Raw genomic sequence first — 98348 nt, 5'->3', positions numbered from 1 at the left:
CTTGCTTCCATAGCTCAGTAGGTAGAGTGCATCCATGGTAAGGATGAGGTCACCGGTTCGATCCCGGTTGGAAGCTCCAGATTCCTTTTTAGAATGGACATGCATCATGAAAATAAGGCCCGTTGGTCAAGGGGTTAAGACACCTCCCTTTCACGGAGGTAACAGGGGTTCGAATCCCCTACGGGTCACCATTATTTCTTATCCATTACATATGGAGGCTTAGCTCAGCTGGGAGAGCATCTGCCTTACAAGCAGAGGGTCGGGGGTTCGAACCCCTCAGCCTCCACCATTTAACTCATGATTATTAGAGTTTTGAAATGCAAAATAGAAATATTCATCGATATTGGGGATTAGCCAAGCGGTAAGGCAACGGACTTTGACTCCGTCATGCATAGGTTCGAATCCTATATCCCCAGCCACTTCACACCAAAAAGTGAAGTTGCGCTTTGAAGGTGATTCCGAATACTTTTCGGGGGCCCTGATATGCGAGCCATTAGCTCAGTTGGTAGAGCACCTGACTTTTAATCAGGGTGTCGAAGGTTCGAGTCCTTCATGGCTCACCATTGTTTCATCTTGTGCGCGTGTGGCGGAATTGGCAGACGCACTAGACTTAGGATCTAGCGTCTTTGACGTGGGGGTTCAAGTCCCTCCACGCGCACCATTTATTGCGGACGTGGCTCAGCGGTAGAGCATCGCCTTGCCAAGGCGAGGGTCGCGGGTTCGATTCCCGTCGTCCGCTCCATTATGCGCCCTTAGCTCAGCTGGATAGAGCGTTTGACTACGAATCAAAAGGTCGGGAGTTCGAATCTCTCAGGGCGTGCCATTTTTTCAAAGATTAATATCGGGATGTAGCTCAGCTTGGTAGAGCACCTGGTTTGGGACCAGGGGGTCGCATGTTCAAATCGTGTCATCCCGATTTGCTTAGGCGTTATTGCCCATAAAAGTAATCAGAATATGCTACAAAGCATAAGATCACTTTTGTGGGGTGATATGCGGGTGTAGTTCAATGGTAGAACTCCAGCCTTCCAAGCTGGTAGCGTGGGTTCGATTCCCATCACCCGCTCCATACATATGCAGGACATCACCGTGTGTGATGTTTTTTTACATATTTACACGACTATCCTGCGAAGTGTTAATGTGATAAAGAATGCAGTCATATCAAGGGTTTCTTGGACTAATGTTTATCGTAGAAGGGCATATCAATAGCATGAGTTTTGTCGATTTGGCTAATTTTTTCGCCTGAAAAATGCAGATTTTCATTCGCTTTTATTGTATGATGTTAGGAAGGCGTTACGTCCTAAAGATAAACTGCTGAAACGGGTTGAGATGGGAGGAGTAGCATGACTGAACTTACAGTAACCGCAAAGAGCAATTCCAACAATCTGCTGCGGCGTGATGTACGGTTCCTTGGCAATATTCTTGGGGAAGTTCTTGTCCATCAAGGAGGCAATGAGCTTTTAGATATAGTTGAGAAAATTCGCGAAACGAGTAAATCGTTGCGATCCGTATTCCTGCCGGAATTGTTTGCAGATTTCAAAGGGATTATCAGCACGCTGGAACCAGACATTCGCCATCAGGTGATTCGTGCGTTTGCCATTTACTTTCAATTGGTTAATATCGCAGAGCAGAATCATCGCATACGCCGCAAGCGTGATTACGAGCGTTCCGCTGGGGAGAGTGTTCAACCAGGTTCCATTGAAAGTGCGATCCAGGATTTGAAAGAGCGCAATATTACATTTGAAGAAGTTCAAGAAATTCTCGAAAGTCTATCCCTTGAGCTGGTAATGACAGCTCATCCGACAGAAGCGATGCGTCGGGCTATTCTGGATATTCATAAACGGATAGCAGACGATGTTATGCAACTGGACAACCCGACACTGACATTCCGCGAACGAGAGCAGCTTCGGGAGAAATTACTGAATGAGGTTATCACACTGTGGCAAACCGATGAGCTTCGTGATCGCAAGCCGACGGTTCTTGATGAAGTCAGAAACGGCATGTATTATTTTCACGAGACTCTGTTTCACATTCTGCCAGAGGTTTATCAAGAGCTGGAGCGCTGCCTAAGTAAGTATTACCCGGGTCACCATTGGCACGTTCCAACCTATTTGCGTTTCGGTTCATGGATTGGTGGCGATCGGGACGGAAATCCTTCAGTGACGGCGGACGTAACATGGAGAACGCTCGAAATGCAGCGGAAGCTTGCGGTTCGTGAATATCAACGGATCTTGCGTGAATTCATGAAATACCTCAGCTTCAGTTCATCCATTGTGAGCGTGTCGGATGAATTGCTTCAATCCATCGAAAAAGACCGGGAGCATGTGACACTGAAAAAGATGGAAATTTGGCACAATGAGAAAGAGCCTTATCGTGTAAAACTGGTATATATGTTAGCTAAAATGAGTCATATTCTTGATGAAAACATGACAGGAAGCGAGCGGTACCAGTCTCCTGAAGAGTTTATTGAGGATTTGAATATCATTGATCGAAGCTTGCGTTTCCATTTTGCTGACTATGTTGCAGACACTTATATCCAGAAGCTGATTCGCCAGGCGGAGTTGTTTGGTTTCCATACAGCAACACTGGATATCAGACAGCATAGCCAAGAGCATGAGAACGCAATGGCCGAAATTCTTCGTAAAATGAACGTCACTCAGGATTACGCACAAATGAGCGAGGACGAGAAAATCGAGCTGCTCAATAACCTGCTTAACGATCCTCGACCGTTGACAACTCCATATCAGGAGTATAGCGACAGCACCGAAGAATGCCTTGAAGTCTATCGCACGGTATTCCGCGCACAGCAGGAGTTTGGTGTGAAATGTATTTCGAGTTATTTGATCAGTATGTCGGAAGGAGCAAGCGACATTCTTGAAGTGATGGTGTTTGCCAAAGAGGTCGGACTCTTCCGCAAGGATAATGATGGTTCTGTGGTTGCTACATTACAGGCTGCCCCATTGTTCGAGACGATTGAGGACCTTCATGCAGCGCCTGAAATTATGCGCAAGCTCTTCAGCCTGCCGATTTATCGTGAGGCCGTAAGCGCAATGAATGAACTGCAGGAGATCATGCTGGGCTACTCTGACAGCAACAAGGATGGCGGAGCTATTACAGCAAATTGGGAGCTGCAGGTAGCGCTCAAGGATATTACCGCTGTAGGCAACGAATACGGCATCAGGCTGAAATACTTCCATGGACGCGGCGGATCGCTTGGACGCGGCGGCATGCCTCTGAACCGCAGCATTTTGGCTCAGCCGGCATCCACTATTGCTGGCGGCATCAAAATCACGGAACAAGGCGAAGTGATATCCTCCCGCTATTCCTTGAAAGGAATAGCTTACCGCAGCTTGGACCAGGCCACTTCAGCACTTATTACGGCTTCTCTGAATGCGCGGTACGCTGAAACCGAATCGACCGAAAAGGAATGGGAAGAGATTTCTTCCAGCATTTCGGCTGCTTCACAGAAGAAATATCAAGATTTGATATTCCGTGACCCGGATTTCCTTAGCTTCTTCAAGGAATCCACACCGCTTCCCGAGGTGGGAGAACTGAATATTGGCTCCCGACCTTCCAAGCGTAAGAACAGTGACCGTTTCGAGGACCTGAGAGCCATTCCTTGGGTGTTTGCGTGGACGCAGAGCCGTTACCTGCTTCCAGCATGGTACGCGGCTGGTACGGGCTTACAGAGCTTCTATCAGGACAAGGAAGAGAATCTGAAGGTGCTTCAGAAGATGTATACGAGTTATCCGTTCTTTACTTCGTTAATTGACACGCTTCAGATGGCTCTTGCCAAGGCCGATCTGATCATCGCCAAGGAGTACTCCTTGATGACGAAGGATGATAAAGCTCGTGAGCGTATCTTCGGTTTGATACAGGATGAGTTCAATTTGACGAAGGAGCTTGTTCTCAAGATAACGGGTCAACAGGACATTCTGGATAACCAGCCGGTCCTTCAGGAGTCCATCCGTCTCCGTAACCCTTATGTCGATCCGCTCAGCTATTTGCAGGTTCAACTGCTTAATGAGCTGCGTGAACTTAGAGAGCAAGAGCAGGATGACGATCCGGATCTGCTCCGGGAAGTACTCCTCACGATCAACGGCATTGCAGCAGGGCTGCGCAATACAGGTTGATTTTTGTAACTGGTCAAAAGGGTAGGCAAGGGTTAATATAAAGCGAGGTTCCCCTGTGGGCCTCGTTTTTTCATCTATGAGGTTGCTTGCCTGCTGATCATGAATTTACAGGCTGCAGGAAGCGTATCTTTGATATGGAAATGGGATTGTTTTTGAATTATTGTTGATTTTTAGAAACAGTTGAATTACCATTTGAATGATGCTTTTTAGACGTTACCCATCAGACCATTCTGGGGGAATTATGGTGGACAATTTGGATGTAAGACTGGCGAAGCTGGCCCGAAAAGGGGATCAGAGAGCTTTTGCCGAAATCGTAGAGCTTTATAAGGATAAGATTTTTCATCTGGCTTACCGGATGCTGAGCAACCGCCATGAGGCCGAGGATGTCGTACAAGAGACTTTTCTGCGTGTGTATAAGAACCTTGATCGATATGACGAGAACCAAAAATTCTCAACTTGGATATATCGTATTGGCACAAATCTTAGCATTGATCGGCTGCGTAAACGCAAGCCTTCTTTCTCGCTGGACGCAGATCTGAATGAAAGTGAAGGCATGGACGGCTACTCCCTGATTCCGAGTGATAATCGTACACCTGAGAGCGAGATGTTGCTATCCGAAACACAGCGCATCATTCATCAGGCTATTGATGGACTCCCTGCGAAGTACAAGACGATCATGATCCTTCGGTACATCCAGGATTTATCACTGCAGGAGGTCAGCGAGATTATGGACTTGCCTGTAACAACGATCAAGACGAGAGTACATCGCGGACGTGAATTTTTGCGGAAAAAATTAGAGTACAAGCTTTGAGGAAAAACGCCTATCGCCGTTCTTAGAGGAAGACAGACAGCGTTTATGGGCGCTTTTTCTTGAGGAATCAGAAAGTCATGTCATTTCATCTTTCTTTCCGATTTTCTTAAAAAAAATTGAAACATCCCCGATTCCGGCACGTATGAACAAGAAGCAAGTCTTATGCCTCTCAGGAGGTATAGACCCAGCAAAGAGATTGAATGAAAGGATTGGCTCACAAATGGATTGCAAATTAGCCGTCTCTTTGATGCATGATTATCTGGATAATGACTTGTCCAACCCGCAGCAGCTAGAATTGCAGAAGCATTTGCTGGATTGTGCTGACTGTCGGAATTACTTCGAGAAGCTGGAGCATACCGATATGCTTCTTTTTTCCTTAACTCATCATGCGACCAAGCCATCAGATGATTTAACGGATCGTATAATGGGCATGCTGCCGCAGCCCAAGACACAAAAAGTCTGGGTCAAATGGGTTAGGAATCATCCTGCGCTCACGGCTGTAGCAATGTTTTTGGTTGTCATGCTCTTTAGTACAATCAGTTTTTGGAGTCAGGATAATCAGCTGGTTGTGAAGAGTGATGAATTCGAAAAACTGGTGATTGAAGGAGATACCGTCATTATTCCTCCAGATCAGATCATCACGGGAGATATTACAGTTGAGAATGGCAAAGCTAAGGTTTATGGCCAGGTTAATGGCAATTTGACGGTCATTGACGGAGAATTATTTCAGGCTTCCACCGCACATATAGCAGGCCAAGTGAAAGATATAGATAGGGCAATGGATTGGATATGGTATAAAATTTCCACTCTGTTTACAGATGTCGCTTACCGCTAGGTGAAAGCCGCAGCTTGCTGAATGAAAGCGCCTCTTTTCAGTGAAAAGAAGGCGCTTCTTTTGTTGATTTTAGGCTTCTAAATACGAAAAGCGAGGGACGTCCGCTTGCATCGGAAAGATTAACGTTATAACCTAGAGAGTGTAGAGCACATACTACATATATAGTCTCAAGCGTTACTCAAGAGGAAGTTCAAAAAGTCCTGGGGCATTCACGAAGGATCATGTGGGCAGGTTCGGTATCGAATCCTGCGATCATCTTCGAGGAACCGGATGGATTGGGCCCGCACTTAAAGGAAATGACGGGGGTTGCTGTATGGAGTATTTCACAGATATGACCTGGGGTGAAACCATTAAAGATATCATCGATATCCTTATCGTTACTTATATAATATATCAATTGATTCTGCTCGTCCGAGGTACAAGGGCGGTCCAGCTGCTTAAAGGGATTCTTGTGCTGGTTGTCATCTGGGCGCTTAGCACCTGGTTTGATTTGTACACACTCAAATGGCTGATGAATCAGATCTTTACATTTGGGGTGCTTGCCATCTTTATCATCTTCCAACCGGAGCTTAGACGTGGTCTGGAGCAGCTTGGGCGAGGTAAGCTGTTCGGACGGGGCGGGGATGTTGATGAGGAGACGAATAAGTTAATCAGCGAAACCATTAAGGCGGTTAATTATTTGTCGAGGCGCAAAATAGGGGCTCTGATCGTGTTTGAGCGGACCACAGGTCTGAATGAATTTGTAGAATCGGGAATTCCGATGCGGTCTGTGATCAGCTCGGAGTTGTTCATTAACATTTTTATACCGAATACACCTCTCCATGATGGGGCGGTCATCATTCAGAATGGTCAAATTGCAGCGGCAGGCTGTTATTTGCCACTATCAGAGAATCCTTTTATCAGTAAGGAACTGGGAACGAGGCATCGTGCAGCCATCGGTATCAGTGAGGTGGGGGATGCGATTTCTGTTGTTGTATCCGAGGAGACTGGACAAGTATCGCTGGCTTTGAATGGACAAGTGGTTCGGGATATCAAGGAAGAGTCTCTGATCTCCAAGCTGTATGAGGAGCTTCGTCCTGCCGCATCCATAAAGGAGAAACGCTCGTTCTTCTGGAAACGGAAGGGGGATGGCCATAATGGATAAATGGATCAAGAACAACACGGCAAGCAAATTGATTGCTTTGGCGGTCAGTATCCTGTTATGGGCAATGGTTCATATGGACAGTGGGGCGCCTGCCCCGCCAACTACATTTTATGATACCAAGATCATTGAAGGCGTTAAGATCCAGACTTATGGATTTGATGATAGTGAATATGCATTAACCGGCATTGATAAAGATCGCGTGAATCTCGAAGTTCGAGGGAAGAAGTCCAACATTGCGCTCTTGACGGATGAATATAAAGTGAAACTTGATCTGAGTACTGTCAGAGAACCGGGTACACACACACTTCCGCTAACTTACTCGATTCCAAGCGGAGTTGAGCTGGTATCGATGGAACCTTCCGCTGTAACCGTAACGGTAGAGACGAGAGTATCGGAATCCGTTACGGTAAGTATTGGCACGAAGGGGGAACCGGCAAAAGATTACCGGGCCGGAACACCCGTGCTGATTGACCCACGACAGGTCACCGTAACCCTGCCAGAATCGTCGATGGCGAATTTGGGACAGGTCAAAGGTAACGTGGATCTGGATGGAGCCAAGGAGAAAATTACGGAGAAGCGAGTCAAGCTTACAGCATATGATAAGCAAGGCGTCGAGATGGAGGATGCGGTCATTGAACCTGCTGCGGTAGCGGCTGAAGTACCGATTGAACCTGCGTTCGTGACTCTTCCTCTGGAGCTTGAGTATACGGGAAGACTGCCGGAAGGATTCGTTTTATCCAAGGTAGACCAAAAGGTAAAAGAAGTGAAGCTGTTCGGCAGCAAGGAGGCACTCGCAGGAGCTGGGACCTATATCGAAGCCGCGATCAACTTGGGAGAAGTTAGGAACTCCGGAACAACAGTGCTTACGGCCGACTTGACGCCGCCCGAAGGTTTTGAGAAAATCGAGCCGAGCTCTATAACAGTGGATGTTACGGCCGTATCGCATGGTGAACGGGTTGTTAATGGCATTCCCATTACGTTAAAAGGGGTCTCCTCAGGCCTGGATGCTGTAATAACCGATCCGAAAACGCAGACGATATCCTTGACGCTTACCGGTGCGCCGGATTTGCTGAATAGTCTGGAGCCATCAGACATCGGGGTTGAAGCGAATGCGGCCGGCTTGAAGGCGGGGGTGCACGAAATTCCGCTGCAGATCACATTGCCAAGTTTCATCAACCGAGCGGACCGGAATCGACTTGTCATTAAAGTGGAGCTGAAGGACAATTCCAAGCCAGTTACAACGGATCCAAGCAGCTCTAACAACGAGGGAACCGACAAAGACAAGCCTGATTCACCGGGAACGGGATCAGGTAATGATCAAGTGGAGAATCCGCCTGCGCCTCCCACGAACGAGGGCACGGATAACTCCGGATCAGGAGAAAGTCCATCCCATCCGCCGGGAGACGGATCGAACGATGGAACAACGGGGTCAGAATCATCACAAGATGGATAATATCGAAGAGTAGATAAAGGAGTATATAAAACATGGGGAAATATTTTGGTACAGATGGAGTAAGAGGAGTTGCGAATCAAGAACTGACAGCGGAAATGGCTTATAGCATCGGTCGCTGCGGCGGCTATGTGTTGACAGGTGATAAAGAGAAGCCAACCGTAATCATCGGTATGGATACCCGGGTATCCGGGGCTATGCTGGAGTCGGCTTTGGTTGCAGGCCTGCTGTCCATCGGTGCACACGTCATTCGTTTGGGTGTTGTAAGCACTCCCGCGGTGGCTTATATTACAAGACTGTTGAAAGCTGATGCAGGTGTCATGATCTCGGCATCGCACAATCCGGTGCAGGACAACGGCATCAAGTTCTTCGGCGGAGACGGCTTCAAGCTGTCGGATGAAACAGAACTCAAGATTGAAGAGCTGATGGATGCCGAAACGGATAATCTGCCGCGTCCGATCGGAGCTGATTTAGGTGAGCTTCTCGTTGATGATGAATCGAAATATAAATACCTGGATTATCTGAAAACCACGGTTAACAACCGGTTTGACGGCTTGAAAATCGTGCTCGACTGTGCAAATGGTGCTGCTTATGAGCTGGCTCCGAAACTTTTCCGTGAGTTGGGTGCTGACGTAATCACCATTGGCGCTGAGCCGAATGGCCTGAATATTAATGATCACTGTGGATCTACACACCCAGAGAAACTCGTTGAGGCTGTGCTTGCTCATGGGGCTGATCTCGGTCTTGCTTTTGACGGTGATGCGGATCGTCTGATTGCGATTGACGGTAAAGGCGAGGAAGTGGATGGCGACTTCATCCTATGCATTTGCGGTGACGCTATGAACCGTGCGGGCAAGCTGAAGGAAGGCACGATCGTTTCGACCGTCATGAGTAACATCGGCTTTTATAAAGCATGTGAGAGCTTGAAGCTGAAAACAGCAAAAACCGCAGTCGGCGACCGTTATGTCATGGAAGAAATGCGCCGCGGCGGGTATAACCTGGGCGGAGAGCAATCCGGACATGTCATTTTCCTGGATCACAACACAACCGGTGATGGCATTTTGACGGGGATTCAACTGGTGGATACGTTGGTAGCCTCCGGGAAGCCTCTGCATGAGCTGAAGAGCAGCATGCGCAAGTACCCGCAAGTGCTGGTTAATGTTCGTGTGGGTGATAAGAGCAAATATCAAGGAAATACAGTAATCGAGTCCGCAATTGCCGAGGTTGAGGGTATTCTGGGCGATAACGGCCGTGTCTTGGTTCGCCCATCGGGTACGGAATCCCTTATTCGAGTCATGGCGGAAGGCCCGGACAAAGAAGAGCTCGATCGTTATGTTACGCAGATTGCGGATGTAGTGAAGCGGGAATTGGTGTAAGTCTAAGGGTGTATTTTTCAAGGAAAGCAGACTAATTTCTGTCAGGGCCAGTGAACTATGTTGTTCGGTTCACTGGCCCACAGCTTTTCCAATATGCCGAGTGTATGAAAGCGCAACACACCCTGTCCTGTCTGCGAACATAGCTGTGTAAGTCATCGCCTGTGAACATAGGTCATTCGATGTCATTAGTGTGGGTTATAGCGTGTAGAGTCCAGTCGGGCAAGGAAACCGCCGAGTTGCCAAAGTGATGATGTGTGAATATAATAAAGGATGTTATTCAAGAATAGAAAGTGAGGACCGTGAGGTTACTATAAGCTTCATAAGCGCCAGAGCTTGTACCTGCGCGGGGATTGGTTATTGCTTGATGGAATGACCAAACGGCAGAACGCAAGTTGACGAGGTAGAGGTGTTCGGATTATTCGGCGGGGACCTCTCGGTGATGCACCAACCGTAAGCGGATCACGGAAAAGGAATGGGCGACCGTTCTGACAACGTATTTGCAGGTGCTGCACAATAACTTATATACCAAAACATGAATGTGCGATCTAGAATGCGACAGCGCGGTGGAAGAAGAGTGCATTCATGTCTGTTCAACTAAAATCAGCCTACGTATTGCTGGGTTTCTTGAACGTTGATAATTGAATAGATCATTCTTCTTTCCTCATACCGCACAGATGCTGCCGTGTTCTATTTCCGCCTAACTATTATAGGGAAATCGAACGGAGGAATCATACTATGTGTGGTATTGTCGGATATATTGGAAATCAGAAAACGCAAACGGTGTTGATCGAAGGATTGAGAAAGCTTGAGTATCGTGGATACGATTCTGCTGGGATCGCGGTCTTCACGAATGAAGGTCTGCGCGTTGCGAAGGCACAAGGACGTCTTGCCAACTTGGAGGAGAGACTGGAGTCTGCTCCCCTCGTAGGAACCGCAGGTATCGGTCATACCCGCTGGGCTACGCATGGCCGTCCATCGGACGTGAACTCTCATCCGCATACAGACGAAAGCCAGAAGTTCTCCGTTGTTCATAACGGTATCGTTGAGAACTATTTGGAGCTGAAGGAAGAGCTGATCAGTCAAGGACATCACTTTGTTTCGGAGACCGATACAGAAGTTATTTCCCACCTCATTGCCCGTGAGTATGACGGTGATATCGTTAAGGCCGTGCAGAAGGCGATCTCTTACATGAGAGGTGCATTTGCCCTTGGAGTCTTAACCGAGTATGAGCCGGATCGTCTGGTGGCTGTGCGTCAAGCAAGCCCGCTTATTATCGGTCTTGGCGAAGGAGAGAATTTCATCGGTTCTGATATTCCGGCGATTTTGAAATATACACGGAACGTATATATTCTTAACGATGGAGAGATGGCTCTCTTGACAGCAGATGCTGTCGAATTAATGACCATTGAGGGGAACTTTATTTCTCGGGAAATGATTCGTGTCGATTGGGATGCTGTTACAGCGGAAAAAGGCGGATTCGATCACTTCATGCTGAAGGAAATCCATGAGCAGCCAAAAGCATACCGTGATACGATGCTGGGCCGCGTGGATGAGAGCGGACGCAAAGTGGTTCTGCCTGAACTGAAGCTGACCCAGGAACAGATTAAGAACATTCGCAATGTGCAGATCGTTGCCTGCGGTACGGCTTATCATGCCGGTCTTGTTGGACGCAGCGTGATTGAAGAAATGGTACGCATTCCGGTAGAAAATGATGTGGCTTCCGAGTATCGTTACCGTTCGCCAATCGTTACACCAGAGACCCTTGTCATCGTGGTGAGCCAATCCGGTGAGACGGCTGACACATTGGCTGCGCTTCGTGAAGCCCAGAGCCACGGTGCTCATGTCCTGGCCATCACGAACGTAGTAGGCAGCTCGATTGCCCGTGAAGCGAATGATGTACTCGGCACGCTGGCTGGTCCAGAGATTGCTGTAGCATCCACTAAAGCTTATACCTCACAGTTGATTGCCTTCTATCTGTTTGGTCTGTACCTGGCTCAAGTACGCGGTACAATGACTGAGGACGCTGTTGCTGAAGTCATTGCAGCGATGGAAGCACTGCCTGAACAGGTGGAATCCATGCTGACCAACGCGGAATCCATTAAGGGATATGCCGAGCAAATTGCGGAGCATGAGAACCTGTTCTTCATCGGCCGTGGTCAGGACTACGCCGTGGCACAGGAAGGCTCCCTGAAACTCAAGGAGATCTCTTACATTCATTCCGAGGCATATGCTGCCGGCGAGCTGAAGCATGGTACGCTTGCCCTTATTGAAGAGGGAATACCAGTCATTGCCCTGGCAACCCAGGAAGCGGTGTTGGAGAAAACCGTAAGTAACATCAAGGAAGTGAAAGCACGTGGTGCTGAAGTAATGGCAATTACGTATGAAGAGCATGTGGCTGGCCTGCTGAAATCCGTGGATCAAGCCTTTGCCATTCCGAAGACCTTGCCGATCTTGACGGCTGCCGTGTCTGTAGTTCCACTGCAGCTCCTTGCTTACTATGCATCTCTTGCCCGTGGCAACGACGTAGATAAGCCGCGTAACCTGGCGAAGAGCGTGACGGTGGAGTAAGGAAAGAGGGTGGGAGCAAGGAAAATATAAGCTTCCTAGTGGCACAAAGTGTAGAAGAGTAAAATGTGTGGAAACCACATATAAGATATCGTATATAGTGGGCAGTCTAAGGGAGTCATCCCAGGCTGCCCTCTTTTTATTTCAATGAACATTATTTCGTGTAGAATCTGATATATGCTGGTTTAAAGAAGCTGTTTGAGCCTGTTTATCTCATCGAAATTCCAAAGCGATCGTGGCTGGCTGTGATTCGATTGAGTTGTGCCGACCCAGGAAAGTCGGTGCTCCCTATATTGTTACGGTAAAGCTGACTTACAAGATGCCGCTCAGAACTGAAAAGCAAACACCAAAAAGCACCTGATACTATCAGGTGCTTTTTGGTATGCTACTGCTACTGCTCCGCGTACGGCATTTTATGCAAACGTAATCCAGCCCTTATGGGACATAGCTTACTCCAAGCTTTGGCTTAATTTGACAATCTGGTTCCAGCCCTCGTCGATGCTGATTTTACCGAACATAATCGACTGCGTGATGTTGTCGTACTCCTTCGTGAAGTTAGCCCAGCCGCCCTTATTCCCCGGGCCGGGGTCAAATGCGGCGCCGTCCTTGGATACCTCGTTGATCAGACCGAGGGAGCTTTTATCGACGTCCGTAAATTTAGGCTGGAGCGCATCGGCTACGCTTTTATTGACGGGAATCCCCCGCGAAGTGCCCAAGATTTCTCCGGCTTCCTCGCTGTTGACGAACCAGTCGATAAACTCCTTCGCTTCCTCTTTATATTGGCTGTTGGGGCTGACACTCCAGTACATGGAGGCTTTCAGCCAGCCGCTCGCCTGCGTGGCCCTCGGCTGAGTTGTTAGTGCCATCACGCCGGGTTTTAAGGCATCCGTTCCGCCGAATTCCGCCGCATGTGCGCCCCGAAGCAGAATCTTTTCCTGGATGAGCAGGTCCATTTGTGCGTCCTGCCCTTTATCCGACACGGTCACGTCAGGCGGCGTCACAAGTTGTTCTTTGCGAAGCTCAGCCCATTGGTTCATCCAATCCTTCCAGGTAGCCTCGTCATAATGGAATTTCCCGTCCTTGCTCATGGAGAAGCCTTTGCCCATGCTCAGCTGATAGGACATATAGGACGCGCCATCCGCGGTCAGGTCCCGCGTGAGGTATTGGTCTTTGGCCAGCCTCGGTTTCAGGTCGCGCGCCATGGCAAAAAACTCGTCCCATGTCTTTGGCGGTTGAATGCCGAGACTGTCCATCATCGTTTTGTTGTACACCATGCCCCAGGCATTGTTGCCCAGCGGCATCGCGTACAATTTGCTCTGATAGGTGCCAGTCTCAAGCAGCACCTTATCGATCTTGTCCGTCGGAATGGAGGAGAGATCCTCCAGCCGTCCGCTGGATGCCCAATCGTTGAACCAGGCGGCATCCATTTGGAAGATATCCGGTGTATTTTTCCCCGCGGACTGGGTAGACAGCTTGTCCTGGTACCCGTCGAAGGACTGGTACTCTGGTTCGAAAGTGATGCCCGGATGCTTTTCAGAGTATAAATCAAGCGCTTTCAAAGTTGCGTCATGCCGGGCTTGAGAGCCCCACCACATGATCCGGAGTGTGATGGACTTGCCGTTTCCCGAATCCGCGGATCCGCCTTCTTCCTTCTTGACACCGCTGCAAGCGGAGAGAATGAGTGATAGTGAAAGCACTGCTGCAGCGCCAGCGGCGAGACGATGCCATGATTTTCTCATCGGATGAACCTCCCTTAAGTAACTGATCTACTTCTTCACTTAACGTACCAAGTCCAGAGTCTCCCTCGTAGTGGACAAATCAACAAATCGTTTCAGTATTTTACGATTATCGAGTGAAGGGGGCCAGATGCTTAACGCCAGGAATAACCGGGAACTCTTCATTCAGGCTTTGTGGAACTCAGTGGGACTGCGCCCGGTATGCTTTTTGAACAGGGTGGTGAAGTACGGAACATTCCGATAACCGACCCGCTCGGCGATTTCGGCGATCAGCAGTTTTTTCTCGAGAACCATGCGCTTGGCTTTTTCCATTCGGACCCTGGTTAGATAATCGCCAAAGGTTTCGCCTGTAAACTGGCGGAATAACGTGCTGAGATAGTTTTTGGAGATATAGACCTGGTCGGCCAAATCCTGAAGGTGGATGTTCTCGGCGTAATGCTCATGAATGTATTGGATGATATAATCGACCGTTTCCTTATGCTTGAGGTTCTCGTTAGGCGTGTAACGCGAGCAGATTCGTTTCACTTTCTCCGCTACCCATGCTTTCCACTGCAACGCATCTTCCATTTGGTCCAGCTCTTTGGTCAAGTCCGTGAGAGGCAGTTCATCGTCGAGCCGGATGCCGGACTCATACAGGGTGAAGGAGAGGATGGCGAACAGCTGCGTTCCGATGGCGGTAAGCTCTTCGGGTTGGAGCTGGGCCGCGCCGTTATCCCTGCGGAAGAAATCATCCAGCGCCAGCAGCGCCCGGGGCTCATCGAAGGTTCGAACAGCGTCGGTCATCTCCTGGAAAAATCGCACCGGCCGTACGCTCCGTGCTGCTGAATGCCGGAAACCGCCTTCGTTATAAACGTAGACACAGGGAAAGGCGACATCCGGTTCGCGCCGCTCGGCGAGTGCCTGAAATGCTTCTTCGGTAGAATCGGGGATGGCAAGCCAGTCGTCCTTGCGAAGACCTGCCCCGATGTGCAGCTTGACCTTGAGGAACCGATGCACAGATGAATTGATTCGCCCTGCCAGTGCCAGAACTTCCGAGCGGAACGCCTCTGTCGGCCAGGAGAGGGGCTTATACAGCAGCAGTGCCATATGGTGACTATGCAGCTCCAGGAAATAGCTGCGCAGCCCATCCTGGCCGGCTAGCTCCTCGACCGTGTTGCCCACGGCGAAACGGAACAGGTGCCAGTCACGGACGGAGATTCCCTCCATACGTCCTTGCCGCTTGATTTCTAAGGCCAGCATCATGAATTGGGCATTCTTCCAGCCGAGCCGTTCCAGCATTCGGGAGGGATCTGTCAGCGGGGAGGGTGTTCCTCCGGTGAGGGCGGACTTGACCCATTCCCTTTCCAGATAAGGCTCATACTGCATAAGCTGGGTTTGAATCTCCTGCTCTCTGTGTTCCAGCGCTCGGCGTTCCGCAAGCTCGCGGGTGACGCGCTGCAGCACCTCGCGGATCGTGGTCGGTGAGGCCGGCTTCGGTAAATAATCATCAACCTGAAGCCGAAGCGCTTTACGAGCGTAGTCAAAATCCGAGTACCCGCTCAAAATGATGATTTTGCCAGCGTACTGCTGCTTACGGAGCTGTTCAATCATATCGAGACCATTCATCACCGGCATATAAATATCCGTAATGACAATATCGGGCTGAGTCGCTTCAATCAGCCGAAGTCCTTCTTCACCATCTAGAGCCTCCCCGACAGGCCGGACTCCGAGCTGCTCCCAGGGAATCAGCCGGGACATGCCGCTGAGCACTTGCCGGTCGTCATCCACGATAGCGATGGTCCACATGTATTCCTCCCCCTTTCTGATCCCGCGGCTGATTTACCTTCGGCCAATAGATCTCCGCTTCGGAGCCTGGCGCATCGGTACGGTTGCGAAGCGAAACGCCAAAGGGCGGGCCGAAATAAACCTGTATGCGCTCCTTTACATTGCGGATCCCGTATCCGCCCGTGGGATGGCGTTTACGAGTCTTCCAGTCTTCACGCAGTCCGATGCCGTCATCCCGAATCCAAATCCGGATGCCTCGGTCCTCTTCCATGCAAATCAGATGAATCCGGCCCTGGCGTCTGCCATGAAAACCATGCATAACGGCGTTTTCTACAAAGGGCTGCAGGGTCAGTTTTGGAATCATCAGATGCCGTAATTCCTCCGGGCAATCGATGTGCCATTCCAATTCTTCGCCCCACTTGAACTGCTGGATTTTCAGAAAGCAATCCACGTGCAGAAGCTCTTCCTGAAGCGTAATCATGGATTCGCCGCCTGACAGCCCGATGCGGAACATCTGTCCCATCAGCTCGAGCACTTGGCTGATCTTCTCCTGGCCAGCTTCAAGGGCCATCCAATTCAGCTGATCCAGCGTGTTGTAGAGAAAATGGGGGTTAATCATCGCTTGCAGCGCCTTAATCTCCGCTTCGCGCTGTGCTTTATACTGCTGCTCCAGGGATTGATACAGGGTTTCGATCCGCTCGGTAAGCTTGCGGTAGCCGCTGAACAGGCTGCCGAATTCGTTGCGGTATTCTGTCGGCAGCGGCTGTCCGCGCTTCTCGGGATTAAACGCCTGCATCAGCTGAACGAGCTTCCGGATCGGCCGCGTGAAATTCCGGGATAGGAACATTGTGAAGAACAAGGACAGCAGAATGGCGGCGGCTCCAACTACAGCCATCGTCCACGCCAGACGTACACTTCCGCTGGTGATGTCCTTCCAGGGCGTAAGCTCCACCAGCATCCAGCTGCCCGGGGACGTCCGGGACCATACGGTGAGCATGCTCTTCTCCGGCAGCGAGCCGGCGGCAGCCAGCACCTGATGCGCTTGGCCGGTGTCCCCGTCGACCCGCTCCAGGATGGCGTTGATTTCCCCGGGAGGCGGAGCAATCCGGGTGTGCATGATCATCCGGCCGCCGGAGTCGAGCAGCAGTCGGCTGGCCGAGGAGTTGTCTTCCGTCAGAATTTGCTGCAAAAATTTAACCCGGACATTGATGATCAGAATCCCCCGGTTCACGCCATCCAGCGTGGTGATTTTACGGATAAAGCTTATTACCTGCTGCTTCCCCTGCGGGGAACCGACCTCACGCTGGCCGATCCAGACAAAGTCGGACTTATCCACGGCCGGATACCAGCTCTCCCGGCTGGCCGAGGCGAGAGGGAGGTACTGAATGTTGGCGTTCGGGTCGACCTGAAGCGGATCATTCATATAAATCTGAAAGGAGAACATCGAGCGAGAGCTATTCAGCATCGGCGCCAAATAATCCCGGTTCAGCTCGTCCCTCGCTGTCTTTCGTGCATAATAATCTCCGTTCATCGTTACATAGTTGACCAGAGGCGAGTTAATGGACACGGCTAACGAGGTTTGCTCCACAGCACTCATATGGTCGGTAAGCTGCTTGTTGAGCTGCTGCAGCACCGCCTGCTGGTACATGGAGGTGCTGTCCGCCTGCTCAGCTGCCGAGAACCGATAGCTAACGATCATCATGATCGTGATGAGGACCGCGACAAAACCGGCAAAGCTGAAGAAAAAGACGTAATCGATGCGGAACGTGCGAAACGGATTCATGCGTTTTTCCCTCCTCTTGGTAGCTGTGAGGACTCTGCATTCGCTCTGCTGCCTCAAAGCCAACGTTGACGGAAGCCGAATGAACGAGTCCGTCCGGCTTAACCGCTGCCTGAAGAAGAGCTGGAATAAACTTGGCACAGCGATCCGTTTACCGATCTGATACCTAACCTTTCAGCCCGGTTGTGGCGATCCCCTCCACGAAGTGCTTTTGCGCCAGAAAGAAGATGACAACCGGCGGCAGCACGGAGAGCAGGGATACGGCAAGCAGTTGTCCCCACGGAACGGCTGACTGAGAATCGATGAACATCCTGAGCGCGAGCGGGACGGTATACTTGTCCACGGTATTCAGATAAATCAGCGGGCCGAAATATTCGTCCCAGCCCCAAATAAACGAGAAAATCGTGACCGTAATGAGCGCCGGGAGAGTCAGCGGCATGATGATGCGCAGATAAATGCCGAACCAGGTGCAGCCGTCGATTTTTGCTGACTCATCGAGCTCTCGCGGAATACCGCGGATGAATTGGACAATCAGGAAAATAAAGAAAGCTCCGCCCATGGCTGACGGGATGATCAGCGGCAGATAGGTGTTGATCCAGTCGAAGGAATGGAACATCGTATACTGCGGGATGAGCGTGACCTGCCCCGGAAGCATCAGGGTCATGAGCAGGATGGAAAACCATAATCCCTTCAGCGGAAAGGTCAGCCTAGCGAAGCCGAAAGCCACCATGCTGGCTGAAATAACGTGAATGATCGTAGTCGCCACGTTGAGCTTGAGGCTGTTCATAAAGAAGCGTGTAAACGTATACTTGGGCAATGCCATCCAGCCTTCCGTATAATTTTGCCACAGCCATACCTTGGGGAACAGGGTGGGCAGACTGATTTCTGGTGTAGACTTAAAAGAAGCGCCGATCCACCAAAGCACGGGATAGAACATCACAAAACAGAACGCAATCATCAGCACATGGACCAGCCAGTTTTGTTTATTATGAGCCCCTGTCATTTGCGACCCTCCGTTTCGGTTTCGTAGAACACCCAGTATTTGGACGCAACAAAATTGAGCGCCGTGGCAATGCCGATGATAACGAGCAGTATCCAGGCCAAGGCCGAGGCGTAACCCATCTGCAGCGAACCGAAGGCTTTATTGTAGAGGAACAAGGCAAACATCTCGGTTGAATTGACCGGTCCTCCATTCGTGACCACAAAAGCCGAAGTGAACATCTGGAATGCGTTGATGATGCCCATGATCAGATTAAACAGGATGACCGGGGATAACATGGGCAGGGTAATCCGGATAAACTTGCGGAGCGGCGATGCTCCGTCCACGGAGGCAGCCTCATATAACTCACCAGGGATTTGTTTGAGACCGGCAAGGAAGATAATCATCGATGAACCGAACTGCCATGCCGTCAGCAGCACCAGGGTGGCAAGGGCGGTGGAGGGGGTGCCAATCCAGTTTTTGGGGGCGATTCCGACCCAAATCGCGAGATGATTAATGAAGCCGTTCAGGCCGAAGATATTGCGCCACAGCACGGCCACCGCCAAGCTTCCGCCGATCAGAGAAGGCAGGTAGATGATGGTCCGGTAGAAGGAGATTCCACGGATGTTTCGGTTCAGCAGCAGGGCTACAGCCAGCGCAGCCAGCAGTTTCAGCGGCACGGAAGCGATCACGTACAGAAAGGTCACCTTCAGCGAATTGAAGAAAAGCCGATCTTGGGAGATATCCTGGTAATTCTTGAGTCCGATCCAGCGGGCCGGCTCCAGCAGCGAATACTCGGTGAAGGATAAATAGAAGGATTGGATGATGGGCCACAGCTGTAAAATGAGAAAGCCCAGCAGCCAGGGTGCGATGAACAGGTAGCCGGCTAACGGAGCGTTCCAGCGTCCTTTGAACCTTTTGGTAATCGCTTTCATCTTTTTGTCCAGTTCGACCTTACCCGCCGACTGTACCGTTTGTGGATTCATGATTGATTAATCTCCTCTCGCCTATTGATAGCTCCCATTGTATCCTGATGAAAATGTGGCCTGTAGGCGAAAGATGCACAAATTCTTTCATTATTGAATGATGATTAGGAGTGAATTCAAGGTAAATTGCAGGGGGATGTTTTAAGAGTATCTTTTCTGACGATGGGTGTTCAGCACAAAGGACTGTAAAAAGCATTAAAAGCATGCCGGTTACTATGGGCGTCAAGCAGTTGAGTTAATGTGCTGAGGAGAGGTCTGCAGAATCACAAAATCCTTATTTCACAAGGGTTTTGTGACATCGTTGTCGAATTTATCTGCAAGGAAAACCGACTCCACTACATTTTATCAAAACAAGATAGAAAGGTGACCAAGATGGAATGGTACACAGTCTCAAAACATTTATTTTTTCGAATAGACCTTATAAATTAAAAACGCTTATCATTTTACTGGTAACCGTTGTGCTTGCGGTGTCTCTTATTTTGACAGGTATACTTATTGCAAATGACTATGCAACTACAACCCAGAGAAATCTCGAAGATAAAGCTAAAGCGATTGCAAGTGCAGTGGGGCACACCTCTACCACTCTGGAAAGCCTGCGCAATGGAAGTTATGGCGGTTCGGTCCAGACCTATACAAAGGATGTTCAAGCGGACACAAACATTGAGTACATCGTGGTCATGGATATGAATAGCATTCGCCTCTCTCATCCTAACGAAGAGATGATTGGCAGAAGGTTTGTAGGAGGAGACGAAGGGCCAGCCCTTGCAGGAGAAAGCTATACATCGGTCGCTCTCGGCACTTTGGGAGAGTCGATGCGTGCCTTTGTGCCAATTTGGGACGGAGCAGAGCAGGTTGGCGCAGTGGCGGTGGGGATGGCAAAGGATAAAATAAATGATGCGGTTTTTCATAGTCAAAAGATTATCCTTTTTGGCATGAGCATTGGTTTGGCTGCAGGCTTAGTTGGTGCACTCCTGCTGGCGCAAAAGGTCAAGAACACGATGCATGGGCTGGAGCCGGCTGAAATAAGCAAACTACTGGAGGAAAAGGAAGTGATGCTTGCTTCCGTTCGTGAGGGAGTAGTGGCTATTGATGAAAAGGGGATCATGGTGGTGGCCAATCCGGCAGCGCGGGATATATTTAAGAGGGCTGGTCTTGGAGTCGATCCTATTGGGAAAAATGTGCAAGAAATTATGCCAGAATCAAAGCTGCAAGAAGTTCTCATTCATCAAAGAGCAGAGATGGACCAGCCGCAAAAACTTAACAATCTGGAAATCGTCGTAAACTGTGTTCCTGTTAAGGCAGCAGGCAAACTCGTAGGAGCACTGGCTACGTTTCGTGATAAGAGGGAGTTGACAAGCATGCTGGAGCAATTATCAGGGGCCAAAAATTATGCAGAAAGCCTTCGGGTTCACACGCATGAGTTCATGAATAAGCTTCATGTGATATCAGCAATGGTACATACAGAATCTTACAAGGAATTGCTGGAGTATATAAAACAAATTTCAAATTACTATCAAAAAGATGTAGGCTGGGTCTCCAACTATGTGAAAGACCCTGTGTTAGCAGGATATTTGCTCAATAAGCTCACCTTTTTACAAGGTCATGATGTCAAAGTCACACTTACAGGGCAAGAAGCGTGGCCTTCCATTGCACGGTCAGAAGTTCTGGATGCGCTTACTACCATAATAGGAAACAGTTTGGACAACGCCTATGAAGCGATGGCCGGGCAGGAAGAAAAAGAAATAACGGTTGAATTGTCTTCAACCAAGGACGGCTGGCTTGAATGGACGGTGCGTGACAATGGCCCAGGTCTATCGGAAGAGCTTCCTGGGGAATGGATCAGAAAAGGAAGTTCTACCAAAGGAGAGGGACGGGGCTACGGCATGCATCTAATCCACAAAGCGGCGGCAGACACAGACGGCACTGTGCATATATCATCAAGGAAAGGAGACGGGATGAAATTGACGGTGCGCATCCCATACCAGGCATGATTCAGGTCTTGATTATTGAAGATGATCCGATGGTGGCAAAGTTTAACGGAATGTACGTGGACAAGGTGTCAGGATTTGAATTGGCAGGAACGGCAGATAAAGTGGAAGCGGGATGGGAGATTCTAAAAAATAAAAAAGTTGATTTAATTTTACTTGACGTATATCTGGCGAACAAGAACGGGCTTGATTTACTCGTTGATGTACGGAAATTTAACCATTCAGTTGATGTTATCGTTGTCTCTTCCGCGAATGACCAGGGCTCTATACAAACGGCTCTTCGTTACGGGGCTGTTGACTATTTAATCAAGCCCTTTGATTTCGAGCGGTTTCAAGAGGCGCTTATGCGATACAAGTTCAGATATATCCATTTGCAAAAAGAAGGAATTCAGCAAAAAGAGCTGGATGAATTATTTCATCAAGGGAACGGGAACAAAGAAAGAACTGAGGAGAACTTGCCCAAAGGGATTACAAAAGAAACATATATTCGTGTTCTACGTGAGCTTCATGGGCTGGAGGGCTGGTTTTCCACAGCTGCGTTAGCTGAGGTAACAGGGATTTCAAGAGTCTCGCTGAGAAAATATCTGCGCTTCCTGGAGGACTGCAACATACTGCTTAATGATGTCAGCTATGAAGGCAGCGGCCGTCCACTTCATCGCTACAAGCTTAGTCAGGAGGGGCATGATTACGTGCTTTCTATTCTGCAAAAAACCAGATAAAAAATGAAGTTCATGCAGCTCGTTTGCAAATTTGCAACGAGTTTTTTCATGTTCACACACTTTTTTTAGTTACAAAAAACCAGATATTAGTTACAAAACCTATACGGAAAGGCAAATATATAAGAGAATTATCGAAAGCGCTTACAAAATGGAGGGGTAAATGATGAGACAACTGGCTTTGTCAGCTTGGCGCAGCCTGTGGGCACAGCACAAACGAACAAAAAACATACTGAATGTATTCTTCTATCGGAATCAATCAGCAGCTGTGCCAGAACCTAAACAAGCATCAGACAAGATAGCTATTCAACATAACGAAGAAAATGCTGTTGAGGATATGAAGAGTCAAGAACCGAATGAAAACTCCAATAAGCCGTACTCAAAAGCTCAGCTGATCGGGCTTATACTGGGGCCAGCCTTGTTCATATTGACGATGTTATTTTTCCAACCTGACGGACTGTCCACGGAAGGGAAATCCGTGCTCGCCGTTACGTTATGGATTGCCACATGGTGGATTACAGAGGCGATCCCTATACCGGCTGCATCATTGCTGCCGCTCATACTTCTTCCTGTTACAGGAGCGATGCAGGGCAGTGAGGTGGCATCATCATACGGCAACGATATTATTTTTCTGTTTCTGGGCGGTTTTTTCATTGCTACGGCGATGGAAAAGTGGAATTTGCATAAAAGAATGGCCCTATTTATCATCTCGATGATCGGTACCAGCACACAGCGTATCTTGCTAGGTTTTATGGTTGCAACTGGATTTTTATCGATGTGGGTGTCAAATACCGCGGCTGTTATGATGATGGTCCCAATGGGCCTTGCGATTACTGCCCAGGTTGCCAGTGCTTTGAAGGGAAGGCCGGAAGAAAAGGATCTGCCGAAATTTGAGAAGTCCCTTATTTTTGCTATTGGCTATGCAGGAACGATCGGTGGACTCGGGACATTAATCGGCACTCCGCCCAATATTATTCTAGCTGCCCAAATGAATGAGTTATTTGGTATTACCATCTCCTTTGCCCAGTGGATGCTGTTTGCCGTACCCGTTGTCATTGTAATGCTGTTCTTCACATGGTTTTATTTGGGGAAAATGAAGTTCAACACGTCCATTAAACAACTTCCAGGCGGAAGAGAATTGATTCAGAGCGAGCGCGGAAAACTTGGCAAGTTATCCTTTGAAGAAGGTATGGTTGGCGCGGTGTTTGTATTTGCTGCATTTATGTGGATCACTCGTGAGTTTTTATGGGTAGAAGATGGTTTACTCATCCCAATTCCCGGGATCTCGGATGGGATGATTGCAATTATGGCAACCGCACTTTTGTTTATGATTCCGGCTAAAGCAAAAACAAGCTCTCGTATTTTAAATTGGAGTGATTCGAAGGAAATTCCGTGGGGTGTACTCCTTCTTTTTGGAGGCGGCTTGGCTATTGCGGCAGGGTTCCGTTCCAGCGGCTTATCTGACTGGATGGGTGAGCAGTTGACTATACTCAATGGTTCTCATCTTATTGTTATTATTTCATGTGCTACACTTCTCATCATCATGATGACCGAGATCACGTCCAATACGGCAACAGCAACGATGATCTTGCCTGTCGTAGCTGCCCTTGCCATCGCCCTTGGTATTCATCCATTCGCTCTTATGGTGCCTTGCGCCATGGCGGCCAACTGCGCCTTCATGCTGCCTGTCGGCACGCCGCCCAATGCGATCATATTCGGCACGGGGAAAATAAAGATTATTGACATGGTTCGCGCAGGTTTCTCCGTTAACATATTTGCCACAATCATTATTATCCTTGCCGTGTATTATTTGCTTCCCATCGTTTTTGGGTTTGATCTTACCGTTGTCCCTGAAAGTTTCTTGAATAAGGCATAAAGAAGCCACCCCACTTCTACATCTGCATAGCTTGATGAAAGTGGGGACCTCTTTCGGTATCGTTTATACGCTTTAATATGTCTTGCCGATATTTCCTGTAATTTCTCTTCCATCTTGAATTCATCCTTGTCAATAGGATGAATTCATTGTGACAGGCCTTCATTCTTATGACTCATTCTATCGATTCTACCTGAATGACAGGAACCTGCGTGAGTTTAGGAGTTTCAGTACTGTCACGACTCTCACTGTTGTCTGGTTGGGTATCCTCAGGATTGATGACCTCGGTGGGGACGGAATCTCCTGGAATATCCGTTTCCTCCGTGGAATCGCCCTCAGCTGGTATATCCTCCGGTTCGGTCGGGTCGGAGGCAGGAGGATCCTGGCTGCCTGGTATCTCCATCTGCTGATACTCGCTAAACGTTCCTATAATGCTTGCACTCCCCGCAGGGAAATCCAGCTCTCCTCTTAAGATCACATAGTGGCCATCCCGTTCAGCAAGGGCTTCACCATAGCCCCCTGCCAGAATATTGATGGTGAAGCGGACTTTCTTGTTCCGGTGACTTTTGATATCAGCAATATCGATGTCGGTATAATTGGGCTGAAACCCTGTGAATCCGTATTGATCTCCCTGACGCTCGAAGATGGCGATCTCTTCCGGGCTTGCTCCTTCGAAGTTGGTAACCAGCAGGGACTTATCCGGCAGGATTTGATAGCTTTCGGCGGTAAACTGGAACAGCGGAATCAGATTGGAAGCCCTGGCTTCATAGGCTGAATACCATACCAGATCAGTTCCTGTGCCGCCTTCCACCAGGACGACCGGATTTGTCTCCGTGCTGAGCGATTCTTCAATTGAAACTTGGCGGATCGCGATTTCAGACGGGAAATCATGATTTTGGAATAATTGCACGCTTTCATCGGCGTTTAAAACCGCTAGATAGATGATATTCCCCTCATCGACTCCAATGGCATATGCCAATCCCCCGAAACGTTTCCCACCTCCGCTGACATAACTAAAGCTGCCTTGAATATTTGCCATATTGAACAAACGAATGGGATCGTGAATAGTCCAGGCCAATTTTGCAGCTTGCAATGGTCTGCTCATATCCTGGTACCCGGACAGCGCTTCATAGAGCGCTACAGCTTCCTCGTAGTTCTGCTCTGCTACCATTTCATCCGCAGCCAGGATCAACCGGTTGATCTGATTCTGAATATACTCCAGCATATCCGAATTCTGTTGATTACTCCGATTCAAGTAGTCTCTGTAACCCTTGGCGTGTGAAACAAAGTCTGCCGGCCGTTCCCGCTGTGCATCCTTTTGCAGCATGGCAAGCACAAGTTCATCTGTCTTGCCGCTCACCCAAGCAGCCTTCACTGAACGGCTGGCATATTCGGAGCTTATGGCATGGGACCAGTTTAGCAGCTCGGCGTAATGTCCGGCTCCTGCCAACCGGGTCATTACCGTCTCATCGTAACGCTGGAACAGGCTGAGCAGCTTCTCATCCTTCTGCTTCTCGCCGCCATAGAATGAGTCCGGGATGCGAAGCAAGTTCCATTTAAAGCTGTTGTCATCATACTGCAACTCTTCAAGCTGCTCGTCGGCCTGGCGGTTAAACAAACCGATGAATTGCAGGAAAATTCGCTTCACATCATCGGGTATGCCATAGAAGGCAACAATTTCATCGTAATACAAAGCGTATGATCCCTGGTGCCCCTTCAGCTTCTCCTCCGCATCAAGCAACTCGGCATATACGTTCATGAAGGCGGAAAAGTCGCCTGCTTCTCCCACTTGATTCAACCGTTGATCTAGAGAGGAGAGATTCTGCTTCATAGACGTAATGGGGGCGAGCTCCTGAAGCCTTGAGGCCAGCAACGCTTCTTTATATAGAAGGGAGTGGTTTCGGCTTGCCTTCTGATACCATTCCTCAGCCTGAACGAGTTTCTTCTGAACATACAATCGTTCGGCTTGCGCCATCGTCTGGATTTTTTGATAGATATGAACGCCCTTATATCCAATTAACAACAGAAGGACTATACATAGAAAAAAATACAGATTACGCAGGGTTAGCGTGTTTTTTATCGTCATAACGGTATAGCCCCTCTAATCCCATTTTTGAAAATCAGGGTCCGAGCGGTATTGTTCATTATAAATGGCAGATACCCGGTCCCGCAGGCCGTTCCACGACAAGCCGGGATTGCGGCGTACGATCTGATACAAGCGGAGGAAGCGATATCTTGGCAGTCCATCCGCATAGCGGCTAATAAAATCAGGGAATGTGTCGATATATTTTTTCTTCCGTACCGCTGCTCCGGCAGCGTCAATCATAATCTGCCTGCCTTGCTCCATCCGCAAAATGTCAGCCTCATGATCAAGCAGGTAACGGATGGCTTTACTGTTAATCAGTTCCCGCTTGATTTTGGCGATTTCACCAATATAAGCGGCCAAGTCCGGATCAAACTCATTCAGCAGCAGCGGTTCAAGTTCAAGCTCCATATCCTTGCGCAGGCTGAAGGTTTGCAGAAGAACGATCTGCTGCAGGCGGATTCGGTCATTTCGGACCAGGGAAGAAATTTCCCTGACGATCTCATACCCTAGTTGGGCATCTTCCTTGATGGCGGCAGCAGCCGTTGCTTTGTTCAGATCCAGGCCATCAAGAATCTGTTTTTGATGAATTCGTATTAACTTGTCCAGAGCATGCAGGGTCTCCGTTTGCAGCACTCGCCGCTGGATCAGCCATAACCATACGAGCAGGACCACCATACAAGCAAAGGAGATCACGATCTGCAAGAAGGTCTGACTAAGAAGTACGGCAGAGAGTCCTATAATATAGAAGAGAAGCCGGTCACTCTGCATGGAACGCTTGGCCTTTTTCTCTGCAAGCTCCATCACGTGGACCAGCGAGTGGCGTTTACAGAACGCGCAGCTGTCTTCCCACAGAATCGTAAAATTGTGGCAATGTTTGCAAACCCTTAACTTTTGGTAAACATATCTCGTTTTAATATAGGGACGAAGTTGTACCGGCTTTTTCTTATCCATGCCGTTCCCTCTTTGAATTGGCGACTTCTAGCAGCGTTTGGTGCAGCTGCTCCGGTGTCGGGGCGTTCTTCTTACGTTTGAAGTATGCCGTGATCTTGATGATGACAAAAAGAAACAAAATCCCGAGACATCCGTATGTAATCATATACCTATTCCTTTCCGGTATCGTAATGGGGGTGAAAATGGTGAATGAGCCTTGTGTCCTAAGTCCGGGTGATACACTGATTATGTTGAACTTTGGCAGGTATAATTATATCATATGGACATAGTACTGGGATATTTTAGTGAGTTGCATGGTATTTCCTATATAAACATACCAAGGAAATGAAAATGCATGTATCGTTTTTAAGCTTTTTTTCATATATTTTTAAGACTTAATGCCTACAGTTAGATTAGAGGATCGAACATAGGCATCCTCAAATGCTAGATTAAATGGGTGAAGGAGTAAAATCAATGCTACGTAACAATAAATGGCTGCTCTGTCTGATGGCAGCAGCGCTGCTGATCGTGACCTGGAGCGGGGGAACCTTGCCTCAGGCAATGGCAGCCTCGCAAGGCTCCAAGATAGATGCCGTTCTGGTGATGGATGCCAGCAACTCGATGAAAAACAGTGATCCTGACAGAATCGGCAGCGAAGCGATGAAGATGTTCATCGACATGCTGTCCACAACCGGCGACAAAGTCGGCGTTGTTTCCTATACCGACCGGATTCAGCGGGAGAAGGCGCTGCTGGAAATTCAATCGGAGGCGGACAAAACGGCGCTGAAGGAGTTTATCGACCAACTGGACCGCGGTCCTTACACTGACATTTCGGTAGGTCTCGACGAAGCGGTGAAGGTGCTGAAACAGGGCATGGACCCGGCTCATGCACCCATGATCGTTGTTTTGGCCGACGGTAACAATGATCTGGACCCCAACACAGGCAAGACGACCCAAGAAGCGTCAGATCATTTGAACCAGTCGGTTCAGGAGGCCAAAGGAAGCGGCATCCCGATCTATACGATTGGTCTGAACGCCGACGGGAAGCTGAATAAAGAGGCTTTGGCTGAGCTGGCGAACCAAACGGGAGGAAAATCCTTTACCACGAGCTCGGCGGATGATTTGCCGCAAATTCTAAGCGAGATTTTTGCCAGCCACCAGCAGCTCAAGATTGTACCCGTGCAGTCGATTACCGGCAATGGCAGCTATCAGGAGGTCACGGTCAACGTACCGAATGCAAACGTGCTGGAAGCGAATATTTCTATTATGTCCTCAAGTCCCGTGGACGTTAAACTGATGGACCCCACTGGTGCTGAGCAGAGCATTCCATCGGCTAATGTCATGCGCTCCACATCCAATTCCTACTCGCTTCTCAAGCTGCTGAAGCCGCAGCAGGGCGATTGGAAGCTGCAGGTGAAGGGTGTATCCAAAGACAAAATCGATATCAATCTTGTGTTCAACTACGATCTGGAGCTGACCATGGATCCTCCGTCATCATCGAAGGTGAAGGCAGGGGATACAATCGATATTAACGCGTATCTCGTCAGCAACGGACAGAAGCTGCAAAACAATGAACTGTACGGCAACATGAAGGCCAAGCTGTTGGTGAAGGATCTCGACACCGGTGACGAGTCGGAGGTCGAGCTGGAGAACAAAGGCGGCAGCTTTGAAGGGAGTTACAAAATTCCGCAGAAGCATGACTATGAGCTGCGGGTAAGGGCGGAGGAGCAGAGCTTCTACCGCGAAAGCGCGCCTGTGAAGATCAGTGCGAAAGCAGCCGCCGCGGGCTCCGGCAGCGGTGGGAATGAGCTGACCGCAGGCGATGAAGAGAAACCTTTTCCATTATGGCCCGTAATCATTGGCATCGCTGCTCTGCTCATTGTGGGGGCTGGAGCTTATTTCATACTAGGCGCGATTAAGAAAGCGAACAAGGGCTTTGTCGGTCAGATCGTGATTGAAATCAGGGATGAGAATACCGGCGAGAAGACCTTCCCGCAATACAAAAAGCTGACTTCATTCAAAGGGAAGTTCAACCTGCACCAGCTTCTGCAGCTGGCACCTGAGCTGAAGGAGACGGAGAAGATTCTGTTCACGCCTGGCAAGAATGATCGCATCATGCTTAGAAATAATTCTTCGGCTGTGATTGAGAAGTCGGGACGTGCCCTGGATGCCACGAAAGGGACGGAACTGAAGAACGGAGACCGGCTGAGAGTTTCCCTGCAGCAGGCTGACAAGACCATATTATTTGAATATTTGGCTTAAAGTGCGTGTTCATGATCAAAAGCGGACTTTTTGAACAACCTCTTAAGCCATGACCTATCAGGAGGGGAAATTATGAAACCGGTAGTTAGAGAACATATACAACAGCTTGACGTTTCACTCGGAGGCGGGATTGTCAGTGAGAAAATACGAGTGGATACCATCGACAACCCGATTCTCATCATTGGACTTGGAGGCACGGGGATCGATGCGCTGCTGCGCCTGAAATATCAGATTAACCGCCGGTTTAAGCTGCCGGAGGATCCCTTGTCCAAGAAAAGAATGGACAAGCCGGACAATGTGGAGTTTCTGGCTTTTGAGACCAACGAACAGGATAAGAATAAACGCTATAAGGGAATAGGGCTTGATCCGATCAATGAATTCGTGCTTCTCTCGAATGCGGAGATTGGAGGGCTCCTTCAGAATCGCAGCATCCTGGAGCCATACATTACGGATTGGCTGTCGCCGGAGCTAAGCATTACCGATGGAATGAACGGGGCAGCCGGTGTCCGTCAGGCCGGCCGCTTGCTTCTGTTTACGAAAATCACCCAGGTGGTGCAAGCGATCGATAAGAAGATTAAGACATTATCGGTTGGCACCAACAAAAAGCTGATGGTCTTCCTGTTGACCGGATTGTCCGGCGGGACAGGCAGCGGCTGCTTCCTTGATATTGCTTATATCGTCCGCGGCATTATTGAGCGCGATCACGGCTCTGCGGGGATTGACCGCGTGAACACACTCGGTTATCTGTTTACGCCGGATATCAATCTGGCTAACAAAAGCTTGAGCGAGCACACGCGCGAGTACATCAAGAAGAACGGATATGCGGCGCTAAAGGAGCTTGACTACTGGATGAACGTGGATGCCAGAGGCGAGCGGTTCAAGCAGCAGTACGGCAGCATTCTGAACGTGAATTCGCCGCTGCCTCCGTTTAATCTGTGCCATCTCATCTCTGCTACCAATACGGAGGGCAAACTGCTGGAGAACGCCTATGATTACTGCATGAATGTCACCGCCGAGAATATCACGAACTTCATGGCCAGCGAGGAAAAGCAGTCCGGAGAAGAGTTTGCAATCCATGATTATATCAGCAACATCCGAACCAACATTGCCCAGATGAACAAAGCCTATCCTGCCAATTACGATTACAACATTATCGGAGCATCCTCGGCCGTGCTGCCTATCGAGGAGATGACCACCTATCTGGCATACCGCGTATTTGGCAAAATGCAAACCATGTTCGAGAAAGCGCCAAGCCAGGAGGATGTTGAGAAGTTTGCAAGTAAGCTGGGCATCGACCTGGACTCGATGACGAAGAATTTCGAGTCCCGCGTACCGGAGCCGCTGCCCGGGTATCAGAACAGCGAGCGGCTCAGCTATGCCAATGTGGTGAAGAATCAGGTCATTAATATGGATACGGAGCTGGAGCAGAATTTTCTCGCCAGAGCCCGTGAGGAATACATCAAAGCGAAGAAGCAGCTTCCAGGCGAGATCGTGGATCAATTCAGCGACCAAATCCGCCGGATGTTCCTGCATCCGCAGCAAGGACCGTTCTATGTATCCCGTCTGATTTATACGGAGAAGGGCTTCAGCCTGCTGAAGATGCTGCTGTCTTACATCGAAACGCTCCGGGAGAACCTGACCCGCATTCCCCGCGATATCGAGTCGGCCAGAGAACAGGCGATCGAACGCCTGGGCGATGCGAAGAGTGCTTTTGTCTCGAAGGATAAGAAGAAGAACATCTATATTGAAGCAAAGATCAATGAATACTGGCTGGAAGCCGATGTGGAACGCACCGAGCAGATGATTGAATTCTATGAGGATTTATACGATCTGCTCAACCAGGAGAATAACCGGATTTATAGCGTATATACCGAAATTCTGAACGCGCTGAACTCCATATTTGCCAAGAACGGGGACATCCTTGTCAACGGTGATGAACAGCAGGATCATAAAGGGAACAAGACGTATTACTGGAACTTGGTCAGCGTGCCCGACATCTCCGATGTGATCAATAAGATCATGGATCAAAAAGATGTGGACGATCTCATCCGGGATTTCGCACAGGAACTGCTGAGCCATGCCAATCGTTGGACACGGGAGCAGGAGATTGATATCGTCAGATCCATCTCCGAGTTTCTGACGGACAAATTCGGCGATTTGATCACCCGCTCGATGGAGGACTTCCTGACCATGAAATTCGGGCAGGAGGATTCCATCGAAAAGTTCGTCGAGCGCAACATCGCCAGCAAGCTGGATGATGAAGCCGTGCCGGTCTTCCATCTGAGCAACAGCGCGGGCAATTTGTACTTCCCATCCTGGGGCTTTGTGTCCGTGCCTGTGCAAGCGCCAAGCATTCTGAAGGGCATTCGCAATTACCAGAACAATTCGGTGGGTAAATCCCATTTCACGGTGAAGGAAAGTGAAGTGAAGAATCGGATATTCTGGTTGAATACAAAGAACGGTGTGCCGCTGTTCGTTTACACGCCGCTTAAGGTTTATGAGGAGAGTTACGAACGCACCATCATGGACAAGGAAGGCGTAGGGCGTCATTTGGTGCAGACAGACCGCAACAATTGGACCTACCTGCCTTCGCCGATTCCTGAGAAGTCCTGGGGCGATACTTATATCAACCCGCGGGTTCAGGATTATAACGCCCGGGTTCGTGCAGAATTCAACCAGGCACTTACGTATAAAGTTATCATGGAGAAGGATGTGGACCAGAATACAAGCAGCCGTTATGCGGTTGTGTTCACGAAGCCATTTGATCTCAGCGAGCTGCTTCGTGCCTATGATCTTCAGCTGGACACGCCTAAGCCTAATCTGGGCGAAGTGAAGCGGGCCTGGACGGAGCTGAAGCGGCTGATGAACGAAGGCCTCGAGCCGGTGGGGTCCAAGGATATCTTCAACAGCATCAATGAGGATATGGCTAAAGAGAATTTGATCCGTTCACCGGAAATGATTCGCAGCGTGCGTGAAGAGTTGAAGAAGTATGCCGCCATTGCCGCCAAAATCTCGGCGTTCGAGCTCTTGATCAGCGACAATCAGAATGAGGAGAAATGGCTGGATCAATTTATCGAGGCAATGTATACCGGGACCATTACCAAGAAGGGTGCGCTGTTCGTCTATGACCGCGATCCGGAAGAGGATTCCTGGGAGCCGTTTGCCAATCTGCTGAAAAGCGTGAATGACGTGGAGTATGAAGTCTACAAGCATTTCCGCCAGCTGGATGAGAAAAGCCGGAGCACGCTGCTGCGCAAATCTTCCCGCCGGGATCAGGAGCTGACCGCTTCCGAAGATATTACGCCGCTGCTCGGTAAGCTGGAGGAATTGGCTGAGCGTTTCCTGGAGACGCGCGACCGGTTGGAATACGAGAAGGTGGAGCTAGCGGACGGCGAAGAGCGGTACCAGTTCTACCGACAGGTATCCTCCAAATTAAACGACATTCGAAGAAGGTTGAAATAGACGATGAGGGAAATTCTTCGCCAGTATGCTGCCGGTTATGCCAAGTCGGAAGAGCAGCTTACCTTGATGGAGGATGATCAGAGCAGCATCCACTACCCGGAGGTATACTTGTTCATCGGTGATATGACGGCGGCAGCCATCGAACCGATCATGGAGATTCATGACCGCAAATGGGACAACAGCGCTAGCGTCATCTATTTTCATGTGGGAACAGACCGTGGCGGCAGGCCGGGGCCGAAAGGCTCCGAATCCTCCAATCGTCTTCACAGTTATCAACTGGATCTGCCGGTGGCAGACGGTGCGTCCAAGTCCTTGCGCAAAGAGCTGTATCAGGCGTTCTATCAAGAACGGGGCCCCCTGTCTGGGTTAAATAAAGCCATTCGGAAGTTGAGCCACCATATTTCAGATTATGGACGCAGTTATTCGTCTTTTGACCGGGTCCATCTGTCTATCATTACACGGGTCGATGACCCGTTTAATGTATTTATCCCGGAAATTTCATTGCTGGCAGAATCCATCTTCAATCAGTCGTTCAAATCGGTGCAGATGGATTTGTACGCGCTAATCAATGAGAGGGAGCAGATTGAAACCTATGGCTATGCGAGCTCCGTGGGGGTCGCCTTCTTACGGGAGCTTGAGTTGATGCAGAGCCGGGATTACAGCTTCTCCGCACCGCTTCAAATGACGGAGGATGGACTGAGCATCCCGGTCGTTCACCCGGCTTCTCCGTTGTTTGATCTGGTCTACGTGCTGTCCGATAAGAATGAGCGGGGCATCTCCGGTTACTCCGGCATGCAGGATATCTATGATATCATCTGTCATCTCGGCTTGCTTAAGAATCGGAAGCAGAAGGACGAGGCATATGACGGGATGAGAGGCGTTTACAACAATACATCCTTCAAAAGCAACATCATGACCGAATCCGGTCGCCAAGGCTTTGTCTCGGCTGGCTTTGCCCGGGTAAAAAGGCCGAACGAGCCGATTGCCTTAACGGTCCTCTATCATCTCTGCCGGGGACTTCTCCAGCGCATGAAGACCGGACCTGAACCGGAGGTACAGGAATGCCTGACTTACTTCGGCCTCGACCCGGAAGCCGTAACGGCTAGAGCGAACCGGATGCTCCCGAATGTCGAACATCTGGACGGACTGAAAGGCATGATGTCCCATCCTGTCAGTTATGCCGGACTGAAGCGGATGAATATCCGCGAGGCCGAAGAGGCACTGTTCGGAGAAGGCTGCCAGCAGTTTTTCCATAGCAATTATGAGCTGGAGGTCCAGAAGAGACTAAGGGATACGAGCACAGCCGAAGAAGTACACGCTGCCCTTCGCCGCTCGTTGTCCACACATCCGCATATCGGCTGTTATCAAATCGTGGAGTGGACAAGCGACAAGGGTGGAGCGGGGATCCTGCTCGAAGCGGTCCGTTCCCGAATCCGGGATCTCGGCAGCCTGCTGAAGACGGAGCAGGAAGGACTAACCCGCTATTATGAAGAAAGCGTGGAAACCCAGCCCTTCAAGAAACTGCCCTTTCGGGATAAACAGAATGTGCGCCAGTTCATTCGTTTTTTTGTAGGCGAGATTTATCATCGCAGGTATGAGCTGCTGCTTCTGGAGACCGAACTTGCGCTGTACAGGTTATATGAGGCGGAGCTTGAGCAGATTCACCGGCATTACAAGCAGCAAGCGAGCATGCTGGACCAGTTGGAAGCAGAATTGCTGGAAGCAGCTCAGTCCAGTATCCGCACGGCAGACGATTATATCGGTCAGAACTTGATGGAGTATTATGGCCTGGTGACCGAGGAGCTGATGCTGGAGCTGGAAAGTAAGCGCGGCGCGGCTGTATTCTTCGAGGATCGCTATGTCGGCAATTTATCCGTTCTCACTCACGAAGGTACGGAGCCGATCCTGGCCAATATGATTCGAGTCTGTCTAAGGGATTTATTGACGGCAGAGCCGTTTGTGCAGACCTTCGAGGAGGAGCTGCTGCGCCGGGCGAACGTAACCATCGAGTATCATAACAAGCAGGTGCTTGCCAAGGAAGATTTGTTTAAGGTGCTCTACCGGATGCTGGAGGAGAACTCCGTTACTTTGGTCAGGCTGCTGGACTATACGCAGGAGCATCGATATGAAGAGAAATATTTCTTCGGCGATGCCGACAGCGAATTCGTTCGCTACGCCATCCGTGCGGATGAAGCATTACGAGTATACAAGCTTGGCATCGTGCATGAGAAGCGCTCCAGCGGGGTCGAGAAGCTGAATCTGATGGGGGGCTTCCATCTGGAGGATCTGATGTATTACCGGAATGGCAGAGCTTACTACGAAACCTATACGGCGAACGGTTATGAATTTCATGGAATGGAACCGGCGCTGCTCCCGGAGCTGCGCTAGCGTTCTTAGATTCTGATAAAGAGAGTAGGCGCGTATTGTGCAACGAAAAATAAACCCTCTCCTGCTGCTGTTGAGTCTGGTCGGCGGGGGAATTGGATTTGCCATTGGGGAATTTCTGCTCCGCCAGTGGGGAACAGGGCTTCCCGTTATTGTGGTTACGGGAATCTATTTCGGGATTCTGGCCTTCTGCATCGGCTTGGCCTGCTTAATCGCAGAATTGATCTCCCCCCGTTTGAGCGGGAGCTCCTGGAGACAGCGATACACGGGCACATCGTGGAAGCTGCTGATTCCATCCACTTTGGTGGCACTGTTCCTGCTTGGCCTGCTGTTTGAGTGGGTGTACCAGCTGAACCCGGGCAGCGCCAAGCCCGTGAAGGACGTTGTTCTGGTCATAGACAATTCCGGCAGCATGAAGGATACCGACCCGAATCAGGATCGCTATACAGCAGCCAAAAATCTGATCAACCGCATGGATCGGGATAACAGGGTATCGGTGATCGTGTTTGATCATGCAACAACGTTACTGCAGCCATTTACCCGTGTGAAGAACCAGGAAATCAAGGATGAGATCATGGCGGAAATCGACGGTTTGGCAACAACTGACGGCGGTACGGACATTAGTCTCGCGCTTGAGGATACCATGTCGCATATTCAGGAAAGCCAGGATGCGGGGCGAAGCGCCATGGTCATTATGCTGTCAGACGGATTTAGCGAAACCGACCATGATCGTGTGCTTGCGGACTACAAGCAGCAGCAAATCGCGGTGAATACGATTGGCCTTAGCCTCGTGTATAAGGATGGTGCCAATCTGCTTCAAACGATTGCAGCCGAGACGGGCGGGCAATATTACGATGTGCAGAATGCGGCAGACTTGTCTTTTGTTTTTCAGAAAATTTATGATGATGTCGGGGACCGTTCGCTGTTGACGAAGCGAACGGGCGCTATGGAAGACAGCGTTTATTATCAGATCGGAAGAATTGCTGCGATGCTGCTCATTGGCACTGCCATGGGTCTGGCGCTCGGCCTGGTGTTTGACAACCGTTATCTCGCGCGCAGTTTTAGCATAGGCGGTGCGGTATCGGGCTTACTGGCGGGCGTTGTTCTGGAATTTGGCCTCTCCGGGGGAGAAGTCAGAGATGCCAGTGTGCGTCTCTTGGCATGCTTCATCCTCGCAGGTATGATGACCTTGTTCACGCTGGTGATACCTGTCAAGGAGAACGGCAGGTTAACTGGCGGCACGCAGCGGCCGGGCCGAACAGGACGTGGACAACGGCCGAATGATTCGACAAGCCGAGGATTTTAAGCAGGGGGCGTTCGATATGCAGTATAAAAATGCGGAGCCCGGAGATTGGGTTATTCAGGGATTAAGCCATCAATTGGACGAAGGTTTCTGCACGATTCGCTGGAACTGGCCGCCTGGTCTTCAAGCGGTATACATTCAACGTGTGATGGATGACGAATTCGCCGCATCGAATGGAGATCCGCATCTTGGCAGCCTGCGCTTGTATACCAGAGACGAATACAAGGCGAATAATGGTTATCGGGATCGTGTGGATGGTGTTGGGCAGATCTCATATACGGTGTATGCCTTCTCTTCTGAAAACGGGGAGACCACTTTGATCACACAGCCCGATGAAGCGAACTGCATTCAGTTCAGCACCGGTAAAGCCATGCTGGTATACTCCATTCGCGAAAAAAGCCGCTGGCTGCAATCCTATAAAACGATTGAAATTCAGGTTACAGCCGAAGTGCCTGTACCGAAGGAGGCTCTCTGCTATGTGAAGAAAGAGGGAGCATATCCGGTGAACAAGGAAGACGGGATATTGTACCCGTTCGTTACGGATTTTGCGGCCGGACGGAATGTACTGCCCGTCATTGAGGTCGGTAAGAACGATTATGTACGCCTGTTTTTTACGGACGGGAAGAAGTATGGACAACGGTATGAGCTGGTGTATAGATAGAGAGAGCAGAGATAGAACACAGTGACAACAACGAAAGCGTCCATGCAATCCAGAGGTTTAGAGGGAGGTACAAATGATGGGCATTTTTGATATTTTCAAGAAGAAGCCGGAGCCGGAGCCAAGGCCGCTGTTTTATGATATTGTGTGCCCTTACTGTTTCAGTAAGTTCACGCCGAAGGAGGTTGTCTTCCGGGCTGCCCACGACCGTGAGGACGACGAGGATTATGCGCTTGGGGAAGACGACGAGCTGAATCGTTACCGCGAACGCTTTGGGCTGGATTCGGTCTATGATATTGAGGCTATCATCCGGCCAAGCGACATACCGGAGGAACATCACATTTATTCGGATCATGTGCTGGTTGGATTGAACGACCGCTACGGTGTCGTCACACGCAGACGCTTATGCCCGAAATGCCATAATGAGCTGCCTGTGACCGCAGGGAAGGTACCGAGCAACATTATCTCGATTATCGGTGCATCCCAAGTGGGCAAGTCGGTGTATATGACTTCGCTGATCCATACATTGCAGCATACGACGGCGGATCACTTCGATGCGGCCTGTATGCCGCTGAATGCGGAGATCAGCCGCAAGTTCCGCACCGGATATGAGGAACCGTTGTTTGAACGCGGAGATTTGCTGGCGTCTACTCAGAAGGAGAAGATGCAGGAGCCTTTTATATTTCAATTCGTGTTCAAGGATGAATCGAAGCCGCCGTTAACGCTTGTATTTTTTGACGTGGCGGGTGAAGGCATGGTGGACGAGGACTACCTGGGACTTCATGGACAGCATATCAAGAACTCCGCGGGCATTCTGTTTATGGTCGATCCGCTCCAGATTCGCTCCATTCGGGAGAAAATCCGTTTGAAGTTCGGTGATCAGCCAGGCGAATGGGTATCCCAGTACGATGAACCTCGCGATGTTGTCCTGACTATGTTCGGTGATTTCATTGCTTATGAGGACAAGGGCAAAACGGATATTCCGACAGCTGTCGTCCTGACCAAGAGCGATATGCTTCATGCGCTCAAGGATGAGGATGGCGAATATGTGAAGCTGAACAGTAACATATTCAACAATATGGTTCACCGCAAGCATTTGAACATGACCGAGTTTGAAAATATCGATGGCGAGATTCGCCGCTTTATCGAGAAGGTCGACCGTCCGTTCAAAGGCACAATGGATGTATATTTTTCGAATACAGCGTATTTTGCCGTGTCTGCCTTAGGCAGCAACCCTGTGGATCAGAAGCTGCAGAGCGTGGTCAGCCCGATCCGGGTGGACGAACCGTTCATCTGGCTTCTGTACAAGCTGAAGTATATTGAGGGGAGGGATGACTAGTGCCGGATTTCCCTTTCCGAAACATACAGCAGCAAATGTACACGAGGGAACGGCGGGGCGTGTTTCGCTCGGCTGAAGGATTTGATACGGTTGCGCGCTCGTCAGGATTGGAACCTTCCTATATCAAAAAGGTGCTGCATCCCTTTTGTCAGTATGAAGCTCCGGCAGAGCTTACGGCACGCAGCGAGAAGGACGCCGAGGCTTATCCTGCCGCTCTTCATCTGTTCCATACGGAAACAGGGGAGACGGTGCTGGGGCGCAGTGTGTTTCAGCCAGCGGATTTCACGGGACTTCGCAGCGCTTTTTTTACGCACCATTATGTGATTCCTGACGGATTTCTGGAAGATGAGCATTCCGCTTACCGGACTTGGCTCCAGGCCTCTTTTGCCAATCATTACGATATTGAAGAGGGGATAGAGCTGCCGGAGTTATCTGCCATGCCGGCTCAGGCTCGCCCGCAAGTTCCCGTCTCTCCTGACCAAACCCCGGCCTTACTGCAGGAACTGGGCATTGACGAGAAGGTATTCAAGCAACTGCTCTATGCATCGATAACCGCAGCTGCGGGTAAGAAAAAGGTGTATATCGTACTGGATGTACCGGTGGAACAGTTGTCCGCGAAGGCGAAGCAGCTGCTCTTTGTGTTGTTTGGCCGACTGCCTTACGCGCTGCGCCGGGTGCTTGGGTTCGTAACGTATGCCAAGGAACCCTACAGCAAGAAGGGACTTCATCTCATGTTCGTGGAGAAGGGCGGCCTGCGCCTGAATGACCGCAACATTGAGAAGGACTATTTATTTGAGCTTGCTGCCGGAAGGGTCATTAATGCGGATTTGAAATGGTCCGAGCAGCCTTATCTTGATTTTGCATGGGATACAGTGCTGGATCTGGCCCGATCTGAACGTTTTTTTGCCTTCGCGGAGCAGATGCTCTCGGATATGGAGCCGGCCCGTCAGATTTCTCTGGATAGCTACGACGATTTATGCGTGCTGTTCCAGATCGAAGAGGGCCGTGAAGATCTGTATAACGACCATAAGTTTGCTGTGCTTCGTGCCTTGCTGCTCTATCTGGAGCCAGCCGGGGCTCTGGGTTTAAAGAAACGGCTGGATGATCTGTTCCTTGCCCTGTTTGCCCATGAGTTTGAGCTTGTGAAGGGCGGACAGGTTCCCGATCCGGCGATTGCCGGGTCCGTGAAGGACTATCACAGCATCAACCCTAGACAGCACAATGACATGATTGTGGAATATTTTATTCGCTCATTAAATAATGCCTTGTCGAAGCAGCGTCAGGATGTGACCTTGGCGATTTATGGCTTGCTGGAGGGCAGTCCGGCTCTAAGCCGTGCCTTCTATGCCAGAGTACTGACCAGCCCGGGGCTGCCTGCGCTGATGTTCGATCCTTATATGAAAGCCAGTATGAAACAGAGGGCAACGCCAACGGATCTGGTTGATCTGATCAGTCTATGGGTGAGGAACCATCCCCTTCTGCTGGAACAGGAGAATTATGTTAGGCTGGCTGAAGCCCAGCTCATCGATAAATTACAGCATGATGCAGATCCTGTAAGAGCGGTCAACGCCGTGCTGGATCAATTGGATTCCCTGGAGCATCACGAAGAGCGGGGGATCGCTCGTTACCAAGGCGGGACCGCATTTGCAGACCGAATGATTTATGCAGCCAACCTCTTTCTCTTGCGAGAATTGGAGCCTGAGCAATTGAACCGGAAGCAGCTTCTGGACATTGGATTTCTGCAAATGCCCAAGGAATTCAAAGGGTGGGTAGAACGTTTTGATTCCCGAATACGCTCCAAAGCGGCTGTCATGCTGGCGCTGTACCAGTGGTGCAGCAGAACCGAAGTTAAAGCGGAGGTGCTTGCCGATCTTTCAACCGAGGAGCGGGAGCGCACCCAGCATATTATGCGGAGGTGGCTGCAGCAGGATGTGGCGCCATCCCATTTTGAAAGCATCACCTTGGCCTTCTGCACGGAGATTCATTCCGGCGCTATTGACTACCGTGGCCTGCTGGATTATGTACATAAGTACAGCAAGAGTCCTGAAGTGGTCTACCAGTATATTCAATGGTCTGCGAAGCAGCCGGTATTCGTTAAGCCACGGGGTCTCGTGCCGGCCTATGCTGCCGCGATCGTCCAGTACTTCAAGACCCATGACCGCGAAGCATTCAAGAATAAGGAGTACGTGAAGACTTATTTTAGTAACCCTGACCCTGTTCTTAAGGGGGTCTATACGAAGGTTAGGGCCGAGCTGGCTTCGCCATTCATGAGATTTATCCGAAGCCATCCGAGGTTCGTAAAAATAGCTTCAGCTGCACTTGTCCTCATCTTGGCCGGCGGTATCTTTCTCATGGTGCAAAACGGGAAGGACCCTGCGGATCCGAATTCAGTTGTTACGCCTCCAGTTACCGTGCCTCCTGTCTCGGAGGATACGGTTCCGGAGCAGCCGCTGTTGACGGCGTCCGTAGTGGAAGAAGGTGAGCAGAAGGGCTTGACTGAACTGAGCTTCCATTTCAAACAATCGGCGGCTTGCCGGGATTTCAATATGGAGAATCTCCAGGTCCTGGGTCAGGATGCAAACCTATTGTTTGAAGCGGCAAGTCCTGAACTATCACGGACGTGCACGGATGAAACAACAGGGGGAGCGGACACCGATCCAACAGGAACAGATTCTGGTTCCAGCCAGGATCAGACAGATTCGAATTCGGGGACAACAGCGGGAGACGCAGAAGGAGCAGGCTCAGACTCTTCCGAGTCGGTTGATGGTGGAGAAGAACCGGAGTTCTCAGGAACCGAAAATGACTCACAGCAGAACCTGCCATATACAAGCAAAGTTATCGTGAAGCTGGATAAAACGCTGGATGTGTCCCTAATCGACAAGGTTGTTGTGGATGGCATATCTTATGAGCTGTCCGATGAAAGTGCGCTTTCTGAAGAGCAGACGCCTGAGAATGGAACGTCTGAAAGAAATGAGTCATCTGAGAATGAGTCTGGCAGCGGAAATTGAATATAATGAGGGCGAAGGAGCATACAGATCATCTGTGTGCTCCTCATTTTATATATCCACGCAGCAGCCGGACTACTCCCTCAGCGGCTTCAATCGCCGCAGTCAGGGAAGAGGTCAGACGATCGGTGAGGGCAATGATATCTTCGTGCTCATCCGGCGTGTTGAGAACCTGTTCAACGTTGGGTTCCTGTGTACGTTCTGTTTTATGGAGAAGTCGCAGGACTTTAACAAAGCAACCGTGGCTTGGAACAGCTCCAAGGCTTACATTGGCGGTGAACGGGTATCTTACAATGGAGCCGTTTGTGAAGCAAAATGGTGGACCAAAGGGGAAACGCCTAGCCAAGCCGGTGTGTGGAAAAAGGTTCAGTAAAAAAATGTGCCATCCTTATAATGGATTAGAGATGGGAGGTTAAGCGAAATGTCATATCAGAACGCACTTGAGGCTTATATTGCGGCTACGAACACACATGACTTTGATCAAGTGGCCCGGCTGCTGGATGAAGCGGCGGTTTATTGGTTTTCGGACCGGAGCTGCACGACCTTGGATGAGATCAGGTTGTATTTCGAGCAGGCGTGGGATGCCATTCGGGAGGAGGTATACCGGGCGGAGGATGTGGAATGGATTGCGAGTGATGCCCATTCGGCGGTGTGTATCTACACCTACCACTTCGAGGGTTATCACCAGGGGACATTTATGTCCGGGAGCGGCAGAGCCACCAATGTGTTTATTCGAGATGTCGAGGGATCATGGAAATTAAAGCATGAGCATTTAAGTTCGATGAAGTAGATCGAAGATTATTATGGTTTGCTTACATAGGGAAGTGAATAGACAAAAGAGCCCCTGGAGGGCTCTTTTTCAGCTCATACGTCTGCTTTGATTACTGGACCGGCTCCATTCGTACAGTGGGTTTAACCGCCCCGCCCCGCTTGGAATCCTAGAAGGCTTCATTATGGCACTTCGTTGCTTTTGGGATCGGATAATTCAACGGGCTGAATATGGAACGCTTCCCCTTGAGCAGATGTAACGGCTGCTTGAGTTTTTTTATGATGGTACTCCTTTTCTTTTTTATGCAAAACATTCGTTTAGTGGACACTAGCTGATTCTATATAGATTGAATTTATTAACAGAATATAAAATCACAAGATTTTATCCCATGTTTATGGAAATGTATCCCTTCTCAATAGAGAGGTTAGGTTCCATGATACAAATATGAATATGCATTAAATATATGAAGTTCTTTGAAGGGAGGCTGTAGCAGAGCGTTGGGATAAGAGATTGATATACTGGAATGAAGAGGGGGATATGATAAACGTTACACAATCCATCTGGAAAAAATAGTAACCGCTTTCAAAATAAGTTGAATTTCGGGCGAAATTCGAAATGGGGCAAGCCATCATGGATATAACCCGATGACACCGAGAGAACAGACATTCATGGAAATGCTGTATCCTTTGCAATCGAAATATATCGACAGAGGTGAAAACGGTGAACTCATTTATGACGAAAAAGCACCCGAAATGGGTGGTATGGTTTCTGGCTCTAATCCTTATCTTTACCCCTCTTCTCAACGCGCCTATATCCTATGCTTCAGATGGTGCCCCTCCCTCAGACATACCCGCAGTCAGTTCCAGCGTCGATCCGTTGACGGTAACAAGCGCAACTTATGGATCTCAGGATCCGTTGGCGCCGCAGAATCTTCGTATTGAAAGTGTCTCTCATAACATGGCGATATTTCAATGGGATTTCAAACCCGTCGAAGGTGAAAATAATATACAAGTGTGGGACGCGGATTCAGGCAACTGGCTGGCATGGGGAAACTTCTGGACTCGTGCGGTGACCGGATTGACACCTGAAACGACCTACCGAATCTATATTACTTGGGACGGCGACGTGAAAAAAGAACACAAAAGCAATGTACTGGAATTCACGACAACCAAAGATGAAGCTGAATATAAAGATGCACCGTTGACTCCTCCAAGTCATCTTAAGATTGACGATGTAACGGAAGATACGGTTACGCTGAGTTGGGGTTCGAGTCCCGGGGCCGAAGCCTATGACATTTATATTAATGGAGCATGGAAAGGCGGCACTTGGGAAAACTCCGTTACGACCGCTACCTATGGACCTTTTGAAGCAGGAGAGACTTATACTTTTAAAGTAGGTGCACAGAGAAGTGTGGGTGGAGCTTTGGAAGCATCGGCCAATAGTAATGCCATTACCCTCAAGTGGGGAGAGCTGGCTCAACCTCGAGGGTTACAAGTAGTCACTTCTACACGATCTACGACTTCACTGGGCTGGGCACCGGTGCCCGGGGCCACAAGTTACGACATTTATCAGGATGGAGTAAAGGTTGGTTCGAGTAGCGGGAGTCGGTACGTAGCTGCTGGACTAGAGGAAGGAAAGACCTATTCGTATAAGGTAGTGGGACATAACAGCCTATGGACTTCGTCTGAAAGCGAAGCTGTGTCGGTAGTGCCTGGCAGCAATTATAACAATGTTACGTACTACACTTCTTGGTCAGCTAGTACCGAAGAGCGTAATTTTCATCCTGGTGACGTAGATGTATCTCAGATCACCCACATTAACTATGCCTTCGCCGATATATGCTGGAAAAAATACGGGAGCGGGCCGAGAGCCTGCGAAGACCCTAATATTCCTGCACAGGATCGATACGTCCATGACGGAGAAATTGTGATTGGAGATCCGACATTTGATTTTCAGAATTTCGCAGCTTTCGAATCCATCAAGGCATCGAACCCTCATTTGAAGCTTATGGTTTCAGTAGGCGGCTGGTCCTGGTCTAGAAATTTTTCTAATGTAGCCATGACGGAAGAAACACGCCGTGCTTTTGCTAACTCTGCTGTGAAATTCCTCCGGGACTACAAGCTTGACGGTTTGGATATCGATTGGGAGTACCCGGTCGAAGGTGGGGTGGAAGAAAACTCCAGAGCACCGGAGGATAAAGAAAACTTCACATTATTAATGAAAACCGTTCGCGAGGCATTGGATGCTGCGGGGTCAGAAGATGGAAAATATTATCTGCTGACGATTGCTTCCGGTCAGGGAGATAACTTTACCGTTAACGCAGATTTTGCGAATTCAGTCCAGTATCTGGATTTCATTAATATTATGACTTATGACTATAGTGGCAAAGATGACCCGTTTGGTCATCATAATTCACCATTGTTCTATGATAAAGCTCTTTCAAAGTCTTCTGCTCCAAGAAATCATGTGCTTGGCGGATTGTTAGGCCATCTGAATGGCGGGGTACCACAGCATAAATTGATTGTGGGAGTACCCTACTATGGCAAGGGCTGGGATGGCTGCGGGCCACTTGGTCAGTATCAGACTTGCAATAAGGGCGGGACTGATTTGAAGTCTTGGGAAAATGCCATTTTCGATTTCAGTGATCTCGAGAACAACTACATCGACAAGAACGGGTACAAGAGATATTGGAACGAATCGGCTAAGGTGCCTTATCTGTACAATGATCAGAATAAAGTGTTCATCACCTACAACGATAAGAACACCATGAAGTATACGGCTTCCATCGTGAAATCGTTGGATATTGCAGGCGTCATGAGCTGGGAAATAAGCGGTGATCGTAATAAGACATTAACCACCCAATTAGTCCATGACCTGCCGGTTAACGGCAAAGTCAATGCTTCAGCATTACAGGCCCCAACGAATCTTCAACGGGTCAATGCCGACTCCAGCTCCATTCAAGTCACATGGGATGCAGTGCCAGGGGCAACGGGGTACGAAGTCTATGTGAACCATGCATTGGCAGGTTCAGTCACCGAGAAGGGTTATATCATTATCATTAATGGCCTTAACGCTCTAACGAATTACAAGATTCATGTGCTTGCTGTGGATCGGGCGGGGGATGAAATTAACCGCGTGTCCAGCGCTTCGAATCTACTGAGCGTTACGACTTCTGGCAACAGCACAGGCGGATCTGAGGGTTCCGGCGGATCAAGCGGATCCGGTTCTACTACGCCTTCGACGCCGCAGCCGCCTAAAGGAAAGGATGAACTGGAAGCAAAAGTTGTGCTTGAGGGAGATAAGGCGGTGGTTACCGTGCCAACGGCAGCAGCAGTTAACAGCATTAACCTTTCGGACTCTTCCAGTTTCCAGATTCATGCGGGCACGGGTGCGAAGCAGGCTGAGTTTGAGATTCCACAAGAAGTGATTGCAGCCATCGCGAAAAAAGGAGCCAAGGCCAGTCTGTCCGTTATCGTAAACGGCACAGAATACCGGATTCCGGCTTCGCTGATCTCGGTTTCCGGCCATGTGAAAGTCTCCATTGTGGCTCCCGGTGCAGCCGATGCAACGAGCGTGGCATCCCTGCTTAAGGGTAAAGAAACTCTGACTTCTCCGCTGTTGTTCAAGCTCGAGGAGCTGAACGCGGATAAAACAACTACGGAGCTGAAACATTACGGGAAATCCTATGTCAGTGAGCTGGTAACCGTGGATGCCAAAAAGATAGATACAAAGCGCGCGGGCGGAGTGGTTTATATATCAGGCACAAATGAGCTTCGATCCTCTCCAACCTTGTATAAGGATAATGCGGACGGTACGGTTACCGTGGAGATGAGGAGGACGGGAAGCGGTATTTATGCTCTGCTTCAGCAGGATGTCCGGTTTAACGATAGGATTCCTTCTTGGGCACAGGAAGACGTGGCACAAGCGGCTGCGAAGCTGATTGTGTCTGGGGAGAGCATCAGCACGTTTGGTGCGAATAAAAACATTACCCGTGCCGAAATGATATCCATTGTCGTGAAAGGGCTGGGTATTCTTCCAGATGATAGCCTTGCTAATTTCAAGGATGTGAGCGCGAATGCCCCTTATGCCAAAGAAATTGCGGCTGCCAAGGCAGCAGGGCTGGTGAAGGGGCGTACAGGCGATATCTTTGATCCAAACAGTCTGATTACCCGTGAGGAATTGGCTGTTATCCTGAGCAGTGTGCTGGAATATACTGGCAAGAAGAATGAGGCTGGTCAAGGGCTGTTAAACAAATTCAATGATCACTCCAAGGTGTCGTCCTATGCGAAGTTGTCCGTCGCCTTCGTAGTGGAACAGAAGATTATGCAGGGGGTATCCGCTGCCAAGCTGGATCCGCAATCCCATGTGACCAAAGCTCAAACGGTTGTAACTGTCATGAGATTGCTGCGCGTAGCGGAGTTATCGAACTAATAAACATGACGGAATCAAATTAAATGGATGCCTTTCAGGCGGTTTGACGCTGCCTGGAGGCATCTTTTTTTCGATTCATGGGTACAGCTTACAGTCGGCTGAAACGCTGCTGCGTATGGTTCAGAAAACGAACCCGTGCTTCGGAAAAACTTCTTCGGTGGGCAACATTTTCGGATGCCTTTCCGCCATAGGGATGATCAAACACAATAACGGCTCTCATAAATGACCTCTCTTCTCAGGAATATTGTCTCCGTGATTATAAATATGTTTCTAGGGAACAAATTAATATATCCATGCCCATTAAGTCAATATTGTTTCCAAGGAAACTTTAATTAGTTCCAGGATCTTGTTATACTAAATAGGACGATAGCCGAGCGTAAGGAGATACGGATATGGAAATAGACCGGAATTCTGCTTCTTCTTCGGAACGAACCTCTCGGAAGGATCAATGGATCCTTGAATTAAAGCAGAAGGTTTCCGTGCTGCAGAAGAAATTCCAGGCCGAGGATGACGAAGAGAGACAGTGGATGATACAACGCTGCAATCAGCCGGAGCTAATCGAGTTGCTGAGGGAAATGACCGTCACGATGCTGCACGTGGTGGATGCGGTAGGCAGATTGGAGCCTGTTAACGGGATCACGATTTCCAAACAGTTCGGGATTCCGAAGGGCAGCGTCTCCAAAATAACCAAAAGATTGGTTGATAAACAGATTCTCCATATGGAGAATCTGCCGGATAACAAAAAGGAAATCATATTTACGCTGACTCCTGCCGGAAGAGAGATCTTCAAGCTGCATGGTGCGCTGCACGAGCAAATGGATCTCGGAATCAGCCTTTTCTTGCGAAGATACAGCGAGGATGAACTGCGATTTTTGAATCGCAGTATGCAGGATACGATCGATGCATCTTGGGTTAACTTTGAAGACAGCGAGGTGCCGAGCCTGATTCAAGGGGAAACTGGCGAACTGTGCCTCCCCGAAGACCAACACAAGACTGAGGGGGTTCCGCTATCAGTTTTCGGAAGTGAAACGGAGGAGATCGAGAGGATCCTGAGCATGCTCCGCAGGCTGGATTCCCCCAGCTTGAAGAGAGCGGAGGCCATTTTGACGGATGTGTTTTTCACTGAATTCGACGAATAATGGTTTGAACATAGCAAGTGAAGAGAAATGTTGTACTGCTGCCCGTGTTAAGATGAGTCTATCAAATAAAATGAGGTGATCCCGAGATGGCGTTGAAATGCGATAATATTTTTGTGAACCTGCCTGTAAAGGACCTGGAGAAAACGAAGGAATTCTTCTCGAAAATCGGTTTTGAATTTAACGCGCAATTTACGGATAAGAACGCAGCCTGCCTGGTAATCGGCGACAATATTTTTGCGATGCTGCTCACCGAGGATTATTTCAAAACTTTCACGAAGAAAGATTTGTCCAATGCGGCCAATACAACGGAAGTTATTCTGGCATTGTCGGCAGACAGTCGTGAGCAGGTAGACGAAATCGTGAATCATGCACTCGCTGCAGGGGGATCGCCTTCCAATGACCCGGTGGATCATGGATTTATGTATGGATGGAGCTTCCAGGATCCAGATGGTCATCTGTGGGAAGTCATGTACATGGATCCGGGTCACGTAGAATAAAAGAGATTCACATTAAAAGCACAAACCGTAATGAAGCATAGAAACCATAAAATGAAGCGGCGGAAGACTCCAAGTGTTATGGGGAAACTGCCGCTTTACTTTTATTTGGAAATCCATTATATTTGTATGTGCAAACAATAAAAGGTTGATCATCGTGATGAGCTTAGCGAAAGAGGTACCATGATGCTGAATACGTATATCAAAGAATGCCTGTACTTTACAACCAATCGTCTTAGCCGGGTGATTACGAAGATGGCAGAAGACGAGTTTGCCGCAAGCGGATTATCACCAACGTATGCTTATTTACTTATGGCTGTATATGAGAAGGAAGGGATCTCGCAGAAGGAATTAGGCGAAATTCTCCATCTTCAGCCTTCTACGGTTACCCGACTGATTGAGAAGCTGGCCGTCAAAGGCCTCGTGTATAATCGGGTAGAGGGAAGGATGTCGCTGATCTACACAACGGATAAAGGGAAAGCGCTCGAAGACGTTATTCACGAATGTTGGAACCATCTGCGCAGCCGGTATGGTGCCATCTTAGGGAACGCTGAAGGCGACGAATTATCACTGCGGCTCTATGAGGTTAGCGATCAATTAGAGAATAAGGACTGAGGTCTTTATTTTCATGAATAATAATTGTATGTACAAACAAATATATATAAAATAATGAGCTTCACAACTGAATCTTGATTCTAACAAGGAGGTGGATCCATTCCGTCATTACGGGTTATCGGTTATCTGGAACAAACAACATATTAAAGGAGTGAATGGTTCATATGGAAAGAGTACTTGTCATTAATGCCCATCCTAGAGTTGTAAGTGCAGATTCTCTAAGCTTGCAGGTGTTGGATCATTTCATAAGTCAGTATCGCGCACATAGTCCTGAGAGCGTGCTCGAACAGATTGATTTATATCGAGAGCATGTGCCTGCCATTGATGTGAATTTGTTGAACGGGTGGGGAAAGCTTGAAACCGGGGAGCTTCTAACAGAAGATGAGGAGAAGGTAATGGGCCGGATGGCAGAAATCTTGCAGCAGTTCAAGAGGGCTACGAAATATGTGATCGCTATGCCGCTGCATAATTTTAACGTCCCTTCCAGGCTGAAGGATTATTTGGACAACATCATCATACCGCAGGAAACGTTCAGATACACCGAAAGCGGTTCCGAGGGACTCCTTACGGATGGCCGAAGCGTTGTGGTGATTCAGGGCAGTGATGGGGTATATACCGAGAACGATTGGTATAGTGAGGTTGAATATTCGCATAAGTATTTGAAATCCATGTTCGAATTTCTGGGCATTACCGATTATCAGATCATCCGTGCGCAGGGGCACGCTGTTCTGGATAAAAACGATATTCTGGATACAAGCCGTTTGGCGGCTGCCGAGATTGCCGAGCGGTGGAGTGGAGAAAAACCGTCGGAGGCAGGTTAACCGGTGTTGGAATAACACATCCATTATTGAGTTTTCAATAAAAACGTTATACCAGCCGCGGCTCTCTAACCACGGAGCTAATATGAGAAGAAGGCCCTCCAAGGTAACTTGAAGGGCCTTCTTCGTTTAATTGATTTGAGCTTCTGTTGTAACTTGCCATAATACGCCGAACTTGTCCTCCAGCACACCGAACAGCGCTCCCCAGAACTGAATCTTCAGCGGGTCAATGACCTTGCCGCCCTCTGCCAGTCGGTCAAAGTCTTCATGTGCATCCGAATCTATTTAAAGCAGTGTACGGGTTCGTCCTACAGAATAGGTGACAGCAGACGGGAGATCGACTCCTTGAACTTGACCCATCTCGAGCGTTCAAGATACTGCTTCATGGTGAGCTGGCTGGATACACGAAGATCATGGTGGAATATTCGAGTCAATCGTTTCGACAGCTGCTCATCGTACAGGAAGGCATTCACTTCGAAATTGAGCTTGAAGCTGCGAACATCAATGTTCGCCGTGCCAACGGATGAGATTTTCTCATCAATGATGATGGTTTTGGCATGAATGAACCCGTTATTGTATAGATATACGTTAGCACCCGTTCTCAGCATCTCCCCGATGTAGGACAAGGTTGCCCAGTACACAAAGGGATGATCCGGTTTATCCGGGATCATCAGGTGAACCTCTACACCGGACAGCGCCGCAATGCGAAGCGCATCAAGCAGGCTTGCATCCGGGATAAAATAGGGCGTCTGGATATAAATTGATTGTTTGGCGGACGAGATCATTTTGATATAACCGTTCTTGATGTGCTCGTATCTTGAATCGGGACCGCTGGTGACAATCTGAATGCCGACATTACCCGGTGAATTGATCTTGGGAAACAGATTGGATTCATAGGAGATGTCATTATGGTGAGAAGCCTGGTTCCAGTCCAGAATGAAACGAACCTGCATCGCGTAGACGGCTTCGCCTAAGATGCGCAGATGGGTATCACGCCAATACCCGAATTTGGAGTTCAGGCCCAAATACTCATCCCCGACATTAAAACCTCCGACATAGCCGATATTGCCATCAATGATCGCCAGCTTCCGGTGATTTCGGTAATTTAAGCGCAGATTAATGAAGCGCAGCTTGGAAGGGAAGAAGGCCTCGGCTTCACCACCGGCTTCGCGAAATGCCTTGAAGAATCCCTTGGTTAATTGACGTGAGCCGAGCTCATCGTATAGAACCCGGACTTTCACGCCTTCTTTTACCTTTTTGGTTAACAGGGTCATCAACTTCTTGCCAAGCTCATCACGACGGATAATATAGTATTGAATGTGTATGTAGACTTTGGCTTCCTCAATATCCTGAAACAGTCGTTTAAACTTCTTGCGTCCATCCGTGAAAATCTCGACGTCGTTGTCGTCCGTAAGAATAGCCTGATTTTCGTTGATGTGCATATGAATCAAATCGCTGTTATCCTTGGCGGCCTGGTTGCGAAACGGGTATTCCCCGGAACTCATTCCTTCCATCTGGGACAGTAACACCTTCTCAATACCGGTTTTCTGCAGGTCATCCCAATGAAAGAGTCGGATTCTTCTTAAGTTTTGAGCGAACAGCAGGTACAGAATAAACCCGAGAATGGGTATAAAGGACAGCACCAACAGCCATGCCCAAGTCGAGCCGGCATCCCGCCGTTCCCTAAAGACCACGAACATGGAGAACACAATATTCAGAACGATGATCAGACCAAGAATAATGGAAGTAACATGCATGTTTTTAATTATCCTCCTAAACTATAGCCTTGCCCTTGCAATGCTTCATATTATACGTGAGCCGTTAGGAGAAGTATATATCCGCAGTATGGCGTGCAACCGATGTTTTTAAACGGTGGATGCGGCAGCGTCTTCATTTCATACAAGCTGTCACGGTTGCTATTTGTATCACAACTCGTTGTCATGATACGATGATTGAAAAAAGTAGGAGAAGGGGCATGCTGTTTTGCTGAAAATGAATAAGTTTTTCAAATTGTGTCTTGCCGTGATCCTGGTTCTGATCATTATTTACTTGGGATCGCTGGTGAATTTTATATTCAGACCGATTCTTTCGTTCTTCTCCATTATCCTCGTGCCTTTGATGCTATCGGGATTTTTCTATTACCTGCTCAGGCCGCTGGTTGATCTTCTGGAAAAGCGAAAGCTCAATCGCTCGCTGGCGATTCTGCTCATTTATGTCGTATTTGCCGGTATATTCACGGGATTCATTATCGGAGTGTGGCCGTCCCTGCGTGATCAAATCATTGCGCTTGTGGACAATGCGCCTGCGTTGTTTGCTGCATTAGGGGAACAGCTGCAGGAATGGGAAAATAACGGTTTGTTCAAGGAGATATTTCCGGAGGATTCTAATCCACTTACCCAATTAACCGACTATTTGAATCAAGGCTTTACGTTCCTCACGAATTACATTATGAATCTGTTCTCGATTGTATCGAACTTTGCCATTGTATTGTTTACGTTCCCGATCATGCTCTACTACATGCTGAAGGAAGGCGGGAAGTTCGGGAAGATGATTGTCAGCTTTATGCCGAACCGCTTCAAGGAAGTGGGTGCTTCGGTACTGGATGAAATCAATAGCGCACTCAAAGGGTTTATCGTGGGACGGGTGCTCGTCAATTTGGCTTTGGGCGTCTTGATGTACTTCGGCTTCCTCATTATTGGGCTGCCGTATGCCTTGCTGCTTACAGTGGTAGCGTTCTTTGCAAACTTTATTCCGTTTATCGGGGCCATTCTGTCCTCCATCCCGATCGTTATCATCGGGTTCATCCAATCCCCGGGAACGGCGATCTGGTCCCTCGTTGTCATTCTGGCCGCTCAGCAAGTTCAGGATAATCTGATTGGTCCGTATATCTTTGGTAAACAGTTGGCTATTCACCCGATTACAATCATCATCCTCGTCCTGGTGGGACAGGATCTTGGCGGGATTATCGGAATTCTAATCGTGGTGCCCGTGTATATGATCATTAAAATTGTGGTTACCAGAGTGTATCAGCTGTTCTTTAAGGAAAAATGGGAAAAAGCTTGAGCTCAGAAATGAGCTGAATGTAAAAAGTGAAGCCGTTAAGAACGGGTATTCGTTCTTGACGGCTTTTTTATGAAGGGAAAGGGGCTTGGAACAGAATATCTTGCTTGACAACAAATAGGAAAATATATAATCTTGAATTAAAGATATTATAAATTGAGATTGTATTCAAATAACTATGATCATCTACCAAATAACTTTCGATAAGGGGGAGAAGAAACATGACGTTACAAACGGCAGGCATTCATCATATTACGGCTTATGCACAGGATCCGCAGAGGAACGTTGATTTTTATACTGGCGTGCTTGGGTTAAGAATGGTGAAGAGGACAGTCAATTATGATGCGCCAGAGGTATATCATTTGTATTTCGGGGATGAGGCAGGGCAGCCAGGAACGATTATTACGTTCTTTCCGTCTTCTGCTTCGCGAAGAGGCATGCATGGAGGGGGGCAGGTCGGTTATATCACATTTGCAGTGCCTCAAGGCGCTCTTTCCTACTGGGAGCAGCGGTTGCGGGGCTTTGGCGTCTCGGTTATGAAAGCGTTGAGGTTTAATGAGCCTTATCTTCAATTCTCTGATCGTGATGGGCTTCGCCTGGAACTGGTTGAGCGGGACAGCGGATCGATGAGCGGGTGGAGCGTGGATGACATTACTTCGGAGACAGCAATTAAAGGATTCGGCGGTGCGGTGCTATTCAGCAGCAAGTGGAAGGAAACGAAGGAGGCGCTTGAGCAGGTACTGGGACTTACATTCATTGGGGAGGATGTGAACTATGCCCGGTATGCGTCCGCGGGACCCTGCGGGAATATGATTGATCTTCCGATGCGGGATATCTCTTGGGGCGCTGGAGGTGCCGGAACTGCTCATCATATTGCTTGGCGGGCAAAAGACGATATGGAACTCGGTGAATGGAAGGAATGGGTGAAGAAGTACGGGTACGCATCCACCGATATGATGAACCGCAATTATTTTAAATCGTTATATTTTAGGGAACGAGGGGGCATATTGTTTGAGATTGCCACGGATGTGCCTGGATTTACGATGGATGAGGATCTCCGTTCATTGGGTGAACGATTGAAACTTCCTGCGTGGTTGGAGCAAGAACGCCTCCGAATTGAGGAAGGACTGGAGCCGATCCAAATTCGTACACTGGAGAGGGGCAAGTGAAATGATATCCATTGATCCAAAAGTCCAAGACGAACGGGACAATTACAAACTTTTGATTGGCAGTGTTGTCCCTAGACCGATCGCTTTTGTTACAACATTATCAGCGGATGGCGTGCTGAACGCGGCGCCGTTCAGCTATTTCTCGATTGTGTCCAGCAATCCTCCCATGCTGTCCGTTTCGGTTCAGCGAAAGAATGGCATCGCAAAGGATACGGCGAGGAATGCCATGCTTAAGGGTGAGCTTGTCATCCATATCGTGGACGAAGATAACGTGGCAGCCGTGAATAAAACGGCTGCGAATCTTCTACCGCATGAAAGCGAGATTGAACGAACGAATCTGACGCCGGTGGCCAGTGAGGCTGTTGCCGTTCCCGGCATTCAGGAAAGCAAGATTCGCATGGAATGTGTACTGGAACAGGCGGTTGCCTTGAATGACGCAGAACAGAGGCCAGCTGCTGATCTGCTGATCGTCCGCGTGGTAAGGTTTCACGTATCGGAGGAACTCTACGAGAAGGGCCGGATTGACGCTGCCAAGCTGAAGCCTGTGAGCCGTATGGCGGGGAACATCTATGCTGCTCTGGGAGATATGTTCACCATTGAGCGGCCATTATAACGCAGGCGAGATACGATAAATAATTCAACGATATAGGAGGAGTGGTTAACGGATGAGATTTCAATCGAAGGTTGTTATCGTAACAGGAGGCGCCAGCGGGATTGGCGAGGCAGCGGTAAGGCTTTTTGTTAAAGAGGGAGCCAGCGTTGTTATTGCGGATTTCTCTGACCGGGGACAAGCTGTTTCAGACGAATTAAGTGCAGCGGGGTTTAACACCCTGTTTGTCAAAACCGACGTAACCAAGGAGCAGGATGTTGCCAACATGGTTGAACAGACGGTCAAGCAGTATGGGCGTGTGGATATCTTGTTTGCGAATGCAGGCATTGCGCATGACGCTCCCGCAGATCAGCTAACGATGGAGAATTGGCAGAGAACGATTGATATTAATCTTACAGGCGTGTTTCTCTGTGATAAATATGTAATCCAGCAGCTGTTATCGCAGGGATCGGGCGGGGCTATTGTAAACTGCGGATCGATCCATAGCCATGTCGGAAAAGCAGGAGTAACCGCATATGCTTCGGCTAAAGGCGGCGTTAAGCTGCTGACGCAGTCGATGGGCGCTGATTATGCCTCCAGAGGAATCCGGGTCAATGCAGTGTGCCCGGGTTATATCGATACTCCGCTTATTCAGGGAAGAACTGAAGCGATCACGCAGCACTTGGTCGGCCTGCATCCGATGGGGCGCTTGGGGCAGCCTGAAGAAGTAGCTAAAGCCGTGCTGTTTCTTGCCAGCGAAGACGCATCCTTTATTACTGGCACCACCTTGCTGGTGGATGGCGGATATACAGCGGTTTAAATCATATGAAGAAGCCCCGAGCATGCTCGGGGCTTCTTTGTTATATATGACAGATACGGGATAGGGCAAATTATATAATGCTGACGCCAGCACTGCCGTAACCGGCAGTTGCAGTGATCAGAGTCAGACCTGTTGCTGTTGTGGAGAATACCATCAACAAGCGGGTATTTGCTGCAACCGGAATAGCCAGGCCATCCAAGAAGCCGTTGCTGACCGTACCCAATGTGACTGCGCCGGTATATGGAGGAGCCAATGTGACAAGGGCACCGGGGATTGGCGTGAAGATATTGCTTGTAGCCGGAGCGCTGTACAGCTGGGCTGTGACCGTAACAGTAGTTCCAAGCAGGTCGAGTGCCAAGGTGTTGCTGAAGGTTGCGGAAATTGCCGTGATGGTGCCTGCGCGTGGCGTATTGAAAGCAAAGTCAAGCGCAGTACCTCCCGCACCCGTAAGGTCGATCGTTCCGCCAGCGAGCGTAACGGTTGGACCCGAAATACCGAAGCCTACGAGACCAACCGTTCCGACCAAACCTCCAACAATGGTTGTAAGCGCAAGAGGTATGCCGGATGCGAAAGGAATGATCGCTCCTCCACCTGGCAACCCAGTAGCCCCTGTTGGCCCAGTAGGGCCGACGGCTCCAGCAGGACCAACGGGTCCGATCGCTCCAGCAGCACCGGCAGGTCCGACAGGTCCAACAGGTCCAACGGGTCCTGCAGGTCCTGTTGGACCCGGAATGCCTGTTGACGATCCAGCAGGTCCAGCAGGCCCAATTGGCCCAGCTGGCCCGACCGGTCCAACGGGTCCAAGAGCTCCAACCGGCCCGACAGGTCCGACTGGTCCAAGAGGTCCCTGCGGTCCAACCGGTCCGCGGGGACCTCTGACACAGTGGCGACGAATCGGCTTGTGTCCACCTTTACCACTATTGCCGTTATCAGGACATCTTTTTTTCTTGGCGTGCAGTACTTTTTTCTCTATCTTTTTAAGAGCACACAATTTTCTCTTTCTAGAAGAACGATCCAAATCAAGCACCTCCTTTAGATTTGCTTTATACTACGCAAATGCTCTCTTAGCCGCATGGGTTAACAGCTTATAAATGATAGATATATACCTATTATTTTAAGAATGTACGATAGCCTCTGAGGAATCAGTCTATAAACGAATAGCGAAAAAAAGCGATCGTGATGATATTGGAATAGCGAAATTGGGGGCTAACAAAGCTTATAATGGATCGTGTTGAAAAAAAATTCTGTTTCGAAGTTGAGGGCTTGTCTCCTCTGCATCGTTCATGATTCATGTCATGAATGATCTACCGCATGAATTATCTGTTATCTGATGGGCGCAATGCCTGCTGTATAGCGAAAAACACACCTCCGAACAAGGAGGCGACAGGCAGGGGACAGCCCTGAATTTGTGGAGATTATGGCTACTAATATGCCTTGGAAGAGCGCTGATTTCACCTCCGAATTTCCAGAAAATGCAGCTCCAGGGGTTTGACTTTTACTGAGCTTCCCTTTATCATGAACACACGCTTAGTTTCCGGCATACATTTCCGGAGAGCGGGGGAACCAGTTTCATCAGGGGCGAGTCACTTGAATTCACGAGTGTAGGGTACCATCTTACCCGAGTCCGTCAGCTAACCTCGTCAGCAGTGGATGGGTCTTGTATACATAATGGATGTTCATAACAAAGGCCCTTTATTCTCTATAGGGGCCTTTTCTCTATTTTTTGACCCCCTGCTGGCGGAGCTATGTCTAGATCCCCTGTTTGGTGGTCTTTTTGTATTCTGCAAAAGAGGAGGGCAATGCCTGCTACTGTTTAGCCAATTGAATCAGTCAGACGGTTTGGGTTTACAAGGCACAGGGAAATGGATGCAACCTCTCCCCTGAGCCCCCGGACTGTGCAAGTGTGTCTGAATGTCACATATCCGAGTTAACACATGTGTTAACATGGATAATTTCATCATGCCGTTTTTAGGAACGACAAAGTCATTGCGAAAGGTTGTGGAAGGTGTTGAAGAAAGTTGTTGTGCTGTTGTTGTCATTGGTTATGGTGGTATCGCTCGCGGCCTGCGGCGATAAGGGGAGCACGCTGGAACGGGCCAAAGAGCAGGGGTATATTACCGTAGGTTTTGCCAATGAAAAGCCTTATGCCTACAAAGAGGCCAGCGGGGAGCTTACAGGCGAAGCCGTTGAGATTGCCCGTGTCATTCTGGAGCGACTTGGCATTAAGGAGATGAGAGGTGAGCTTACGGAGTTCGGCTCCCTGGTTGCCGGGCTTCAGGCGGAACGGTTTGACCTGATCACTGCAGGCATGTTCATCAATCCGGACCGCTGCTCCGCCGTTTTGTTTGCTAATCCGGAGTACAGCATAGGGGAAGCTCTTGCCGTGAAGCAAGGGAATCCAAGTGGACTCGGAAGTTACGAAGATATTGCCAAGGATGATCAGGCGAAGGTGGCCGTCATGACTGGCGCGGTTGAAATCGGCTATATGGAGAAGTCAGGCATCCCTTCGGACCGGATCATACAGGTTCCCGATCAGGCCTCGGCCATCAGTGCCCTCCAGGCAGACCGGGTGCAGGCGATTACCATGACGGGACCGTCCCTGCAGGCGATGCTGGATTCGGCCAGCGATGACAACATCGAACGCGTCGCGGATTTCGAACAGCCGGTCATCGACGGTGAAAGCGTTCGGGGCTATGGGGCCACGGCATTCCGTCAAGCGGATACCGAATTCCAGGAGGCTTATAATGCGGAGCTTGAAAAAATGAAGGAGTCAGGTGAGCTGCTGGAGATCTTGCAGAAGTTTGGATTTACCGAAGAAGAGCTGCCGGGCGAGATGACAGCCGCTGCGCTTTGCGGTGAATAGTATGCCGAATTCATGGATCGATTTTCTTCCTACTCTGCTGAAAGGAGCGGAGATTACGGTTTTGGTCGCCTTCTTTTCAGCTGTTCTGGCCATTGCCATGTCCTTCGCAGCTGGTTTATCCAGACTGTCGAAGCTGTGGATCGTCCGCACGGTTACAGCCGTGTATGTGGAAATCTTTCGGGGAACCTCCTTGCTGGTGCAGCTGTTCTGGTTGTATTTTGCTCTTCCGTTTATCGGCATTGAGCTTCCCAAAATGCTGGCAGCCATCCTTGCGATTGGATTCAACTTTGGCGCATATGGCTCCGAGATTGTCCGAAGCGCGGTGCTGGCTGTTCCAAAAGGACAGTGGGAAGCTTCGGTGGCGCTTAATATGAAGCCATGGCAAAGGATGTGGAATGTTATATTGCCTCAAGCTTCACTGCGAATGCTCCCGCCATTCGGAAATCAGCTGGTGGAACTCATCAAATCTACGTCACTTGTCTATTTCATCACGATGGCGGATCTGACGTATCAGGCCATGGTGCTGCGCAACAACTATATTTCCTGGACAACCGAGATTCTGGTGCTGCTGCTTCTTATGTATTTTGTCATAGCTACGCTTGTCTCGATGGCAGTTCGGCTGCTGGAGCGTAAATGGACGGCGGGGAGGCTATAGCGGATGTGGGATTGGAATTATGTGTTTGATATCCTGCCGGAATTGCTGAGTGCATTAAAAATGACGGTATGGGTGACGCTCTGCGCTTTTGTGGTGGCCTTGATAATCGGGCTGCTGCTTGCCTTTGCTGCTCGAAGCCAGTGGAAGCCTGTGTCGCTCATGACCAAAGGTATTATCGAATTTATCCGCAATACACCGCTGCTGGTTCAGGTCTTCTTCCTGTACTACAGTCTGCCGCTCCTTACCGGAATCTCCATTCCGGCCTTCTATGCCGGGGTGATCGGTCTTGGGCTGCATTACAGCACGTATCTGTCCGAAGTGTATCGTTCTGGCATCGAAGGGGTCCCCAAGGGGCAGTGGGAAGCTGCAACTGCTCTGAATTACACGAAAGCCCAAACCTGGCGGAGCATTATTCTGCCGCAAGCGGTGCCGCCTATTATTCCGGTGCTGGGCAATTATTTGATTGTCATGTTTAAGGAGACACCGATTCTGTGTGCCATTACGCTTGTTGAGATGATGCTGACAGCCAAGAATATCGTTTCCCAGTCGTTTCGTGCATTCGAGCCGTATACGCTGGTTGGCATTCTGTTCCTGATTATCAGTTATATCGCGTCTTTGCTGGTGCAAAGGCTGGAGAAACGAATGAATCTGCAGCGTGGAAAATAAGGAGGGAGTCTATTGAACGCAGTAGTAATTGATGCGTTTGCCGGAGCCGAGGTGCCGCAGCCTGATCCAAACCCGGCAGCGGAAGTGAAGCCGATGGTGAGATACAAGGGCGTGACGAAGTCGTTTGGTGATCTCCAGGTGCTTAAAGGCATCGATCTGGAGATGCAGCCTGGAGAAAAGGTGGCTGTTATTGGTCCGAGCGGCTCGGGCAAAACGACGATGGGGCGGATGTTAATGACACTGGAGGAACCGACCGAAGGCACCATCGAGGTTGATGGTGAGCTTCTCTGGCATATGCAAGAGAAGGGCAGGCTTGTTCGGGCAAACGAGAAGCATTTGCATCGAATGCGCTGCAGCGTCGGTATGGTTTTCCAGCATTTTAATCTGTTCCCGCATATGAGTGTGCTTCGCAATGTGACGGAGGCCCCGCGCAAAGTGCTGGGTTTATCCAAGGAGGAGGCGGAGGAGCGGGCCGTCTCCATGCTGGGCAAAGTCGGCTTGGACGACAAGCTGAAGATGTACCCGGCCAATCTGTCCGGGGGGCAGAAGCAGCGTGTTGCTATCGCACGAGCGCTGGTCATGCGGCCGAAGGTGATGGTGTTCGACGAGGTGACCTCGGCTCTGGATCCGGAGCTGGTAGGCGAGGTGCTGGAGGTGATCCGGGAAATCGCGGAAGAAGGCGATATGGCGATGATGCTGATTACGCATGAAATGGATTTTGCCAAGGAAATCGCCGACCGGGTCATATTCGGTGCGGACGGCTTGATCGTCGAGCAGGGGACGCCGGAGGAGATATTCGATAATCCCCGGAGCGAGCGGCTGCAAAACTTTCTGCAGCGATTCCGCTCTAATTGAGAAATGAGCAGGGGACTGATCATGGAAAGAGGTGCTTGTATAGAATGATTGTTGATACTGGAGTGGACATCGTTTATCGCAGACCTGAAGCGCAGGATGGCGCCCGGGTGTGGGAACTCGTAAGAGATACCGGATCACTAGATCTGAATTCCCCCTATTGCTATATGCTGCTTGGAGACTATTTCAATGATACCTGTATGATCGCCGAGCACGAAGGAGACATCATCGGTTTTATCTCTGCATTCCGCTCACCGCGTAATCCGGAAACGCTGTTTGTATGGCAGGTGGCCGTTGCCGGCTCGCATCGGAGGCAAGGGATTGCGAAGGCCATGCTGACAGGACTCATGAACCAGAGGGCATGTCACGGCGTTCGCTTCATTGAAACAACGGTATCGCCAAGCAACATGGCATCCCGCAGGTTATTTCTCGGTTATGCCGAGGAGAAATCCATTCCCAGCACCGTAACCGTAGGTTATGGAGCGGAGATGTTCCCGGATGGAACGTCACATGAAGATGAGCCATTATTCGTGATAGGCCCTTTTTTCAATGACATTTAGACCAATGGAGGGAATTATGGACAATCAAGTCATGGAGAAACCGAAGCTTACGGTGTTTAACAATCTGGAATCGGAAGTAAGAAGTTATTGCCGCAGCTTCCAGACGGTCTTTGACAAGGCTCGGAATGCAAGGCTGTGGGATACGCAAGGCAATGAATACATTGATTTTTTTGCCGGCGCCGGCGCGTTAAATTACGGACACAACAATGAGAAGATTCGACAGAAGCTGGTTGATTATATGATGCAGGATGGTGTTACACACAGTCTGGATATGGCTACCGAAGCGAAGGAGACCTTTCTGACCCGCTTTCAGGAAGTCATTCTAAAGCCGCGAGGCTGGGATCATAAAGTGATGTTCCCCGGTCCGACCGGCACGAATGCGGTAGAGGCAGCGCTCAAGATCGCGCGGAAAGTGACAGGGCGTAGCACCGTTCTGTGCTTCACGAATGCCTTTCACGGCATGTCCCTCGGCTCACTGGCTGTTACCGGCAATTCCTTCAAGCGGCAGGGTGCTGGCGTGGATCTGAGCCACTCGGTATTTATGCCTTATGACGGTTACTTCGGCGATGACGTGGATACGATGGCATATATGGAGAAGCTTCTGGATGATCCGGGGAGCGGTATTCCGCTTCCGGCGGCGGTTATCGTTGAAGCTGTACAAGGTGAAGGCGGATTGAATGCTGCGAGCGGGGAATGGCTGCAAAAGCTTGCGCGCATCTGCAAGGATAAGGGGATGCTGCTCATTCTGGATGATATCCAGATGGGCTGCGGCCGAACGGGTCCGTTCTTCAGCTTTGATGATGCCGGTATTGAGCCGGACATCATATGCCTCTCGAAATCGATCGGCGGCTTCGGCTTGCCGATGGCGCTCACGCTGATGAAGCCGGAGATCGATATTTGGGAGCCGGGCGAGCATAACGGCACCTTCCGGGGCAACAATCTCGGATTCGTTGCTGCAGCGGCAGCGCTGAATTATTGGGAAACGGAAGATTTTCAGCTTGATATCGGTATTCGCGAGAATCAGATTCGCGAATCCTTGGATTGTATAGCTAAGGATTATCCACAGCTCAGCGGTGAAATACGGGGCAGGGGGCTGATCCAGGGATTTGCCTTTGATAAGCCGGAGCTCGCAGGCAGATTGTCTGAAATCGCCTTCGAGCAGGGACTGATTATGGAAACGTCAGGTCCGCACAGTGAAGTAGCGAAACTCATGCCACCGCTGACGATTGAGTTGGACACATTGGAGCAGGGATTGGGGATATTTATAAACAGCGTGAAACAATTAGCAGCAGAGGAGAGGTTGTCATGATTGTTAAACATTTGAAAGAGATTGTGGATACGAAGGACGATATCGATGCGAAGACTTGGAATTCGAGAAGACTCCTGCTCACCAAAGACGGCATGGGCTTCTCCCTCAATGACACCATCATTAAGGCCGGAACCGAGACGCTGATCTGGTACAAAAATCATGTCGAGGCTGTATATTGCATCGAGGGAGAGGGTGAGATCCAGGTGGTCGGGGGTGAGACTTACCCCATCTCTCCGGGGATGATGTACGCACTGGATGGACATGAGAAGCATTACTTGAGAGCTCGTTCCCAGATGCGGATGGTCTGCGTGTTCAATCCGCCGCTGACGGGGGCTGAAGTTCATGACGAGGAAGGAACCTACCCGCTCCTCGCCCCCATATCGAACAAAGGAGATGACATGCGATGAGTCATAATCAGGTATCGGCCTTTCAGGAAAAAGAGATGGACGTTTATCCTTCGAGATTGCATTCAGAGCCAAGACTCTTAAAGAGACAGGATCCTGTGGTGTATTCGGACTGGACACCGGATGCTTCTATAACACTGGAGCAATCCGAATTCTATGAGCGCAACGGATATTTGTTTCTGGAAGGTTTCTTCGATCGGGAGGAACTGCAGCACTATCAGGCGGAAGCCCGCAGTCTGCAGGTGACCGCGAGAGAGTCGGAGAAGGATGAAGTTATTCGAGAGCCAGGCGGTGACGAAGTGCGTTCGGTGTTCGCGGTGCATCACAGCCATGCGGTATTCCAGGAGCTGTCCCAGCATCCGAGACTCCTGGCCATTGTGGAATATCTGCTGGGAAGCGAGACCTATATCCATCAATCGCGCATCAATTACAAGCCGGGTTTTACGGGCAAGGAGTTCTACTGGCACTCCGATTTCGAAACGTGGCACGTGGAGGACGGCATGCCGCGGATGAGGGCTTTGAGCTGCTCCATCGCACTAGAGGATAACTATCCCTTTAATGGCCCGCTCATGGTCGTGCCTGGATCCCATAAGGAGTTTGTGGCTTGCGTTGGCAAGACACCGGATAATCACTTCAAGGATTCGCTGCGCAAGCAGGAATATGGCGTTCCTGACCATGACAGTCTGACACGCTTGGTGAAGGAAGGCGGAATTGATACACCTGTTGGCAAAGCGGGATCGATCGTGCTGTTTGACTGCAACATTATGCACGGCTCGAACAGCAATATCACGCCTATGCCGCGCAGCAATATTTTCATGGTCTATAACAGCGTGGAAAATAAGATCGTTCAGCCCTACTCGGGTCAGAGCCCTAGGCCGGAGTACATTGCTGCCCGTGATTCTCGATGATCTCGCTGTCGCTTATCGGCTCGATCATCGGCATCAACGTAGTCTATGTCTCCATTTTTACGCTGCGCTTGATTCTGATGATCAAAGGCAGAAGAGGGGTAGCCTCTCTTCTTGCCATGCTGGAGGTATTCGTTTACTTGCTCGGCCTGAATCTTGTTCTGCAAAATCTGGACAATCCCTTTAATATGGCGGCTTATTGCCTGGGCTTCGGCCTTGGGGTATATGCCGGCAGCCGGATCGAGGAGTATTTGGCACTCGGGTACATCGTGGTACAGGTCATTGTAAATTCCGTAGAGACCAACCTGGCGATGAACCTGAGGGAGAAGGGATACGGCGTGACCGCATGGGAAGCGGATGGCAAGGACGGCAAGCGGCTCGTGCTGCAGGTTCTCGTGAAACGGAAGAACGAGCGCCGTCTGATGGAGACGCTGGGCAAAATGTCGCCGCAGGCGTTTATCATCTCTCATGAACCGAAAAGCTTCAAAGGCGGCTTCTGGGTGCGGTTGACGGAAGGTCGCAAATTATAGAACGCGTGACAAGGCATAGCCTGCTCGGAACCTGGTTTTTCGAAGCAGGCTTTTTTTATATGGCAGTATGTCGGGTTTCGTACAGTAGGAACAGCTAGCCACTTGCGAGTCAAGAAAGGAGCTTTCGATTCTTCAAATCCTCACTTGAGGACCTGCTCCGACTCACTCCGGTACCAAAAAAAAGCGTAATCGGTCATCGTGGAGGAGCTTCCGAGCTGGCGCAGCATGGCGGTAATATTTCCCCGACGGTAGGTGCCATGATTCACGATGTGCAGCACGATTTCGGAGAAGCGGGTATCCCGGATGCCGGCATAGGGATTATCCAGCCGAATGCTCTGCTCAAGATCCGGATGCTGAGACAGAAAGGCCGTGAATTGTTCTGACAGCTCGATAAACCGAAGATTCAGGTCCTCCAGCAAAATTGTTTCCAGCTTCTCGCGAAGCAGGTAGGCATCCGCTAAAGCAGCGTTCATGTCCGTCCCGGACAATATCTTCATCCAACCGAGATCCGTTGTGTAGATGTGAGTCAACGCCTCGGATACGGTCGGGAAAATGCTCGTTATTTTCCGGTTGTATACATCGCCCGGCAGCTCCAGCAGACGGTTGAATATGGCTTGATTCGCCCAAGCATGGTATTCATACATTTTGACGGGATAATTCATGAGCATTGTCCCCTTTAGCTTCGTGATTTGGTTTTGTTGAGATCAGTGTAAATAAAAAAGTATGACAGCGGACTGTCATACTTTTGCATAAAGCCGCAGCATTTTTTCTAGCTTGGATTGCATGCGTGTCCTTAAGCTGGCAGGCTCTATGATCTCGATATCCTCACCAAAGCTCAGCAGGGTGGACCAGAGCCACCCGGAGTCCGGATGGTCGATTTTAAATGTAAGGCGGAGTGATCCGTCCTCACAAAATTCCCGCTGGACATCATAGAAATGGTCCATTGCCTTCGCCAAAGCTTGAGTTGATACATGCAGCACGACTTCAATGCCATCTGAGGAAGCTTTCCATGCATGCGTTTCGTTCCTGTGGTGCTGCCGCTCTTGAAGATGGGGGCCTTGGGTGTGCTCCTCCGAATGTTTGCGCTGAAAGGGCTCAGCGGATGCAGAGAGCTCCGACATTCTTGATATGCGGAATTCCCGGTAGTCGGCCCGGGTTCTGCAGAATCCGTACACATACCAGACGCTATATTTATACATAAGCCGAAGGGGCTCAACCTTCCTGTAAATCCGCTCATTTTTGGCGCTGATGTATTGAAAGGAAATCACGTGTTGATCCGTAATGGCGCCGCGCAGAAGACGAAGCGATTCATGGTGTGACCGCCAGCTCCCGATATCCATGGACAATCCTCGCGATGCAGAGCTGCCGGAACGGTCAATGGTCTGCAGCCGCTGTATGGTATCCATTGCCCGTTCATCCTCAAACACGGTTGACATGCTGTGCAGGATCGTGATTAAGGCGCTGACGTCGTAAGAGCCAAGCAGGCTTCTGTCCATCTTATATTGTTCCATGATGCCATATCCGCCGTTCACCCCTTGATAGGATACAACCGGAATGCCGGCTGCGCAGATTGCGTCAATGTCCCGATAAATGGTTCTCTGGGATACGTTATATTTCTCAGCCAAGGCAGACGCCGAGAGAATTTCGTTGTTCAGCAGCATATAAATCATGGATATGAGCCGCTCCAATTTCATATCGGGTTGAACCCTCCTATCCTTATTGGGTCTATTCTCCAATGATTCCGTATTATATCATAGCTTTATAGAAAGAAAGGGGAGGAAGACACAGATGAGACAAAATATGAAATCTTTATTATTATCGCTGCTTGCAGCGTTATCTGTGCTGGCATTGTCCGCGTGCAGCGAGTCAGCTCTGTCGGATCCGGAGAAGGAACAAATTGTGAAGCAGGTTGAGCAGCTGGAGACGGCCGAATATAAATTGCTGCATTTTCAGATGGACTACCCGAAGTATCAGGCGGAGCTGGACGGGATTGTCAGCGATTCGTACAGGGATGTTATCAGCGACCGCATTATTTTCGGATATAACGAGAAGGAATATCGTGCTGCGGATTTGATGGGGATGCCCAAGGAGGAGTACGAGAAGCACAAGGAGCATATGCTCGGGCTGATTCATTCTATGGGGATGGACGAGGAGAAGGCCGTTCTCCGCGTTTCGGAGCCTTATGGAAGCGAAGGGGCAGATGGTGTCTATGTCTACGTCTCGGAATCCAGGGAGCTGAAGGAGAGACTGCTGTCGCAGACGAACCGAAGATATTCGCTGGACAACGCGAGCGGATCGTGGACCATCACGAATGTAGATCAGGATAAGGTCACGATCGGAAGTGACGAACGTGATGACGAGGCTGAGGCGAAGCTGAACGGGCTGGAATACCAGACGCATGACGGAGTGAAGATCGTTTATCGGGACAAGGCCCTTGCGTTTGATGGATGGAAATGAACAGCTGTGTAAAGGGAGTGGGAGTCTGCGCGAGCTTTTCGTTCCATTCCCTTCGGGTTTGCCGTACAATATAGGGGAATTCCATAATATAAGGAGTGTGAGCCTCATGGCCCGTACCAAAACACAAAAAGCGCTCCGCCAAGCGGAACGTGCCGGCACATGGTCAGCCGCGATGATGAGAAAGACCAATGAAGATTATAGTTCACTGTCACAGCATGTGAGAGTCAAACCTACGAAACAAGAACAATTGCATAAGGTCAAACACAGAAAGCGGATCGGAGACGATGGCGCTTTTTTTGTTGGTTTTGGGGGATGTGATATAGTACGCTAGAGAGGTTAGCTCAGGATGGAGGTTTATGATGGCGAAGCAGAAATTTTATGTAGTCTGGGTAGGTAAGGTGCCCGGAATTTATACAAGCTGGGCCGAATGCCAGCAGCAGGTGAACCAGTTTACTGGCGCTAAATTCAAGGCGTTCGAATCCCGAAGCGAAGCGGAGAAGGCTTATGCTGCGGGCTATAAGAATTACTGGGGACAGCAGTCCGGAAGCGGTGCCGGAAGTTCAGCATCCAAGGGTTTCAAGCGAAGCAGTGCTTCACCTGACATAGATCCGGGAGAGATCGATTACGATAGCATCTCAGTGGACGTGGGAACGCGGGGAAATCCGGGACCTGTGGAATATAAGGGTGTAGATACTCAAACCGGGGATATTCTATTCTCATGCGGACCCATCCAGAAGGGGACGAATAACCTCGGCGAGTTTCTGGCGATCGTTCATGCGTTAGCTTATTTAAAGAAAATAGGAAGCACCAAAACGGTGTACAGCGATTCCATGAATGCGCTCAAGTGGCTGAAGCAGAAGAAGGTGGTGTCTACACTCCCGCGGGATGCATCAACCAAGGAAATCTGGGATCTGGTGGACCGGGCAGAGCACTGGCTTAGAACCAATACCTATGAGAACAAGGTGTTGAAATGGCAGACGAAGAGCTGGGGAGAGATTAAGGCCGATTACGGGCGCAAATAAAGAGAAAATTAACAGGAGGAAACCATACGATGACGTACAAAGCCGTGTTTTTTGATATAGATGGAACGCTTGTGAATGAAGAGAAGGAAATTCCACAGGATACGATCGATGCGATTCATCAGTTGAAAAAGAACGGGATCGACGTTTTTATTGCCACAGGGCGGGCGCCGTACTATTTTGAGCATTATGCTAGGCAGCTAGGTGTCGATTCCTTCGTAAGTTTTAACGGATCTTATGTCGTGTATCAAGGGAAAGCGGTATACGAGCACCCGATCTCCGAGAAGACGCTGGAGCTGTTGGAAAATACGGCGCTTGCGCACAATCACCCGATTGTGATGCAAGGTGCGGAAGCGGGATTTGCAAACCATGAGGAGCATCCGTATGTTGCCGAGTCTTTCTACGATCTGAGGGTCGAAGTTCCTGGATACCGCAGCAGCTATTGGAAAGAGGCCAAGGTATATCAAGCGCTGCTGTACTGTGAGGCGCATGAGGAAGAGCTGTATACCTCTGCAGAGGCTCCGTTCAGCGATGTGAGCTTTGTGCGCTGGCATCGGGTCGCTATGGATGTCATTCCGGGAGGCGGTTCGAAAGCCAAGGGGATCGAGGCTGTGCTGAAGCATCTCGGGATTACCGCCGAGGAAGCCGTGGCCTTCGGGGACGGGCTTAACGACAAGGAAATGCTGTCTTATGTAGGGCTCGGTATTGCCATGGATAATGCGCATGAGGAAGTGAAGCCGCTTGCTGATTATGTAACCAGGCATGTGAACGATGGCGGCATTCGCCATGGATTGGAGTATGCGGGCCTGATATAGGACAGGTTACATCATATGACCCGAAATCGGGCGCTGCCGCGGGCAGGCCTAAATTCATAAGCGAAGACAGGGAGGAGCTTCCCTTGTCTTCGCTTTTTTTAATATACCTTAGCGATATGCAGAAAAATCCAAATTCTATATTGTGGATAATTCAAGCTCTCACAGCAGTGAGACTCTTAATGGACTGTGCATAACATCGTTTTGGAGTTCTTTATACACAGAGTTATGAACATTATCCACGCTAGATTCGTGTAAATTGAATTTAAGTCGCATATTCCATGAAAGTTATCCAGTGTTTGTGAACATATGTGGAGAAGTGCAAAGATAAGTGAGCGTCAAAACTCTTGTTCAATGTTGACAGACCAAAATCAGCTATGTATATTTTATTTACCGACTATATAGTCGGTAAATAAAATGAGAGATGGGTGAATGTCATTGGAAAAAAAATATGGCCTTCAACCGCTGATACCGTTCAGCGTCAAATCTTTAGCAGGCTTCATCATCATTTTTATGATTTGGCAGGGCGGCACTTTATTGTGGCTCAGTCTGCTTCATAACTTGATTCCCGCTACTCGCTCAGGACTGCCTGGTCTGATCACGCTGTATTTGTCCTTTGTTTTCCTGATTCTCGGAGTTTTCCTAGTCACCAGATATTTCTTCAAAATTCGTTTTAGAACATTTTTGTTTGAAGGTAATAGGCCTGATTTCCGGAAGTTTGTACGTTATTTTTTATGGTATTTATTTGCCCTTATCCTGTATTTGCTTGTGGATATAGGCGTACATCCTCAAGCTTTTACGCTTCATTTTGATCCGCTTCCATGGTTAGGTGTACTCCTCATTACCGCTCCTTTGATTTTGCTGCAAAGGCTGCTGAAGAGATTTTCTTCAGAGGCTATATGTACCGTATGTTCAGATCATTAAGAGGCGGGGTATTCTGGTCCATCTTTGCCACTTCCCTAACCTTTGCCCTGATCCATGGTTTTAATCCCGAAATGCTAAACTATGGGATTTTTGGACCGTTGTATTACCTGCTGGGGGCCTTCTTTCTGGGAATCGTTGCTTACCACACCAATGGTCTGGCTGCTCCCATCGGGATCCATTTTGCCACGAATATTTTTAATACATCCATTTGGGGATATGGATCATCGACGTTGGATAATATGGGACTGCAGAGCATTGTATACCGTCACACGCTGGATATGCCGTTTGCATTCTTTGGGATTTTTGCTATTGTTATCACATATGGGGCTTTTCAATTTTTCAAGCATCAAAGGAACCGTTCATAAGGTTCCGGGAGGAACATATGACCAGAAGGCGACTGCCAGCAGAAGAAGCAAAAACGATCATATTAAACCATGCCAAGTTATTATTTATTGAAAAAGGTTATGACCGAGCCACAATGGACGACTTGTGTGCATCGACACAGATGAGTAAAGGCAATTTGTATCATCATTTCAAAAATAAAGAGGTGCTCTTTCTCCAATTGCTTACCCAGCATGCGGAACAAATGTCACAAAAGTGGCTTCATTTGATGGAGCATTCCACGTCTCCCAGCGAACAGCTGATTGAAATGGCTGATTTATTCGGCAGAGATTGTGAAAGTCCATTAGTCCAAGCACTCGAAGAGTATGCCAGAACACTTTCTAGCGAATCCGAGTCATTGGCTACATTGAGAGAGATCACAGAAGCAGCCTATCGTGCAATAAGGCAAGTGCTGCAAACGGGGATCGACCAAGGCGTCTTTATTAATGAAGATATCGAAACGTTGAGTTTTGGTGTAATGTCCACATTGGCTGGAGCAACGCAGCTCTGCCTAACGATGCCAAATCTAAGCGGGGACGAGTATGCAGCTCTGCATGTCAATGCGGTCAAGCTGCTATTAAAGGGGATATCGATTGAACGATAATGAAATGGCCGGAGCAGCCTTGCGAGAAAATGATACACACGTAAAAGCCGCATCGTTGCGGCTTTTTGTGTTTTTACGATCTATAATTTTGTCTAAACCGGAGGGTGATCCAAAGCTCGGGCCGCACCTGCTGTGCCGACCACGGTGACGAGTTAGTCCGTGTGTGCAACGGCGCTTATTTCAATCCATTGTTCAGCGGACGCAAGATAGGTCACGCCGAGGAGACAGCCAGCCGGCCGGTGTTGTCCTACGTATTCCTTGAACAGTCTGATGACCGGATCGAAATGTTCTTCAGCGTTTGTTAAATAGATCTCCACATAAGCGAGGTTCGACCTCGTGACATCAAATCCCGCCAGTACGCGATCTAGATTTTCCAGCGTTTGCCGGGTTTGTGCCTCGATATCGCCTTTGCCAACGAACGTGCCCTCCGTGTCGTGGGAAAATTGCCCCGAAATGTAGATAGTTCCGTTTACGGAGTAACCCTGGGTGATGCCGTGATCCCAAAGACTGTGATTGTAGCTTTTGATATTCGTCATTTTTTTCTCTCCTTTACTTGAAGTAAGGTTAGTATAGATTGAAAGTATATAAAAAAATAGTACGCACATTATTGATAGGTACTATCAAAAAGGATAGTGTACGAAGTGAGAATGAGAAGGGCTTGAGCTCAAAATTGATCATGTGAAGAAATTCGATGTATGTAAGCCAGAAACATGCACATGGTTCAATACGGCGTAAAGCGCATGTTTTCTTCTTGACGTAATGAAATAAAATAGCTATTATAGACCTGTGAAGTCCCTAATAGAGGTGATGTTGAATGAAGTACTCCAAGGCCACAGACTATGCCCTCCATACGATGCTCTTTCTTACTGCGGCGACTCCCCAGAAACCAATAGGCGTACAGCAGTTGGCGGAGCGACAAAGTGTGTCTCCCACCTATCTGTCCAAAATACTGACCAAGTTGGTGAAGGCGGGCATGATCGAATCGATAACGGGGGTGAATGGCGGCTATCGCCTCAAACGAAATTGGGAAGATATTTCGTTTCTGGATATTATCCATGCGATTGAAGGTTCGGCTTCCTTGTTCGATTGCAGTTTCGATCATGGACCAGGATGCCCGATTCAGAAGGTGGTGTTGTCGGCAGAAGAGAAGATGGAAGAACTGTTGAGAAATCAGAAAATGTCGGATCTTGTACGTGAACATAACATCGTTATATGATCCTTCCTTTTTTTAAGTCAATTAAAGACAATAAGAGTCTTTGAAGTCTGTAATATGATTTTTAACGGGCATGATTGAATCGATGATGGGGGTGAATGGTGGGTATCGATTTAAACGAAGCCGTTAGCCCATGGGTGACAAGTGATGGTTATCTAGCGGCCGTGCCGCCGGATGTGTCTGCCGATCGCATTATTTTTTAGCTTGTGATGGACCCCCCAATGCGCACCTTGGCGAACAGCTGATCTTGATGGATTATAAAGGACAAGAGCGACCCTGATCAATGGGAAGGAGAGGAGACTATGAATATCAATATGAAAGCAATTGCGCTTGGACAATACGAGGGAGCGAAATATCATCCTTTTGCGCATATTGATCACGAATTACAAACCATATTTGAACCTATGGACGTTGAATGTACGGATGATTACGCCGTGCTTCAGGAGGATAAGCTGGAGGGCTATGATCTGTTCATATCGTACGCGGATTTCTCGGATCTGGAAATAACCGCAGATCAGGTACAAGCGCTCATATCCTATGTGAGAAACGGTGGCGGTCTGCTAGTCATCCATAACGGTATCTCACTGCAGCAAAGCCAAGAGCTCGAAAAGTTAATCGGCGGCAGGGTTACGGGACATCCGGACTATACGTCACTGCCAATTCGATATAATCGGGGGAGTCACCCTATTGTGGAGAACTTAAGCGATTTTACGATAGATGAAGAACCGTTCCGGTTCGAGCTGAGTCCGCATGAATCAGCGGTTATACTTGCCGAATATGTGCATGATGGCCAGCGGTGGCCTGCTGCGTGGGCACATACATATGGCTCTGGCCGCGTAGTATACCTGATGCCGGGGCATCATCTTCCATCTTTCCAGGTGGAATCCGTGCGTAAGCTGATTCGGAATAGCGGAATGTGGGCTGTTCGGGGGGCGAAGAGTAGTGATGCTACATCCTAATTTTAGGATAACGTGCATCTAACTAGGTGGGGAAATCCGCAATTTAATCATACGTAGCTTATTATCAAAAGGAGGGGAAGAAGATGGATGTATTCAAAAGCCAGTATGATTTGATTAAGCGTACAAGGGAATCATTATTTCGTTACTGCGAAACTATGTCCCCCACAGATTATGCTAAAGAAGTTGAAGCCCTGGGCGGAGTTTCTATTCGGAGTCTGCATGTTCATGTAGCTGATTGTTATCGGGTATGGTTGGGGAATCGTGGCCTTGGCAAATCACTTCCCAGATTAAAACCAGAATCCGTTGACAATGTGCAGGGAATGCGTGAAGTTTTTAAGAAAACGGATGCCCTGGTTTATGAATTTCTGAATGAATTTAAAAACCAATGGGATCCTACCGTTCAAGCATCCTGGCAGAGTGACAGCGTAGAGTTAACCGAATTATGGCTATTTACCCATGCCATCACGCACGAATTTCATCATAGAGGACAAATTGTGAAAATAGGCAGGCAGCTCGGATATATCCCGCCGAAAATGAACCTCGCTAAATCTTAGTGATTTCATTTCATGGAGATACGTTACTGCCCGAGCTGGTGAAGGCGAGCATGACAATCCTGGGCCAGAACGCCCGATTGTTGTTGCGATTGCAGGTTTCGTCCTTTCTCTTTTCATGAAGCGTGTTCACATATCGGTCAGAAGGACAGGAACGTTTAGCGATTCCCGACCCCATGTGAAAAATGATTATGAATAGACCTCCATGTTGGTTTTTCAATTGAGTCATAAAAATCGTGAGAAAATAGGTGATATATACAATGAGCCATGAACTGTTTGATTCGGCGGTATGGGAAAAAGCATGGAAGGAAGATCCGTATACGGGTGTAAACAAGATGAAGAGGGCCGGCATCGACCCGGCTCATTCATTTGATTCATCGGCTAAGTCATTCAATAAAGAAGTGTTCAGCGAAGAAGGCAGACAAAGGGCTAGACGGATTATGAACTGGCTGGAGGACCAGGGCGTTGAATTTTCAGGATCTTCTGTTCTGGATATAGGTGCGGCGTCGGGTGGCTTTTCCGTACCTTTCGCGGAGCGGGGAGCGGATGTAACCGCGGTGGAAACCTCCCTTCCGTTGGTCGAGCTCCTGCAGCAGAATAGTTCAGCCTTGGTCAATGGAACGGTCAAGGTGGTACACGAACCTTTCGAAAATATTGATCTTGAGGCAAAAGGATGGGAGCGAGCCTTTGATCTTGTCTTTGTCTCCATGTGCCCGGTTTTGGTTGATTGGGCCAGTGTGGAGAGGGTACTGAGCTGCGCGAGGGCGTTCTGCTACATGAGCTTGGCGGTAGGTTTCAGGGAGCACAGCCTGGTTGACGAGATATGGCCGCTTGTCACTGATCGCCCCCGAAAGACCGAGCATTTGGAGATGATTTACCTGACCCAATTACTGCTGCTGAAGGGCTACTCTTATCAATCGCTGGTAACCCGAGAGGTGAAAACAACAACGCTTTCCAAAGAGGCGGCATTCCATGATACGATCAAATGGTTGAATATGCACGGCTTGACTGTGGATGAGCGGGTTCGTGGCATCGTCTCGAGGCATTTGGACAATCATTATCCGACTGACGAGGTTCCGCTTCGGCAAGGAGGCAGCTTTGGTAAGGTGCTCGTTCGATTGCAAGACGAGAATATGTACAGCAGAGAAGATAGGGGTTAGCCCGAACAGCATGGGGGCAAGAATAACTTCCCAAATGTTTTGCCATCCCGTATCCAAACGATACTACATTCAGCGTTTTCGGCAAAACCGGAAATACTCCCTTAACTTTCTTTTGTAGGCGTAGAATTAACCACTTTCCATTGATCCTGTTGGTAAGCTAGAGTTACTTTTGCGGTGAGCCCGCCCTCATTCGAACGATACTTGCTTACCTCGATAGTCATGTTGTTCTGATCCGATTGCTCCTGCTTTTCGATGCTCAGTAAAATCCCTTTACGTTTGGTATCACTAGCGTAATATAACCCTTGCGCAACCAATTGTTCATAGGTGAGATGATAAATCTTCACGTTATATCGGCTTTGCAGGTATTCCTCGATGCTCTGCTTATCTGAATCCTCTAATGGAAGCTGTTCATCGAAATCCAGTGAAATGAACTCCATGCCGTCATTGAGGGCTGTATCGGTTGATATTAATTCATCCAGCGCCAAGCGATAAGGCTCCGCTAAACCGTTCCGCGAATCTGAGTCAGTAACGCCATTGGCGCAAGCTGATATGAGAAAAACGACTACAACACTGAGCACAACATACAACGACTTGAATCTTATGATAATCCCCTCCTTGGCATTCGCTACTTAAACTAACGCATTCCGTCCATTTAATGTTCCATTTATGCCTGATATTTTCCAACAAAAAAAGCGGCTGACCGCCGCTTTATTCCTTCTCATGCACCTGTTTATAGTATTGATTGGGGGACATGCCAACGTATTTTTTGAACACCTTGCTGAAATAGAATGGATCATCCAGGCCGGTCAGATACCCGATCTCCCCGAAGCTGAGATGGGTGGCCTCAATCAGCTCCTTGGCATGATGAATCCGGACTTGGTTCACGTAGCGCATGATCGTAAGGCCAGTGAGCTTGGCGAACACCCGGTTGATGTAGTCATAATTGCATTCGAAGCGCAGCTCGATTTCCGAGCTGATGATCTTCTGGGCGTAGTGTTCATGGATGTAATCCAGCAATGCATGCACCTTCATGTAGGACTTGGTATGCGGGCTGTCGTTCTCCAGCTCGTCGAAGAGGCTCTCGCGGGACAGCTCGATCAGCATTTCCATGAATTTGAGCGCGGTCAAACTGCGGTTGAAGTGCTTGCGTCGGTACAGTTGCAGCATTTCACCCAGGGCATGGTGCATATGATGGAGGCTTTTTTTCTGTGTCAAGGTGCAGGTCTTAGGGAAGTATAGCTGCCTGTTGCTATCCTTGCCTGCGGGGTCGCTCTCACCCATTATCCATTGTTTGGCAAGCAGGGATAAGGGACGGTCCGGTGCGGGATGAATATCCGGATGTTCAAAATGAATATAGTAGTAGTCGCAGGCATGCTTGCGGGTCCCCTCATGGTCCATATGCGGTTCAAGCACGAGCAAGTCGCCTTTCTTGAGCACATGGGCCACACCATTCTCCTGAAGATGAAGCTCGCCGCTCTTCACAAAATACAGAATAAACTCGTGCGTATTCCGCTTGAAATGAATCCAGGGGTTCTTGTAGGAGACAAATCCCATGAGTTTGATTCTTGGTACATAGTCCGCGTTCATCGATAGCACGAATACACCCTCTCTCCCCCAAAAAAACGCAAAGTCGTTTTTGTACAAAAAGAGTAACTTTCTCACATTCCCGTTCATTGTAACACAGCCTATACTTGGGGTGAATTTAAATGGTTTGCCAACGAACGATGGATGTTATTTGCTGATTTTGGTCGGAAGAACGCAGAATGATCATACTTTGGGAGGTCACTAACCATGGCTAGGATTAATGTAACGGTATGGAATGAATATCGGCACGAGAGACATAATGAACAGATTGCAAAAATTTACCCCCAAGGCATACACCGGACGATTGCGGACTTTCTGGAGAAGGATGCCGAGTTTTATGTACGTACAGCCGTTTTGGATGATCCGGAACATGGTCTGACAGATGAAGTGCTAGCTTCAACAGACGTTCTGCTCTGGTGGGGGCATGTGGCACACGGTGAAGTGAGAGATGATATCGTGGAAAAAGTACGCCAGCGCGTACTGGACGGCATGGGGATCATTGTGCTCCATTCCGGGCATGGATCGAAGATTTTTCAGCGCCTTCTCGGCACGAATACTGGCGCCCTGAAATGGCGTGATGATGGCGAGAAGGAACGTTTATGGGTTATTGATCCAAGCCATCCTATCGTTAGCGGGCTCGGAGAGTATATCGAAGTTCCGCAGGAGGAAATGTACGGAGAACGCTTTGAGATTCCGGCACCGGATGAACTGGTGTTTGTCTCCTGGTTTGAAGGCGGCGAGGTGTTCCGCAGCGGCTGCTGTTATAAGCGGGGGCGCGGCAGGCTGTTCTATTTCAGACCGGGTCACGAAGCGTTCCCTACCTATCATCTGCCGGACATTCAGCAGGTAATCGTGAACGCCGTAGGCTGGGCGGCACCGATCCAAGGTGCCAAGGCTTCCTATGGCCGAGTATCTCCGCTCGAATACAATCAGCCCGTATAGGCTTGTAGATGGTAAGTGGCAAGTGCCCGTTGTTAACGTGTGAAGCGACTGAGTTTTCAGCGATAGCATGTGCTGCGCGGGTGCTTGTCTGTTTTTGCAAGGAGGCAGTTGGTTGACACAGGAATTCCTATGATGCTGCACATCAAATTGCGAACATATCGCAAATTTATGTGCTTCTTTTGCATGGCTATCGAAATCCGCATAAGAACGCTGTATAATGTACCCAAATTGTATACGACACAACAAAGTGGGTTGGATGATGGAACAGGATAAACAGCGTCTCAGTATCGAGGCCGCAAGATTGTACTATATGTCGGATTACAGCCAGCAGGATATCGCCACCAGGCTCGGCGTTTCACGCCCTACGGTTTCAAGGCTTCTTCAGCACGCTAAAGAGCAGGGGTATGTGCAGATCAGCATTGTGGACCCGCTTGAGAATCTCGATGCTTTGGGCGAGAGGGTCAAGAAGGTATACAAGCTGGAGGAAGTGCTCATTAGCTATTCTCCCATCAATGAGTATCGTGAAATTCAGAAGCATATCAGCAAAAGGGCAGCCGATTATTTGCATGAAACGGTTCAGGATGCTGACATTATCGGCGTGACCTGGGGAACGACCATGCATGCCGTGGCGCTACAGCTGCAGCAGAAATCGGTCCGTGGCGTAGAGGTCGTGCAACTGAAGGGCGGGGTCAGCCATTCGCATGTGAACACGTATGCAGCGGAGATTGTCAATCTCTTCGCGGAGGCGTACCATACGATGGCGAGATATTTGCCGCTGCCCGTCATATTTGACACGATGGAACTGAAGGAAATGGTTGAGAGGGACAGGCATATCCAGCGAATCATTCAATTAGGCAAGCAAGCCAACATTGCCATGTTTACGGTGGGCACGGTGCATGAAGATGCGCTCCTCTTTCGACTCGGTTACCTGAGCGAGAAAGAACAGAAGCTGCTGCAGCAGGTCGGCGCAGGTGATATCTGCTCCCGGTTTTTTGACGCCGAGGGCCGGGTGTGCAGTGAGGATATCAACAGCCGTACGGTCGGCATCGATTTGAAGGATTTGCGGCACAAGGAGAAATCCATTCTCGTTGCAGGCGGACAGCGAAAGGTAGATGCCATAAGAGCTGCGCTGATCGGTAAATATGCCAACATACTTGTGACGGATCAGTTTACGGCGCAAGCTCTGCTTCCATGAAATCGTGCATGTCGATGCACAAGAAGGATCAAACACACCTCATTGCGGTGATCATCGAAGCGGATCGGCTTCGTGCTCACCTTCATGAGGTGTGTTTGTGCTGTGGAATATGTGACGGACTAGTGAGGGAACCGTATCTTCTGTTTATGTTTACCCCGACAGGGTATAGAGCATAGTAAACAAAGAGTTGTTAGATTATTCCTGAATGATGGCAAGTTGTTAAGCGAACAATGATAAATATCATTGCCATAAATCGGAATGAACATATTTTCATCATGTGTTTTACATATGTTCATAGCTGTGATATGATGGTCCCGTCTACAGGTTTAAGCGTAATGAGAGCGCTTTTACAAAATTACAAAAATTATATTAGGGAGTGTTTAACCAGATGAATATAGCAGGAATGATTGACCACACACTGTTGAAGGCGGATGCAACCCAAGCCGAGATTACGAAACTTACGGATGAGGCCAAAAAATACGAATTTGCTTCGGTTTGTGTGAACCCGACTTGGGTATCCTACTGTGCTGAGCAGCTTGCGGGCACTAAGGTTAAAGTATGTACCGTTATCGGCTTCCCGCTGGGAGCTTCGACAACAGCAGCCAAAGCATTTGAAGCGAAGGACGCTATTGCCAATGGGGCTGGAGAAGTGGATATGGTCATTAACATCGGGGCGCTTAAAGATCGTAATGATGAGCTCGTGCTTAAGGATATCCAAGCTGTAGTGGATGCAGCTAAGGGCAAAGCGCTGGTTAAGGTCATCATTGAGACAAGCCTTCTGACCGAGGAAGAAAAGGTGCGTGCATCCGAGTTGTCCGTGAAAGCGGGAGCGGATTTTGTTAAGACCTCTACAGGCTTCTCTACAGGCGGAGCTACTCCGGAAGATGTTGCCTTGATGCGCAAGACCGTTGGTCAGAACACCGGCGTTAAGGCGTCCGGCGGCGTACGCAGCAAAGAAGATATGGAAGCTATGATCAAAGCGGGCGCAACCCGAATCGGTGCAAGCTCGGGCGTGAAAATCATGGAGGGCGGCCAGTCCAGCTCATCCTATTAATGTAACCAGCAGTTCTGAATGATCATCGGGTTAACCGTGTTATATCATAAAAATTCACCTATGGGGGAACAACGACGATGAAATTTTTAATCGCCATACTAGGTTTGCTGGTCGTATTCGGTCTTGCGTTCCTTATCAGTAATGATAAGCGCAAAATTCGTTATCGTCCGCTGGCTGTAATGATTGTGCTGCAGCTGATCCTGGGATTTATCCTGCTGAACACCAATATCGGCGAGTATCTTGTCAAAGGGATAGCGAATACGTTTAAAGCGCTGCTTGACTACGCGGGAGCCGGAATCGAGTTTGTATTTGGTGGCATTGCCAATGAAGGTGCAGGTCCGTTCTTCTTGAACGTTCTGCTGCCCATCGTGTTTATTTCCGCGTTGATTGGTATACTTCAATATATTAAGGTACTGCCGTTTATCGTAAGATATATCGGTCTCGTCTTAAGTAAAGTCAACGGCATGGGAAAGCTGGAGTCTTACAATGCGGTAGCTTCCGCGATCCTGGGGCAATCCGAGGTGTTTATATCGGTTAAAAAACAGATCGCCTTAATTCCGAAGCACCGTATGTATACGCTCTGTGCTTCCGCGATGTCCACGGTATCGATGTCGATCGTCGGGGCATACATGACCATGATCGAGCCACGGTACGTGGTGACCGCGCTGGTACTCAACCTGTTTGGCGGATTTATTATTGCTTCCATCGTGAACCCATATAAGGTGGAGAAGGATGAGGATATCCTGGAAGTGCAGGAAGAGGAGAAGCAATCCTTCTTCGAGATGCTGGGTGAATACATCATGGACGGTTTCAAGGTAGCGATTACCGTTGCCGCGATGCTTCTCGGATTTGTTGCATTGATCGCGATGATCAACGGCATCTTTGATCTGATTTTCGGGATATCTTTCCAAGAGCTGTTAGGATTTATCTTTGCTCCCTTTGCTTTTGTCATGGGTGTGCCTTGGAAAGAGGCAGTGGACGCCGGCAGTATTATGGCAACGAAGCTTGTATCGAATGAGTTCGTAGCCATGCTTGAGCTGTCCAACTTCACGAATCTGTCCGAGCGCACCATTGGTATCGTGTCCGTATTCCTGGTGTCGTTCGCAAACTTCTCCTCCATCGGCATTATTGCCGGTGCGGTGAAGGGGCTAAACGAGAAGCAGGGGAATGTGGTTGCACGTTTCGGCTTGAAGCTGCTGTACGGTGCAACGCTGGTAAGCGTGCTGTCTGCAACGATTGCCGGACTGTTCCTGTAACCAAGGGATGGAAGTAAACAACAAGCGAGCCTTATGGATAGTTTGATTTTTGAGATCATATAAGAGGGGGAGCATGGATATGGAACGTTTTGACCGAATTCACTTGATTGTACTGGATTCTGTAGGCATCGGTGAGGCACCGGATGCGGCTGATTTTGATGATATCGGATCTGACACGCTGGGGCATATAGCCCGCGAATGCGGGGGGCTCAACATGCCGAATATGGCAGCGCTTGGGCTGTCGAACATCCGGGAGATCGAAGGAGTGCCTGCTGCCGATAAGCCTCGGGCTTATTATACGAAGATGCAGGAAGCTTCGAACGGCAAGGATACGATGACAGGTCATTGGGAGATCATGGGCCTGTATATTGATACGCCTTTCCGAGTGTTCCCGGACGGTTTTCCGGATGAGCTGATTCAGCGGATTGAAGAGAAGACCGGACGCAAGGTTATCGGCAACAAGCCGGCAAGCGGAACGGAGATCATTGAAGAGCTTGGCGAGGAGCATGTAAAGACAGGTGCGCTGATTATTTATACCTCGGCGGACTCTGTACTGCAAATCGCGGCGCATGAGGATGTGGTTCCCCTGAAGGAACTGTATGAAATTTGCGAATTCTGCCGCGAAATTACGCTGGAAGATCCTTATATGCTCGGCCGGATTATTGCGCGTCCGTTCACTGGCGAGGTTGGCAGCTTCAAGCGTACCGCGAACCGGCATGATTATGCCTTGAAGCCTTTTGGACGCACAACCATGAACGAGATGAAGGATGCAGGACTCGAAGTGATTGCCCTCGGCAAAATCTCCGATATTTATGATGGTGAAGGCATTACGAAGGCTGTCAGAACCGTATCGAATATGGACGGCATGGACAAAATGGTGCAGACCATGGATGATTCCTTCAAGGGTCTGAGCTTCATAAACCTCGTGGACTTCGATGCGGTTTACGGGCACCGCCGCGATCCGAAAGGATATGGCCAGGCATTGGAGGATTATGACCAGCGCCTGCCAGAGGTGTTCGAGAAAATGACAAACGATGATCTTCTGATTATCACAGCAGACCACGGGAATGATCCTACTTACAAAGGGACGGATCATACGCGGGAATACGTACCGCTGCTTGTCTACTCCCCGCGTTTTGCGGAAGGCAAGGAGTTGCCGCTGCGCAAGACCTTTGCCGACATTGGGGCCACGGTTGCAGACAATTTCGGGGTGAAGCTGCCGGAGCATGGCATAAGCTTTTTGAATGATTTGAAATAAATCGAAAAGTGGAGGAATTTGCACATGAGTACACATATTGGAGCGAAGCCGGGAGATATCGCAGAATCGATTCTGCTGCCAGGCGATCCGCTGCGGGCTAAATTTATTGCCGAGACGTATCTGGAGGATGTAACCTGCTACAACGAAGTGCGGGGGATGCTCGGATTTACGGGAACTTATAAGGGAAAGCGCATCTCCGTGCAGGGCTCGGGCATGGGCGTGCCTTCCATCGGTATCTATGTCAACGAACTCATTCGTGATTATGGCGTCAAAAATTTGTTCCGTGTCGGAACCTGCGGCGCGATGCAGGAGCATGTTCGTGTGCGCGACGTCATTCTGGCTCAGGCAGCATGCTCGGATTCCGGTATGAACCGCCATCACTTTAGCGGCTATGATTTCTCTCCGATTGCCAGCTTCCCGCTGCTGCTTGGTGCATATGAGCGCGGCAAGGATAAGGGCTTGAAGATGCATGTCGGCAATGTGTTCACATCCGATGTATTTTACCGTGAGGACAAGTCGGTGGTTGAGAAGCTGATGCAGCATGGCGTGCTGGGCGTAGAGATGGAGACAACGGCTCTCTACACGATTGCGGCACGGTTCGGTGTGAATGCCCTGACAATCTTGACGGTAAGTGACCATTTGCTGACAGGGGAAGAGACATCCTCCGAGGAGCGCCAAACCACGTTTAACGAGATGATGGAAGTAGCGCTGGATACGGCGATTTCGTTGTAAGGAATGACGAAGGAATCCGGGGGCAGCAGCGATCGGTCGAACCATTCGCGTTTGTAGTGCTGCCCATAGAAAGAACACAATCATCGCAAACAGTGAGGAGAATGTACGATGAGAATGGTTGATTTAATTGCGAAGAAACGCGACGGCAAGGAACTGACAACAGAAGAGATCAATTTCTTTATCGATGGATATACCAAGGGAGATATTCCTGATTATCAGGTAAGTGCCATGAATATGGCGATCTATTTCCAGGACATGTCCGACCGGGAGCGGGCGGACTTGACGATGGCGATAGTAAACTCCGGAGAAACGATTGATCTGTCCGCAATTGAGGGAATCAAGGTTGATAAGCACTCCACCGGGGGTGTTGGCGATACGACAACGCTTGTACTGGCCCCGCTCGTAGCGGCTTTGGACATTCCCGTAGCGAAGATGTCCGGACGCGGTCTCGGTCATACCGGAGGAACGATTGACAAGCTGGAGTCCATTGAAGGCTTCCACGTGGAGATCAGCAAAGACGAATTTGTGAACCTTGTGAATCAACATAAAATTGCTGTAATCGGCCAAACCGGGAACCTCACCCCGGCTGATAAAAAGCTGTATGCACTGCGGGATGTGACGGCAACCGTCAATTCCATTCCGCTGATTGCCAGCTCCATCATGAGCAAGAAAATTGCTGCAGGTTCCGATGCGATCGTATTGGATGTTAAAACCGGTGCGGGCGCGTTCATGAAAACCGTGGAGGACGCCAAGGAATTGGCTCATGCCATGGTTAGCATCGGCAACAACGTCGGCCGCAAAACGATGGCCGTCATCTCCGATATGAGCCAGCCCCTTGGGGCTGCGATCGGCAATTCGCTGGAGGTTCAGGAAGCGATTGATGCGCTGCGCGGCGAAGGTCCGAAGGATCTGGAGGAGCTGTGCCTGGCTCTGGGCAGACAGATGGTTTATCTGGCGCAGAAGGCAGACTCGCTTGAAGATGCCGAGGAGAAGCTGCGTGAGGTTATCCGGAACGGCAAGGCACTGGAGAAGTTCAAGGAGTTCATCCAGAACCAGGGCGGCGATTCGTCTGTGGTGGATCATCCCGACCGGCTGCCGAAGGCGCAATATCTGATAGAGCTTCCTGCACAGCAGGACGGCGTTGTCGCCGAACTAGTGGCGGATGAGATCGGTACCGCGGCGATGCTGCTTGGGGCCGGACGTGCAACGAAGGAATCCGAGATAGATCTGGCTGTAGGCCTGATGCTGAACAAGAAAGTTGGCGACACCGTGAAGAAGGGTGACTCCCTCGTCACGATTCATGCCAACCGCGAGAACGTGGACGACGTGAAGCAGAAGCTGTATGAAAGCATTCGAATTGCTGATCATGCGGATGCACCTGTATTGATCTATGATATCGTAACGGAGTAGGTTAAATCCTAATCCGATCAAGCCATAACGCTGATCACCGTCAGGCGAAGCGAAGACTCTTCAAGATAGGGGGAGAGGGAGCTTTGCCCGGTGTCAGCACGATGTACCACCTGCCCTTTCAACCGTTCGCTGAACAGGGGCAGGTTTTTTTCTGGGATCTCGTCATAAATCGGGAGCGAGCCCTCATAGGATGGTAGTGGGGAAAGTAAGTAAGGCATTTAACGGGAGAGTGAGATGTATAGTCCGGGCAAGAGCCATCCTGTCATAAGGAGGCTTTCCGCCATGACCATCGATCAGTTGATTGCTTTGCTGGCACTTATCGTTATGATCATCGGACTTGTGGTGAACAAGAAGGAGTCTTAACCTGTGAGTCCGGAGGGCTGCTGCTAAGTAGATAATTCTACTGATGTGGCAGTCTTTTTCTTTTGATAGGTTGATAGAGTTCCTTATAAGTCATATACTTAGATTGCAATGTTCTCCATTATTCATCATTTATTGGGAGGAAACCATGCTCTATTTAGCAGCGTTTGTCATATCCATGGTGCTGGTCCTGGTATTGATTCCGCCATTTCGCAAACTTGCGATCAAGATTGATTTTGTGGACAAGCCAAGGCCGGACAGCGAGCGGAAAATACACCGCGAACCGATACCGCTGACAGCGGGCATCGCCATATTCATCGGATTTTTTATCACATATTTTGCACTTACCGGCAACATTTCCAGGGAAGCGGTAGGTATCTTTATCGGTAGTGCCCTGATTCTTGGGATTGGTCTTGTGGACGATTGGTATAAGTCCCAGGGCAAGGAACTGGCTTCACTGCCGAAGTTCATTGTTCAGATGAGCGCGGCTGTCGTTGTATACAGCTACGGCATTGCGTTTGAAGGATTCAACAATCCGTTCACGGGGCAATATATCAACTTGCCGGAATGGCTGCAGCTCATCTTGACGATATTGTGGATTTTTGGTGTAACGACCGTCATTAATTTCTCGGACGGCATTGACGGATTGGCCGGAGGACTCTCCGCCATATCCGGAGGCACGTTGTTTGTAGTGGCCATTACGATGGGCAGAGGCGAATCCGCGCTGCTTGCGGTCGTTCTCGTGGGTGCTGCGCTTGGCTATTTGCGGTACAATAAGCCGCCGGCCAGAGTATTCATGGGGGATGCCGGTGCAACCTTCCTTGGGTTTATACTCGGGATCATTGCTCTGGATGGCGCATTTAAAGGGGCCACCTTGGCTTCCTTGTTCGTTCCCATCTTTGCTCTAGGTGTGCCGATCTTTGATAATATCATTGTGGTTATTCTCAGAATGCTTCAATCCAAACCGATTTATCAGGCCGACGCTTCCCAGGCGCATTATCGTTTGCTGGCAACGGGGCTGAATCAGAAGCAGACACTGGTATTTCTGTGCTTGCTGAATCTGTGTTTCGGTCTGGCTGCGATCATACTGGCGATGAATGGGAGCGGAGCCTAAGGCGCTGATCCTTTGTCTGAATTACATCTGTACGTTATCTAAGTCCCGTCTCCAAATTGATGTTGGTGGCGGGATTTTTTGTTAGCATGATAGGTAGGAAGTAAGAGGAGGTCTGCGGATGAATGACATGGCAGGGAGTATCATCATTGTAACAGGGGCTAACTCTGGTATGGGCCTGGCTACAACGATTGAGCTTGCCAAATTGGGGGCGCATGTTGTGATGGCATGCCGGAGCCAATCCAGAGGGGAAGCGGCGCTTCATCAGGCGCTGGAAGAGAGCGGAAGCACAGAGCTTGAACTGATGACGCTGGATCTGGGCTCTTTTGACAGCATTCGGGCATTTGCTGCCGATTTTAAGGTCAAGCACAACAAACTCGATGTTCTGGTGAACAATGCCGGTGTGGTTACCATTAAGCGGGAGTTGACGAAGGACGGGTACGAAGCCATGATCGGCGTTAATCATTTAGGTCATTTCCTGTTGACAAACGAGCTGCTTGAACCCCTCCAGCGTGCACGGCAGGGTCGGATCGTGAACGTATCCTCGGGGGCGCATAAGGTTGGAAGCATCCACTGGGAAGATCCTAATCTGGCGAAGGGATTCAATGTGGCCAAGGGTTATGCGCAGTCGAAGTTGGCCAATATTTTATTCACCAAAGAGCTGGCCCGCCGACTGCAGCCGACGCGGGTGACGGTCAATGCACTCCATCCTGGCGCCGTAAGCACCAGTCTTGGTGTGAACCGGGATACAGGCTTCGGTAAAGCGGTCTATAAGCTGCTTCGCCCGTTCTTCTTAACGGCGCTCGAAGGTGCCCGGACAGCGATTTATCTGGCCTCTAGTCCTGAAGTAGAGCATGTGACAGGGGAATATTACGTCAAGTGCAAGCCGGACAAAACCACAGAGAAGGCAAGGGATCCAAAACTTGCCGCTCGCCTGTGGGAATGGAGCGAACAACAGGTTGGAATGAAGCAGGGCATGGACAGATGAGATCATAGGCAGTGAGTATCCGATAAAACAGCAAAAAATAAACGGGATATCGTACAGGCCAACATGGACCTGGAGATATCCCGTTTCTATTCATGGAAGGCTTACGCAGCATAATAAGCCCATTGCTTTACTTGGACGCCTTTAGATCAATCGCACCGCGAACGAATCCGCGGGTACCATCAAGCAGCGTGGATGCCTCCGCAGCACTGACATTCGCCAAGAGCATAACAATTGCTGTTTTGACATGGGCACCGGCTTCATGGTAAGCCTTCTCTACTTCCTCCTCCGATGCACCTGTTGCAAGCGTAATGATGCGTTTGGCACGATGCACAAGCTTGTTATTCGAAGGGTTGAGGTCGACCATCAGGTTTTTGTACACCTTGCCAATTCGAATCATGGCCGTTGTTGTCAGCATATTGAGGATCAGCTTTTGCGATGTACCGGCCTTCATGCGCGTGGAGCCCATAATGACCTCAGGGCCAACGACGGCTTCGATCACAAAATCCGCATACTGATGCATGGGCGATTCGTAGTTATTGCAGAGCCCGACAACAACCGCTCCGAGTTCCTTGGCACGTCGCATAGCTCCAAGAACATAAGGCGTGCGTCCGCTGGCGGCGATCCCAATGACAACGTCCTTCTTGCTGATACCGTTTTCATTGATGTCCTGGGCACCCAATTCCTCGCTATCCTCCGCACCTTCAATCGCCTCCTTCACGGCTCTGAAGCCGCCTGCGATCAACCCTTGCACCATGGACGGATCCGTCCCGTAGGTAGGTGGGCATTCGGATGCGTCAAGGATACCGATTCGACCGCTGGTTCCTGCGCCTATGTAGAACAATCTGCCGCCATTCTCGAAAGCTTCTACCACGAGATCCGCTGCTCGGGCTATAAGAGGGATCTGTTCACGAATCGTTTCGGTGATCAGACTATCCTCGTTATTAATAAGGATCATAATTTGTTCTGAGCTCAACTGATCAATGTTCTTCGTATGTTCATGAGGCTGTTCGGTTGTCAATTGACTTAGAGTATTCGTCATGAGACAGGTCTCCTTTTTTGCCTTGGAATATGGACGGGCACTGATGATGTGAATGCTACAGCAAGTCAGAGACGCCGTCTGTAAATAGCTTGCAGGCTAACAGGGCCGCACCATGCGCGGGTGTTCGTTCACGGTTCCCTTCGGGAAATCGCAGCTGAGGATAACGCGCTAGCAGGGAGTCGCAGTACGCCTTCCGGAAATCTGGAGAATGCTTGAATATCGAGCCGATCCATACCAGATCACTCTCTTCGAATTCAGCTTGCTGCCTAATGAGAGCGCTAGTTGTATCGGCCAGCTCTTCAGCCTGCTGCCGGATGATACGGAGTGCCGCTTCATCCCTGGCTTCCGCTGCTTCAATGCAGCAGCGGGCGAAGGAAGCGATATGCTGTTTCGTTATAGCGGGCTGGTAAATGTAAGATTTGAGATCGGTAATATGCTGGAGAGGGTAGGATTCAACAATCAGGCTGGTCATGATAGTGGGCGGTGTAATGCCTTCATGACTCTTGATTACCGATTTCAGGGTCTGAAGCCCAATCTGATAACCGCTGCCTTCATCCCCGAGAAGATGCCCCCAGCCGCCGACGCGGTGGATATCTCCCGATTGGGTGATACCGTAGGTATTGGAGCCGGTTCCCGAGATGGCGAGTATTCCATGCTGACGCTCCAGCACAGCCATTAATGAAATTTCGGCTTCCGAACGCATGTATATGCGTATGGAGGGCTGCCGCTGCTGAAAATAGGAAAGAAGGTGTAATTGAACACGCCGACGTTCATCCACGGAACTTATACCTGACATACCAAGACATATTGATGTTAATAAAAATGACTCATCATTCAGGGGTATCAGGAGCCCATCCAACACGTTTTGGAGTTCCGCCATCGCTTTATCAAACGTTACAATATAAGGATTTGTGGAACCTCCGGTAAAACGGGACAAAACCTCTCCACTGCTATGGATAGCGGTTGCATCAGTCTTTGTGCCGCCACCATCAACACCGATAAAAATTTCCATATTGAACCACTTCGCTTTCTATATCCAGTATAGGAGAAAAAAGAAGTGTTGTAAAATAAAATTTTAAATCATCAATTATGTATTGAAATATAATTTCATACAATTTATAATGAACTCAATCCACTGATATTGAAAGCGATACCAGTCATGCTTTCATTCAATAGGTGTAAAGTAACATTACATATGAATGATCATCAGAGGATTATGAGTAAAGGGGGGCAAGGAATGAACGGCGGATTGGTTCGATTGCGTGAGGTGTATGATTCATTAAATCCGTCCGAGCGCAAGGTTGCAGCCTTCATTTTGCAGGAACCGGCAGAGATGATACAGATGTCGGTCGCGGATCTTGCTGTCCGAAGCGGTTCCAGTCAGGCTGCTATCGTGCGCCTGTGCAAAACGATGGGATTCAAGGGCTATCAGGATCTGAAGCTGAAGGTAGCCGGAGACTTGCAGGAGCCATTAGCCACCGGATATCAGGATATTCGGCCCAATGACAGCATTTCTGCAATTATACAGAACGTCTCGAACAATAACATTCAATCGATTCGGGATACGATGAAGATTATGGAGGAAGGGAAGGTGGAGGAGGCCGTACTGGCCCTCGATCAGTCTAAGCGTATTTTCATGTTCGGGGTAGGAGCTTCGAATCTGATCGGGATGGATGCCCAGCAGAAATTTTTGCGGATTAATAAGGTATGTATATCTTTTCCGGACCCTCATGTGCAGCTCACCTCGGCGGTGCTGCTGACTCCAGATGATGCGGCCGTATGCATCTCCTATTCCGGTGAAACGGATGAAGTGATTCGCGCAGCAGCCATAGCCAAAGAGAAAGGATGCAAGACGATTGGCATTACGAAATACGGTGACTCTACCTTAAGCCGATCGGTGGATATTCCCTTGTACACCTCCTCGACGGAGAACGAAATTCGCAGTGGCGCGATGTCGTCTCGTATTACGCAGTTGAATCTTATCGATATTTTATATCTTGGCGTCGCCAGCCGGAATTACGAGAATTCAGTGAAATACCTGGATGAGAGCCGGCAAGCGATCAAGCGGTTGTAGTTCATAGCGAAACCACAAATATATAAATGATAAGGGGAGTAGTACATGAAGAAAAAAGGTTGGCTTACATTGTTGGCTTCTTTAATGCTCGTGTTCACCGCGGCTTGCGGCGGTTCCGGCGGGGCGAAGGCTCCTGAAGGCGGAAGCGGAACAGCTTCGGAAGGAAATGGCGAGGCTGCACCGAAGCAGGACACGGTTGTTGTCTGGACTTATCCGGTACATGGTAAATATGAAGATGAATTGAAAGAGCATGTAGCGGATTTGAAAGAAAAATACCCGCACATTACAGTAGAAACCGAAGTGCTTTCATGGGCTGAAGGTCCGAAGAAGTTCGATGTAGCCCTGAATGCCGGTAATCCGCCTGATCTTTATTTCCATGCGGTGGACGGTGCTTATGTGGATACCGGTCTGGCACTGGAATTAACCCCTTATATCACAGACGAGATAAAGAACGACTATCTCCCGGGCACACTCGAGCTTGGTCAAATCCAAGGCAAGCAATACGGTCTTCCGCTGTACCAATCCCTGTGGGCATGGGGCGGCAATAAGAAGATCCTTGAAGAAGCAGGCATCGACTGGAAGTCCATTCAGGAGAACGGCTGGACCTGGACCGAATTCAAGGCAGCTGCCGATAAGCTGACCACCAAGCTCCCGAACGGCAAAACGCGCTATGCGCTGGTAACGGACGGAACTTCCCTTGACTTCATCGAAATGCTGACACGCAGCAACGGGATGCCGGACGTCCTGAACGATAAAGGCGAGTTTCAATGGAATGATGAGCGCATTCTGGACACGATGACGTTTGTTTCCGATCTGATGAAAGCCGGGCATATGCCGGCTGAGACAGCGGCGATTCAACCCGCTAAACGGATGGACTGGTTCTACGCAGAGGAAGCCGCCATCGTATCCAAGGCAATCCCTTATTACGATGTGATGCTGCAAAACCGTGCGAAGGACATTGACAGCGGTACGGTGCAAGGCGAGAAAATCGACTTTGTTCTGCTGCCGGTTCCGCACAACGACGGGGCAGAGCGCAAAACCTCCATGTTCGGCGAAGGCTACGTAGCCTTCAAGCAGAAGAAGGATAAGGGTGAAGAGCATGCGAAGAATACCTTCCTGATCATGGAAGGCCTGAGCGGCGCGAAAGCCGGTAATTCCGCCAATGAACTGGTGCTGCCATTCGTTCGCAAATCACAGGCGGAATTCTATGCAGGCAAAGGACTTGGAACAGAATCGACCATCAAAGCAGCAGAAATTTTTGCGAACTTCAAAGACATTCCTGTGACCTTGAGCCTCGATGCCAAAGATTCCGGCAACCAGAAGAAATTCAAGGAGCAAGTGGTGAAGCCGAACATCCAGGCGTTGTTCTCGGGTGAGAAGACGCCGGAGCAGATCGCACAAGACTTCATAGACAAAGGCAAACAAATTTTAGGACAGTAATTGAAGTTATAAGGGGGTGTCCCGTTGTCCTTAGCAGGAACAAATCGGGTCACTCCCTTTTTAAACGAATCGCTCTAGGCTTTGTAAGAATTAAGGCTTCATGAACATACTTCACCTGTGCGCAAAGGAGGAAATCAAATGCAGACTGCCCCGGCGCAAGCCCGGCCTTCACGTCCCCCCATGAAGGGGTACTGGCGCGAATATGGATGGGCGTATTTATTCATTCTGGCTCCAGTACTGTTGTTCTTGGTATTTACGCTATACCCGGTTGCTTCCGCCTTTCTGATGAGCTTCCAGGAATACAGCGTTATGGGCTCCGAATGGATTGGAACGGATAACTACACACGGATGGTACAGGATGAAGTGTTCTGGAAATCCATGAGGAATACGGTCTTATTCACGATCGGCACGGTTCCGGTCAACATTGTTATCACGTATGGTCTGTCCTTTTTTATTTTCCAGATGAAGAACAAATGGCAAACGTTCTTCAAGGCTACGATGTATTTGCCGGCCGTAGCCTCCGGCGTAACGATCTCCGTCGTATGGCTTGCCATTTACGATCCGACGAATGCCGGGCTTTTGAATCGGTTCATTGGATTGTTCGGATTCGATCCTGTCATATGGCTTGGCAAATCGGATACCGCCCTCTTTTCGCTCATATTGATGAACTGGCTCGGTTCGCATGGTGCAGGCATTATTCTCTATCTGGCCGCCATGGGCGGGATTCCCAAATCGCTCTATGAAGCCGCGGATATTGACCATGCCAGCGGATGGTCCAAATTCTGGCGCATTACGTGGCCACTGATGAAACCAACCACGCTGTATCTGCTTGTGACGGGCGTCATTACGTCCTTCCAGGTGTTTATCTCGGTGTATCTGATGACACAGGGCGGACCGAACTTTGCGACGACCACCATCGCCTATCTGATTTACAGCACGGCGTTTAATTTCTACGAATTCGGGCTTGCGGCGGCGCAATCTTTTGTACTGGCTGCATTGATTATCGTCATTTCCATCATTCAGTTCAAATATTTCTCTTCCGACGTAGAGTACTAACGTATATCACTGAAGCTAAAAGGGGGTGCACCCATGAAATCAAGATCAAAAGTGATCATGCTGATTGTGGCTTCGGTCATCCTGGTGGTATGGAGCGTTCTGACGATCATTCCGATGTACTGGATGTTGATTGGCTCTGTACAGGACACCAAGTCGGCCGCTTCGTTTATTCCCAAAATGATCCCGGACGTGCTGTCCGTAGCCCCATATGAGCGTTTTTTCGGCAAAACCAACGTAATGAGGTGGCTCTTTAACTCCTTATTGATCTCCACCATCCTGACGGTGACCAACGTGTTTCTCGCATCGCTTGCAGGGTATGCCTTTGCGAAGCTGAAGTTCCCGGGGAACAAAGCGGTATTCTGGGTTTTGCTCAGCACCATGATGATTCCGGCACAAGTTACGCTGATTCCGCTCTATATTTTGATGATTGACGTATTTGATCTCGGGAATACATATACGGCCATTCTGCTCCCCGGAATCGTAAGTGTGGGCAACATTTTCTTGATGAAGCAGTACATGTCGTCGCTGCCCACCTCCTTGATTCATGCAGCGCGGATCGATGCATGCGGAGAGTTCGGTATCTTTTGGAAAGTCATTCTTCCTATGGCTAAACCGGGTCTCGCCGTACTCGCTATCTTCACGTTCGTTGCATCATGGAACGATTTCTTCTGGCCCTTCCTCGTGACCAATTCGGCGGAAATGAGGACCATTCAGGTAGGTCTTGCTTCCTTCGTCTATGCGGACACAACCGATTTCGGCGCACTTATGGCTGGAGCCACCGTCGCGGCACTGCCGATGATGATCCTGTTCTTCTCGCTTCAGCGCTATTTCCTGCAAGGCATCACCATTGGAGCCGTTAAAGGCTAGAAGGAGGCAAAGTTATGGCACGCGTAGAATTCCGTAATATACGAAAAGAATTTGTAGACGACAACAAAGGGACCTTTACCGCTGTAGCGGGGTCGGACTTTGTAATTCATGATAAAGAGTTTGTGGTATTTGTCGGTCCTTCCGGCTGCGGCAAAACCACTTCGCTGCGCATGATTGCCGGGCTTGAGCGTCAAACATCCGGTGATATCCTCATCGGCGACCGGGTGGTAAACAATCTCCATCCGAAAGACCGGGATATCGCCATGGTGTTCCAGGATTACGCCCTGTATCCCCATATGACAATTCGCGAGAATCTCTCCTTCGGTTTGAAGAATCTGAAGAAACCTAAAGAATATATTGAGCAAAAGGTATCACAGGCCGCCTCCATTCTCGGCCTGGAGTCGATGATTGATCGGAAGCCGCGTGAGCTGTCCGGTGGACAGCGTCAGCGCGTTGCGGTGGGCCGGGCGATTGTACGCGATCCGCAGGTGTTTCTGTTTGATGAGCCGCTCTCGAACCTGGATGCGAAGCTTCGCGTGCAGATGCGCGTGGAGCTGTCCGAGCTGCATAAACGTCTTGAGGCAACCATTGTATACGTAACGCATGATCAGGTTGAAGCGATGACACTCGGCGAGCGGATTGTCGTGATGAACAACGGGATTATTCAGCAGATTGCATCACCGACGGAGCTGTATGCGAATCCGCAAAACATGTTTGTTGCCGGTTTTATCGGATCTCCGCCGATGAACTTTATCGATGTGCATAAGGAAGGAAACGTGCTTCGGATGGAGGGCGGCGAATTTGTCATTCCCGATTCCATGGCGGCTGCGCTGAGCAAATACGAGAATGAGCATCTCATTCTGGGCATGCGTCCCGAGCATATTACGGGTGAGGATATACCGGTCATCTCGAGTCTGGACTATACGTATTCAACCAAGGTGCAGGTCGTTGAACATCTGGGCTCGGAGAATCTGGTGTATTTCCGAGTTGGCAACCGGACCGTTACCGCGAAGGTTCATCCCGAAACGACAGGTTATCCGGGCATGGAGAAAACATTCATTTTCAATTTTGATAAAGTGCATTTCTTCGATCCTGAGACGGAACAGCGTATTGATTGGTAAACAACGACGAAGAGGAGAGGAAAGCTATGCGCAAGCTGAATGATGTGTTGAAAAAGACAGGGGTTGAGGTTTACCGCGAAATTACGGCGGTGGCCTTATACAGCATGATAACCTCGCTGATCCTCGTGGTTGTCGTGATGTTTGTGCCGCTGATGGCGGCGCTTTTGCTGCTGCCGGTGCTGTATATGCCGTTGTTCTACGGGGTTTGTTATGCTTACCATCGCAAGACGGAACGGGGCAAGTCCAGGCTCAAGGACGTGTTCCAAGGCGCGCTTAAAGGCCTCGGGCCTGCTGTGGTTATGGGCTTCTTCTTCGTAGTGATGGCACTGATTCTGTGGTCCACCTGGTGGTATTACGGAGGCAAAGAGGGAATCGGCTATCTCGCGATCGGTGTATTCCAGACCTATTTTGTCATCATGGCGCTCATCTCCCAATTCTACACCTTTCAGCTTGTCATTCAGGAAGGGATGGGCATCTTTAAAGCGATGGCCTACAGCGTCAAGTTGTTCCTGAAGTTTCCGGTCTATACGCTTGGAGCAAGCTTTCAAGCCTTCTGCGTTGCGATTCCACTGCTCCTTACCGTGGTTGGTTTTGGATTCCTCTTTAACGGCATGTGGGCAATATACCAGCATAAGGTTACGTATAATGTACTGAATCCGGAAGAGGCCAAGCCGACAGAAGACGGTATTGCAGCCTCGGAAGCGAGAGGTGTCAGTGTATGATGAGGGGTAACATGCGGAGCGGAATTGATGTCCTGCCGGGATTATCGCATGAGAAAATCACAGGCTGTCTCCTTGGCGTCATCACGAATCCGACGGGGCTCACGTCGGATTTTCGTTCATCTATTGAGGTGATTGCAGGCTTGCCGAATTCGGAATTGACGGCTTTGTTTGCTTGCGAGCATGGGCTGCGCGGTCAGCTTCAGGCAGGCAAACATGTGGAGGATGAAGTAGATCCGGTATTCGGTGTTCCTGTGTACAGCCTGTACGGCTCCCGGCGTAAGCCGGATGCCGATATGCTGAAGAATGTCGATACCGTCATCTTCGATATTCAGGACCTCGGTGTGCGTTTCTACACCTATATGACCACCCTGCTGTATGTCATGGAGGCATGCGCCGAACATGGCAAGAGCCTGCTCGTTCTGGACCGGCCGAATCCGCTCGGCGGGGAACGCTGTGAAGGCGGCTTGCTGCAGCCGGGATACGAATCGATGGTGGGCGGATGGCAGATACCGATTTGCACCGGGATGACCATCGGTGAATTTGCGCGTATGGCTAACGAGATGCGGGGAACCGGCTGTGATCTGGATGTCATTGGGCTGGAAGGTTGGACCCGCAGGATGGACTACACCGAGACGGGGCTTCCGTGGGTGCTGCCTTCCCCGAACATTCCCACGATGGATACGGTTCGCCTCTACAGCGGAACCTGCTTCTTCGAAGGGACCAATCTTTCGGAAGGCAGAGGGACGACCCGGCCATTTGAATGGATCGGTGCTCCGTGGATCGACGGCGAGGAGCTGGCCAAGGCGTTTAACGCCTATCGACTTCCAGGCATCCATGCCCATCCCATGTTCATGACACCAACCTTCTCGAAGCATCAGGGTGAAGGATGTGGAGGCGTGATGCTGTTCATGACGAAGCCATCTGAAGTGGAAGCTGTACGTACTGGGCTTACGCTTCTGCATCTGGTCAGCCGGATGTACCCGGAGGAGTTCCAGTGGCTTACTCCGCCGGCAGGACGCAATCGATATTTTATTGATTTGCTCACAGGAAGCGAGGATGTCCGAAGGCACATCCATGAAGAAGCCGGACTTCAGCGTATTGCTGCGCAGTGGGCCCGGGAATCGGAACAGTGGAGAACGATGAGGGCTCCTTACCTGCTGTATGGGGAGGCGTAGGCGATGATGTTCTCACCATGGAAGGATGGAAGGCCGACCGTTGTGGTCGGCTTGATGTCCGGCACTTCGCTGGATGGCATCGATGCTGCGATTGTCCGCATAAAGGGAAGCGGCCTTGCAGCCTCGGTTGAGCTCTTGCATTACTACAGTAAGGCATATGAGCCGGAGCTTCGTCAGCGGCTGCGTGATTTGTGCGTGGAAGCGAATTCGAACAGTGCTCTAATATGCAATATGAATGCGTTCCTCGGTTATCAGTTCGGAGCGGCTGTTCTGGAAGCGGTTGCCGATGCGGGCATGCATGTCGATGAAGTGGATCTGGTCAGCTCTCACGGACAGACCATCTGGCATCAGCCGGTACCGGAACAAGGCGACCCGTATGCTGTCGCGTCGACTTTGCAGATCGGCGATATCTCTGCTATTGCCAAGCATACCGGCAAGCTCGTGGTCGGGGACTTTCGTCCCGCGGACATGGCGGTCGGGGGCCAAGGCGCACCGTTTGCTCCGTATGGGGATTGGATATTATTCCGTCACCCGGAGCGTGGAAGGCTGCTGCAAAACATCGGCGGGATCGGCAATTGTACGGCGCTGCCCGCAGGGGCGGATCCTTCGGATGTGCTGGCCTTTGATACCGGACCCGGCAATATGGTTATAGACGCTGTGGCCCACATCCTGTCCGGAGGGCGGTTGTTGTATGACGACGGAGGTAATTGGGCTGCCCAAGGCAAGCCGGACCGCGTTTTATTGGACGAAATGCTGGCCCATTCTTACTTCGGCACCCCGCCGCCCAAATCAACGGGGAGGGAGTTGTTCGGCCACAGTTATGCGGTTTCGTTCCTGGAACAAGCCAAGCTGCGCAAGCTGTCGGACGAGGACGCCATGGCAACGGCAACGGCTTTTACAGCTCATTCCATTGCTGACAGCTATGAGAACTATGTTTTTCCCCGTCACGGGATCGATGAAGTGATTGTGACCGGTGGAGGAGCCCGCAACAAGACATTGCTCTCCATGTTAGGCGAGTTATTGCCGGGGCAGAAGGTGATGACCTCCAGAACGCTGGGGTTTGATGACGATGCCAAGGAAGCCGTGATCTTTGCACTGCTTGGCAATGATTTCATGTTCGGCGTTCCCAACAATCTGCCTGCAGCTACTGGAGCGTTTCGCCCAACCGTGATGGGAAAGCTGGCGCTGCCCTAGTGGGAGAAGCAAGCCTGAATTTCTCTAGCTTAGGAAGAGGGACGATGGGCTCGATGCCGTTCCTATAATTGATATTCAAGCATCAGGACGGAAAGCGTATTTAACTTCGTGAGAAGCAAGGGGAATTTATCGTAGTAAAGCCCGTAATGGGAGGGGGAATGAAATGTGCTGGAATCGGTTATTCGCGAGTTGTTGATCAAAGTGGTTGGCGGGGAGTGGTTCAAGGACGATCCGGAAAGCCTGGTTTCTTACAGTTATGATGCTACCCCGCTATATCAAGCGATGCCGGACGGGGTGATTTTTCCCGAAAGCACGCAGCAGGTATCCGACATCGTCAAAATTTGTTCAAAGCATCGGATACCCGTCATTACACGAGGTGCAGGCAGCAATCTGTGCGGCGGCACCATTCCGCTTCAGGGCGGGCTGGTGGTGGTCATGACTCGAATGAACAAGCTGCTGGAGATCGATTCGGATAATCTGACCGCGACCTTCCAGACCGGTCTGAATACAAAGCAGTTTCATCTGGCGGTTGAACGGACCGGGTTGTTCTACCCGCCGGATCCAAGCAGTATGATCATCTGTACGATGGGCGGCAATATTGCCCTGGGGGCTGGCGGACTGCGCGGTTTGAAGTACGGCACAACCAAGGATTATGTCCTGGGGTTGGAGGCTGTATTGCCGGATGGCAGCATCCTGCGTACAGGCGGCAAGCTGGTGAAGGATGCGGCAGGGTATGATCTGACCCGACTATTGGTAGGATCGGGCGGAACGTTAGCCATACTCACAGAAGCAACGGTTAAATTAATTCCGAAGCCTTCTTACAGGAAAGCGATGGTCGCCGTTTATGATGACCTCCATGCGGCTGCCCGAACGGTTTCGAACATTATAGCCCATCATATTTTTCCGTGTACGCTGGAATTTATGGATCAGCCCACACTTCAGGTGGTCGAGGATTTTGCCAAAATCGGACTGCCGGTTCACGCTAAAGCGATGCTGGCTATAGAACAGGATGGCAACGCCGATGATGTGGAGCGGGATTTGAAGCAGCTGGAGGAAATATGTCTTGCATCGGGTGCGGTGCAGCTGAATATCGCCAAGACTCCGGAGGAAGGGGCGAAGGTGATGGAAGCCAGACGGAGTGCGCTCGCAGCGCTATCCCGTCTGCGGCCCACAACGATATTGGAGGATGCTACGGTTCCCCGTTCGAAGATTGCGGATATGGTGCTTGAGGTTCAGCGAATCGCTCAGAAATATGATGTGCAGATCTGCACATTCGGTCATGCCGGGGATGGCAATCTGCATCCGACCGCGATGACGGATGCACGGGATCCGGAAGAGATTCACCGCGTGGAACAGGCCTTCGCCGAAATCTTTGAAGTGGCCATTGCGATGGGTGGCACGATTACCGGGGAGCATGGCGTTGGGATCGTGAAGGCACCTTACTTGGAATGGAAGGTGGGCGAAGCCGGCATCAAGATG

The 98348-nt window shown here is 49.6% G+C and carries 87 protein-coding genes, 10 tRNA genes and 1 riboswitch (1 of these 98 cut by a window edge); of the genes, 78 read left to right on the top strand and 19 right to left on the bottom strand.

Translation table 11 applies throughout. From position 1 onward, the window contains the following. Positions 1–3 precede the first annotated feature (3 nt). The 17 genes from PGL02S_RS15525 to glmS all read left to right on the top strand — a co-directional run bounded on the left by PGL02S_RS15525 (position 4) and on the right by glmS (position 12314). Positions 4–79: transfer RNA gene (locus PGL02S_RS15525), tRNA-Thr, on the top strand. Positions 80–116: 37 nt separating this feature from the next. Next, a tRNA-Glu gene (locus PGL02S_RS15520) sits at positions 117–191 on the top strand. 22 nt (positions 192–213) lie between these two features. Beyond that, a tRNA-Val gene (locus PGL02S_RS15515) sits at positions 214–289 on the top strand. 55 nt (positions 290–344) lie between these two features. Next, positions 345–419, top strand: a tRNA-Gln gene (locus PGL02S_RS15510). 68 nt (positions 420–487) lie between these two features. Then, a tRNA-Lys gene (locus tag PGL02S_RS15505) sits at positions 488–563 on the top strand. A 14-nt stretch (positions 564–577) separates the two neighbouring features. Continuing rightward, positions 578–661 (top strand) — tRNA-Leu (locus PGL02S_RS15500). Between the two features lie 6 nt (positions 662–667). Further along, positions 668–742, top strand: a tRNA-Gly gene (locus PGL02S_RS15495). A 4-nt stretch (positions 743–746) separates the two neighbouring features. Beyond that, positions 747–823: transfer RNA gene (locus PGL02S_RS15490), tRNA-Arg, on the top strand. Between the two features lie 19 nt (positions 824–842). Continuing rightward, positions 843–916: transfer RNA gene (locus tag PGL02S_RS15485), tRNA-Pro, on the top strand. A 76-nt stretch (positions 917–992) separates the two neighbouring features. Next, a tRNA-Gly gene (locus tag PGL02S_RS15480) sits at positions 993–1066 on the top strand. 274 nt (positions 1067–1340) lie between these two features. Further along, positions 1341–4130, top strand: a complete 2790-nt coding sequence (ppc, locus tag PGL02S_RS15475; RefSeq protein WP_006212877.1) for a phosphoenolpyruvate carboxylase — start codon at positions 1341–1343, stop codon at positions 4128–4130. 241 nt (positions 4131–4371) lie between these two features. Further along, the gene (gene sigW / locus PGL02S_RS15470; RefSeq protein ID WP_006212876.1) at positions 4372–4941 is read left to right on the top strand and encodes an RNA polymerase sigma factor SigW; all 570 of its coding nucleotides are present in this window, start codon (positions 4372–4374) and stop codon (positions 4939–4941) included. Between the two features lie 220 nt (positions 4942–5161). Then, positions 5162–5776 (top strand): zf-HC2 domain-containing protein, encoded by a 615-nt coding sequence (locus PGL02S_RS15465; protein WP_036643649.1) that lies wholly within the window; start codon positions 5162–5164, stop codon positions 5774–5776. A 313-nt stretch (positions 5777–6089) separates the two neighbouring features. Further along, positions 6090–6920 carry a diadenylate cyclase CdaA gene (gene cdaA, locus PGL02S_RS15460; protein WP_036643621.1) on the top strand — a complete coding sequence of 277 codons (831 nt, stop codon included), beginning with the start codon at positions 6090–6092 and terminating at the stop codon, positions 6918–6920. Continuing rightward, the gene (locus PGL02S_RS15455) at positions 6913–8373 is read left to right on the top strand and encodes a CdaR family protein (protein ID WP_051449335.1); all 1461 of its coding nucleotides are present in this window, start codon (positions 6913–6915) and stop codon (positions 8371–8373) included. Before cdaA ends, PGL02S_RS15455 begins: the two co-directional genes overlap by 8 nt. Before the next feature lie 32 nt (positions 8374–8405). Next, a complete protein-coding gene (gene glmM, locus PGL02S_RS15450; protein ID WP_036643620.1) occupies positions 8406–9746 on the top strand; it encodes a phosphoglucosamine mutase in 1341 nt (446 codons plus the stop codon). 735 nt (positions 9747–10481) lie between these two features. Beyond that, complete coding sequence (glmS, locus tag PGL02S_RS15445; protein ID WP_036643618.1) at positions 10482–12314, top strand: glutamine--fructose-6-phosphate transaminase (isomerizing); 1833 nt, start codon at positions 10482–10484, stop codon at positions 12312–12314. A 446-nt stretch (positions 12315–12760) separates the two neighbouring features. Here glmS and PGL02S_RS15440 read toward each other — a convergent pair whose 3' ends face one another. The 3 genes from PGL02S_RS15440 to PGL02S_RS15430 all read right to left on the bottom strand — a co-directional run bounded on the left by PGL02S_RS15440 (position 12761) and on the right by PGL02S_RS15430 (position 17594). Beyond that, positions 12761–14050: an ABC transporter substrate-binding protein gene (locus PGL02S_RS15440; protein WP_036643613.1), complete on the bottom strand. Its 1290-nt coding sequence runs from the start codon at positions 14048–14050 to the stop codon at positions 12761–12763. A 162-nt stretch (positions 14051–14212) separates the two neighbouring features. Continuing rightward, entirely contained in the window at positions 14213–15832 is a 1620-nt protein-coding gene (locus PGL02S_RS15435) for a response regulator transcription factor (protein ID WP_036643612.1), read from the bottom strand. Continuing rightward, a complete protein-coding gene (locus PGL02S_RS15430; protein WP_036643611.1) occupies positions 15807–17594 on the bottom strand; it encodes a cache domain-containing sensor histidine kinase in 1788 nt (595 codons plus the stop codon). The genes PGL02S_RS15435 and PGL02S_RS15430 overlap by 26 nt, the downstream gene beginning before the upstream one ends. A gap of 25 nt (positions 17595–17619) precedes the next feature. Between PGL02S_RS15430 and PGL02S_RS28835 the strand changes: the two genes are divergently transcribed. After that, complete coding sequence (locus tag PGL02S_RS28835; RefSeq protein ID WP_255308640.1) at positions 17620–17754, top strand: hypothetical protein; 135 nt, start codon at positions 17620–17622, stop codon at positions 17752–17754. A gap of 3 nt (positions 17755–17757) precedes the next feature. Here PGL02S_RS28835 and PGL02S_RS15425 read toward each other — a convergent pair whose 3' ends face one another. Together PGL02S_RS15425 and PGL02S_RS15420 are read right to left on the bottom strand one after the other, a co-directional pair. Next, a complete protein-coding gene (locus PGL02S_RS15425) occupies positions 17758–18594 on the bottom strand; it encodes a carbohydrate ABC transporter permease (RefSeq protein WP_036643610.1) in 837 nt (278 codons plus the stop codon). Then, positions 18591–19556, bottom strand: coding sequence for a carbohydrate ABC transporter permease (locus tag PGL02S_RS15420; protein WP_036643609.1), 966 nt, complete (start codon positions 19554–19556; stop codon positions 18591–18593). The genes PGL02S_RS15425 and PGL02S_RS15420 overlap by 4 nt, the downstream gene beginning before the upstream one ends. Positions 19557–19933: 377 nt before the next feature. Here PGL02S_RS15420 and dcuS point away from each other — a divergent pair, with 377 nt between their 5' ends. The 3 genes from dcuS (at position 19934) to PGL02S_RS15405 (ending at position 24136) form a co-directional block, all read left to right on the top strand. Next, complete coding sequence (gene dcuS, locus PGL02S_RS15415) at positions 19934–21547, top strand: DcuS/MalK family sensor histidine kinase (protein ID WP_063455962.1); 1614 nt, start codon at positions 19934–19936, stop codon at positions 21545–21547. Continuing rightward, positions 21544–22263: a response regulator gene (locus PGL02S_RS15410; RefSeq protein ID WP_036643607.1), complete on the top strand. Its 720-nt coding sequence runs from the start codon at positions 21544–21546 to the stop codon at positions 22261–22263. The genes dcuS and PGL02S_RS15410 overlap by 4 nt, the downstream gene beginning before the upstream one ends. A 163-nt stretch (positions 22264–22426) precedes the next feature. Beyond that, positions 22427–24136 (top strand): SLC13 family permease, encoded by a 1710-nt coding sequence (locus PGL02S_RS15405; protein WP_006212861.1) that lies wholly within the window; start codon positions 22427–22429, stop codon positions 24134–24136. Between the two features lie 172 nt (positions 24137–24308). Here PGL02S_RS15405 and PGL02S_RS15400 read toward each other — a convergent pair whose 3' ends face one another. From PGL02S_RS15400 to PGL02S_RS28220, 3 genes are read right to left on the bottom strand one after another with little or no spacing between them, the layout of a single operon-like run. Next, entirely contained in the window at positions 24309–26219 is a 1911-nt protein-coding gene (locus PGL02S_RS15400; protein ID WP_036643606.1) for a hypothetical protein, read from the bottom strand. 15 nt (positions 26220–26234) lie between these two features. Beyond that, positions 26235–27170: a hypothetical protein gene (locus PGL02S_RS15395; protein ID WP_036643605.1), complete on the bottom strand. Its 936-nt coding sequence runs from the start codon at positions 27168–27170 to the stop codon at positions 26235–26237. Beyond that, positions 27163–27315 (bottom strand): hypothetical protein, encoded by a 153-nt coding sequence (locus PGL02S_RS28220; protein ID WP_006212858.1) that lies wholly within the window; start codon positions 27313–27315, stop codon positions 27163–27165. Before PGL02S_RS28220 ends, PGL02S_RS15395 begins: the two co-directional genes overlap by 8 nt. Positions 27316–27623: 308 nt before the next feature. On the opposite strand from PGL02S_RS28220, the gene PGL02S_RS15390 reads away from it, so the two are divergent. The 10 genes from PGL02S_RS15390 (at position 27624) to PGL02S_RS15345 (ending at position 46763) form a co-directional block, all read left to right on the top strand. Continuing rightward, the gene (locus PGL02S_RS15390) at positions 27624–29411 is read left to right on the top strand and encodes a vWA domain-containing protein (protein WP_036643604.1); all 1788 of its coding nucleotides are present in this window, start codon (positions 27624–27626) and stop codon (positions 29409–29411) included. Positions 29412–29483: 72 nt separating this feature from the next. Then, positions 29484–32873: a tubulin-like doman-containing protein gene (locus PGL02S_RS15385; RefSeq protein WP_036643603.1), complete on the top strand. Its 3390-nt coding sequence runs from the start codon at positions 29484–29486 to the stop codon at positions 32871–32873. A gap of 3 nt (positions 32874–32876) precedes the next feature. Then, positions 32877–35261 (top strand): hypothetical protein, encoded by a 2385-nt coding sequence (locus tag PGL02S_RS15380; protein ID WP_036643602.1) that lies wholly within the window; start codon positions 32877–32879, stop codon positions 35259–35261. A gap of 37 nt (positions 35262–35298) precedes the next feature. Next, positions 35299–36564, top strand: a complete 1266-nt coding sequence (locus PGL02S_RS15375; protein ID WP_036643601.1) for a vWA domain-containing protein — start codon at positions 35299–35301, stop codon at positions 36562–36564. 16 nt (positions 36565–36580) lie between these two features. Beyond that, positions 36581–37222 (top strand): hypothetical protein, encoded by a 642-nt coding sequence (locus PGL02S_RS15370; protein ID WP_036643600.1) that lies wholly within the window; start codon positions 36581–36583, stop codon positions 37220–37222. A 76-nt stretch (positions 37223–37298) separates the two neighbouring features. After that, the gene (locus PGL02S_RS15365) at positions 37299–38558 is read left to right on the top strand and encodes a TRAFAC clade GTPase domain-containing protein (RefSeq protein WP_006212852.1); all 1260 of its coding nucleotides are present in this window, start codon (positions 37299–37301) and stop codon (positions 38556–38558) included. Beyond that, positions 38558–41566: a GAP1-N2 domain-containing protein gene (locus PGL02S_RS15360; RefSeq protein ID WP_051449334.1), complete on the top strand. Its 3009-nt coding sequence runs from the start codon at positions 38558–38560 to the stop codon at positions 41564–41566. The genes PGL02S_RS15365 and PGL02S_RS15360 overlap by 1 nt, the downstream gene beginning before the upstream one ends. Then, positions 41529–41936 carry a carbohydrate-binding protein gene (locus PGL02S_RS29035; protein ID WP_167666157.1) on the top strand — a complete coding sequence of 136 codons (408 nt, stop codon included), beginning with the start codon at positions 41529–41531 and terminating at the stop codon, positions 41934–41936. Before PGL02S_RS15360 ends, PGL02S_RS29035 begins: the two co-directional genes overlap by 38 nt. A gap of 48 nt (positions 41937–41984) precedes the next feature. After that, positions 41985–42353 carry a YybH family protein gene (locus PGL02S_RS15350; RefSeq protein ID WP_036643598.1) on the top strand — a complete coding sequence of 123 codons (369 nt, stop codon included), beginning with the start codon at positions 41985–41987 and terminating at the stop codon, positions 42351–42353. Positions 42354–43289: 936 nt separating this feature from the next. Next, positions 43290–46763, top strand: a complete 3474-nt coding sequence (locus tag PGL02S_RS15345; RefSeq protein WP_235187478.1) for a glycosyl hydrolase family 18 protein — start codon at positions 43290–43292, stop codon at positions 46761–46763. An 88-nt stretch (positions 46764–46851) separates the two neighbouring features. Here PGL02S_RS15345 and PGL02S_RS28830 read toward each other — a convergent pair whose 3' ends face one another. Continuing rightward, entirely contained in the window at positions 46852–46983 is a 132-nt protein-coding gene (locus PGL02S_RS28830; RefSeq protein ID WP_255308639.1) for a hypothetical protein, read from the bottom strand. Positions 46984–47155: 172 nt separating this feature from the next. On the opposite strand from PGL02S_RS28830, the gene PGL02S_RS15335 reads away from it, so the two are divergent. The 4 genes from PGL02S_RS15335 to PGL02S_RS15320 all read left to right on the top strand — a co-directional run bounded on the left by PGL02S_RS15335 (position 47156) and on the right by PGL02S_RS15320 (position 49832). Further along, positions 47156–47902, top strand: coding sequence for a winged helix DNA-binding protein (locus PGL02S_RS15335; protein ID WP_036643596.1), 747 nt, complete (start codon positions 47156–47158; stop codon positions 47900–47902). Positions 47903–47988: 86 nt separating this feature from the next. Then, entirely contained in the window at positions 47989–48399 is a 411-nt protein-coding gene (locus PGL02S_RS15330; protein WP_006212842.1) for a VOC family protein, read from the top strand. Between the two features lie 183 nt (positions 48400–48582). Beyond that, positions 48583–49011, top strand: coding sequence for a MarR family winged helix-turn-helix transcriptional regulator (locus PGL02S_RS15325; RefSeq protein ID WP_036643594.1), 429 nt, complete (start codon positions 48583–48585; stop codon positions 49009–49011). Positions 49012–49175: 164 nt separating this feature from the next. Continuing rightward, complete coding sequence (locus PGL02S_RS15320; RefSeq protein ID WP_036643593.1) at positions 49176–49832, top strand: FMN-dependent NADH-azoreductase; 657 nt, start codon at positions 49176–49178, stop codon at positions 49830–49832. A gap of 126 nt (positions 49833–49958) precedes the next feature. Here the strand turns inward: PGL02S_RS15320 and PGL02S_RS29115 are convergent, their stop codons facing one another. Further along, a complete protein-coding gene (locus PGL02S_RS29115) occupies positions 49959–50114 on the bottom strand; it encodes a VOC family protein (protein WP_327196736.1) in 156 nt (51 codons plus the stop codon). Between the two features lie 23 nt (positions 50115–50137). After that, positions 50138–51586 carry a cardiolipin synthase gene (gene cls / locus PGL02S_RS15310; protein WP_036643592.1) on the bottom strand — a complete coding sequence of 483 codons (1449 nt, stop codon included), beginning with the start codon at positions 51584–51586 and terminating at the stop codon, positions 50138–50140. Positions 51587–51812: 226 nt separating this feature from the next. Between cls and PGL02S_RS15305 the strand changes: the two genes are divergently transcribed. The 4 genes from PGL02S_RS15305 to PGL02S_RS15290 all read left to right on the top strand — a co-directional run bounded on the left by PGL02S_RS15305 (position 51813) and on the right by PGL02S_RS15290 (position 55467). Further along, positions 51813–52892, top strand: coding sequence for an AI-2E family transporter (locus PGL02S_RS15305; RefSeq protein WP_006212838.1), 1080 nt, complete (start codon positions 51813–51815; stop codon positions 52890–52892). Positions 52893–53110: 218 nt separating this feature from the next. Further along, positions 53111–54058 (top strand): VOC family protein, encoded by a 948-nt coding sequence (locus tag PGL02S_RS15300; RefSeq protein WP_036643591.1) that lies wholly within the window; start codon positions 53111–53113, stop codon positions 54056–54058. 1 nt (position 54059) lies between these two features. Beyond that, positions 54060–54671 (top strand): flavin reductase family protein, encoded by a 612-nt coding sequence (locus PGL02S_RS15295; RefSeq protein WP_036643588.1) that lies wholly within the window; start codon positions 54060–54062, stop codon positions 54669–54671. A gap of 52 nt (positions 54672–54723) precedes the next feature. Continuing rightward, positions 54724–55467 carry an SDR family NAD(P)-dependent oxidoreductase gene (locus PGL02S_RS15290; protein ID WP_036643587.1) on the top strand — a complete coding sequence of 248 codons (744 nt, stop codon included), beginning with the start codon at positions 54724–54726 and terminating at the stop codon, positions 55465–55467. 70 nt (positions 55468–55537) lie between these two features. Here PGL02S_RS15290 and PGL02S_RS15285 read toward each other — a convergent pair whose 3' ends face one another. Continuing rightward, the gene (locus PGL02S_RS15285) at positions 55538–56485 is read right to left on the bottom strand and encodes an exosporium glycoprotein BclB-related protein (protein WP_152827407.1); all 948 of its coding nucleotides are present in this window, start codon (positions 56483–56485) and stop codon (positions 55538–55540) included. A 496-nt stretch (positions 56486–56981) separates the two neighbouring features. Then, positions 56982–57128, top strand: a riboswitch (cyclic di-AMP (ydaO/yuaA leader). 347 nt (positions 57129–57475) lie between these two features. On the opposite strand from PGL02S_RS15285, the gene ehuB reads away from it, so the two are divergent. From ehuB to PGL02S_RS15240, 9 genes are read left to right on the top strand one after another with little or no spacing between them, the layout of a single operon-like run. Beyond that, the gene (ehuB, locus tag PGL02S_RS15280; protein ID WP_006212832.1) at positions 57476–58330 is read left to right on the top strand and encodes an ectoine/hydroxyectoine ABC transporter substrate-binding protein EhuB; all 855 of its coding nucleotides are present in this window, start codon (positions 57476–57478) and stop codon (positions 58328–58330) included. A 1-nt stretch (position 58331) separates the two neighbouring features. Next, positions 58332–58985 (top strand): ectoine/hydroxyectoine ABC transporter permease subunit EhuC, encoded by a 654-nt coding sequence (gene ehuC, locus PGL02S_RS15275; protein WP_036643586.1) that lies wholly within the window; start codon positions 58332–58334, stop codon positions 58983–58985. A 3-nt stretch (positions 58986–58988) separates the two neighbouring features. Then, the gene (gene ehuD, locus PGL02S_RS15270) at positions 58989–59651 is read left to right on the top strand and encodes an ectoine/hydroxyectoine ABC transporter permease subunit EhuD (protein ID WP_036643583.1); all 663 of its coding nucleotides are present in this window, start codon (positions 58989–58991) and stop codon (positions 59649–59651) included. Positions 59652–59663: 12 nt separating this feature from the next. Continuing rightward, a complete protein-coding gene (ehuA, locus tag PGL02S_RS15265; protein ID WP_006212829.1) occupies positions 59664–60506 on the top strand; it encodes an ectoine/hydroxyectoine ABC transporter ATP-binding protein EhuA in 843 nt (280 codons plus the stop codon). Between the two features lie 44 nt (positions 60507–60550). Further along, positions 60551–61063, top strand: coding sequence for a diaminobutyrate acetyltransferase (gene ectA / locus PGL02S_RS15260; RefSeq protein WP_006212828.1), 513 nt, complete (start codon positions 60551–60553; stop codon positions 61061–61063). A gap of 16 nt (positions 61064–61079) precedes the next feature. After that, on the top strand, positions 61080–62372 hold the full coding sequence (gene ectB / locus PGL02S_RS15255; RefSeq protein ID WP_036643582.1) for a diaminobutyrate--2-oxoglutarate transaminase: 1293 nt from the start codon (positions 61080–61082) through the stop codon (positions 62370–62372). Then, positions 62369–62779 carry an ectoine synthase gene (locus tag PGL02S_RS15250; protein ID WP_036643580.1) on the top strand — a complete coding sequence of 137 codons (411 nt, stop codon included), beginning with the start codon at positions 62369–62371 and terminating at the stop codon, positions 62777–62779. Before ectB ends, PGL02S_RS15250 begins: the two co-directional genes overlap by 4 nt. Then, positions 62776–63684 (top strand): ectoine hydroxylase, encoded by a 909-nt coding sequence (thpD, locus tag PGL02S_RS15245; RefSeq protein WP_036643579.1) that lies wholly within the window; start codon positions 62776–62778, stop codon positions 63682–63684. The genes PGL02S_RS15250 and thpD overlap by 4 nt, the downstream gene beginning before the upstream one ends. Next, a complete protein-coding gene (locus PGL02S_RS15240) occupies positions 63681–64211 on the top strand; it encodes a DUF2179 domain-containing protein (RefSeq protein ID WP_006212824.1) in 531 nt (176 codons plus the stop codon). Before thpD ends, PGL02S_RS15240 begins: the two co-directional genes overlap by 4 nt. A gap of 140 nt (positions 64212–64351) precedes the next feature. Here PGL02S_RS15240 and PGL02S_RS15235 read toward each other — a convergent pair whose 3' ends face one another. Together PGL02S_RS15235 and PGL02S_RS15230 are read right to left on the bottom strand one after the other, a co-directional pair. Beyond that, positions 64352–64873: a DinB family protein gene (locus PGL02S_RS15235; RefSeq protein WP_036643577.1), complete on the bottom strand. Its 522-nt coding sequence runs from the start codon at positions 64871–64873 to the stop codon at positions 64352–64354. 75 nt (positions 64874–64948) lie between these two features. Then, positions 64949–65905, bottom strand: a complete 957-nt coding sequence (locus PGL02S_RS15230) for a helix-turn-helix transcriptional regulator (RefSeq protein ID WP_036643576.1) — start codon at positions 65903–65905, stop codon at positions 64949–64951. Between the two features lie 106 nt (positions 65906–66011). On the opposite strand from PGL02S_RS15230, the gene PGL02S_RS15225 reads away from it, so the two are divergent. The 7 genes from PGL02S_RS15225 to PGL02S_RS15200 all read left to right on the top strand — a co-directional run bounded on the left by PGL02S_RS15225 (position 66012) and on the right by PGL02S_RS15200 (position 70408). Beyond that, a complete protein-coding gene (locus tag PGL02S_RS15225; protein WP_234973114.1) occupies positions 66012–66668 on the top strand; it encodes a hypothetical protein in 657 nt (218 codons plus the stop codon). Between the two features lie 106 nt (positions 66669–66774). Then, positions 66775–66999: a hypothetical protein gene (locus PGL02S_RS15220; RefSeq protein WP_006212820.1), complete on the top strand. Its 225-nt coding sequence runs from the start codon at positions 66775–66777 to the stop codon at positions 66997–66999. Between the two features lie 28 nt (positions 67000–67027). Continuing rightward, positions 67028–67690 carry a ribonuclease H gene (rnhA, locus tag PGL02S_RS15215; protein WP_006212819.1) on the top strand — a complete coding sequence of 221 codons (663 nt, stop codon included), beginning with the start codon at positions 67028–67030 and terminating at the stop codon, positions 67688–67690. A gap of 29 nt (positions 67691–67719) precedes the next feature. Continuing rightward, positions 67720–68502, top strand: coding sequence for a Cof-type HAD-IIB family hydrolase (locus tag PGL02S_RS15210; protein ID WP_036643575.1), 783 nt, complete (start codon positions 67720–67722; stop codon positions 68500–68502). 429 nt (positions 68503–68931) lie between these two features. Next, positions 68932–69423: a hypothetical protein gene (locus PGL02S_RS28825; protein ID WP_244892314.1), complete on the top strand. Its 492-nt coding sequence runs from the start codon at positions 68932–68934 to the stop codon at positions 69421–69423. Then, a complete protein-coding gene (locus PGL02S_RS28820) occupies positions 69408–69788 on the top strand; it encodes a CPBP family intramembrane glutamic endopeptidase (protein ID WP_244892313.1) in 381 nt (126 codons plus the stop codon). Before PGL02S_RS28825 ends, PGL02S_RS28820 begins: the two co-directional genes overlap by 16 nt. 17 nt (positions 69789–69805) lie before the next feature. Further along, positions 69806–70408: a TetR/AcrR family transcriptional regulator gene (locus PGL02S_RS15200; protein WP_006212817.1), complete on the top strand. Its 603-nt coding sequence runs from the start codon at positions 69806–69808 to the stop codon at positions 70406–70408. Positions 70409–70560: 152 nt separating this feature from the next. Here the strand turns inward: PGL02S_RS15200 and PGL02S_RS15195 are convergent, their stop codons facing one another. After that, the gene (locus PGL02S_RS15195; RefSeq protein WP_036643570.1) at positions 70561–70944 is read right to left on the bottom strand and encodes a RidA family protein; all 384 of its coding nucleotides are present in this window, start codon (positions 70942–70944) and stop codon (positions 70561–70563) included. A gap of 278 nt (positions 70945–71222) precedes the next feature. Here PGL02S_RS15195 and PGL02S_RS15190 point away from each other — a divergent pair, with 278 nt between their 5' ends. From PGL02S_RS15190 to PGL02S_RS15175, 4 genes are all read left to right on the top strand, one after another. Further along, positions 71223–71624 carry an Rrf2 family transcriptional regulator gene (locus PGL02S_RS15190; protein ID WP_006212815.1) on the top strand — a complete coding sequence of 134 codons (402 nt, stop codon included), beginning with the start codon at positions 71223–71225 and terminating at the stop codon, positions 71622–71624. Positions 71625–71935: 311 nt separating this feature from the next. Next, positions 71936–72580 (top strand): ThuA domain-containing protein, encoded by a 645-nt coding sequence (locus tag PGL02S_RS15185; protein WP_036643643.1) that lies wholly within the window; start codon positions 71936–71938, stop codon positions 72578–72580. An 83-nt stretch (positions 72581–72663) separates the two neighbouring features. Beyond that, positions 72664–73134, top strand: a complete 471-nt coding sequence (locus tag PGL02S_RS15180; RefSeq protein WP_036643569.1) for a DinB family protein — start codon at positions 72664–72666, stop codon at positions 73132–73134. Positions 73135–73391: 257 nt separating this feature from the next. Beyond that, complete coding sequence (locus tag PGL02S_RS15175) at positions 73392–74291, top strand: class I SAM-dependent methyltransferase (RefSeq protein WP_036643568.1); 900 nt, start codon at positions 73392–73394, stop codon at positions 74289–74291. Positions 74292–74392: 101 nt separating this feature from the next. Here the strand turns inward: PGL02S_RS15175 and PGL02S_RS15170 are convergent, their stop codons facing one another. After that, a complete protein-coding gene (locus tag PGL02S_RS15170) occupies positions 74393–74869 on the bottom strand; it encodes a hypothetical protein (RefSeq protein WP_155984651.1) in 477 nt (158 codons plus the stop codon). Positions 74870–74999: 130 nt separating this feature from the next. Then, positions 75000–75878, bottom strand: coding sequence for an AraC family transcriptional regulator (locus PGL02S_RS15165; RefSeq protein ID WP_081742862.1), 879 nt, complete (start codon positions 75876–75878; stop codon positions 75000–75002). Between the two features lie 204 nt (positions 75879–76082). On the opposite strand from PGL02S_RS15165, the gene PGL02S_RS15160 reads away from it, so the two are divergent. The 10 genes from PGL02S_RS15160 (at position 76083) to PGL02S_RS15120 (ending at position 86181) form a co-directional block, all read left to right on the top strand. Continuing rightward, positions 76083–76817 (top strand): ThuA domain-containing protein, encoded by a 735-nt coding sequence (locus tag PGL02S_RS15160; protein ID WP_036643565.1) that lies wholly within the window; start codon positions 76083–76085, stop codon positions 76815–76817. Positions 76818–77076: 259 nt separating this feature from the next. Further along, positions 77077–78012, top strand: a complete 936-nt coding sequence (locus PGL02S_RS15155) for a sugar-binding transcriptional regulator (protein ID WP_036643564.1) — start codon at positions 77077–77079, stop codon at positions 78010–78012. Between the two features lie 388 nt (positions 78013–78400). After that, on the top strand, positions 78401–79066 hold the full coding sequence (gene deoC, locus PGL02S_RS15150) for a deoxyribose-phosphate aldolase (RefSeq protein ID WP_036643563.1): 666 nt from the start codon (positions 78401–78403) through the stop codon (positions 79064–79066). 77 nt (positions 79067–79143) lie between these two features. After that, entirely contained in the window at positions 79144–80322 is a 1179-nt protein-coding gene (locus PGL02S_RS15145; protein ID WP_036643562.1) for a NupC/NupG family nucleoside CNT transporter, read from the top strand. A 79-nt stretch (positions 80323–80401) separates the two neighbouring features. Beyond that, positions 80402–81580 (top strand): phosphopentomutase, encoded by a 1179-nt coding sequence (deoB, locus tag PGL02S_RS15140; RefSeq protein ID WP_036643642.1) that lies wholly within the window; start codon positions 80402–80404, stop codon positions 81578–81580. Positions 81581–81604: 24 nt separating this feature from the next. Then, the gene (gene deoD / locus PGL02S_RS15135) at positions 81605–82312 is read left to right on the top strand and encodes a purine-nucleoside phosphorylase (protein ID WP_006212804.1); all 708 of its coding nucleotides are present in this window, start codon (positions 81605–81607) and stop codon (positions 82310–82312) included. A 108-nt stretch (positions 82313–82420) separates the two neighbouring features. Further along, positions 82421–83722: a pyrimidine-nucleoside phosphorylase gene (locus PGL02S_RS15130; RefSeq protein WP_036643560.1), complete on the top strand. Its 1302-nt coding sequence runs from the start codon at positions 82421–82423 to the stop codon at positions 83720–83722. 234 nt (positions 83723–83956) lie between these two features. Next, positions 83957–84085: a hypothetical protein gene (locus PGL02S_RS28815; protein ID WP_255308638.1), complete on the top strand. Its 129-nt coding sequence runs from the start codon at positions 83957–83959 to the stop codon at positions 84083–84085. A gap of 145 nt (positions 84086–84230) precedes the next feature. Further along, positions 84231–85196 carry an MraY family glycosyltransferase gene (locus PGL02S_RS15125; RefSeq protein WP_036643557.1) on the top strand — a complete coding sequence of 322 codons (966 nt, stop codon included), beginning with the start codon at positions 84231–84233 and terminating at the stop codon, positions 85194–85196. Positions 85197–85314: 118 nt separating this feature from the next. After that, the gene (locus PGL02S_RS15120) at positions 85315–86181 is read left to right on the top strand and encodes an SDR family oxidoreductase (protein ID WP_173937134.1); all 867 of its coding nucleotides are present in this window, start codon (positions 85315–85317) and stop codon (positions 86179–86181) included. A gap of 127 nt (positions 86182–86308) precedes the next feature. On the opposite strand, the gene murQ is transcribed toward PGL02S_RS15120, so the two are convergent. Beyond that, positions 86309–87220 (bottom strand): N-acetylmuramic acid 6-phosphate etherase, encoded by a 912-nt coding sequence (gene murQ, locus PGL02S_RS15115; RefSeq protein ID WP_036643555.1) that lies wholly within the window; start codon positions 87218–87220, stop codon positions 86309–86311. A gap of 55 nt (positions 87221–87275) precedes the next feature. Next, positions 87276–88232 (bottom strand): BadF/BadG/BcrA/BcrD ATPase family protein, encoded by a 957-nt coding sequence (locus PGL02S_RS15110; protein WP_036643554.1) that lies wholly within the window; start codon positions 88230–88232, stop codon positions 87276–87278. Between the two features lie 225 nt (positions 88233–88457). Here PGL02S_RS15110 and PGL02S_RS15105 point away from each other — a divergent pair, with 225 nt between their 5' ends. The 9 genes from PGL02S_RS15105 to PGL02S_RS15065 all read left to right on the top strand — a co-directional run. Beyond that, the gene (locus PGL02S_RS15105; RefSeq protein ID WP_036643553.1) at positions 88458–89294 is read left to right on the top strand and encodes a MurR/RpiR family transcriptional regulator; all 837 of its coding nucleotides are present in this window, start codon (positions 88458–88460) and stop codon (positions 89292–89294) included. A gap of 45 nt (positions 89295–89339) precedes the next feature. Next, positions 89340–90734 carry an ABC transporter substrate-binding protein gene (locus PGL02S_RS15100; RefSeq protein ID WP_006212797.1) on the top strand — a complete coding sequence of 465 codons (1395 nt, stop codon included), beginning with the start codon at positions 89340–89342 and terminating at the stop codon, positions 90732–90734. A gap of 138 nt (positions 90735–90872) precedes the next feature. Next, positions 90873–91790, top strand: coding sequence for a carbohydrate ABC transporter permease (locus PGL02S_RS15095; RefSeq protein ID WP_006212796.1), 918 nt, complete (start codon positions 90873–90875; stop codon positions 91788–91790). A 33-nt stretch (positions 91791–91823) separates the two neighbouring features. Further along, positions 91824–92657: a carbohydrate ABC transporter permease gene (locus PGL02S_RS15090; protein ID WP_006212795.1), complete on the top strand. Its 834-nt coding sequence runs from the start codon at positions 91824–91826 to the stop codon at positions 92655–92657. A 14-nt stretch (positions 92658–92671) separates the two neighbouring features. Continuing rightward, positions 92672–93778: an ABC transporter ATP-binding protein gene (locus PGL02S_RS15085; protein WP_036643552.1), complete on the top strand. Its 1107-nt coding sequence runs from the start codon at positions 92672–92674 to the stop codon at positions 93776–93778. Between the two features lie 26 nt (positions 93779–93804). Continuing rightward, the gene (locus PGL02S_RS15080; protein WP_036643551.1) at positions 93805–94500 is read left to right on the top strand and encodes a hypothetical protein; all 696 of its coding nucleotides are present in this window, start codon (positions 93805–93807) and stop codon (positions 94498–94500) included. Continuing rightward, positions 94497–95675: a DUF1343 domain-containing protein gene (locus PGL02S_RS15075; protein WP_036643549.1), complete on the top strand. Its 1179-nt coding sequence runs from the start codon at positions 94497–94499 to the stop codon at positions 95673–95675. Before PGL02S_RS15080 ends, PGL02S_RS15075 begins: the two co-directional genes overlap by 4 nt. A 3-nt stretch (positions 95676–95678) precedes the next feature. Continuing rightward, complete coding sequence (locus PGL02S_RS15070) at positions 95679–96869, top strand: anhydro-N-acetylmuramic acid kinase (protein ID WP_036643547.1); 1191 nt, start codon at positions 95679–95681, stop codon at positions 96867–96869. Positions 96870–97034: 165 nt separating this feature from the next. Then, a protein-coding gene (locus PGL02S_RS15065) for an FAD-linked oxidase C-terminal domain-containing protein (RefSeq protein WP_036643545.1) crosses the window boundary here: on the top strand, positions 97035–98348 show its 5' portion. Its footprint extends 150 nt past the window's final position; the window shows 1314 of its 1464 coding nt (coding positions 1–1314); its start codon is at positions 97035–97037; the stop codon falls past the right edge of the window.

The sequence above is a fragment of the Paenibacillus glucanolyticus NBRC 15330 genome (genome assembly GCF_004000885.1).
GTDB lineage: Bacteria > Bacillota > Bacilli > Paenibacillales > Paenibacillaceae > Paenibacillus_AQ > Paenibacillus_AQ glucanolyticus.
Note: the sequence above shows the minus strand (reverse complement) of the source record. Positions and strands in the feature narration are given on the sequence as shown.

What these genes read in the sequence shown, in the direction of transcription:
- ppc (WP_006212877.1), top strand. Translation starts at nt 1,341, where the DNA reads ATGACTGAACTTACAGTAACCGCAAAGAGCAATTCCAACAATCTGCTG.
- sigW (WP_006212876.1), top strand. Translation starts at nt 4,372, where the DNA reads ATGGTGGACAATTTGGATGTAAGACTGGCGAAGCTGGCCCGAAAAGGG.
- PGL02S_RS15465 (WP_036643649.1), top strand. Translation starts at nt 5,162, where the DNA reads ATGGATTGCAAATTAGCCGTCTCTTTGATGCATGATTATCTGGATAAT.
- cdaA (WP_036643621.1), top strand. Translation starts at nt 6,090, where the DNA reads ATGGAGTATTTCACAGATATGACCTGGGGTGAAACCATTAAAGATATC.
- PGL02S_RS15455 (WP_051449335.1), top strand. Translation starts at nt 6,913, where the DNA reads ATGGATAAATGGATCAAGAACAACACGGCAAGCAAATTGATTGCTTTG.
- glmM (WP_036643620.1), top strand. Translation starts at nt 8,406, where the DNA reads ATGGGGAAATATTTTGGTACAGATGGAGTAAGAGGAGTTGCGAATCAA.
- glmS (WP_036643618.1), top strand. Translation starts at nt 10,482, where the DNA reads ATGTGTGGTATTGTCGGATATATTGGAAATCAGAAAACGCAAACGGTG.
- PGL02S_RS15440 (WP_036643613.1), bottom strand. Translation starts at nt 14,050, where the DNA reads ATGAGAAAATCATGGCATCGTCTCGCCGCTGGCGCTGCAGCAGTGCTT.
- PGL02S_RS15435 (WP_036643612.1), bottom strand. Translation starts at nt 15,832, where the DNA reads ATGTGGACCATCGCTATCGTGGATGACGACCGGCAAGTGCTCAGCGGC.
- PGL02S_RS15430 (WP_036643611.1), bottom strand. Translation starts at nt 17,594, where the DNA reads ATGAATCCGTTTCGCACGTTCCGCATCGATTACGTCTTTTTCTTCAGC.
- PGL02S_RS15425 (WP_036643610.1), bottom strand. Translation starts at nt 18,594, where the DNA reads ATGACAGGGGCTCATAATAAACAAAACTGGCTGGTCCATGTGCTGATG.
- PGL02S_RS15420 (WP_036643609.1), bottom strand. Translation starts at nt 19,556, where the DNA reads ATGAATCCACAAACGGTACAGTCGGCGGGTAAGGTCGAACTGGACAAA.
- dcuS (WP_063455962.1), top strand. Translation starts at nt 19,934, where the DNA reads ATGGTACACAGTCTCAAAACATTTATTTTTTCGAATAGACCTTATAAA.
- PGL02S_RS15410 (WP_036643607.1), top strand. Translation starts at nt 21,544, where the DNA reads ATGATTCAGGTCTTGATTATTGAAGATGATCCGATGGTGGCAAAGTTT.
- PGL02S_RS15405 (WP_006212861.1), top strand. Translation starts at nt 22,427, where the DNA reads ATGAGACAACTGGCTTTGTCAGCTTGGCGCAGCCTGTGGGCACAGCAC.
- PGL02S_RS15400 (WP_036643606.1), bottom strand. Translation starts at nt 26,219, where the DNA reads ATGACGATAAAAAACACGCTAACCCTGCGTAATCTGTATTTTTTTCTA.
- PGL02S_RS15395 (WP_036643605.1), bottom strand. Translation starts at nt 27,170, where the DNA reads ATGGATAAGAAAAAGCCGGTACAACTTCGTCCCTATATTAAAACGAGA.
- PGL02S_RS28220 (WP_006212858.1), bottom strand. Translation starts at nt 27,315, where the DNA reads ATGATTACATACGGATGTCTCGGGATTTTGTTTCTTTTTGTCATCATC.
- PGL02S_RS15390 (WP_036643604.1), top strand. Translation starts at nt 27,624, where the DNA reads ATGCTACGTAACAATAAATGGCTGCTCTGTCTGATGGCAGCAGCGCTG.
- PGL02S_RS15385 (WP_036643603.1), top strand. Translation starts at nt 29,484, where the DNA reads ATGAAACCGGTAGTTAGAGAACATATACAACAGCTTGACGTTTCACTC.
- PGL02S_RS15380 (WP_036643602.1), top strand. Translation starts at nt 32,877, where the DNA reads ATGAGGGAAATTCTTCGCCAGTATGCTGCCGGTTATGCCAAGTCGGAA.
- PGL02S_RS15370 (WP_036643600.1), top strand. Translation starts at nt 36,581, where the DNA reads ATGCAGTATAAAAATGCGGAGCCCGGAGATTGGGTTATTCAGGGATTA.
- PGL02S_RS15365 (WP_006212852.1), top strand. Translation starts at nt 37,299, where the DNA reads ATGGGCATTTTTGATATTTTCAAGAAGAAGCCGGAGCCGGAGCCAAGG.
- PGL02S_RS29035 (WP_167666157.1), top strand. Translation starts at nt 41,529, where the DNA reads ATGAGTCATCTGAGAATGAGTCTGGCAGCGGAAATTGAATATAATGAG.
- PGL02S_RS15350 (WP_036643598.1), top strand. Translation starts at nt 41,985, where the DNA reads ATGTCATATCAGAACGCACTTGAGGCTTATATTGCGGCTACGAACACA.
- PGL02S_RS15345 (WP_235187478.1), top strand. Translation starts at nt 43,290, where the DNA reads ATGGCGATATTTCAATGGGATTTCAAACCCGTCGAAGGTGAAAATAAT.
- PGL02S_RS28830 (WP_255308639.1), bottom strand. Translation starts at nt 46,983, where the DNA reads ATGAGAGCCGTTATTGTGTTTGATCATCCCTATGGCGGAAAGGCATCC.
- PGL02S_RS15335 (WP_036643596.1), top strand. Translation starts at nt 47,156, where the DNA reads ATGGAAATAGACCGGAATTCTGCTTCTTCTTCGGAACGAACCTCTCGG.
- PGL02S_RS15330 (WP_006212842.1), top strand. Translation starts at nt 47,989, where the DNA reads ATGGCGTTGAAATGCGATAATATTTTTGTGAACCTGCCTGTAAAGGAC.
- PGL02S_RS15325 (WP_036643594.1), top strand. Translation starts at nt 48,583, where the DNA reads ATGCTGAATACGTATATCAAAGAATGCCTGTACTTTACAACCAATCGT.
- PGL02S_RS15320 (WP_036643593.1), top strand. Translation starts at nt 49,176, where the DNA reads ATGGAAAGAGTACTTGTCATTAATGCCCATCCTAGAGTTGTAAGTGCA.
- cls (WP_036643592.1), bottom strand. Translation starts at nt 51,586, where the DNA reads ATGCATGTTACTTCCATTATTCTTGGTCTGATCATCGTTCTGAATATT.
- PGL02S_RS15300 (WP_036643591.1), top strand. Translation starts at nt 53,111, where the DNA reads ATGACGTTACAAACGGCAGGCATTCATCATATTACGGCTTATGCACAG.
- PGL02S_RS15295 (WP_036643588.1), top strand. Translation starts at nt 54,060, where the DNA reads ATGATATCCATTGATCCAAAAGTCCAAGACGAACGGGACAATTACAAA.
- PGL02S_RS15290 (WP_036643587.1), top strand. Translation starts at nt 54,724, where the DNA reads ATGAGATTTCAATCGAAGGTTGTTATCGTAACAGGAGGCGCCAGCGGG.
- ehuC (WP_036643586.1), top strand. Translation starts at nt 58,332, where the DNA reads ATGCCGAATTCATGGATCGATTTTCTTCCTACTCTGCTGAAAGGAGCG.
- ehuD (WP_036643583.1), top strand. Translation starts at nt 58,989, where the DNA reads ATGTGGGATTGGAATTATGTGTTTGATATCCTGCCGGAATTGCTGAGT.
- ectA (WP_006212828.1), top strand. Translation starts at nt 60,551, where the DNA reads ATGATTGTTGATACTGGAGTGGACATCGTTTATCGCAGACCTGAAGCG.
- ectB (WP_036643582.1), top strand. Translation starts at nt 61,080, where the DNA reads ATGGACAATCAAGTCATGGAGAAACCGAAGCTTACGGTGTTTAACAAT.
- PGL02S_RS15250 (WP_036643580.1), top strand. Translation starts at nt 62,369, where the DNA reads ATGATTGTTAAACATTTGAAAGAGATTGTGGATACGAAGGACGATATC.
- thpD (WP_036643579.1), top strand. Translation starts at nt 62,776, where the DNA reads ATGAGTCATAATCAGGTATCGGCCTTTCAGGAAAAAGAGATGGACGTT.
- PGL02S_RS15240 (WP_006212824.1), top strand. Translation starts at nt 63,681, where the DNA reads ATGATCTCGCTGTCGCTTATCGGCTCGATCATCGGCATCAACGTAGTC.
- PGL02S_RS15235 (WP_036643577.1), bottom strand. Translation starts at nt 64,873, where the DNA reads ATGAATTATCCCGTCAAAATGTATGAATACCATGCTTGGGCGAATCAA.
- PGL02S_RS15230 (WP_036643576.1), bottom strand. Translation starts at nt 65,905, where the DNA reads ATGAAATTGGAGCGGCTCATATCCATGATTTATATGCTGCTGAACAAC.
- PGL02S_RS15225 (WP_234973114.1), top strand. Translation starts at nt 66,012, where the DNA reads ATGAAATCTTTATTATTATCGCTGCTTGCAGCGTTATCTGTGCTGGCA.
- PGL02S_RS15220 (WP_006212820.1), top strand. Translation starts at nt 66,775, where the DNA reads ATGGCCCGTACCAAAACACAAAAAGCGCTCCGCCAAGCGGAACGTGCC.
- rnhA (WP_006212819.1), top strand. Translation starts at nt 67,028, where the DNA reads ATGGCGAAGCAGAAATTTTATGTAGTCTGGGTAGGTAAGGTGCCCGGA.
- PGL02S_RS15210 (WP_036643575.1), top strand. Translation starts at nt 67,720, where the DNA reads ATGACGTACAAAGCCGTGTTTTTTGATATAGATGGAACGCTTGTGAAT.
- PGL02S_RS28825 (WP_244892314.1), top strand. Translation starts at nt 68,932, where the DNA reads ATGTCATTGGAAAAAAAATATGGCCTTCAACCGCTGATACCGTTCAGC.
- PGL02S_RS28820 (WP_244892313.1), top strand. Translation starts at nt 69,408, where the DNA reads ATGTTCAGATCATTAAGAGGCGGGGTATTCTGGTCCATCTTTGCCACT.
- PGL02S_RS15200 (WP_006212817.1), top strand. Translation starts at nt 69,806, where the DNA reads ATGACCAGAAGGCGACTGCCAGCAGAAGAAGCAAAAACGATCATATTA.
- PGL02S_RS15195 (WP_036643570.1), bottom strand. Translation starts at nt 70,944, where the DNA reads ATGACGAATATCAAAAGCTACAATCACAGTCTTTGGGATCACGGCATC.
- PGL02S_RS15190 (WP_006212815.1), top strand. Translation starts at nt 71,223, where the DNA reads ATGAAGTACTCCAAGGCCACAGACTATGCCCTCCATACGATGCTCTTT.
- PGL02S_RS15185 (WP_036643643.1), top strand. Translation starts at nt 71,936, where the DNA reads ATGAAAGCAATTGCGCTTGGACAATACGAGGGAGCGAAATATCATCCT.
- PGL02S_RS15180 (WP_036643569.1), top strand. Translation starts at nt 72,664, where the DNA reads ATGGATGTATTCAAAAGCCAGTATGATTTGATTAAGCGTACAAGGGAA.
- PGL02S_RS15175 (WP_036643568.1), top strand. Translation starts at nt 73,392, where the DNA reads ATGAGCCATGAACTGTTTGATTCGGCGGTATGGGAAAAAGCATGGAAG.
- PGL02S_RS15165 (WP_081742862.1), bottom strand. Translation starts at nt 75,878, where the DNA reads ATGAACGCGGACTATGTACCAAGAATCAAACTCATGGGATTTGTCTCC.
- PGL02S_RS15160 (WP_036643565.1), top strand. Translation starts at nt 76,083, where the DNA reads ATGGCTAGGATTAATGTAACGGTATGGAATGAATATCGGCACGAGAGA.
- PGL02S_RS15155 (WP_036643564.1), top strand. Translation starts at nt 77,077, where the DNA reads ATGGAACAGGATAAACAGCGTCTCAGTATCGAGGCCGCAAGATTGTAC.
- deoC (WP_036643563.1), top strand. Translation starts at nt 78,401, where the DNA reads ATGAATATAGCAGGAATGATTGACCACACACTGTTGAAGGCGGATGCA.
- PGL02S_RS15145 (WP_036643562.1), top strand. Translation starts at nt 79,144, where the DNA reads ATGAAATTTTTAATCGCCATACTAGGTTTGCTGGTCGTATTCGGTCTT.
- deoB (WP_036643642.1), top strand. Translation starts at nt 80,402, where the DNA reads ATGGAACGTTTTGACCGAATTCACTTGATTGTACTGGATTCTGTAGGC.
- deoD (WP_006212804.1), top strand. Translation starts at nt 81,605, where the DNA reads ATGAGTACACATATTGGAGCGAAGCCGGGAGATATCGCAGAATCGATT.
- PGL02S_RS15130 (WP_036643560.1), top strand. Translation starts at nt 82,421, where the DNA reads ATGAGAATGGTTGATTTAATTGCGAAGAAACGCGACGGCAAGGAACTG.
- PGL02S_RS28815 (WP_255308638.1), top strand. Translation starts at nt 83,957, where the DNA reads ATGTATAGTCCGGGCAAGAGCCATCCTGTCATAAGGAGGCTTTCCGCC.
- PGL02S_RS15125 (WP_036643557.1), top strand. Translation starts at nt 84,231, where the DNA reads ATGCTCTATTTAGCAGCGTTTGTCATATCCATGGTGCTGGTCCTGGTA.
- PGL02S_RS15120 (WP_173937134.1), top strand. Translation starts at nt 85,315, where the DNA reads ATGAATGACATGGCAGGGAGTATCATCATTGTAACAGGGGCTAACTCT.
- murQ (WP_036643555.1), bottom strand. Translation starts at nt 87,220, where the DNA reads ATGACGAATACTCTAAGTCAATTGACAACCGAACAGCCTCATGAACAT.
- PGL02S_RS15110 (WP_036643554.1), bottom strand. Translation starts at nt 88,232, where the DNA reads ATGGAAATTTTTATCGGTGTTGATGGTGGCGGCACAAAGACTGATGCA.
- PGL02S_RS15105 (WP_036643553.1), top strand. Translation starts at nt 88,458, where the DNA reads ATGAACGGCGGATTGGTTCGATTGCGTGAGGTGTATGATTCATTAAAT.
- PGL02S_RS15100 (WP_006212797.1), top strand. Translation starts at nt 89,340, where the DNA reads ATGAAGAAAAAAGGTTGGCTTACATTGTTGGCTTCTTTAATGCTCGTG.
- PGL02S_RS15095 (WP_006212796.1), top strand. Translation starts at nt 90,873, where the DNA reads ATGCAGACTGCCCCGGCGCAAGCCCGGCCTTCACGTCCCCCCATGAAG.
- PGL02S_RS15090 (WP_006212795.1), top strand. Translation starts at nt 91,824, where the DNA reads ATGAAATCAAGATCAAAAGTGATCATGCTGATTGTGGCTTCGGTCATC.
- PGL02S_RS15085 (WP_036643552.1), top strand. Translation starts at nt 92,672, where the DNA reads ATGGCACGCGTAGAATTCCGTAATATACGAAAAGAATTTGTAGACGAC.
- PGL02S_RS15080 (WP_036643551.1), top strand. Translation starts at nt 93,805, where the DNA reads ATGCGCAAGCTGAATGATGTGTTGAAAAAGACAGGGGTTGAGGTTTAC.
- PGL02S_RS15075 (WP_036643549.1), top strand. Translation starts at nt 94,497, where the DNA reads ATGATGAGGGGTAACATGCGGAGCGGAATTGATGTCCTGCCGGGATTA.
- PGL02S_RS15070 (WP_036643547.1), top strand. Translation starts at nt 95,679, where the DNA reads ATGATGTTCTCACCATGGAAGGATGGAAGGCCGACCGTTGTGGTCGGC.